Source organism: Streptosporangium sp. NPDC049046 (genome assembly GCF_040649155.1).
GTDB lineage: Bacteria > Actinomycetota > Actinomycetes > Streptosporangiales > Streptosporangiaceae > Streptosporangium.
The window spans coordinates 1-115,343 of sequence record NZ_JBEZEZ010000002.1 but is presented as its reverse complement, the minus strand read 5'-3'; the positions used below and the strand labels follow the sequence as shown (position 1 = coordinate 115,343).

Sequence of the window (115,343 nt, the reverse complement as noted above, 5' to 3'; positions counted from 1 at the left end):
GTGGATGAAGGTACCGGTCGGGATGTTGCGCAGCGGGAGGCAGTTGCCCGGCTTGATGTCGGCCGTGGGGCCGTTCTCGATGTGGTCGCCCTGCTTGAGGCCGGTCGGGCAGAGGATGTAGCGCTTCTCCCCGTCGGCGTAGTGCAGCAGCGCGATGCGAGACGTGCGGTTCGGGTCGTACTCGATGTGAGCGACCTTGGCCGGAATCCCGTCCTTGTCGTGACGCCGGAAATCGATGATCCGGTAGGCGCGCTTGTGGCCACCACCCTGGTGACGGGTGGTGACTCGGCCGTGGACGTTACGGCCACCCTTGCTGTGCAGGGGTGCAAGCAGCGACTTCTCGGGCGTGCTGCGCGTGATCTCGGCGAAGTCCGAGACGCTGGCGCCGCGGCGACCCGGGGTCGTCGGCTTGAGTTTACGGATGCCCATCTTTTTCGTTCATCCTTCGTCGGTTAATCCGGTCGAATGCCCCTCACCAGACGGCGAGGGGCTTTCTCCCTGTACTTACTGAGCGAGCGCGTCAGCCGATCTGGCCGAAGATGTCAATCCGGTCGCCCTCGACCAGGCTGACGATGGCTCGCTTGGTGGCCGGGCGCTGGCCGTAGCCGAACCTGGTCCGCTTGCGCTTGCCCTGGCGGTTGATGGTGTTGACGCTGGCGACCTTGACACCGAAGATCTTCTCAACGGCGATCTTGACCTGCGTCTTGTTGGCCGTCTTCCGCACCAGGAACGTGTACTTGTTGTGCTCGTCGATCAGGCCGTAGCTCTTCTCGGAGACAACCGGCTTGATGATGATGTCGCGCGGGTCGGCGATCTTCTCCATCAGGCGTCTTCCTTCCCGCTCTTGCTCAGACGCGCCACGGTCTGGTCGTACGCGTCCTGAGTGAAGACGACGTCGTCGTAGCAGAGCACGTCGTAGGTGTTGAGCTGCCCGGCGTCCAGGAGGTGGACCTCGGGAGCGTTGCGCAGGCTCAGCCAGCTGAGCTCGTCACCCTCGTCGACGACGACCAGGACGCTGCGGGCCTTGGTGAGCCTGCGAAGCGACTCAAGAGCCGCCTTGGTCTTCGGGGTCTCCCCCTCGACCAGACCGCTGACCACGTGAACGCGGCCGCCGGTCGCCCGGTCGGACAGGGCCGCGCGCAGGGCGGCGGCCTTCATCTTCTTGGGAGTCTTCTGCGAGTAGTCCCGCGGAACCGGGCCGTGGACGGTGCCACCACCGGTGAACTGCGGGGCGCGGGTCGAACCCTGGCGGGCGCGGCCGGTGCCCTTCTGGCGGTACGGCTTCTTGCCGCCGCCTCGGACCTCACCGCGGGTCTTCGCCTTGTGGGTGCCCTGCCGGCGAGCGGCGAGCTGGGCCACGACGACCTGGTGGATCAGCGGGATGTTGACCTTCGTGCCGAAGATGTCCTCCGGCAGGTCGACGGTGCCGGCCTTCTCACCGCGTACGTCGAGGACGTCAATGGTGCTCACTTGGCAGCCCCCTTCTTGGCGGCGGTGCGGACCAGGACCAGGCTGCCGTTGGCGCCGGGGATCGCACCCTTGATCAGGATGAGGCCCTTCTCGGCGTCCACGGCGTGAACCTTGAGGCTCTGGACGGTCGTGCGGACGTTGCCCATCCGGCCCGCCATGCGCACGCCCTTGAAGACGCGGCCGGGGGTGGCGCAGCCACCGATGGAACCGGGCGAGCGGTGCTTGCGCTGCGTACCGTGCGAGGCGCCCAGACCCTTGAAGCCGTGGCGCTTCATGACACCCGCGAAGCCCTTGCCCTTGCTCTTGCCCGTCACGTCGACGAACTGGCCGGCCTCGAAGGTGTCGGCGAGGAGCTCCTGGCCCAGGGTGTAGTCGCTCGCGTCGTCGGTGCGGATCTCCGCGAAGTAACGGCGCGGGGTGATGTCGTGCTTGCGCAGGTAGTCGCCGAGCGGCTTGTTGACCTTCCGCGGGTCGACCTGGCCGAAGCCCAGCTGAACGGCGGTGTAGCCGTCCTTCTCGGCGGTGCGGACGCGGGTCACGACGCACGGGCCAGCCTCGACGACGGTCACCGGGACCATCCGGTTGTCCGCGTCGAAGACCTGGGTCATGCCGAGCTTCTTGCCCAGGACGCCCTTGATCTTGTTAGCCATGTCAGTGCGTTCCCTCAGAGCTTGATCGAGATGTCAACGCCGGCGGGAAGGTCGAGTCGCATGAGCGAGTCGACCGTCTTCGGCGTCGGGTCGATGATGTCAATCAGCCGCTTGTGCGTGCGCATCTCAAAGTGCTCGCGGCTGTCCTTGTACTTGTGCGGCGAGCGGATGACGCAGTACACGTTCTTCTCGGTCGGCAGCGGCACCGGGCCCGCGACCTTGGCGCCAGTCCTTGTCACCGTCTCGACGATCTTCTTGGCCGAGACGTCGATGACCTCGTGGTCATAGGCCTTGAGCCGAATGCGGATCTTCTGTCCCGCCATAATGGCCTCGGTGTCCTTCACTGTCGTCTGAAAAAGTTACGTGCGGCCTGTTGCCGCTATGTCGTGGCCGGCCCATCTGGACGGTCCCGCCACGTCGTGCCGGAGCACGTCTCGCCCTGGGGCGGCGTCTCCGCACATGCCCCACGTAGCAGACGCTGTGAGTCCGCGCTTTCTTCCGTGATCTGGCAGTGAGTTCGGTCATCCTTCGGCCGAACCAACTGCGAGATCACGGTTCGTGGGGTCCTGCCGGGGTTCGCGCCCTGCGGCGCGGTCCCCTCGTGGTGAGGCGGTCGGCCCTGTTTCGAGGGCCGACCGCCACTCCGCGATCGTACTACTTGATGATCTTGGTCACTCGACCCGCACCGACGGTGCGGCCACCCTCACGGATGGCGAACTTGAGACCGTCCTCCATCGCGATGGGCTGGATCAGCGCGACGTTCATCTCCGTGTTGTCGCCGGGCATGACCATCTCGGTGCCCTCGGGGAGGTTCACCACACCGGTCACGTCGGTCGTACGGAAGTAGAACTGCGGGCGGTAGTTGTTGAAGAACGGGGTGTGGCGGCCGCCCTCGTCCTTGCTCAGGATGTAGACCTGGGCCTCGAACTCGGTGTGCGGGGTGGTCGTGCCCGGCTTGATGATGCACTGGCCGCGCTCGACGTCCTCGCGCTTGATGCCGCGCAGGAGCAGACCGACGTTGTCACCCGCCTGCCCCTCGTCGAGGAGCTTGCGGAACATCTCGACACCGGTGACCGTGGTGGTGGTCTTGGTCTCCTTGATGCCGATGATGTCGACGGTCTCGTTGACCTTGACGATACCGCGCTCGATACGGCCGGTGACGACCGTACCGCGACCGGTGATCGAGAAGACGTCCTCGATCGGCATGAGGAACGGCTTCTCGGTCTCACGGGTCGGCTCGGGGACGTTCTCGTCCACGGCGGTCATGAGCTCGATGATCGAGTCGCCCCACTTGGTGTCGCCCTCAAGCGCCTTCAGCGCCGAGACGCGGACGACCGGCAGGTCGTCGCCGGGGAACTCCTGGGCCGAGAGAAGCTCGCGGACCTCGAGCTCGACGAGCTCCAGGATCTCCTCGTCGTCCACCATGTCGGACTTGTTGAGGGCGACGACGATGTAGGGGACGCCGACCTGGCGGGCCAGGAGGACGTGCTCCTTCGTCTGCGGCATCGGACCGTCGGTGGCGGCGACCACGAGGATCGCGCCGTCCATCTGAGCCGCACCGGTGATCATGTTCTTCACGTAGTCGGCGTGACCGGGGCAGTCCACGTGGGCGTAGTGGCGCTTCTCGGTCTGGTACTCGACGTGCGCGATGGAGATCGTGATACCACGAGCCTTCTCCTCGGGCGCCTTGTCGATCTTGTCGAACGGGGTCGCCTCGTTGAGGTTCGGGAAACGCTCGTGGAGCACCTTGGTGATCGCCGCGGTCAGAGTGGTCTTGCCGTGGTCGATGTGCCCAATGGTGCCGATGTTTACGTGCGGCTTGGTCCGCTCGAACTTGGCCTTGGCCACTGCTCTCTCCTTAGAGATTCTGACGTGACTTGCGTCTTCATATTCGGGATTGGGGAGGCCGGTCCCTCTCGGAACCGGCCGGCGAGAAAGCTCTCGCCCCGCACCCCTCCGGTGGCGGGGTGACGATCTCCTCGTTACCCGCACCCGGAATGGTGCTGGACTACTCGCCCCGCACCTTCGCGACGATCTCCTTGGCGATGTGCGCGGGCACTTCGGCGTAGGAGTCGAATTGCATGCTGTAGCTCGCGCGCCCCTGCGTCTTGCTACGGAGGTCTCCCACGTAGCCGAACATCTCAGAGAGCGGCACGAGCGCCTTGATGATCCGGGCGCCGGAGCGCTCGTCCATCGCCTGGATCTGCCCGCGGCGACCGTTGAGGTCACCGATGACATCACCCATGTAGTCCTCGGGCGTGGTGACCTCAACGGCCATCATCGGCTCCAGGATTACGGCGTCCGCCTTGCGCGCGGCCTCCTTGAAGGCCATCGAGCCAGCGATCTTGAAGGCCATTTCGGACGAGTCCACCTCGTGGTAGGCACCGTCCTGCAGGGTGACCTTGACCCCGACCATGGGGTATCCGGCGAGAACACCGAACTCGGCCGCCTCCTGGGCGCCCGCGTCGACCGAGGGGATGTACTCCCTCGGGATGCGGCCACCGGAGACCTTGTTCGAGAACTCGTAACCGTCGTTGCCCTCGCCCAGCGGCTCAATGTCGATGATGACCTTGGCGAACTGGCCGGAACCACCGGTCTGCTTCTTGTGGACGTAGTCGACCTTCTCCACCTTGCGGCGGATGGTCTCCCGGTAGGCCACCTGAGGCCGGCCGATGTTGGCCTCGACCTTGAACTCGCGGCGCATCCGGTCGACGAGGATCTCCAGGTGGAGCTCGCCCATACCCCAGATGACCGTCTGCCCGGTCTCGTCGTCACGACGGACCTGGAAGGACGGGTCCTCCTCGGCCAGGCGCTGGATCGCGGTGCCCAGCTTCTCCTGGTCACCCTTGGTCTTGGGCTCGATGGCGACGCTGATGACCGGCGCCGGGAAGTTCATCGACTCCAGGACCACGGGGTGAGCCGGGTCGGCCAGGGTGTCACCGGTGGTGGTGTCCTTCAGGCCCATCACGGCGACGATCTGACCTGCGACGGCCGACGAACGCTCTTCGCGCTTGTTGGCGTGCATCTGGTAGATCTTGCCGATCCGCTCCTTGCGGCCCTTCACCGAGTTGGTCACCGCGGTGCCGGTCTCGAGCGTGCCCGAGTAGATGCGGATGTAGGTGAGGCGACCGAGGTGCTGGTCGCTCATGATCTTGAAGGCGAGCGCGGAGAACGGCTCGTTCACGTCCGCGTGACGCTCGATGACCTCGTCTTCCTTGCCGACCGCGTGGCCCTTGAAGGCCGGGATGTCGATCGGGGCGGGAAGGTAGGCGACGATCGCGTCGAGCAGGGGCTGGACGCCCTTGTTCTTGAACGCGGTGCCGGTCAGGACCGGGTTGATGGCGCTGGCCAGCGTCGCGCGGCGGATGGCCGCGACCAGCTGCTCCTCGGTGGGCTCGACACCCTCGAGGAAGAGCTCCATCAGCTCGTCGTCGTTCTCGGCGACGGTCTCGACGAGCTTGTCACGCCACTCGCGAGCGGCCTCGGCGTGCTCGGCCGGGATGTCGACGGTCTCGTACATCTCGCCCTTGGCCGCCTCGGCGCTCCAGAGCAGACCCTTCATCTTGACCAGGTCGATGATGCCCTTGAAGTCGGCCTCGACGCCCCAGGGAAGCTGGATGACGGCGGGGGTCGCGTTCAGGCGGCTGATCATCATGTCGACGCAGCGGTGGAACTCCGCGCCGACCCGGTCCATCTTGTTGACGAAGCAGATCCTGGGCACTTCGTAGCGGTCGGCCTGACGCCAGACCGTCTCGGACTGCGGCTCGACACCGGCGACGCCGTCGAACACGGCGACGGCACCGTCGAGGACGCGGAGCGAGCGCTCCACCTCGATCGTGAAGTCCACGTGGCCCGGCGTGTCGATGATGTTGATCGTGTGGCCGAGCCATTCGCAGGTCGTGGCAGCGGAGGTGATGGTGATACCACGCTCCTGCTCCTGCTCCATCCAGTCCATCGTGGCTGCGCCCTCGTGGACCTCACCGATCTTGTAGTTGATACCGGTGTAGAACAGGATGCGTTCGGTCGTCGTGGTCTTGCCCGCGTCGATGTGGGCCATGATCCCGATGTTACGGACCTTGGCCAGGTCAAGAGCGGTCGTGGTGGCCACTTCTCTCGCGTCCTCGTCGTCTCGTCGAACCCGCTGTTACCAGCGGTAGTGGGCGAAGGCCTTGTTGGACTCGGCCATCTTGTGGGTGTCCTCGCGCTTCTTGACGCTTGCGCCGAGGCCGTTGCTGGCGTCGAGCAGTTCGTTCATGAGGCGCTCGGTCATGGTCTTCTCGCGGCGGGCGCGGGAGTACTGCACCAGCCAGCGCAGGGCCAGGGTGGTGCTACGCGTCGCGCGCACCTCGACCGGGACCTGGTAGGTCGCGCCACCGACACGGCGGCTGCGGACCTCAAGGGTGGGCTTGACGTTGTCCAGCGCGCGCTTCAGGGTGACGACCGGGTCGTTGCCGGTCTTCTCCTTGGCGCCTTCGAGGGCGCCGTACACGATGGACTGGGCGATGGAGCGCTTGCCGTCCAGGAGCACCTTGTTGATGAGCGCGGTGACCAGGGGCGAGTTGTGAACCGGGTCAGCCATGAGCTGACGGCGGCCAGGAGAACCCTTGCGAGGCATTCTTACTTCTCCTTCTTCGCGCCGTAACGGCTACGGGCCTGCTTGCGGTTACGGACACCCTGGGTGTCGAGCGAGCCGCGGATGATCTTGTAGCGAACACCCGGCAGGTCCTTCACACGACCACCACGGACGAGCACGATGGAGTGCTCCTGGAGGTTGTGGCCGACACCGGGGATGTAGGCCGTGACCTCGATGCCGTTGGTGAGCCGGACACGCGCGACCTTGCGGAGCGCGGAGTTCGGCTTCTTCGGGGTCGTGGTGTAAACGCGCATGCAGGTGCCGCGTCGCTGAGGGCTGGCCTTGAGCGCCGGAGTCTTGGTCTTTGTGACCTTGTCCTGGCGGCCCTTGCGGACCAGCTGCTGAATCGTGGGCACCGCGTCTCCGTTCGTGCTAGCCGGTAATTCGAATGTGGTGCATTTTGCAGGTGCTGCCGGTGTCATGACCTGCGGTTCTTTCATCCCCTCCGACCCACGCGGTCGGGCGTGTCGCGTAAGTTTCGCGCCACATCCCGGTTAAGGCCGGTCCGGTGGAGGAGGCCATACGGCGCCTCTGCCGACCCCTCATCGGGAAACTGGCGACGCGCACGCATGAAGACCCATGAAGACATGGGCACGAAGGGAAAGACTACCCAGCCCAACGCAACACGTCAAAACGGCTGCACTCGCCAGGCGTCGGCGTTCGTGTCATGACTCCCGCGATCGGTTTCCGACCGACCGCTTCCGGGTCCGTGTCGAGTTTACCCGGCGCGAAGCACTTCTCCGGCCGTTCTCCGCATTAACGTGTGGCTTTCGCCGCAACATTCCGGTCAAGAAAGGTCCACATCCCCAGCTATCGGGTCGGCAGGCGGGAAAGGCGACGGTGCCGGAGGGAAAGCGACGGCGCCCGGCCCCCTTGAAGGGGACCGGGCGCCGTCTGCGACCACTCTGCCGTCAGCGACCGCTCAGCGGTCGTGCCGTTCAGCGGTTGTACTGACCGAAGTCGTACTCCTCCAGCGGCACGGCCTCGCCGGAGCCCGAACCGAAGGTGTAGTCGGCCGCGGAGCCGTCGTAGCCGCCGACGGTGTACATGGCGGCCTTCGCCTCCTCGGTGGGCTCGACCCGGATGTTGCGGTACTGGGGCATGCCCGTACCGGCCGGGATGAGCTTTCCGATGATGACGTTCTCCTTGAGGCCGAGCAGCGAGTCCGACTTGGCGTGGATCGCCGCGTCGGTGAGCACTCGGGTCGTCTCCTGGAAGGACGCCGCGGACAGCCAGGACTCGGTGGCGAGCGAGGCCTTGGTGATGCCCATCAGCACCGGGCGTCCGGAGGCCGGCGTGCCGCCCTCCGCCACGCACTCGCGGTTGATCCGCTCGAAGCGCGGCCGCTCGACGAGCTCACCGGGCAGCATGTCGGCGTCGCCGGACTCCAGCACGTTCACGCGCTTGAGCATCTGCCGCACGATGATCTCGATGTGCTTGTCGTGGATCGACACACCCTGCGAGCGGTACACCTGCTGGACCTCCGCCACAAGGTGCAGCTGCACGGCCCGGGGGCCGAGGATGCGCAGCACCTCGTTGGGGTTGACCGCACCGGCGATCAGCTGCTGGCCGACCGTGACACGCTGCCCGTCGGAGACGAGCATGCGCGACCGCATCGACACGGGGTACGCGACCTCCTCGGAACCGTCGTCCGGGACGATCACGATCTTCCGGGTCTTGTCGGTCTCGTCGATGCGGACCCGGCCCTCGGCCTCGCTGATCGGGGCGACACCCTTGGGGACGCGCGCCTCGAAGAGCTCCTGCACACGGGGCAGACCGTGGGTGATGTCGGCGCCCGCCACACCACCGGTGTGGAAGGTCCGCATCGTCAGCTGGGTGCCGGGCTCGCCGATCGACTGGGCGGCGATGATGCCGACCGCCTCGCCGACGTCCACGAGCTTGCCGGTCGCGAGCGAACGGCCGTAGCAGGTGGCGCAGACACCGATCTTGGCCTCGCAGACGAGGGCGCTGCGGGTCCTGACGGTCTCCACCCCGGCCTCGACCAGGGCGGTGACGTGGATGTCGTTGATGTCGACACCCATCGGCGCGATGATCTTGCCGTCCACCTCCACGTCCTCGGCGAGGATGCGGCCGTGCACGTTGCTCTCGGCGTTCTCCGCCTTGACCAGGTTGCCCTGGGCGTCGCGGTCGGCCACGTGCAGCGGGACGCCACGGTCGGTGCCGCAGTCGATCTCGCGGACGATGACGTCCTGCGCGACGTCCACCAGACGACGGGTCAGGTAACCCGAGTCGGCGGTCCGCAGCGCGGTGTCCGCCAGACCCTTCCGCTGACCGTGGGTGGAGATGAAGTACTCCAGCACCGACAGGCCCTCGCGGAACGAGGCCTTGATCGGACGCGGGATCGTCTCGCCCTTGGTGTTGGACACCAGGCCACGGATGCCGGAGATCTGCCGGACCTGCATCAGGTTTCCTCGGGCGCCCGACTGGACCATCATCCAGACCGGGTTGGTCTTCGGGAACGCCTTCTGCATGTCGTCGGTCACGTCACTGGTCGCGTGCGTCCAGATCTCGATGAGCTCCTGACGGCGCTCCTCGTCCGTGATCAGACCGCGCTCGTACTCACGCTGGACCTTGTCGGCCCTGCGCTCGTACGTCTCCATGATGTCGGCCTTGTTCGGCGGCGCGATGACGTCCTCGATGGAGATCGTCACACCGGCCCTGGTCGCCCAGTAGAAACCGGCGTCCTTGAGGGCGTCGAGCGCCGCGGCGACCTCGACCTTGGGGTACTTCTCGGCGAGCTCGTTCACGATGACCGAGAGCTGCTTCTTGCCGACCTGCGAGTTCACGTACGGGTAGTTCGCCGGCAGGGTCTGGTTGAACAGGCAACGACCCAGGGTGGTCTCCAGGCGGTAGCTGTCACCCGCCTCCCAGCCCTCGGGAGCGGCCCAGCCGCGGGGCGGCGGGACGTCTCCCTTCATCCGGATCTGGATCAGCGACTGGATGTCCAGCTCGCGGCGGTCGAAGGCCATGAGCGCCTCCGACACCGAGCCGAAGACCCGACCCTTGCCGACACCGTTCTCGTCCTCGTCCTTGAGCGTGGTCAGCGAGTAAAGACCGATGATCATGTCCTGGGTGGGCATGGTCACGGGCTTGCCGTCGGCCGGCTTGAGGATGTTGTTCGTCGACAGCATCAGGATGCGGGCCTCGGCCTGCGCCTCGGCCGACAGCGGCAGGTGCACGGCCATCTGGTCACCGTCGAAGTCCGCGTTGAACGCGGTGCAGACGAGCGGGTGGATCTGGATGGCCTTGCCCTCGACCAGCTGCGGCTCGAAGGCCTGGATGCCCAGGCGGTGCAGGGTCGGCGCGCGGTTGAGCAGCACGGGGTGCTCGGTGATGACCTCTTCGAGGACGTCCCACACGACCGGCCGGGCACGCTCGACCATCCGCTTGGCCGACTTGATGTTCTGCGCGTGGTTCAGGTCGACCAGGCGCTTCATCACGAACGGCTTGAAGAGCTCCAGGGCCATCTGCTTGGGCAGACCGCACTGGTGCAGCTTCAGCTGCGGGCCGACGACGATGACCGAACGGCCGGAGTAGTCGACTCGCTTGCCCAGCAGGTTCTGGCGGAACCGGCCCTGCTTGCCCTTCAGCATGTCGCTGAGGGACTTCAGGGGGCGGTTGCCGGGACCGGTGACCGGGCGGCCACGGCGGCCGTTGTCGAACAGCGCGTCGACGGCCTCCTGGAGCATCCGCTTCTCGTTGTTCACGATGATCTCGGGGGCGCCGAGGTCGAGAAGTCGCTTGAGGCGGTTGTTCCGGTTGATCACCCGGCGGTACAGGTCGTTCAGGTCCGAGGTCGCGAACCGGCCACCGTCGAGCTGCACCATCGGGCGCAGGTCCGGCGGGATGACCGGGATGCAGTCGAGGACCATCCCGTTGGGCGAGTTGCGGGTGTTCAGGAACGCCGACACGACCTTGAGACGCTTGAGCGCGCGGGCCTTCTTCTGGCCCTTGCCGCTGCGGATCGTCTCGCGCAGGTTCTCGGCCTCAAGAGCGAGGTCGAAGTTGGTCAGACGCTCCTGGATCGCCTGGGCGCCCATGCCACCGCGGAAGTAGCGGCCGAAACGGTCGCGCATCTCGCGGTAGAGCAGCTCGTCGCCCTCAAGGTCCTGGACCTTGAGGTTCTTGAAGCGGCTCCAGACCTCGTCCAGCCGGTCCAGCTCGCGCTGGGCCCGGTCGCGCAGCTGCCGCATCTCACGCTCGGCGCCCTCCCGGACCTTGCGGCGCTGGTCGCCCTTGGCGCCCGCGGCCTCAAGCTCGGCCAGGTCGCTCTCCAGCTTGCGCTGGCGAGCCTCGATGTCGGCGTCACGGCGCTGCTCGATGTGCTGCCGCTCGACGGAGATCTTCGCCTCCAGCGACGGCAGGTCACGCTCGCGCATTTCCTTGTCGACGTGCGTGATCATGTAGGCCGCGAAGTAGATGACCTTCTCAAGGTCCTTCGGGGCCAGGTCGAGCAGGTATCCCAGCCTGGACGGGACACCCTTGAAGTACCAGATGTGCGTGACGGGCGCGGCCAGCTCGATGTGGCCCATCCGCTCACGACGCACCTTGGCGCGGGTCACCTCGACGCCACAGCGCTCACAGATGATGCCCTTGAAGCGGACGCGCTTGTACTTACCGCAGTAGCACTCCCAGTCGCGAGTCGGACCGAAGATCTTCTCGCAGAAGAGTCCGTCCTTCTCGGGCTTGAGCGTCCGGTAGTTGATGGTCTCCGGCTTCTTCACCTCGCCGTGCGACCACTGGCGGATATCGTCGGCGGTCGCGAGGCCGATCCGAAGCTCGTCGAAGAAGTTGACGTCGAGCACTATGTAATCCCCTCCTCAGCTTCTAGATCAGACCTCTTCGACGCTGCTCGGCTCACGCCGGGACAGGTCGATGCCGAGCTCTTCCGCGGCGCGGAAGACGTCCTCGTCGGTGTCGCGCATCTCGATGGACATGCCGTCGCTGGAGAGCACCTCGACGTTCAGGCACAGCGACTGCATTTCCTTGATGAGCACCTTGAACGACTCCGGGATGCCCGGCTCGGGAATGTTCTCGCCCTTGACGATCGCCTCGTAGACCTTCACGCGGCCGAGGACGTCATCGGACTTGATGGTGAGCAGCTCCTGCAGGGCGTAGGCGGCGCCGTACGCCTCCAGTGCCCAGACCTCCATCTCACCGAAGCGCTGGCCACCGAACTGGGCCTTACCGCCGAGCGGCTGCTGGGTGATCATGGAGTACGGACCGGTCGAACGAGCGTGGATCTTGTCGTCGACCAGGTGGAGCAGCTTCAGGATGTAGATGTAGCCGACCGAGATCGGGTGCGGGAACGGCTCCCCGGAACGGCCGTCGAACAGCTGGGCCTTTCCGTTCGCGCCGACCATCCGCCCGCCGTCCCTGTTGACCAGGGTGTTGTCGAGCAGACCGATGATCTCTTCCTCGTTGGCACCGTCGAACACCGGCGTGGCCATGTTGGTGCGCGGGTCGACCTCGGCGAAGCCCTTGTCGCGCAGCCGCTCGGCCCACGCCTCCTGGATGCCGCTGATGTCCCACCCTCTGGCGGCGATCCACCCGAGGTGGGTCTCCAGCACCTGGCCGACGTTCATTCGGCCGGGCACGCCCAGGGGGTTGAGGATGATGTCGACGGCCGTGCCGTCCTCAAGGAACGGCATGTCCTCGACCGGGAGGATCTTGGAGATGACGCCCTTGTTGCCGTGCCGGCCGGCCAGCTTGTCGCCGTCGGTGATCTTACGCTTCTGGGCCACGTAGACGCGGACCAGCTCGTTGACGCCGGGGGGGAGCTCGTCGCCCTCCTCGCGGCTGAACACGCGCACCCCGATGACCTTGCCCTGCTCACCGTGCGGCACCTTCAGTGAGGTGTCACGGACCTCGCGGGCCTTCTCACCGAAGATCGCGCGCAGCAGGCGCTCCTCGGGGGTCAGCTCGGTCTCGCCCTTGGGCGTGACCTTTCCGACGAGGATGTCGCCGGGGACGACCTCGGCGCCGATGCGGATGATGCCGCGCTCGTCGAGGTCGGCCAGGACCTCCTCGGAGACGTTCGGGATGTCCCGGGTGATCTCCTCGGGGCCCAGCTTGGTGTCACGGGCGTCGACCTCGTGCTCCTCGATGTGGATCGAGGACAGGACGTCGTCCTGCACCAGACGCTGGGAGAGGATGATCGCGTCCTCGTAGTTGTGGCCCTCCCACGGCATGAACGCCACGAGGAGGTTCTTGCCCAGGGCCATCTCGCCCTCGTCGGTGCAGGGACCGTCGGCGACGACCTGGTTCACCTCGATCCGGTCGCCTTCGGCGACGATCGGCTTCTGGTTGAAGCAGGTGCCCTGGTTGGAACGCTTGAACTTGGCGACCCGGTAGGTCGTACGGGTGCCGTCGTCGTTCATCACCGTGACGTAGTCGGCGGAGACCTCCTCGACCACGCCCGCCTTGTCGGCGGTGATGACGTCGCCGGCGTCGGTCGCGGCACGGTATTCCATGCCGGTGCCGACCAACGGCGCCTCGCTCTTGAGCAGCGGCACCGACTGGCGCTGCATGTTGGAGCCCATGAGCGCGCGGTTGGCGTCGTCGTGCTCCAGGAACGGGATCATCGCGGTCGCCACGGACACCATCTGGCGTGCCGAGACGTCCATGTAGTCGACCTCGGTGGCGCGCAGGGACTCGAACTCCCCGCCCTTCCTGCGGACGAGCACGCGCGACTCGAGGAACGTTCCGTCGGGACCGATGGGCGTGTTCGCCTGGGCGATGACGTGCCGGTCCTCCTCGTCCGCGGTCAGGTAGTCGACCTGGTCGGTGACCCGGCCGTCGACGACCTTGCGGTAGGGGGTCTCGACGAACCCGAAGGAGTTGACCCGGCCGAAGGAGGCCAGCGAGCCGATCAGACCGATGTTCGGTCCTTCCGGCGTCTCGATCGGGCACATGCGACCGTAGTGCGACGGGTGAACGTCACGGACCTCGAAACCGGCCCGCTCACGGGACAGACCACCGGGGCCCAGCGCGGACAGACGACGCTTGTGCGTCAGTCCGGCGAGGGGGTTGGTCTGGTCCATGAACTGGGACAGCTGGGAGGTGCCGAAGAACTCCTTGATCGACGCCACTACCGGGCGAATGTTGATCAGGGTCTGCGGCGTGATCGCCTCGACGTCCTGGGTCGTCATCCGCTCGCGGACGACGCGTTCCATGCGGGCCAGGCCCAGGCGGACCTGGTTCTGGATGAGCTCGCCCACCGTACGGAGACGACGGTTGCCGAAGTGGTCGATGTCGTCGGTCTCGACGACGATCGGACCGTTCGCGCCGGGCATCTCCGTCTCGCCGGCGTGGAGCCGGACGATGTATTCGATGGTGGCGACGATGTCGTCCTCGGCGAGCGTGCCCTGGGTGATCTCGCTGTCGACCCCGAGCTTCTTGTTGATCTTGTATCGGCCGACCTTGGCGAGGTCGTAGCGCTTGGAGTTGAAGTACAGGTTCTCCAGCAGCGTCTGCGCCGACTCCTTGGTCGGGGGCTCGCCCGGGCGCAGCTTGCGGTAGATGTCGAGCAGAGCGTCGTCCTGGCCGGCCGTGTGGTCCTTCTCCAGGGTGGCGCGCATCGACTCGTACTGACCGAAACGCTCAAGGATCTGGTCGCTGGTCCAGCCGAGCGCCTTGAGCAGCACGGTGACGGCCTGCTTGCGCTTGCGGTCGATGCGGACACCGACGCTGTCGCGCTTGTCGATCTCGAACTCGAGCCAGGCGCCCCGCGACGGGATCACCTTGCATCCGTAGAGGTCCTTGTCCGAGGTCTTGTCGACACTGCGGTCGAAGTAGACGCCCGGGGACCGGACCAGCTGGGAGACGACGACACGCTCGGTGCCGTTGATGATGAATGTGCCCTTACCGGTCATGAGCGGGAAGTCGCCCATGAACACGGTCTGGCTCTTGATCTCACCAGTGGTGTTATTGATGAACTCCGCCGTGACGAACATCGGGGCGGAGTAGGTCATGTCCTTGTCTTTGCACTCATCGACTGAGTACTTGGGCGGCTCGAACCGGTGATCGCGGAACGACAGGGACATGGTCCCGGAGAAGTCCTCGATGGGACTGATCTCCTCAAAGATCTCTTCGAGGCCCGACTGGGCCGGAACGTCCTTGCGCCCGGCCTGGCGAGCCGCCTCGACCCGCCCCTTCCACTTCTCGTTGCCGAGCAACCAGTCGAAGGACTCGGTCTGAAGAGCGAGAAGGTCAGGAACTTCTAGCGGCTCCTGAATTCGTGCGAAAGACACACGACGGGGACCGGCGGGTACGGCGGAGGCGTTGCGCGAGGCTGCCAACAGATGTCCTTCCGAGGGCTCGCGGCGGACTGACTACACGCACGCCAGACGACCATGCATCAGAGCACCAAAAGAAGCGGGTCGTCAAAGGGCAGCGCAAAGGGGCAGTGTAGCCGAACGGCATACACCTGTCCACTTCAGTCTCGCTGCAAGCTCCACGTTGGTCGCAGCATCGCCCGTCAGAGCCGAAACGTCAAGCCCGGGAGCCGACATTTCGGCAGGGAAACAGCCGAGACCCTGGGAGTTTTCCCACCGAGCGACCTGCGTACACCACCACAGCGGAGACAATGCCCGACCTGGTGTGGCTGACGCTGAGTCACGCGGCGGATCGAACACCGGCCGATGGATCGACCGACGATCGACGCTGCCATGGCCGGTGTACCCAACCGCCAACCCACCCCAAACCAAGGCTTTACTAACAATTGAATAAAGCGACGCGCCGATCAGGGGGGCGGAGGGTCTCCGAGCAGGGTGGACAGCTCCGAGACCAGCCACCGGGAATCCTTTTTGATCATGATGAATCTGGCCCGGTTCTGGCTGACGACCCGGCGTGGCTCCTTCTCCCCCTCGGGGGTCCTGACCGTGCTCATGCTCATGAAGAGCAGCACCTCGACCCGGCCGGAACCTCCCGACTCCACCGACTCGACCCCGGCCCCGGTCACCGTGGCCTGCTGCACCGTCTTCTGTCTCCTGGCCTGTGGAGCGATGCTCCTGGCCAGCTGCCGGTAGTGCAGACTGAGCGCCCCGACGGTGTATTCGCTCGCTCTTGCGAAATCCTGTTCGATCGTACGATAGTCATACGACAGCATGTCGGGGGCGACCGAACGGGCCGCGGCGAGCGCCTCCCGGCCCGCCGTCTCGTCCGCGCGCAGCCGGCTCAGGTCGGTGAACATGATCCAGACGGCCGCCGCGAGCGCGAGCGCGACGGCGACCATGAGTCCGATCGCCAGCCGGGAGGCATGTCTCACAGCACCAGCTCCGCCTGGGACACGAGCCACGATCCCCCGACCTTGGTCACTTCCATGTTCCACCGGTAGAACCGCTCCTGCGGGGCGTCCTTGCTCCCGTCCCGCCGGATCACCGCGTCGCCCACCACCATCACCTGGGCCGTGCTCCCCTTCAACGAGACCAGCCCCGAGGCCCGCAGCGCACCCGTCTGGAGGATCTTGTCCTTCACCGTGCTCCTCTTGAGCTCCGCGGCGGTCCTGGCGTACTCGGCCCTGGCCACGCCCGTGGAGGTGTCGAGGATGCGCCCGATGTCCTCGTCGACGCTCCGGTAGCCGACGGAGAGCAGATGCAGGGCGTGGGCCCCCGCCGCCCTCAACGCGGCCTGCCGGTCGTCAGCGGCCGTCTGGGCGTCGCGCAGGGCGGCACCGATCCAGAACGCGGCGACGAGCAGCGCCACGATCAAAACTCCCAGCATCGGCCCCATGATCCTGAGAGGGCGACGGGAGCGGCGTGAGCGACGGGAACGATTGGCGTGCACTGCCATGCGTTCTCTCCCATCGCACGGTCTGCGGAACGCGGGCCGGCGAGCGCGGCCGTCTCACCGCGCCGGACGGTACGCTCCCCGATCGCCGGATCATAACCCGCCGCGCAGATCCGCATAACGGCCTTCGCCCACATGCCCCGGGCCATTTCGCCCACCCATTCACCCCGGCCCCCGAGACGACGAGGCGTCCGGCCCGGTGAGGATGGCCCTCCCCCGCCGCCGACGCGCATCCCGGCCGGCCGCTTCCCGCCCCTCCCACCCGGGTCCGCGTATGGATCGCAGGAGGGCGGAAACACGAGAAGAGCGGGCCACCGGCACCAGGTGGACCCGCTCTTCTCGATGAAACGAACTACTTGACGGTCACCGAGGCGCCGGCGCCCTCAAGGGCGGCCTTGGCCTTCTCGGCCTGCTCCTTGTTGACCTTGCCGTCGAAGACGGACTTGGGAGCGCCGTCAACGAGGTCCTTGGCCTCCTTGAGGCCCAGGCTCGTCAGGGCGCGGATCTCCTTGATGACCTGGATCTTCTTGTCGCCGGCGGCCTCGAGGACGACCTCGAACTCGTCCTGCTCCTCGACCTCTTCGACGGCGGCCGCACCGGGGGCGGCGGCGGCGACGGCGACGGGGGCAGCGGCCTTGACGTCGAAGGTCTCCTCGAAGAGCTTCACGAAGTCGGACAGCTCAAGAAGAGTCATCTCCTTGAAAGCGTCGAGCAGCTCGTCGGTGCTGAGCTTCGCCATGATGGTTCCTCCATACGGATCTGAACTACTAAAGAAAGTCGGGACCGCGGTTTGCGTTAATCCCCTGTGACCGCCTGCGCGGACCTACTCGCCGGCGCCTTCGCGCTTGGCGCGCAGGGCCTCGGCCAGCTGAGCCATGTTGGTGGGCAGCGCATTGAAGACGGCGGCCGCGTGGCCCTGCTTCGCCTTCAGGGCACCGGCCAGCTTCGCGAGGAGAACCTCGCGCGACTCAAGGTCGGCAAGCTTGCTGATCTCGTCCGGCGTCATCGACCTGCCGTCGACGACACCGCCCTTGATGACCAGGAGGGGATTGGCCTTGGCGAAGTCACGCAGACTCTTGGCAGCCTCGACCACGTCGCCGTTGACGAACGCGATCGCCGACGGACCCGCGAGCAGGTCGTTGAGCTGGTTGAACCCGGCCTCAGTGGCCGCGATCTTGGTCAGCGTGTTCTTCACCACGGCGAACTTCGCATTCTCACCGAGAGAAACGCGCAGCTGCTTGAGCTGGGCGACGGTGAGACCGCGGTATTCGGTCAGAACGGCAGCATTGGAGCCGTCGAAGCTGCTCTTCAGCTCAGCGACAGCCGTTGCCTTTTCTGCCTTCGCCATGGGCCTCCTTCCAGATGTGCCGCCGGGGCAAGGGCCCAGAAAAGCGAACAAGCCCCGGCGCAGGCGCACGGGGCTCACATAAGGAGGTTAGTCCAGATGAAAACTCACATCACAACCTACGCGGGCCGTCCACTGACGTGGATCCTTAAGTCATCAAGCCATGCGACTTGACGACGACCGGCGGTCTTCGGCGTTGACAGCTTACGCGCTGACGCCACGAATGCCAACTCGGCGCCACCTCAGCGCGATAAGCCGGAAAAACACGCTTTTGCCCCCTCCCGGCGTCGTCCCCGGAGCCTGCCTCGCCACGGGCGCCGAGAACAGCCTGGGAGGAGCCCTCCCCGGCAAAGGGCCACGCAAAAAGCCCACGCCCCCGGCCGGTGGGCCGAGGGCGTGGACTTCTGGGAAACGTCAGTTCCCGCCGCGGTGCTCGGGCAGGTCACCCACCTGGTCGGCGGGCGGGGCCGTGATCTCCACGGGCTCGTTGAACCCCTTGAAGAGCGCCGTCAGGTTGAACGACGCGTCCTTCTCGGAGCCGCTGAGCGTGACCTTGCGGGGCAGGCTCTGGGCGTCGGCCCAGAGGTCGAACTTCACGTTCTTGGCCTGCGAGAGCTGCTCCTGAAGCTTTTCACGCTTGGCCGGGTCGATCAGCTGGGCGGCCTCGGCGACCGGGAAGGTGCCGCTGTAGTGGGTCGTGTCGACCCCACCGACCGTCTCGGTGCCGACCGCCTTGACGTCCTTGGACGCGGTCAGCAGCTTCACGGTGCCCGCCAGGTCGAACTGCTGCGCCTGGTCCATGAACTTCCTGATCTCGGACTGCCCCTTGGCGTCGAGCTCGCTGAGCGACACCTTGGTCCACGGCTTGCTGGTGCCGGCGACCCTGTTGATGAGCTCGGACTTCACGTAGACCGTGTCACCCGACAGGATGGCCCGTGCCCCGCCGGGCACGTTCTGACCGCCGAAGGTGATCGTGTCGAGCCTGATGTCCGTCGCCAGCTGGGGCTTGCTCTGGTAGAGCATGCTGCCCTGGACCTTGCCCGCCCCCTTCTCCCCACCGGTGGCGTCGAGAACCACGTCCGCGGAGTAGGAGGTGACCTCCTCGGCCTTCTGAGCACTCTGCTGCACCGCGTCCGCCGCGGCGAGTTTGACGTTTCCGAGGGAGCCGGTGCCCTGCGCACCGCATCCCGCGACCGCGATGAGCGCGGCCGCTCCCAGTGCGACTGTGGGAGCCAATCGGCGCATTTTCGTCTCCACCCTTTCGTTCCCCCGGTGATCCATGACAACGACACTACGCGTCGGCAAAGCCGGGCGCGTCGTCCGGGAGAACGAAGAAAGGCCTCAACCGAATGGCCATTCGGTTGAGGCCTTCCTCAGAAGACGTCTGCTATCAGGCTGCCATCAGGCGTCGAGCTCGGCGGTCAGCGCCCGCGTCTGGTTGGGGTCGACCTGGATGCCGGGGCCCATCGACGTGGAGAAGACGACCTTCTTGACGTAGCGTCCCTTCGCCGCGGACGGCTTGAGACGCAGCACCTCTTCGAGGGCGGCGGCGTAGTTCTCGATGAGCTGGCGCTCGCCGAAGGACACCTTGCCGATGATGAAGTGCAGGTTCGCGTGCCGGTCGACACGGAACTCGATCTTGCCGCCCTTGATGTCGGTGACGGCCTTGCCGACGGCCGGGGTCACGGTGCCGGTCTTGGGGTTCGGCATCAGGCCACGGGGGCCGAGCACGCGGCCCAGACGACCGACCTTGCCCATGAGGTCCGGGGTGGCGACGACGGCGTCGAAGTCGAGGCGGCCCTTGGCGACCTCGTCGATCAGCTCGTCGGCACCGACGATGTCGGCGCCCGCGGCGCGGGCCTCCTCGGCACGGTCACCGGTCGCGAAGACCAGGACCCGGGCGGTCTTGCCGGTGCCGTGCGGGAGGTTGACGGTGCCGCGGACCATCTGGTCGGCCTTGCGAGGGTCGACGCCCAGCCGCAGGGCCACCTCGACGGTGGCGTCGAACTTGGCGACGTTGGTGTCCTTGGCCAGCTTGGCCGCCTGCGCCGGGGTGTACAGGGTCTCGCGGTCGACCTGCGCCGCCGCGGCGCGGAATCCCTTGCTGCGCTTCATGTGATCACTCCTGTGGATCCGAGTGTTCGTGGTGCGGGCCAGCGCCTGGCCCCTCCACTTACTTCGAAATTTTCCTGCCGGACGTCGCTCGTGCTCCGCCCGTTGTTCGGCCCCTCGACGGTCGCGCGGATCATGCTCTCGCGCTCGTGCCCGCGGGGCCCGGTCAGCCGTTTCGGCTAGTCGGTGATCGTGATGCCCATCGACCGGGCGGTGCCAGCGATGATCTTCTCGGCCGCCGCGATGTCGTTGGCGTTGAGGTCCTGCATCTTGGTCTCGGCGATCTGGCGCAGCTGCTCCTTGGTGAGCTTGCCCACCTTGTCCTTCTGCGGGACGGCCGAACCCTTGGCGACACCGGCGGCCTTCTTGATCAGCTCAGGCGCCGGGGGCGTCTTCGTGATGAAGGTGAAGGTGCGGTCCTCGTAGATGGTGATCTCAACGGGGATGATGTTGCCGCGCTGGGCCTCGGTGGCAGCGTTGTACTGCTTCACGAATTCCATGATGTTGACGCCGTGCGGACCGAGGGCGGTACCGACCGGCGGCGCGGGCGTGGCCTGGCCAGCGGGGAGCTGGACCTTGACCAAGGCTGCGAGCTTCTTCTTAGGAGGCATGCTTCTCTCCGGGTCCTTGCTTCTCTGAACGATGTTCCTGCCGGCCCCGTGCAGGCGGGGCCCACTCCGGCGGCTGAATTTCGGCCGGAGTGAAGAAGGAACCATCCCCGCGACCGCGGGGCAGACTGGTGAAGTCTACGCGACCGGTTTAGATTTTCGAGACCTGGTTGAACGAGAGCTCGACCGGGGTCTCACGACCGAAGATCGACACGAGCACCTTGAGCTTCTGCGACTCGGCGCTGATCTCGCTCACCGTGGCGGGCAGCGTGGCGAACGGGCCGTCCATGACGGTGACGGACTCGCCGACCTCGAAGTCGACCGTCGCGGCGGAGGCCTTCGCGGTGGACTTCTTCACCTCTTCCGAGGGCTCCGGCGCGAGCAGCTTGGCGACCTCTTCGAGGCTCAGCGGGCTCGGCTTGTTGGAGAGGCCCACGAAACCGGTCACACCGGGGGTGTTGCGCACCGCGGACCAGGACTCGTCGGTGAGCTCCATCCGGACCAGGACGTATCCGGGCAGCACCCGCTCCTTGACCAGCTGGCGCTTGCCGCTCTTGATCTCGGTCACGTGGTGGGTGGGCACCTCGACCTGGAAGATGTAGTCCTCCATGTTGAGGGACTGCGTACGGGTCTCGATGTTCGACTTCACGCGGTTCTCGTAACCGGCGTAGGAGTGGATGACGTACCACTCGCCGAACAGGCTCCGCAGGTGCCGCTTGAACTCCTCGACCGGGTCGACGTCGGGAAGGACGTCACCGTCCTCGTCGACGGCGCCGACCGGGGCCTGCTCGGCCTCACCCTCGGCGTCGGTGTCGGTCTCGGCGTCGACATCCCGCCCGTCGGACTCGTCAAGCGAATCCTCGGTGACGTCGACGGCCTTCTCCAGCTCGTCCTCACGCTCTTCGCGGGGCTCGCCGGCCGACTGTGCAGACTCGGACACGGTGCTCTATCTCTTTTCTTCGATGGCTTGTGGACTCATCGGCGAGGCTATCCGCCCGCCGGAGACCGCGGCTCAGGCTCCGCCGAAGATTCTCAGCACGCCCTCGGTGAACAGCGCGTCCAAAGCCGACACGATCCCGACCATGATCAGAACGAAGACCAGGACGATGATGGTGTACGAAATAAGGTCTTTGCGCGTAGGCCAGATGACCTTACGCAGCTCGGCGACTACCTGTCGGTAGAAAAGGGCGGGAGAAGTGCGCTTGGTCTTCTTCTCACCGCTCGGCTTGTCTGCGGTTTCGCCGCGCGTGTCGATCGCCACAGTCCTCACCTGAATCCATCGAGTCCAACGCACATAAGCGGCGCGCTGGACGCCTGATGCGCGGACCGCTCCTAGCAGGGCACGAGGGACTCGAACCCCCAACCGCCGGTTTTGGAGACCGGTGCGCTACCAATTGCGCTAGTGCCCTAAGACATGAACCACCATACATCGGTTGGACCGAAGTTTGTCCGTGGCTCACGGTCTTGACCGCCGGTTCACGCATACGGCGGAAAGACCATGCCGGAGTCTACGGGTGAATGGCCACCACGTCGAACCGGAGGACGCCGACGGGCGATCGTCCAGCTCAGAAGCCGTCGCCGATGCTCAGGCGGCTCCCGGGACGACGTCCGCATGGTGGATACGCGGCGGAAACATCGGCACAGGTCTGTAACCATGGAGGTATGACCCGTCCTCGCATCTCAGCGCGCATCTCCGCGATCTCCGAGTCCGCCACGCTCGCCGTGGACGCCAAGGCCAAGGCAATGAAGGCGGCGGGCCGCCCGGTCATCGGCTTCGGCGCCGGTGAGCCGGACTTCGCGACCCCCGGCTACATCGTCGAGGCGGCCGTCGAGGCGTGCAGGAACCCCAGGTTCCACAAGTACACCCCGGCCGGTGGCCTTCCCGAACTGAAGCAGGCCGTCGCCGACAAGACGCTCCGCGACTCCGGCTACCGGGTGGACGCGGCCCAGGTCCTGATCACCAACGGTGGCAAGCAGGCCGTCTACGAGGCGTTCGCCACCCTGCTCGACCCGGGTGACGAGGTCCTGGTCGTGGCCCCGTACTGGACGACCTACCCCGAGGCGATCAAGCTCGCCGGCGGCGTCCAGGTCGACGTGGTGACCGACGAGACCACCGGCTACCTGGCGAGCGTGGAGCAGCTGGAGGCGGCGCGCACCGACCGCACCAAGGTCCTGCTCTTCGTCTCCCCGTCCAACCCGACCGGCGCGGTGTACACCCCCGAGCAGGTCGCGGAGATCGGCCGCTGGGCCGCCGAGCACGATCTGTGGGTCGTCACGGACGAGATCTACGAGCACCTCACGTACGGCGACGCGACGTTCGCGAGCATCGCCACCGTGGTCCCTGAGCTGGGCGACAAGGTGGTGGTCCTGAACGGCGTCGCCAAGACCTACGCGATGACCGGCTGGCGCGTGGGCTGGCTGATCGGTCCCAAGGACGTCGTCAAGGCCGCCGCCAACCTGCAGTCGCACGCCACCTCCAACGTCTCCAACGTCGCCCAGGCCGCCGCGTTGGCCGCCGTCACCGGCGACCTGTCGGCGGTGGCGGAGATGCGCGCCGCCTTCGACCGGCGCCGCCGGACCATCGTCAGGATGCTCAACGAGATCCCGGGCGTGGTCTGCCCCGAGCCGCTGGGCGCGTTCTACGCCTATCCCTCGGTCAAGGCGCTCCTGGGCAAGGAGTTCGGCGGCAGGCGCCCGGCGACCTCCGCCGAGCTGGCCGAGATCGTCCTGGAGGAGGCCGAGGTGGCGGTCGTCCCCGGTGAGGCCTTCGGCACCCCGGGATACTTCCGCCTGTCCTACGCGCTCGGCGACGACGACCTCGTCGAGGGCGTGAGCCGCCTCGCCAAGTTCCTCGGCCAGGCCGGCTGAACGCGGCGGCCTGACCGCCCGGCGCGCCAGGTCCCCGGCAGGACCCGCCGATCAGGACGGCCTACCTGCCGGGCCCGCCGAGCGTGACCGGTTCCCCGCCGGGCGCGGGGTTTCCCGCGGGGGCCGCCGATCAGGACGGCTCCCCCGCCGGTCGAACACACCCCCCGTACGCGCCGGGCGGGGCTCAGTCCCGCAGGGCGTAGGCCACGGCTGCCTCGAGGTGGGCGGCCGAGCCCTCGTCGAAGGCCCGCGCGTAGGCGGTCTCGCCGATCAGGCACGCGGCGCGGGCACCGGCGGCCTCGCGGAGCGCGGCCATGGTGTGGGCCCCGGTGCCGGGGGGCCCGAAGGTGGTCCGGATACGTTGCGCGGCCCCCAGGAGCCAGGCCGCGCGTCCGCCGTCGCCCTCGGTGGCGGCGATCCTGGCGAGCTGGTCGATGGCGAGAGCGCTGCCGACCGTGTCCCGCAGCCGTCGTTTGACCTCCAGGGAGGCCCTGGCCGCCGCTGAGGCCTCCGCGAGGTCACCCCGGCCGAAAAGGGCGAGGGAGAGGACGTAGTCGTCCATGGCGCGCTGTGACAGCTCCCCTCGCGCCTCGTGGCCCGGACGCGCCTCGCGCAGGATCCTCACCGCCTCGTCGAAGTCGCCGCGGAAGGTGGCGGCCAGGGCGAGGAAGGAGGGCAGGAAGAACGTTCCCGGCGAGGTGGGGCCCAGCCCGTCGGCCACGCGCAGCGCGTACGCCCGCGCGTCCTTTCGATCCAGGTCTCCGGTGAACAGGCGGGTTTGCGCGAGGGCGAGAAGGGCGTGTGCCTCGGCGTCGCCGTCACCGTACCGCTGGGCGCTCTCGACGGCCTCCTCCGCCCGGTCGCGCGCCAGGGACATGTCGCCCTGGATGAGCGCGAGATGGGCGACGACCCAGAGCGGCCTGGACCTCGCCCTGTCGGGGGCGGGGACGGCGGCCAGGGCGCGGCCGAGATAGTGGCGGCCCTCCCTGACGAACCCCAGCCGGCACCAGAGCACCCACAGGGCTCCTGCCAGCTCCAGAGCGCCGCGGTGGTCGCCCGCGCCGAGACAGCGGTCGAGGGCCGCGCGGATGTCGGGCAGTTCCCGGTGCGCCCAGCAGGTCCATTCGAGCTGGCGCGGGCCGTACCATTCGGCGTCCATGCGCCGGGCGGTGGACAGGTAGTGATCGCGATGCCTGCGGATCATCAGGGCGCCTTCGCCCAGCTCGTCGAGCCAGTCGCGCCCGTAGTCCCTGATGGTGTCGAGCAGGCGGTAGCGGTCACCCACGCGGGCGACGACGGATTTGGCCACGAGCGCGGCGAGTGCGCCGGGGACGTCGGGCAGGCGCTCGTCCTCGCACACGCCACGCGCCGCCTCGGCGTCGAACGCCGCGGGAAAAACCGACAGGCGGGCCCAGAGCAGACGTTCGGCGGGGGTGCACAGCTCGTGGCTCCAGCCGGCGGCGGTGCGGAGCGTGTGGTGGCGGACGGGGAGTCCCTCGCCGTCGGTCAGCGGCTTGAAGTGGACGTCGAGCTGGTCGGCGAGCTGGGTCGCCGACAGGCCGCGCATCTGGCTGGCGGCCAGCTCGATGGCGAGCGGCATGCCGTCGAGCCTGCGGCAGAGCCTGGCGACGGCCATCATGGCCCGCTCGTCCGTACGGAATCCGGGGGCCACGGCCCTGGCGCGATCGAGGAAGAGGCTCGGCGCGTCGTGGTCCGCGAGGTCGGCGGTCTCGGGCGGGGGGACGGGGAAGGGTTCGACGAGCATGACGACCTCCAGCGGCAGGCCGAGCTCCTGGCGGCTGGTCACGATGATCTGAACGTCGGGCGCGCCGGTCAGGAGAGCCACGACCAGGGCGGCGCAGGAGTCGACCAGGTGCTCGCAGGTGTCGAGGACGATGAGGAGCCGCCGGTCGGTGAGATGCTCGACGAGGGAGTCCAGGGCGGGACGTTCGGCCGGGGTGTGCAGGCCGAAAAGTCCGGCGACGCCGTGGATGAGCAGGTCGCCGTCGGTCTCGGCGGAGAGCTCGGCCACCCAGACGCCGTCGGGGTAGTCGTCACGGACGTTCCTCGCGGCCCGCAGGGCCAGACGCGTCTTGCCGACGCCCCCGGGGCCGCGCAGGGTGAGCAGGCGTGTCCGGGTCAGGAGTTTCGCGATCTCGTCGAGCTCGGTGGTGCGGCCGACGAAACTGTTCATCTCGGCCGGCAGGTTGCCGCAGCGCGTCAAGAAAGCTCCCCCTGGAGTGCGTGTTCCACGGCGTCGCGCAGGCTGATCGAACTTCCCCGCGCCTCCAGCCGCTCGAACTCCGTCCTGCCCATGCGCCCGCGCAGCCTCAGCTCGGCCGTGCGCAGCTGCGTCGCGATCACGGGTGAACGGCTGGGCGGCACGTCGGCGCTCCGCCACGCGGCGCGGGAGGCTCCGAACATGGTGGCGGCGAAGGTGTCGTCGGAGCACGCCTCGGCGATCACGACGAACACCTCCAGTGCCTCCATCAGGGAGATGCTGTCGCCGAACAGGCGGGCCCCGCGCAGGGAGCCGCAGGCGGAGTCGAGCGCGGAGACGGTGTTGCCCAGGGAGTGCTCGGCCTGGGCCAGGAGGAGGTCCAGGCGGATGAGGGTCCAGTAGTCGCCGCAGGACTCGCAGAGCTCGCGTCCCTCGCGCAGGACGGAGACGGCCTGCTCATGGTGGTCGGCGAGCATCATCGCGGTGGCGACCACGGTGTAGGTGGGCAGGAAGCCCGGGAAGACGTTGCCGGTGGAGCGGTGGCGCACCCTGGCGTGCTTGATGAGCCTCAGGGCCTCGACCACATCGCCCTTGACCACGGCCAGGTGGGCCTGGAACTGGCTGACGTAGGCCGTGGCGTAGCCGTCGGCGTCCTCGGCGGCGCATTCGGTGAGGATGCGTTCGGCGCGTTCGAGGTCGCCGCGCTGGATCGAGACCCAGGCGTGCACCCAGAGTGCCTTGACCCGTTCGGGGCTGGGGGTGTGATCGAGGTCGAGGCCGCGCTGGAGGAGGTCGTCACCGGGTGCCTGCATGCCGCAGCACGCCCACAGGAACCACAGGTTGCCGACGAGGTCGAGTCCTCTTCGGTATTCCGGTGGCCGGGAGTAGCAGTATTCGATGGCGCCACGCATGTTGCCGCATTCGAGGACCAGCCTGCGGTACCACTCGAGCTGGCGGCCCTGCCAGCTCATCTCGGCGCGGGCGGACAGGGCGAGGAAGTGGTCGCGGTGGCGGCGCTGGATCTCGTCGGTCTCGCCGAGCCGGTCGAGCCAGACCACCCCGAACTCGCGGACGGTGTTGAGCAGGCGATAGCGGACCCCGCCCTCGCCCTCCTCGCGGACGAGGACCGATTTGTCGAGCAGGCCGAGCAGCCCGTCGAGGACGTCCTTGGCCGCGAGGGCGCCGCCGGCGCAGACCTCCTCGGCGGCCTCGATGTCGAAGGTGCCCGCGAAGACCGAGGCCCGCGCCCACAGCAGGCGTTCGGCGGGGGTACAGAGTTCGTGGCTCCAGCCGAGGGCGACGCGCATGGAGCTGTGCCGCCGGGGAGCGGCGGCCCGCGCGGGCGGGGCGGCGCCGAATCCGACGGCGTGGATCTCGCGTTCGGCCGCGGGGACCGTACGGCCTTCGAGGGACGCGGCGAGCTCGTCCGGCGAGGTGACATGACCGTCGAAGGCGGTGATCCCCGCGGTGGAGATCGGGCGGCCGTCGAGGGTGGCGGCGAGCACGTCGAGGGTGCCGAGACCGCCGGGGGTGCCCTCGGCCACGGCGAGCCGGATCGCGAGCGGCAGGTTGTCGAGGCGCTTGCAGAGCTCGGCCGGATCCGTGCCGCCGAACCTGCCACCGGCGAGGGCGGTGATCAGCCGGACGGCGTCGGCGTCCGGCAGGCCGCCGACCGGGTAAAGGTGCTCGCCGGGCAGGCCGAGCCGCTGTCTGCTGGTGGTCAGGACGCGCAGTCCCTCGACCGAGCGCAGCAGCAGGCCGACCAGGATGCCCGTCGCGCCGACGACGCGGTCACAGGTGTCGAGGACGAGCAGGGTCCGGCGCGTGAGGAACTCGTCCACCAGGGCCCGCAGCGCGGGGGTGCCCGGCCTGCGGCGGGCGCCGATCGCGTCCGCGAGCGTCTCGGTCAGGGAGTCGAGGTCGGCGGGCGCCTCCGACAGCTCCACGATGTGGACGCCGCCGGGGAACGCGGGTTCGAGGGTGCGGGCGAGCCGCAGGGCGAGACAGGTCTTCCCGACCCCCGCGGGGCCGGTCAACGTGACGTGCCGGACCCTTTCGAGCAGTGCGGATACGTCTGCGAGTTCTGTCTCCCTGCCGACGAAGACATCCGCTTCCATGGCAGCCCCAGCGTCCTGACAATGTGTGCCTCCACGGTCGCACGGCGACATGGTCCACTGAAAGCCCGTTTCCTAAATTTCCTCGATATAACGGGGGATGGGATATGGGCGGGTGTGCCGTGCCCCCGCAACGCCTGCCCGAAATAACACATAAAACCCTATAAATAACCAATCGGGAAAAGTCGCGGGAAATGTCGGGAAAGGCGAGCGGGGTTCCGGCCCTGTTCAGCGGGCCTGCCCGCATGCGCGGTGCCCATGACGATCTCGACGGCGAGGCCCCCGTGCTCCGTCCACACGAGCGTGAGCGTACCCGGCCCGCCGCCCGCGTCGAGCTCACCGCCCTCCCCCGGGCCTCCGCACGGCGATCTTCCCCCTCCCCGGGACGTGAACGGACCTTCAGATCGCGCCAAAAACATCGGGGTCGTCGATCGGCGCCCTTGAAGGTACGGCACCATATTGAAATGCCACGTCCCCTCAGCGAACTGCCCAAGGCGCACCTGCACCTGCACTTCACCGGCTCCATGCGGCACTCGACCCTCGTCGAGCTCGCCCGCGAGCACGGGTTACACCTTCCCGACGCGCTCGAGGAGGACTGGCCGCCCCGGCTGCGCGCGACCGACGAGCGAGGCTGGTTCCGCTTCCAGCGGCTGTACGACATCGCGCGCTCGGTGCTGCAGCGGGAGAGCGACGTCTACCGGCTGCTGCGCGAGGCCGCCGAGGACGAGGCCGCCGAGGGATCGGGCTGGCTGGAGATCCAGATCGACCCGTCGGGGTACGCGTCGAAGTTCGGCGGTCTCACCTCGGCGATGGAGCTGATGCTCGACGCGACCCGCAGGGCGGCGGACCACGCGGGGATAGGGATCGCCGTCGTGGTGGCGGCGAACCGTACCCGCCACCCTCTCGACGCCAAGACCCTCGCCCGCCTCGCCACGCACCACATGGACGAGGGCGTGGTCGGGTTCGGGCTCTCCAACGACGAGCGACGCGGCCGGGCCCGCGACTTCGACGGAGCCTTCCGGCTGGCCAAGCGCGCCGGGCTGCTCGCCGTACCGCACGGCGGGGAACTGCTGGGCGCGGCCAGCGTGGCCGAGTGCGTCGACGTGCTGGACGCCGACCGGGTCGGGCACGGGGTGCGGGCGGCCGAGTCGCCGAGGCTCATGGAACGCCTCGCGGCCCGGGGGATCACGTGCGAGGTCTGCCCGACGTCCAACGTCGGCCTCGGGGTGGCCGAGCGCGCCGAGGACGTACCGCTGCGGCGCCTGTTCGAGGCGGGGGTGCCGATCGCGCTGGGCGCCGACGACCCGCTGCTGTTCGGTGCCAGGCTGCTGCCCCAGTACGAGCTCGCCAGGCAGGTGTACGGCTTCTCCGACCCGGAGCTGGCCGAGCTGGCCCGCCAGTCGGTGCGGGCTTCGGCGGCCCCGGACGACGTGCGCAAGAAGCTCCTCCAGGGGATCGACGACTGGCTGGCGTCATCGGGCTGAACGGACGCGCCTGCCCCTCCGACGCATCCGGCCGACTCCGGAGAGCCTCCCGCTCGGACACACCCCGCCGACGCCGGAGAATCGAGCGGGCGAGCACCCGCCCGGCCGACGTCAACGAGCCGAACGGACGGATTCCCGACGTACCACGCACCCCGTCGGCCACCGGCACACCCCCGAGAAGGCGTCAGCGGACCGAGCGGGCGATCTCCTGCGCACGGCCGAGCTCCCCGACGCCCTCCAGGCGCAGGCCGACCCGCCCTCGCTGCCAGATGAGGGTGGGTCCCGCCGGACGGGGACGGACCTCGGCCCTCCCTCCGCTCCTGGGCAGGTAGGTCAGGCCGTGGTGGGCCGGGATCCACTGTGCCTTCACCGCACCCACACCGGCGTCCTCCGGCCAGGGCGGGCCCAGTTCCTTTCTGAAGACGAGGTGGAGGCTGCCGTCGTACTCGTCCAGCCTGAGGCCGGGCCAGAACAGCGACACCACCCGGCCTCCGTCGCTCACCCTCACCTCGGCGGGATCGCCGAGCGCGGCCGGGACGGAGACGGGGAACGCCACCTGCTCCCTCGCCTGTTCCAGGGTGACCCGGCGCTCACCGGGCAGCGGCTGGGGCACCCCGGACGGCAGCGGCCCGGGGCCGCCGATCCTGAGCTCGACCCCCGCGAAGCGCAGGATCTCCGCGACCGCGGCCCTTCCAGCGGGTGTCGCCCCCAGGAGGAGTGCCGCGAGGATCGCGACGGCGGCGACCACCGCCCTCCGCCGTACCCTCCCGCCGTCTCGCAGCGCCTCCCACGCGCGCCTGAGCACGCGGGGACCTCCGGGAACGGCGGGCGCCTCGGGGGTTCGCGTCTCGGGAACAGGGCTTCCGGGGACGGCGGGTGCCTCGGGAACGGGACTCTCGGGAACGGGACTTCCAGGAGCGGCGGGCGCCTCGGGAGCGGGCGTCCCGGAGTCCGGTGCCGACGCGGCGGGGGCGGGTTGTGATCGGAGCCGGGCTCGTACGGCCCGCGCGACGTCGTCCGGGGGCGGGGAGGGGACGTCGATGGACTCCCCGAGGGCGAGGAGCCGGGCTTCGAGGTCGTCAGGTGAGGTCACGGGCCACCTCCTCACGCAGACGGGCCAGGCCGCGGGAGGTCCGCGACTTGACGGTACCGACGGGAAGATCGAGCACCTGGGCGGTCTCGGCCTCCGACAGCTGTAGGAAGTACCGGCAGACCACGGTCTCGCGTTCCCGTTCGGGCAGCGTACGCACCGCGTCGAGGAGCCGCGCCCTCAGGTCGGTCGCGACCGCCGCCTCCTCGGGTCCCTCGCCCGGCGGGGGAACGAACTCGGTGAGCCGCACGGTCAGCCTGTCGCGGCGTCCACGGGAGCGGGTCAGGTTGTGCGTCTCGTTGGCCACGATCCGCAGCAGCCAGGGGCGGAAGTGCGCGTCCCTGCGAAAGGAGGCGAGATGACGGTACGCCTTGACGAACGCCTCCTGGACCACGTCCTCGGCCTCGTCGGCGGCGCCGAGCATGGCCGCGGTGCGGTGCGCGAGCACGCTGTAACGGGCGACCAGCACCTCGTAGGCGTCCAGGTCACCGGCGAGCGATCGGGTGATCGCCTCATCGTCGTCCGTCGGGGGGCTCCTTCGCGAATGTTGGGAGAGATTCCACCGCATCCGAGCCCTTCGCGAAAGCCCTCTTCTTCTTGTGAAGCCTCGTGCTCGTGGGCGAGACCGTGATCCCGTCCGCCCGGGTGCTCCCTTTGGATTCGGAGGACGGGGCCGAGAGTGGCCTCTTCGGATTCGGAGGACATCCGGAGGGCACGGTGGCCGACAGCGGCGGAAGGCACCGGGGCGAGGGCCTCTCGCAGGACCTCTCGCAGGACCTCTCAGAGGAGCTCTCGGAGGACCTTGCCGTGCAGGGCATGGGCGACGGCCTCGTCTCTGTGGAGGGCATAGGCGACGGCCTCCTCCGGGTCGGCCTGATAACCCTCGGCGAAGACCGCGTCGTAGGTCTCGTCTCCGAGCAGTTGCCTGGCCGTCCGCTCGGCGACGGTCCTCGGCTCGGACATGCCCTCGGAGCCGAAACCCTGGAGCCCGAAGGTGGCCCACAGCCGTACCCCCGCTCCCTGGAGCCTCGCCGTACGCCGGCCGTCGCCCTCGACCGCGGCGATCACCGCGAGCTGGTCGACCGCGAGCGCCACGCCGGTGGCGTCGCGCAGGCGCCACTTGACGTCGAGCGACTGCCGGGCGGCCTCCGCGGCCTCGTCCACCCGTCCAAGACCCAGCTGCGCGATGGACAGGACGTAGTCGCCACAGGCGCGGGCCCAGCGCTCGCCGCGCGCGTCGCAGAGCCGCTGCGCCTCCTTGAGCACGGAGACGGCCCTGGCGAACTCTCCACGCCAGGTGACCGCCGTCGCCGCGGTCACCAGGGCGAGGGGTTCGCTCACGGTGGCGGCCTCGGCACGGCGGAAGTACTCGCGGACGAGCTCGACGCGGGGCTCGACGTCCTCCAGGGCGCCGGCGCACAGGGAGCTGCTGGCCAGCCTGAGCTGAGCGTGCCCGGCCGCCGCGTAGTCGCCCCAGTCGAGGGCCGCCGACAGCGCCGCCTCCGCGCGACGACGGCCCACCTCCGGCTCGCCCTGGGCGATGGCCACGCAGCCGTCGGCCCACAGGAGCCTGGGCAGCCCGGGATCGCTGACGGGGGCCGCCTCGATCGCCCTCGCCATGTGGTAGCGGCCCTCGTTCAGCCGTCCCAGGCAGAACCAGAGGATCCAGAGCGTTCCCGCGAGTTCGACGGAGGTCGGGGAGGCGGGGTCGAGGGCGAGGCGGAGGTCGGTCATGGAGAAGGCGAGCCTCGCCGCCCACTCCTCCTGCCCGGGGCCGTACCAGTCGGCCTCGGCCCTGCGCGCCAGGTCGAGGTAGTGGTAGCGGTGCCGCCGCGTCAGCCGGGCCTCCTCACCGAGCAGGGCGAGCCGTTCCCTGCCGTACTCCCGCACCGTGGAGGGCTGCCGGTAGCCTCCGGGCACGGGGACCAGGAGGAACCTCCGCTCCAGGCTCTCCAGCAGGTCCGGTACGCCGCTCAGCGGGTCGTCGCCGCACACCCACTCGGCGGCGGCCGCGTCGAAGTCTCCCGCGAAGACCGAGAGCCGCGCCCAGAGCAGGCGTTCCCGCGGATCGCAAAGCTCGTGGCTCCAGCTGATCGCCGCGCGCACGATTCGGTGGCGGGGGGCCGGTGTCCTGCCGTGGGGGATCTCGAAGTGGTCCTCCAGGTGATCGGCGAGCCGCTCCACCGGCAGGGATCCCAGCCCTCCGGCGGCCAGCTCGACGGCGAGCGGTACGCCGTCCAGCCGCCGGCAGATCCTGGCCGCGGCCGCCACACCGGCCTCGGTCGTCTCCAGGCCGGGAACCACGCTCCTGGCCCGGTCGAGAAAGAGCCGCAACGCGTCGTCCGCCCCCGCGCCTTCCAAGACGGCGCCTTCCGGGACGGCGCCTTCCGGCCATCGGACGGGAGGCCCCGGGGCGGGTGCCTCGAAGGGCCCGACGGGGAGCAGCGCCTCCTGGGGAAGCCCGAGAGGCCGACGAGAGGTGGTGACGATCCGTACGCCGGGCGCCCCCGCCAGGATCTCCCTCACGAGGGCGCGGCAGGCGGGCAGGAGATGCTCGCAGGCGTCGAGGATCAGCAGGAGTCTCCTGCCGGCGAGGAACTCGACGAGCGTCTCGGCCTGTGACCGCGCGGACCGCTCGGGAAGGCCCAGGACCGCCGCGACCGTGTGGGCGAGCAGATCGCCGTCGCGCTCGCCGGAGAGCTCCACCAGCCAGGTGCCGTCCGGGTGGTGTTCCTCCCGCTCCCGCGCGGCCCTGACCGCGATTCGTGACTTGCCGATGCCGCCGACACCGGTGACCGTGACCAGCGGAGTGTCGGCCAGGAGTTTCAGCAGCCGCCGCACCTCGCCTTCCCTGCCGATGAGGTCGTTCGTCTCCGCGGGCAGGTTCCCGCGCCACCACCGGGTCTGTTCCATTGATTCGCGCTCCTTTCTCCACTCACCGGGAATCGCACCGTTTCCACATCACGAACGGGTCGGCCGCCCATTTCCCAGGAGGGTTTCTTTGTCCTGCGGTGCAAATCTCACCGCCGGGTCGAGGTCGAACTTCCCCCGTTCGACGTGAAGCGCGGAAATGCTGGTGCTTTATGGCTGATTCGGCGGAGCCGGTAATCGAGGTGAGGCCGGGCCCGCCGTCCTCCGCCGGCGGTGCCGATCCTCGTCGCGAAAGATCGCTCGTCACGGGGCCGTGACGTCGGCCGTGAAGCGTTTAAGGGGTCGCCGCGGGGGAAGCGCCACTAGACTCTGGCTGTCCCTGGCCGTGGCCTCGCCCCGGCCTTTCCGTAAGCGAGCTGGACGGAACCGCATGTCTGGGTATGACCGCGTAGTGCAACCCGCGGCCGGTGACGAGGCCCTGGAGAACCACCTGGGTGGGGACGAGGCCAAGAACTACCGGCAGTACGAGCTCGACATGGTCGCCCCGCACGTGGGCCGGTCCATGCTGGAGATCGGCTCCGGGCTTGGCCACTTCGCCGAGTCCTTCCTGCCCCGCCTCGACCGGCTGGTGGTCAGCGATTTCGACCCATACTGCGTGGAGCAGCTGCGGAAGCGTTTCGAGGGCCGCGACGACATCGACGTGCTCCAGTTCGGCCTGCCGACCGAGATCCCGATCGGTGAGAAGGTCGACACCGTCGTGATGATGAACGTCCTGGAGCACATCGAGGACGACGTCGAGGCCCTGCGCTCGCTCGCCAAGGTCACCCTCCCCGGCGGCCGGATCGTGATCTGGGTGCCCGGCTACATGCAGCTGTACGGAGACTTCGACCGCAAGGTCGGCCACGTCACCCGCTACACCCCCGCCACCCTGCGCAGCACGGTCTCCAAGGCGGGCCTGGACATCGACGTGCTCAAGCCGATCAACTTCCTGGGCGGCATCGCCTGGTGGGCCGCCGTCCGCCGCGGCGGCGTCGGTTACCCCGACCCCCGCCTGGTCAAGATCTACGACCGTACCGTGGTGCCCCTCACCCGCTTCATCGAGCGCTTCGTCCGCCCGCCGTTCGGACAGACCGTCTTCTGCGTCGCCCGCGTTCCCAAGTAACCCCCTGCTCGAACAGCCCGCGTCATCCCGTGCGGTGCCGCTCCCGGATTTCCGGGGCGGCACCGCACGCGGTTTTTAATGGGTTGCACGCCTCGGCGACAGCACCGTATGTTCGTCCGCATGTGGATCAACTCCTAAGAGCCGGCGTCGATCAGCCTTCGCTGATCCGCCCGCACTCAGCCCTCCGGCCCCGTTCGTCCGACGTGGCAGCTGAGTTGTCCGACCCGGGATCGCGCCGCGTCGTCACATTCTTCGAGGAGTCCTCATATGCGAATTCATCCTGCCCACAAGTCCGCCCAGAAGCGTGGCGGGAAGTCCAGGACCACCAAAACCCCCAAGCCGCGCACCCCGCTCCCCGAGCACGTCGTGCCCGCGGCTCCGCGGCACATGCCGATGCCTCCGATGCCGACGAGGCCGACCCGGCAGCCGCGCCGGATCCCGGGCAAGGGTGGCCGCTGACCTGCGGGTCCTTTTCGGGAAAAGCCCCGGTCCCGGGAGGTCTCCCTCCCGGGACCGGGGCTTTTCCCGGATCTCATGGGCGCCCCACGGACGCCCCCTCGGTGAATCAGGTCGTCACAGACGCTCGATGATCGTGACGTTGGCCTGGCCGCCGCCCTCGCACATCGTCTGCAGCCCGTACCGGCCGCCGGTCCGCTCCAGTTCGTGCAGGAGCTTGGTCATCAGGATCGCGCCGGTGCCGCCCAGCGGGTGGCCCAGGGCGATGGCGCCGCCGTTCGGGTTCACCTTGGCCGGGTCGGCGCCCAGGTCGTTGATCCACGCCAGCGGGACGGGGGCGAACGCCTCGTTGATCTCGGTGACGTCGATGTCCTCGATGGACAGGCCGGCCTTCTTCAGCGCCTTCCGCGTCGCGGGGATCGGCGCGGTCAGCATGTAGACCGGGTCGTCGCCGGTGAGCGCGAGGGTGACGATGCGCGCCCTGGGGGTGAGGCCGTGGTCGCGGACGGCCTGCTCGGAGGCGATCAGGAGCGCTCCCGAGCCGTCGGAGATCTGCGAGGAGGTGGCGGCCGTGATCACGCCGTCCTCCTTCAGCGTCTTCAGCGACGCCATCTTCTCCAGCGTGGTGTCCGGGCGCGGGCCCTCGTCGTCCTCGACACCGTTGATCGGGGCGATCTGGTCCTTGAAATGACCGTTAGCGACGGCCTTCGAGGCCCGCTGGTGGCTCTCGTACGCGAACCGCTCCAGCTCTTCGCGCTTGAGGCCCCATTTCTGGCACATGAGCTCCGCGCCGCGGAACTGGGAGATCTCCTGCTTGCCGTAGCGCTCCACCCATTTGTCCCCGAAGGGGAAGGGCATGCCCTTCTCCAGCGCGGCGGTGATGCTCGACCCCATGGGGACGATGCTCATGGATTCCACCCCGGCCGCCACGACGAGGTCCTGGGTGCCGGAGAGCACGCCCTGTGCCGCGAAGTGGATCGACTGCTGGGAGGAGCCGCACTGCCGGTCGATGGTCACACCGGCGACGTTCTCCGGGAGGCCCGCCGACAGCCACGCGTTACGCGCGATGTCCATGCTCTGCGGGCCGAACTGCATGACACAGCCCATGATCACGTCTTCGACCGCGGACGGGTCGACGCCCGTACGCTCGATGAGCGCGCCGAGGGTGTGCGCGGCCAGATCGGTGGGATGGACGGTGGACAGACCGCCCTTCTTCTTGCCGACGGGGGTGCGGACCGCCCCGACGATGTACGCCTCTGCCACAGTGCCTCCTGCTCGCGAACCCGAGCCGCCTACGAAACCGAGCAACATTCGGTTGATAGGAGGTTACAACAGAACCTTCGTCCGCGCCCTGAACGGGAACCGCCCGCGCGACGGCGAGGCCGATCGCACCTTTCGGCACATGGGCAGGGGACCGCTCAGGCTCTCCTGCTGCTCGTCATGGTCGCGTAGGCGATGACGTTGTCGGTGTAGTGACCGGTCGAGCGGTTGTAGGTGCCACCGCACGTGATCAGGTGCAGCTGAGGGGTCGACGACCGGCCGTACACCCGCTCCGTCGGGAACACCGACTTCTCCGCCTGTTCCAGCCCGCCCACGGTGTAGACGGCGATGATCCCGTCCTTGCGGTGCACCTCGATGACGTCGCCGTTGCGGATCTCGTCGAGACGGCTGAACACCGCGCTTCCCGCGCGCGTGTCCTTGTGCCCGAGCATCACCGCGGGACCCGCCTCACCGGGGGTGGGGCCCGAGCGGTACCAGCCGACCAGGTTCGGATCGCCGACCGGTGGCACCTCGATGGCGCCCTTCTTGTCGAGCCCGACGGACTTCACCGGCGCGTTCACCCCGAGCCGCGGGATGACGAGGCGCACCGGGGACGAGGGCTGCATGGCCGGGGCCGCGGGCAGGCTGGGCAGGGGCGGCGGCACGGTCGGTGCCGCCTGGAAGTAGGGGTTCGCCGGCGCCGCGGCCAGGTCGCGGGGCGGCAGCGTGGTGCGCTGGTCGGCCAGGCCGTACTCCTCGGGCGCGGCCAGCATGTAGAGCAGGCCCACCAGCACCGTGACCACCCCGGCGATCCCGGCGAGGATGAGCACCGACCGCATCATCCGCCCGCCGGCGAGAGGCTCCTGTCCGGGCGGCCATCCCTCGTACGGCGAGCCGTACGGAGGGGGACCGGACTGCGGGTACGGCGGCTGGACGGGAGGAACCGGCCGGTAGTGGGGAACCGGGCCCTGGGAGTGCTGCCCGGAGGGCGGCCAGCCGCCCGGAGGTGGGGTGGTCATCCGGCCACCCCGATCAGCCGCGACCGACGGTGCGACGGCGCAGCACGAGCCCGCCGATCCCGGCGAGCGCCACCATCAGCGCACCGCTGAACATGATCATCCGAGCGTCGGGGCCGGCGTCGCCGCCGCCGCCGGTGGAGGCGGCGCCCTTGGGGGTCTCGTCGATCTGTTCGTTGGGATCGCGGGACGGCTCGGCGGTCTGGGTCCGGGTGACGGTGAGCGTCGGCCTGGGGGTCGTCGGGGTGGCCGACGGGGTCGCCGACGGCGAGGGGGTCGCCGACGGACTCGCCGAAGGGCTGGCCGAAGGGCTGGGGGTGCCCGTTCCCACGGTCACCCGCAGCGCGGCGGCGGTCGCCTGGGCGGGGTCGGGAAGGGTGCAGTCGAGCAGTTCGGCCTCGTCCGCGGCGCCCGTCCCGGCGCCGGTCTTGAGGAGCAGGGTGAACGCGCCGGGCTCGAAGGCGACGACACCCGTCGCGAGGGGGGTCACCGTGATGAGGACGGGGGGCGCGGTGACCGCCTGCCCCGCGACGGGGGGAGCGGCGGTGACCAGGATCTGGCGGAGTTCGCTGGGGCTCGCCAGAACTCCGCTGGGAGTCGCATTGATCTGCACCTCGGCGTCGGCGACGAGACTCGCACCCACCGGGGCGGGCGCGGACGGGGTAAGGGTGGGAATCGTGGCCGGCTGACCGATCTTCCAGGTCGCCACGAGGGGGGCGTTCGTCACCGCCGACGTCGGACCGGTCAGATCCATCTGGAACGTGTACGTCGCCGACGGCGACACCGCGCCGGCGAGCGTGCAGGTGTAGGCGACCGGCTTGGGCACGGCGTACATGGAGGCGAGTGCGGGGAACGCACCGAAGACGCCCGCGCCCACCGTAGCGATCACGGCTGTCTTGGCCGCGACACGCAGCCGCGTCCTGGACTTCAGCACGGTTTCTCCCCGTTCCAGATCGATCGGTCGGCGCACCGGCCGCCCAAGGCTTACAGATTGCGGTCAAGGTTCGGCATAGATCCTACGAACAGAGACCGGGACACGCGAGCAAGTCGGCTAAACGGACACAAATTCCCATCTATCCCACAGCAAACGACACCGTACATGGGTAAAGCGCCCAACGGGGGACCGGACGGGCACCTATCAGATACCGGACAGGAGCGAAGACGCCTCCCCGCGTCCGACCGAGGCACCCGCCTCGCGCCCGGCCATCCGGCGGGACGGCGGCCCGGCATCGGCAATCAGCGCCTGGATATACAGAAAAGACCAGGTCAAGACTGGTGATATCCGGCCTGAAGATCACCATCTGTGGAGCGTCATCGGGCAGGCTGGAGTCTGCGGGAGATCCAATTCGGACGCCCGGAACCCCCTCCTGGATGCGGAAATATTTCATCGATTCGGACACAGTGATCATCGGCCCTACCGCCCGCGCCCCGCGCGGCGGCGGGCTGGAACGACCTCCGGCGAATCGACCGGCTCCCGTTCGGAGAGGAGCGGACGGATCAGTGTTCTCCCCGAGTTCTTCTCCCCACCGGAAGGATTGAGATGAGCACCCCGGTCGCACCGCGGGCGCGTCGCGGGCAGGTCTCCCGTCGGCGGATCCCGACGAGATGGGTCGCCGTCGCCCTCGCGGTGGCCGTCCTGGTCGCCGTCGGGTTCAGCACGCGATACCGCTCGGTGGAGTCGGTCGCGGCCTCGGGTCCCGGCCCGTTCGACGCGGCCGCGTACGGAGCACGGACCTACGAGGCCATGGTCGTACCCGCGATCAGGAGGAAGGCCGTCGAACTGCCCGTACTGGTGAAGGCCATGACCACCGACGCGGAGGGGGCGGGGAGGCTGTACGGCGTCCGGCAGGGCGACGGCCCCTACACCTTCGCGGTCAAGGGCACCGGCACGGCCGGGGCGGTGAGGTCCGGGCTGATGCCCGTGACCGTGCCGGGGCTGCCCTCGGACACCCGGGTGTCGCTACAGGTCGGTCCGGTCATCAATGGCACGGCGCTGCGGGACGCGGTCGGATTCATCACCTTCGGACAGTTCCTCAGCCAGGTGGAGTACGCCGACGCCGCCACCGCGCTGAACGACCAGATGCGGGAGAAGCTGCTCAGGCACCTGGACGCGCCGCGACTGAAGGGCAGGAAGATCTCCTTCGTCGGGGCCTTCAGCTTCCTCACCCCCTCCGTCGTGACCATCACCCCGGTCTCGATCAAGGAGGTCTCGTGAAGATCTCCGCCGCCACCGTCCTGAGCGCCCGCGACGTCACCAAGCTCTACGGGAACACGCCCGCGCTCAGGGGAGTCGACTTCGACGTCGCCGCCGGCCGGGTGACCGCGCTGTTCGGCGAGAACGGGGCCGGCAAGTCGACCCTGATGAGAATCCTGTCCGGGAGCGAGCACCCCACCTCCGGCCATGTCGAGCTCGACGGCGAGCCCGTCAGGTTCGCGTCGCCCCGTGACGCCGCCGACCAGGGCGTCTCGATCGTCCACCAGGGCCTCAGCCTCTGCCCCAACCTGAGCATCCAGGACAACCTCTTCCTGGCCAGGGAGATCTGCGGAGGGGCGTGGGTGATCGACCGCTCGTCCCAGCGGGCCACCACCACGGCGATCCTGCACAGTCTGAAGGAGTATCCGGACCCCGACCTGCCCGTCGGCGACCTGATGCCGGGCGAGCAGCAGATCGTCGAGATCGCGCGGGCACTCCTCCAGGAGGCCCGAGTGCTGATCATGGACGAGCCCACCTCGGCCCTCACCGCCCCTGAGATCGAGGTCCTGTTCCGGGTCATCAAGGAGCTGACCGCGAACGGGGTGGCGGTCGTCTACGTCTCCTCGCACCTGGAGGAGGCGCTGCAGATCGCCGACGACGTCGTCGTCCTGCGTGACGGGCGGCTCGTCGCCACGGCGGACGCCGAGAGCGTCTCCGTCCGGTGGCTCCTGGAGCGCATGACCGACCGCGACCGGGACGACCTTTTCCCGTGCCACGCGCCGGTCAGCGGGCAGGAGGTGCTGAGCCTGCGCGGCCTCGTGGTGGCCGACCCGGTCAATCCCGGTCGTCTCGCGATCGACGACCTCTCCCTCACCGTCAGGGAGGGCGAGATCGTGGGAATCTACGGCCTGACTGGCGCCGGCCGCACCGAGTTGCTGGAGGCGCTCGCCGGCCTGATCCCCTCGCAGTCGGGCGAGATCCTGCTCTGTGGCGTCCCGCTGGAACACGCGGGGATCCGCGACCGCATCGCCCAGGGCGTCGCCCTGGTCCCCGAGAACCGGTGGCGCGACGGCCTCGTCCCGACGATGTCGGTCGGGGAGAACCTCTCCCTGGCCCGGCTGGGCACCTTCGTCCACCGGTTGTTCTTCTCCCGTGCCCGCGAACGGGAGGTCGTCGACCAGATGATCACCGACATCGACGTCGGGCGGGAGGACACGCGGGCGTCCGTCGCGTCCCTGAGCGGTGGCGACCAGCAGAAGGTGATCATCGGCAGGGCTCTGCTGACCGCCCCTCGGGTGCTCCTGCTGGACGAGCCCTCGCGCGGCGTCGGCACCGACGCCAGGGCGGAGATCTTCGAACTCCTCGCGGCACACGCGGAGCGCGGCCTGGCCGTCGTCTTCAGCACGTCGGACGCCGAGGAGGCCCTGCGCGTCCCCGACCGGTTGCTGGTGCTCGCCCGCGGCGTCCTCGCCGGTGAGTTCCGGCGCGGCGAGACGGCCAGAGAGGAGCTGATGAGGGTGGCGGACGGCACCACCGTCGGCGCGGGCGAGGAGACGGCGGAGTGACGTCTCGGGAAACGTCTCCCCCGTCGACGTCCCCGGACCACCCCCCGCCCGAGGCGGTCACGGCCGAGGCGCGCCGCTTGTCGCTGGTGAACAACCTGTTCGAGTTACGGGCGCTCATCGCCCTCGCGGTCGTGGTGGCGGTCTTCGGCCTGCTGTCCGACTCCTTCCTCACGGTGCCGAACCTCGTCACGATGACCAAGCACGTCGCGATCACCGCGATCATCGCGCTCGGCATGCTGCTCGTCATCGTCAAGGGCGGCATCGACCTGTCGGTGGGCTCGATCGCCGGGCTCTCCGGGGTCGTCGCCGGCGAGTTGCTCGGAGGGCTCGGTCTCGGGTTCGCCGACGTGGTCGCCTACCCGCCCGTCTGGGGGGTGATCGTGCTCTGCGTCACGGTCGGCATGCTCGTCGGCCTGGTGAACGGCATCGTCATCACCCGCTTCGACGTCGCGCCGTTCATCGCGACGTTCGGCATGCTGTACGTGGCGCGGGGAATCGCGCTGCTGATCTCCAATGGCTCGACCTACCCCGATCTGGGCGGCGACCCCGGGCTCGGCAACACCGGTTTCCACGTTCTCGGTAACGGGCGCGCGCTCGGCCTCCCGACGGGCCTGTGGATCATGATCTTCCTCGCCGTCGCCGTCACGCTCGTGCTCGGCAGGACGCCGTTCGGGCGATGGCTGTACGCCACGGGCGGCAACGAGCGTGCCGCGGAGCTCTCCGGGGTCCCGATCAGGTACGTCAAGACGGCCGTGTACGTGATCTCCGGCGCCTGCGCCGCGCTCGCGGGCCTGATCATCGCCTCGGAGCTGACCGCGGCGGCACCACTCGCCGGTGAGATGTACGAGCTCAACGCGATCACCGCGGTGATCCTCGGCGGCGCCGCGCTGAGCGGCGGGCGCGGCACGGTGCGAGGCACCCTCATCGGAGCCCTCGCCATCGGTCTCCTCTCCGACGGCATGGTGCTCGTGGGCGTGTCGACGTTCTGGCAGATCATCGTGAAGGGGGTCGTGCTCGTTCTCGCCGTGATCCTGGACCGGGGTCAACAGCGGATCCGGCGGCGCGGGGCCACCGTGTCGGCGATGGCCGCCGACAGACGAGCGGGCTGATCCGCCGACGTCACCCGATCTCGGGGGCCCCGAGCGGGATCGGCATCTCGGGGGCCCCAACGGGATCGGCGCCGATCTTGGCCCCTCTTTGGCTCCCCGGTGATTCTCGAACCAACAGGATTGCCGCTTCTTTGAGAATTTCAGATTGGCAGGAAATCCGCCCCTCATCAGGGAATTGACAGGATAAACGCATGGCAGTCGAAGCGTTCGGCAGCGATATCACGCTGCGTATCAACGGTGCCGACCACCCCGTCTCCCTGGACAACCGGGTGACCCTCCTGGACGCGCTACGGGAGCGTCTCGGACTGACCGGGACGAAGAAGGGGTGCGACCACGGGCAGTGCGGGGCATGCACGGTCCTGCTGGACGGCCGCCGGGTGAACAGTTGCCTCACGCTCGCCGTCGCGGTCGCCGGACAGGAGATCGTCACCATCGAGGGGGTGGCCGCCCTCGCCCCCGGGAGTGATCTGCACCCCGTACAGCAGGCGTTCCTCGACCAGGACGGTTTCCAGTGCGGCTACTGCACACCGGGCCAGATCTGCTCCGCCATCGGCGCGCTCGGCGAGGCGGAACGGGGCTGGCCGAGCCATGTCACCGAGGACGTCGCCGCCGGTGTCGCCTCCGGCCGCGACCTGGACGCCGAGGAGGTCCGCGAGCGGATGAGCGGCAACCTCTGCCGCTGCGGAGCGTACGCCGGAATCGTCGAAGCCGTCCTCGACGTGGCCGGCGGTGAGAACCGGGAGCCGGTTCTCACCGGGCGGAACCCCGAGGGAACGCGATGAGACCCTTCACCTACGAGCGCGTCACCGACCCCGACGCCGCCGTCACCGCCCTCCTGGACGGCACCGACGCGATGTTCCTCGCCGGCGGTACCAATCTCGTGGACCTGATGAAGCTCGGCGTGGCGAGGCCCGCGACGCTGGTGGACGTCACGCGGCTGCCGTACGACCGGATCGAGCACCGGGCCGACGGGAGCGTGCTCATCGGGGCGATGGTGCGCAACAGCGATCTGTCCGGCGACCGGGGCATCAGGGAACGTTTCCCCGCCGTCTCCCAGGCGGTGCTGGCCGGGGCCTCGGGGCAGCTGCGGTCGATGGCCACCACCGGCGGTAACCTGCTGCAACGTACGCGCTGCCCGTACTTCCAGGACATCACCAAGCCGTGCAACAAGCGCGAACGGGACACCGGCTGTTCGGCGATCGGCGATACCGATCACCGCGACCTGGGGGTGATCGGCACCTCCGTCGCGTGCGTGGCCACCCACCCCTCCGACATGGCGGTGGCGATGGCCGCCCTCGACGCCGTGGTGCACATCAGACTCGCGGAGGGCGAGGAGCGGGCGGTGCCGCTCTCCCGCTTCTACCTGCTGCCCGGCGACACCCCCGACCGGGAGACCGTGCTCGGCCCCGGTGACCTGATCACCGGGGTCGAGTTGCCGCCGCCCCCGGACGGCGCGGTCATGCTGTACCGCAAGGTCCGCGACCGCTGGTCCTACGCGTTCGCGGTGGTCTCGATCGCGGCGGTGGTCACGACGGAGGCCGGCGGGTCGCTGCGGGAGATCCGCCTCGCGCTGGGCGGGGTGGCCCCCGTGCCGTGGCGGGCCAGGGAGGCCGAGGGGATGCTGACCGGCCACCGGCCGACCAGGGCACTGCTGCTCGCCGCGGCGGAGGCGGAGTTCGCGGCGGCGAGTCCCCTCCCCGGGAACGAGTTCAAGATCGACCTCGCCGGCGACCTGATCGCGGCGAGCGTGCGCGATCTCACGAGACCGGCGGGGTCCGCGGGGAGCTTCACGCGGGAGGAGCGGGGATGACCGTCGACAGGGTGCTCGACAAGGTGGTGGGCGGGGCACCGGCCAGGATCGAGGGACGCGACAAGGTCACCGGCGCGGCCCGTTACGCGTACGAGTACCCCGTACCGAACGCCGTCTACGTCTGGCCGGTGCAGTCCACGATCGTCCGAGGGCGGGTGCGCTCCGTCGACGGCACCGCAGCGCTCGCCCTGCCCGGGGTGATCGCCGTACTGGACAGTGGCAACGTCTTTCGGCTGCGTCCCGCGCAGGACGCCGAGCTGGCCGTTCTGCAGTCGGCCGACGTCGCCTACCGGGGGCAGATCGTCGCCGCCGTGGTCGCGACCACCCTGGAGGGCGCCCGCGAGGCGGCGTCGGCGGTGCGCGTGGACTACGAGGAGGACGAGGAGTACGACGTCGAACTGGATCCCGGCGACCCGCGCATCTTCTCTCCGGAGACGGTCAACGCGGGCCTCGCGGGGACGGTCGACCGGGGTGACGCCGAGAGCGCCCTCGCGTCGGCGCCGGTCCACGTGGACGCCGTCTACACGACCCCGACCGAGCACGCCAGCCCGATCGAGCCGCACGCCACGATCGCGTTCTGGGAGGGCGAGACCCTCACGCTCTACAACGCCGACCAGGCACCGTGGAAGTCGGCGACCACGATCGCCCGGCTGTTCGGTCTTCCCGAGAGCGCGGTGAGCGTCGTCGCCGACCACATCGGCGGCGGTTTCGGGTCGAAGGCGGCGACCCGCCCGCCGACCGTGCTGGCGGCGCTGGCCGCGCGCGCCGTGGGACGACCGGTCAAGGTGGCGATGACCCGGCAGCAGATGTTCGCACTCGTCAGCTACCGGACGCCCACCGTGCAGCGCGTACGCCTGGGAGCCGAGCGGGACGGCAGGCTGACCGCGGTGTGGCACGAAGCACTCCAGCAGAGTTCGAAGCTCGTCGAGTACACCGAGCAGACGGTCGCGGCCAGCCGCGTGATGTACGCGGCGCCCAGCAGCCACACCGCTCACCGGCTGCTGCGGCTGGACGTGCCGACCCCCTCGTGGATGCGTGCCCCCGGTGAGGCGCCGGGGATGTTCGCCCTGGAGTCGGCGATGGACGAGCTGGCGTACGCGCTCGGGATGGACCCCGTCCAGCTGCGGATCGTCAACGAGCCTTCGGCCGACCCCGAGTCGGGACTCCCGTTCAGCAGCCGCAACCTGGTCGCCTGCCTGCGTGAGGGTGCGGCGCGCTTCGGCTGGGCCGGGCGCGACCCCACGCCCGGCGTCCGCGAGAAAGGCGACCGGCTCCTCGGCACGGGCGTCGCGTCGTCGACCTACCCCGTCTTCACCATGGCCTCCACCGCGACCGCCTACGCCCAGCCCACCGGCAGGTTCGTGATCGAGATCGCCGCGGCCGACATCGGCACCGGCGCCCGCACCGCGCTGACCCAGGTGGCCGCCGATGAACTCGGCGTGCCGATGGACCTGGTCACGGTGCGGGTGGGCCGCAGCGTCTTCGGTCCCGCGCCGATCGCCGGGGGCTCCATGGGCACCTCCTCGTGGAGCTGGGCGGTGAGCAAGGCGTGCCGTGCGCTGGTGAAGGAACTCGACGAGCGGTCCGGCGTCCTCCCTCCCGAGGGACTGGAGGTGCGGGCGGACACCACCGAGGATCTCGCCGCCGCCAAGCGTCTCTCACGCCACTCGTTCGGGGCACAGTTCGCCGAGGTCAGCGTGAACGTCGACAGCGGACAGGTCCGTGTCGAGCGGCTGCTGGGAGTCTTCGCGGCCGGCCGGATCGTGAACGCCAGGACGGCGCGCTCGCAGTTCCTGGGCGCCATGACGATGGGGATCTCCATGGCCCTGCACGAGGCCCTGCGGATGGACCCCCGGTTCGGTGACTTCGTCAACCACGACCTGGCCGGGTACCACATCGCGGCGAACGCCGACGTCCGCGGGATCGAGGCCCACTGGATCGACGAGCAGGACGACGAGCTCAACCCGGTCGGTGTGAAGGGAATCGGCGAGCTGGGGATCGTCGGCACCGCCGCGGCGATCGCGAACGCCGTCTTCCACGCGACCGGCTTCCGGCAGCGCGACCTGCCGATCACTCTTGACCGGGTACGGGCGGCCATGCGCACCGGCTGACGGAAGACCGCAGCGGGCGAACCGACCCGCGCGTCGGCACCCGGCGACACCACGCGGCACCCGACCTGTCGCGTGCGGGCCCCCGCCGGATACCGGCGGCACCGCGCCATCCGACCGGTAGCCGGCCCCGGCACCCGGCCGGCCGCGCGTCAGCCTCCGCCGCGCAGCTGGTCCCGTATGGCGCGTGCCAGCCCGGGGTCGTCGGCGATGACTCCGTCCACGTTGAGCCGGTACAGGCGCTGCAGCCACCTCTTCACCCCTTCGGCGGCGCGCCCGCCGGAGGCGCCGCTCCCGAGATCCGCCCGAAGCCGCGCGAACCTGCGAACCGTCGTGGCGTGGACGAGGAGCCCTTCCCGCTGGGCGTTCCCGACGAGCGTGGCGGGTGACACCGATCTCCCGCTGAGACCCGCGGGACCGATCCGCTTGGTGACCAGACCGATGCCGTCGGCGTACTTGGCGACCTCCCGCAGTCCCGCCGGGGTGACCATGTCGTCGTAGGTGAGCGGATCACCCGCGCTCGCGAGGTCGTACGGGGCGCCGGTCGCGCCGACGAACTGGATGAGCCGCAGCCGGGTGAGGGAACGCAGCCGCCTGAGATTCCCCGCCTCGAAGGACTGGATGAACGCCGGGTCCCGCTCGTCGTCCCATCCGTAGCGCGCGAAGGTCTCCAGGAGAGGCTCCTCCAGGGGCAGCCCGATCGAGGCGAAGTAGGTGGGGAACTTGGTCTCCGCGTAGACACCCACCCCGTGTTTCCGCGCCAGCTGGACCACCTCGTCGAGCGTCGGGATGCGCTCCATCCCGTCGTACGCCGTGTTCTCCCGCCGCTCCTTGGAAAAGCGCTCCCTGGCACGGAGGGTACGCAACTCCTCCAGGGTGAAGTCCTCGGTGAACCAGCCCGTGTGCCGGATGCCGTTGATGACCTTGGAGGTCCTGCGGTCGGCGAACTCGGGATGTCCGGCGATGTCGGTGGTCGCCGAGAGCTCGTTCTCATGCCGGGCGACCAGCACGTGGTCCTTGGTCGAGACGAGGTCCGGCTCGATGTAGTCGGCGCCCATCGAGATGGCGACCGTGTAGGCGAGAAGCGTGTGCTCGGGCCGGAAGGCACTGGCTCCGCGATGCGCGATGATGATCGGCGCGACTTCGTGACGGCCGAAATGCCGTGCCTCCGGGTTCGCCGGAGAGCTCGCGGACCGCCCGTCCGCGGAACTCCCGGAGCTCGCGGAGCTCGCGGGCCGGTCGGCCACGGAGTCATCGAATCGCCCGTCCGTGGGGCTCACGGACCGCCTGCCCGTCGAATCGACGTGGTGAAGGGCGCCGATCACGGTCATCCCTATGAATACGGCCAGCACACCGGCCCGCGCCTTGTTCACCCGCGTACACCCCCCGCTCCGGTTCAGCAGGGGGACACATCCGCATAAGCTGCTATACCCGGACTGGAGATGCAATTAACGATCAGAAGTGATTTCTAGCCGAGATAACAGCACATGACCACTTCCTGCGACATTTCACCACATATATCCCGATATTGCTGTCCACAAAAAAGAGTGAGCGACTGATCACTCACTCCCCGACGAAGAGAAACGCGGGCCGGTCGACGGATCGGACTTCCGGGCCGCGACCTCGGATCACCACTCGCCCCGTGACCCGTTCCACCGCCCCTGCCGATACCCGTCCCTGTGCCGATGCCGCCTCACGCCGTCCCCGGCCCACACCGGTCGTCCCGGCTCCCGGCCCCTGTGCCGCCAGGCACCCGCCCCCTGCCGTCCGGCCCCATGGCCCTCTCGCCACCCGGCCCGCGGACCTCGACGCCGAGACTCCCACGCCCCCGGTCGCTCACGGTCTCGGTCGTCACCGCCCTCGGCGTCCGGGTCCGGCCGCGGGGAGTCCCGGACGCCGCGACTCCCGAACCCTCGCCCCTCGCCGCGTTCGCCCTCCGGGCCCCGACGCCAGAAACCGCGATCACCCTGGTGTTTCCACCCCGGATATCGCCGCCCTGTCTCCCACGCCCTGTGCCGTCCGCCGTCGGAGTGTCTCGGCCGCCCGGATCCCCAGTTTCCCTTGCGTTCGACGGTCGTCCTCGAACGTTCGGCCGTCCGCCCGCCGTTGCCCCAGTTCTTGGTCGTCCAGCCCCCGGCGTGCTTCGGCGTCGAATGCGCGAAACGTTTGCCGCCCCACCCCGTGGATCGATCGTGCCCCTTCGGGTGTTGTACCGCGCCAATAGCGGCCATCCCTATGAGTACGGCTACGACCCCGGCCCGCACGATGCTCACCTGGACACACCCCCGCCTTCTGATCATTCGGGGGGATGCCTCTTATCGAAGAACTTCCTACCCGGATTGACGAGGAGGCTAACGAGCGGCGAGAACGTCGCGACCCGCGAATTCGCGGCGTATCGCACCCGATCCGGGAGACACCGCACCCGGCAGCGGGCCGGACACGGTGGACTCAGGCGCGCCGGGTCTTCGACAGGGTCGCGTAGACGATGATGTTGTCGGTGTAGTGGCCGGTCGCGCGGTTGTAGACACCGCCGCAGGTGATCAGCCGCAGCGTCGCCTCACCGGTGTTGCCGTAGACCCGCTTGGACGGGAAGGCCGTCTTGCTGACCTGTTCCACACCGTCGACCGTGAACTCCGCGAGACTTCCGTCGGACCGGGAGACCTTGATCTTGTCCCCTCGGCTGATCTCCTTCAACCGGCTGAAGACGGCGGCGCCCTTCTTGGTGTTCACGTGCCCGAGGACCACCGAGGGCCCCTGCTGCCCGGGGATCGGGCCGTGCTTGTACCAGCCCGCCTGGTTGGGCCTGCTCAGCGGAGGCGTCTGGATCTCCCGTTTGGAGTCGACGCCGAGCGCCATCAGCGGGGCGAGCACGCCGATCTTCGGGATGGCGATCCGCCGGGGCTGCACGCCGTCGCTCTTCAGCGGCTCCGGAGGCATGGTCACCGGCAGTGGCGGCGCCGCCGTGGGCGCGGCGGCCGTGAGCGGGGCGTCCAGCCCGCCCGGTCCCACCGAGGAGGGCACCACTCCCACCGGCTGCTGGCCGGCGGCCGGGACCTCCTGGATCTGGATGTTGCTGTCCGCCGCCTGCGGCACGGGCGGCCCGTACGGCGCGTCCTCCACCGCGGGGGGCAGGTAGGCGAGCAGCCCCGCCATGATCGCGGCCACCCCGCCGAGCGATCCCGCCACGAGGAGCCCGGCCATCAGCATGCTCCCCTTGGGCTTGGGAGCGGGGCCGGTGCCGTGATAGGGGTCGGGACCGCCCTGACCAGGTCCTTGATACATCCGGCGTCTCCTTCAGCTGTCCCTCTGGCCACGCGCGTGTGCCGCCCGCCGCCTCATCAAGGCCACACCGCCCAGCGCGCTTCCCGTCACCATCGCCGTGCCCGCGCTGAGCAGCCCCAGCCCGGAGCCACCCTCGGGAGCCTCACCCGTCTGCGCCCCGCCGCTGGGCGTGATGATCACCTGCGGCGCGGTGGGGGTGGCCCTGGTGGGGGTGACGGTGGCGGTCACGGTGAGGGTCGGCTTGGGCGTCGAGGTGGTGGTGCTCCTGGTGGTGCTGTTCGGCCCGGGCGTCTGGTTGCCGGCCCCGGTCTGGGTGTTCGTCGGGGTGGGGGTGGCCGTGCCCGTCGGGGTGCTCGTCGGAGTGGCCGTGGGGCTGCCCGTGGGCGTAGTGCTGGGGGTGACGCTGGGGTCCGGGGAGCCCGTCACGCTGGGCGAGGGGGACACGCCCCGCTCGGAGATCGTGACGTCCACCGAGACCGGCGCGCTGACGAGCGAGCACGTGGCCCGGTAGTCGGCCGGCGGGTTCTGCAACTCCCTCGTGATCACCCGGAAGGCGTCGACCTGCGCGAACTTTCCGGCCTCCCGGTTCGTGACCTGGATGGTGTGCTCGCCGTACTTGAGGCCGTTGAACCTCCACAGCGTGAGCCCGCCCCGGTGCGCGGCGTTCGTCGGCGTGCCGTCGGCGTCCTTCGAGGCGTCGATGAAGGCCGGCGTGGCGTCCTGGCCGTCGATCTTGAAGCCGACCTCTCCCGCCTCGATGCTGCGCCGGGCGACGTACTCGATTCCGGTGCCGGTGAACGTGAAGGTGGCGAAGGAGTTCACCTTGTCGGTGCGGTGCAGGTCGCGGCCGTAGTCGCCGATGCTGAGCGCCTCGTCGTTCAGCTCGTACCAGTCGCCCGCCGCGTGATACTTCACCCGGGGGTCGTCGTTGTTGACCATGACCTCGCCGGCCGGGGGCATGAAGTCCACGAACAGCTTCCGGGGAGAGACCTTGAGCGTGCCCGGCCGGTCGGTGTGGGCGGCGTCGGAGATCCCCTCGGGGAGCTTCAGGATGCTGCCCGGCTGCAGCTTGCCCGGCTGGTCGACGACACCCTTCGGCTGCAGGACGCCGATCCAGCTCCCGGACATCTGCACGTTCCCGGTGACCAGGACCTTGCCTCCGGGGCCGAAGTAGTCCGGCGAGCCGAACCTGGCCGGGTCGCCGTTCTTGTAGTTGAGGTCCCAGCCGATGTTGAGCGGCTCCCCGACGGTGAGCGTCGTGGGGATCGACACCTTGGTCCGGAGGTTCACCGTGCTGCCTCCCAGGGCGATCCCCCCGGTGCAGCTGTAGTCGACCACGAGTTCGGCAATGCCGGAGCCGGACGCGCCGGACGCGCCGGATGGCAGCGCGACGAGCGCACCACCGAAAAGGCACAGGGCCGAAACCGCGAGGGACCTACGGAGCCCAGATCGCCACCGAACCACCACATACTCCGATCACGAAGGCTGCCGTCAACAGGCATACCCATAGCACACCGAGGGTAGATCGTACGGTTTGAACCATCTTCGGCGCAGCGAGATCGTGGGTGGATTCGAAGACCGTGGCGTACTTGTGATCTGGATATACCTCTACATACCACAGCAAGCCACGCTAACAGCGCGATATCGGCTGTACCTGCTAGTAACAGAATTGTATTCTGTATCACGAGCCGTCGCGAGTCGTCACGAGTCCCAAGGAGGCACACCATGCAGCGAGACCTCTTCGAGGAGGAGCACCGGCTCTTCCGAGAGACCGTGCGCGAGTTCCTGGCCCGCGAGGTCGCGCCCCACCACGATCAGTGGGAGAAGGACGGCATCGTCCCTCGCGAGGTGTGGAAGAGGGCCGGAGAGATCGGGATGTTCGGCTTCGGGGTGCCCGAGGAGTTCGGCGGTGCGGGAATCACGGACTTCCGCTACAACGCCGTGATCGTCGAGGAGGTGATGGCGATCGGCGCGACCGGCCTGGGCTACTCGCTGCACAACGACGTGATGGCCCCGTACTTCGTGGACCTCACCAACGACGAGCAGAAGGCCCGCTGGCTGCCCGGGTTCGCCTCCGGCGAGCTGATCACGGCGGTCGCGATGAGCGAGCCCGGCGCGGGCAGCGACCTGCAGGGCATCAGGACGACCGCCGTACGCGACGGCGACCACTACGTGGTCAACGGCCAGAAGACCTTCATCACCAACGGCATCAACTCGGACCTGGTCGTCGTCGTGGCGAAGACCGACCCGGACGCGGGCGCGCGGGGCATCTCCCTGCTCGTCGTCGAGCGGGGCATGGAGGGCTTCAGCAGGGGCCGCAACCTGGAGAAGATCGGCATGCACGCCCAGGACACGGCGGAGCTGTTCTTCGACAACGTCCGGGTCCCCGCGGCCAACCTGCTGGGCCCGCAGGAAGGGCAGGGCTTCTTCCAGCTCATGGCCAACCTGCCGCAGGAACGCCTCTCGATCGCGGTGATGGCGGTGGCGGCGGCGGAGACGGTCCTGCGGACGACGATCGAGTACTGCAAGAACCGGACGGCCTTCGGCCGGAGCATCGGCGGCTTCCAGAACACCCGTTTCGTGCTGGCCGAGCTGGACACCGAGGTGGACATCGCCCGCCTCTATGTGGACAGGTGCATCCTCGCCCTCAACGCGGGGGAACTCACCGCCGTGGACGCCGCCAAGGCGAAGTGGTGGACCACGGAGCTGCAGACCAAGGTCATCGACCGCTGCCTCCAGCTGCACGGCGGCTACGGCTACATGATGGAGTACCCCGTCGCCAAGGCCTGGATGGACAGCCGCGTCCAGACCATCTACGGCGGCACCACCGAGATCATGAAGGAGATCATCGGTCGCTCCTTCGGCTTCTGAGACCGGCCTCGGAGCCCGATCGGGGACGCCGGGCGCGGATCCCCGGCTTCAGCCGGGAAGGTAGGGCCCGGAACGGGAAGACGCTCCAGGACCGGTTCCTTCCGCTCATAGGACTCCGGCCCGAGGACGCCCGGCTCCTGAGAGGCCCGGGACGTCCCGCGAAGAGCCGCCGTCCACGCCCTCGCGGGGCGGCGGCTCCCTGTGACCGGCCGAGGCCCTCACCCCTCGGTGATGTCCTCGACCTGGGTGGCCACCCCGTCCTTGATCGTCACCTTGGCGAACAGCGCGCCCCTCTTCTTGATCGCCGCCTGCAACTGCTCCATCGAGCAGCTGTACGGGGCCTGCCCCTCCCTGCAGACCAGCCCCCGCGCGTCGCGCACGACCGTGAACGGCAGCAGGAGGGCCTTCACCTCCCGGTCGCTCTCCGCGGTCACGGTGATCCCGTCCACCCCGCGCAGGGCGATCTTCCCTCTTATCGTGGCGTCGACGTCCCGGCCCCCGGGAACGCTCACGGACGGCGACGCCGTGACGGGATCGTCGGGCTCCGTCGACGCGGAGGCGGCCGGGGTCGGCGTGGGGGAAGGGGAGAGCGTGGCGGAGGCCACGGGAGACGGAGTGACCGAGGCGGTCACGGTAACGGTGGCGGTCGCCGGCGCGCCGGAGGCTCCGCTCCCACCGGAACACGCGGAAAGGGCTGCGGCCAGGGCTGCCACCAGCAGGGCACGCGTTGCCTTCGAGGTCCTGTTCACGAAAGGTAACGATCCCATGGGTCGGGGATTGCGTTTACCAACCGCGAAGACGGCTTCGGCGCCGCATACTGGTCAATGGAGACTCCCCCGAGGTGGTGACGATGGACAGCGGACTGATTCTGCTGATCTTCCTGGCGTTCCTGTTCGCCTGGGGCCTGAACCGGGTGCGGCGTGCCTTCCGGCTCGGCCCGGTCGCGTACATCGGCGTCATGGCCGTGTTCGTCATCGCGATGCTCGCCATCTGGGGACAGACCGTCCGCTGACCCCTCCCTCCGGTCCCAGACGACGCCCTCCCGAGCCGTGAATCCGCGAAAAAGCCCCGCCTACCGGGAGCCCTCCAGCAGCACGCTCGCGACCAGCTCGGGGTCGTCGGTCATCGGCAGGTGTCCGCACCCCTTGAGCAGCTTCACCCGCTGCCCCGACCATCTGGCCGCGCGGATGGCCTGCCGGCGCGGAAGCAGCCGGTCGCGCTCGCCCCAGGCGATCGTGACCGGCGCCTTCGGCGGCGCGGGAGGCATCAGCCCCGCGAACGAGGCGAGGGTCTCGTCGAAACCGGAGGCGTCCCCCAGTGCCTGGAACCCGGCGAGCAGCGCCTCGGACGAGACCCTTCGGGGATGGGCGACCAGCACACCGGCGCAGAGAAGGCGTCCCAGCGGATCTTCCACGAGGGCGGCTCGCTGCGGAGAAAGGTGGCGAACCGAGGCCCTGCCGGCGCGGAGGACGGCTCGCGCGTACATGAGCTCGCTGCGGTTCCAGAATCCGGCCGGGGAGAGCGCGGTGGCCGAACGGACCACCCCGCGCGAGGCGAGTTCGAGAGCGACGTAACCCCCCAGGGAACTACCCGCCACATGAGGGTCGCGCAGGCCGAGCACATCGAAGAAGGACTCGATCGCGTCCGCCAGGCTTTCCGCCGTGTACGGCGTGCCGGGCGGCAGCGGCGGCGAGATGCCGAAACCGGGAAAGTCGACCGCGATCACGTCACGTTCGGCGGCGAGTCTGTCGAGCACCGGCAACCATGCCTGCCAGTGATGCCCGATGCCGTGCAGCAGGACGAGGGGAGGACCTGTCCCGCGCCGTTCGAACGCCAGCTCCATGCCCCCGAGTCAACCATCGATCGGGAGCGGGTGCCAGTCGTGCCGCCTGCGGCTCAGCGCGACCTGGTGGGGATCTCGAACCAGACGGCCTTGCCCTCCTTGGTGGGACGGGAGCCCCAGCGCCTGGCGAGCTGGTCGACGAGGTAGAGACCTCGCCCGCCCTCGTCGTTCTCCCCCGCGCTGCGGATGCGTGGCAGCCGAAGATCCTGGTCGAAGACCTCGACCCAGACGGACTCCCTGCCCCGGCGGATCCTGAGCGTGAACTCCTTCTCGTTGACGATCTCGTCTTCGAAGCCGGGAACGTCCCAGGACTCGTCGAACGGCAGTGGGGGGCCGTCCATCGTCAGCTCCCTGCGCGGGATGCTGGCGGTGGCGGCGTGCAGCACGACGTTGGTGACGACCTCGGAGACGAGCAGGCAGGCGAGCTCGGCGCGCTCCTCGGGGACGTTCCAGCCGATGAACGCCTCCGAGGCCATCCGGCGCGCCTCCCCGACCATGATCGGCTGAGCGGGGAAGGTGCGCTCCTCGACGGCCAGGTCCTCGGAGGCGGACCTGAGTACGAGGATGGCCATGTCGTCGTCGATCTCACCGGGCACCGCGACGGTGGCGGCGTCGGCGATCTCCTCGACGGAGGCGTCACTGATCTTGATGAGCTTGCCGCAGAGCTGCGCCAGCGCCTCCTCGACGTTGGGCGGCCTGCCGTCGGCGTCGCGGATGGGGCGGCGGTCGACGAGCCCGTCGGTGTAGAGGAGCAACGAGGCCCCGGGGGGCAGCGTCCGCGTCTCCTCCTTGTAGACCAGGTCGGCGTGCATGCCCTTCGCCCGCACTCCCAGCGGCTGGCCGACCTCGCGGATGTCCAGCTCGGTGCAGGTGTCGCCGATCAGCAGCAGCGGAGGGGCGTGACCGGCGTTGGCGAACGACAGCTGCCGCGACCAGGCGTCGTACACGAGGTACTGGCAGGTGACGATGGGCGGGACGCTGATGTCGGCGCCGCTCTCGTCCTGCTCGGGGGTCGCGATGATGCGCGTCCACTCGTCGAGCCTGGCGAGGATCTCCGCGGGCGGCTTGTCGTCCTGGGCGAACGCCCGCAGGGCCGCCCGCAGCTGTCCCATCACCGCCGCGGCCTTGGCGCCCCGGCCCTCGACGTCGCCGATGACGATGCCGACCCGGCCCGCCGAGAGCGGGATGACGTCGTACCAGTCGCCGCCGACCTGAGTCTGGATGCCCTGCCCGTGGCTGGCCAGGGGGGCGGCGGGGAAGTAGCGGACCGCGATCTCCAGCCCGTCGAGCTGCGGCAGCGCGCGGGGCAGCAGGTGCTTCTGGAAGGACTCCGCGGTGTGCCGCTCCTCCTCGAACAGCAGGGCGTTGTCGACGGCGAGGGCGACCCTGGTGGCGATGGCCCCCACGAAGTCGCGGTCGAAGGCGTCGTAGTGCGGGCTGCGCCGGTCGGTCAGGTTGGACAGCCCCAGATAGATGAGCCCGAGGGTCTCTCCGCGCACGCACAGCGGCGCGACGATGGCCGAGGTCATGCCGATCTCGGCGGCGAGGCGGGTGTTGGCCTCGCCCGGACTGGGATAGTTGGTCTGGGAGAAGTCCTCGACGAGGATCGTCTCCTGGCGGCGCAGCGCGATCTCGGCGTAGTGCCCCACCGGGTAGTGGATCTCCGCCCCGAGCGGCGCCCAGGTGTTGGGCGGCGGGCTCCAGCCCTGGACGTGGGTGGAGACCCTCCGGGTGAGCCGCCCCTCCTCCACCAACTCGATGAAGCAGTGGTCGGCGAACTGCGGGACGAGCATCTCCGCGACGCGCTTGAGCGTCTCCTCGACGTAGAGCGATCCGGCGAGGCGCTCGCCGATCCGCTCCAGCAGGCCGAAGCGGTCCTTCTCCCGCTCGTTGCTGCGCATCGCCTCGCGGGCGGTGATGACGATGCCCGTCACCGCTCCCGAGGGATGCCGCAGCGGCACGGCCTGTGCCCGTACGTAGATGATCGTCCCGTCACCGCGCCTGACGTCGAACGTGCCCTCCCAGACGCCGCCCTTGAGGACGTGCTTGGAGAGCTCGACGGCGAGCGGGTGGTCCTTCTCCATGATGCCCAGGGAGAGCGACTGGTCACGGGGCCCCGAGGTGCCGGGGCGCCCGAACAGCCTCTCCGCGAACGGGTTCCAGTAGAGAAGGTTGCTGAACCTGTCGGTGACCACCACCGCCATCTCGGCGAGATCCAGGACGGAGCCGGCCGTGAGGTGATCAGCGGCGTCCTGGGAAACATCCCCCCACCGCTTCATCCGGTGACCGCCCCTCGTGGGCGGGTGTGTGCAAAGCGAACCACGGTTGCTCCTGCAGTCTCGGCCTGGGAGCGGAGGGACTCCCGAACGGGATCCAACCGAGCTAGGGGGCCTCGGTCAGCGTGTGGAGACGAAAACGTGCGCGGCAATCTCTCGCGGGAGATCCGCAAGAAAATTGTCCGCCTCGTCGTCACCTGTCACCCGCACACCGTCGTCGCTCGCCGCGAGCGTCACCTCGCGTCCGGGTTGTATCCCGACTTGCTTGAGTTTAAGCATCACAGCCGGATCGCTTTGCACTTGTTCGCTAATTCGCCGCACGACAACGGGTATATCTCTGGGTCCGGCCATCGCGGCCATCGACGGCAGCGACTCCAGCCTCCCCCCGGGATGGCCGACGACACCGAGCTCCTCAAGGCCCGGGATCGGATTGCCGTGCGGGTCCTCCGTGGGATTGTTGAGCAGGCTGATGAGCCTGGCCTCCACGGATTCGGACATGACGTGCTCCCAGCGGCACGCCTCGATGTGCACCTCTTCCCAGGGCAGACCGATCACCTGGGTGAGCAGGCATTCCGCGAGGCGGTGTTTGCGCATGACACGGGTCGCGAGGGTGCGTCCCAGATCGGTCATGGTCAGATGGCGGTCGCCCTCGACGCGAACCAGGCCGTCGCGCTCCATCCGGGCGACCGTCTGGCTGACGGTGGGACCGCTCTGCTGGAGACGCTCGGCGATACGCGCGCGCAGGGGGACGATGCCCTCCTCCTCCAGCTCGAAGATCGTACGAAGGTACATCTCCGTCGTGTCGATCAGGCCGTGTGCGGTCAAGGTTCCTCCCGTCCTCTCTCGATGCTACGTCCATCGCGCGGTGTTCCCGGGAGGGCGGCGCGGGACCTCGGAAGTCTGAGAAGACGACCCTATTGGGAGAACAGCCCACGATGACAAAGAAGGGCAACGCCCGAGGACGCCAAATCCTTCCCTAGCTGCTCAAACACTGCGCGCGAGCGGGCGATATTTTCTGAAGGCCGGGACGGCCAGCCCCACCGCGAGCACGGCCACCGCGCAGGCGATCCCGCCGCCCACCCACGCCCACGTGGCGCCGAACCACGAGGCGGTGCCGCCGGCCCGCAGATCGCCCAGCCGGGGACCTCCCGCGACCACCACCAGGAACACCCCCTGCATCCTCCCGCGCATGTCGTCGGGCGCGTGGGTCTGCAGGATCGTCTGCCGCCACACCGCGGAGACCAGGTCGGCGGCCCCGCCGAACGCGAGCAGGGCGACCATCAACCACAACCGGTCGGCGAGCCCCGCCGCGGCGACGGTGAGCCCCCATGCGGCGATCACGTACGTGAGCGCCAGTCCCTGGCGCTGGACCCGGCCCACCCAGCCCGACAGCAGGCCGCCGAGCACCGAGCCGATCGCGATACTGGCCGACAGCCAGCCGAACGCGATCAGAGAGCCGCCGAACCGCTCGTCCACGATCTCCGGGAACAGCGCCCTGGGCAGCGCGAACGCCATGGCGATGAGGTCGACGACGAACGACATCAGCACGACCGGATGTCCGGAGATGTAGCGCAGACCGTCCACGACCGACCGCAGACCCGGGCGGGTCACCTCTCCGATCGGTTCGAGTCTCGGCAGCCTCAGCGCGGCGTAGAAACCGGCGCCGAACAGCAGCGCGTCGATCAGGTAGGCGGCGGCGAAGCCGCTTCGCGCGAGCACCGCCCCGCCGAGCAGTGGCCCGATGACCGTGCCGAGGCCGCCCGCCAGGAAGTTGAGGGTGTTGGCCGCGGGGATCAGGTCGACGGGGACCAGCCTGGGGATGATCGCGCCTCTGGTCGGCCCGGTGATGGCGAAGCCGGTGGCGTGCACGGCCACGGTGGCCAGCAGCAGGCCGACGCTCGTCGAGCCCAGTGCGGCCTGGACGAGGAGCGCGAGCGTCCCCGACCAGGCGATCAGCGCGCCGACGATGAGGAGTCTGCGCCGGTCGACCGCGTCGGCGATCGCGCCTCCCCAGAGTCCGAAGACGATCAGGGGGATCAGGTTGGCCGGACCGAGCATGCCGACCCAGAAGGACGACTTCGTGATGTCGTAGATCTGGGCGCTGACGGCCACCGAGGTGAGCTGGAAGCCGATGAACGACACACCCTGACCGGCCCAGAGCCTCCGGTAGGCGGGTATGGCGAGCGGGCGCGTATCAGCCGCATGCCTACCAACGAAGTCCCTGAACCCCACCCCGACACCCCTCTAACCGACATACATGGATATATCAGCACAAAGCGGGGAGGGTGTTCAGGGGGCCAGACGTTCGACGACCCAGGTGGCGCCGGAGCGCCGGTAACGGAGGCGGTCATGCATGCGGTCGGTGCGACCTTGCCAGAACTCCACCTCGGACGGCACCACGCGCAGCCCGCCCCAGAAATCGGGGACGGGCGGATCCTCGGGCCAGCGCTCCGCCAACTCCTCGTAACGGGCGTCCAGCTCGTCCCTGGAGTGCACGACCGCCGACTGCCTCGACGCCCACGCGCCGATCCGCGACCCGTAGGGCCGGGACCTGAAATAGATGGCCGACTCCTCGCGCGGCAGCCGTACCACCGATCCCTCCACCCGCACCTGGCGACGGATGGAGTGCCAGGGGAACAGCAGGGCGGCACGCGGGTTCTCCGCCATGTCCCTGCCCTTGCGCGACTCGTAGTTAGTGTAGAAGACGAACCCGTTCTCGTCGTAGCCCTTGAGCAGAACCGTCCTGGCCGTCGGCCGCCCACCCGCCGAGGCGGTCGCGAGCACGGTCGCGTTCGGTTCGGGAAGCCCGGCGTCCACGGCGTCGCCGAACCAGAGGGCGAACTGGGAGAAGGGGTCGGGGGCGAGATCTGCCTCGATCAGGGGCAGTCCCTGGTACGTGCGGCGAAGGCCCGCCATCGAAGGCGGTCGCGATGTGGCATCCACGGGAAGGTATTCTCCCGTGCCGAGCAGGAAGCCCGCGCGGTGCCCCCCACCTGGGGCGATCGCGTTCCGGCGGGTCCGGCGGCACACCGCCTCGGCCCAGGGGGTTGAATATGACCCGCCGGTATCTCGACATCAAGGCTTTGACTTCAAGAAAGGGAGGCAGCCGAGAATGTCCGACTTCAAACCCGGGCTCGAAGGCGTGGTGGCTTTCGAGACGGAGATCGCGGAACCGGACAAAGAAGGGGGCGCCCTTCGCTACCGGGGCGTCGACATCGAAGAGTTGGTCGGTCGCGTCTCTTTCGGACACGTGTGGGGCCTGCTTGTCGACAACAAGTTCCAGCCGGGCCTGGCCCCGGCGGAGCCCTTCCCCATTCCTGTCCACTCCGGTGACATCCGCGTCGACGTGCAGAGCGCGCTGGCCATGCTGGCCCCCGCGTACGGTTTCAGGCCGCTGCACGACATCGACGACGAACAGGCCCGCGCCGACCTGGCCCGCGCCAGCGTGAACGCCCTGAGCTTCGTCGCGCAGTCCGCGCGCGGCCTGGGGAAGCCGATGGTCCCCCAGAGCGAGGTCGACAAGGGGGAGAGCATCGTCGAGCGGTTCATGATCCGTTGGCAGGGCGAGCCCGACCCCAAGCACGTCAAGGCCATCGACGCCTACTGGACGTCCGCCGCCGAGCACGGCATGAACGCCTCCACCTTCACCGCCAGGGTGATCGCCTCCACCGGAGCCGATGTCGCCGCGGCGCTGAGCGGTGCGGTCGGCGCCATGTCCGGCCCGCTCCACGGCGGTGCGCCCGCGCGCGTGCTGCACATGATCGAGGGCGTCGAGCAGCTCGGCGACGCCAGGAAGTACGTGCAGTCGGAGCTCGACAAGGGGCAGCGCCTCATGGGCTTCGGTCATCGCGTCTACCGTGCCGAGGACCCCCGGGCACGCGTGCTCCGCCGCACCGCCAAGGAGCTCGACGCACCGCGTTACGAGGTCGCCGCGGCGCTGGAGAAGGCCGCGCTGGAAGAGCTGCACGCCCGCAAGCCCGACCGGGTGCTCGCCACCAACGTCGAGTACTGGGCGGCGGTCATCCTGGACTTCGCCAAGGTCCCCTCCTCGATGTTCACCTCGATGTTCACCTGCGCGCGCACCGCGGGCTGGGCCGCCCACATCCTGGAACAGAAGCGCACGGGCAGGCTCGTCCGCCCCAGCGCCGACTACGTGGGTCCGTCCCAGCGCTCGGTCCAGGACGTCCCCGGAGCCGCCGAGGTCATCCACCCCTTCTGAAGTTCCCCCTCCTGTACGGCTGTCGCGCGACGTCTCGCGCGGCAGCCGTTGCCGGTTTCGGGTCCCCGAGGAACCCGCGGCACCCGGCTGCGCCCTTGGAGCTCACCGGACGTGTCGAGCGCCGTCGAGCGCCCGGGACCCCGAAGAACCCGCGACACCCCGCGTGATCGTCCCGCCCTGCCCAAAACCCTTCAACGGCTCGTCTCGAAATCCGGACCCCGTCCTGGATCGATCCCCGGGCTCAGTAGGCTGGTCAGGTGGCTGACATCGTGATTCCCTCTGACATCAAGCCCGCCGACGGCCGTTTCGGCTGCGGGCCCTCGAAGGTGCGCCCCGAGCAACTCTCGGCTCTCGCGGCCTCCGGGTCCAGTCTCCTGGGCACCTCTCACCGCCAGAAGCCCGTCAAGGCGCTGGTCGGGCGCGTTCGCGCGGGGCTTTCCGAGCTGTTCTCCCTCCCCGCGGGGTACGAGGTCGTCCTGGGCAACGGCGGCACCACCGCGTTCTGGGACATCGCCGCCTTCGGACTGATCCGTGACAGGTCCCAGCACCTGCACTTCGGTGAGTTCTCCTCGAAGTTCGCCTCCGTGGCGGCCAAGGCCCCGTGGCTGGGCGACCCGACCGTGATCAAGTCGGAGGTGGGCACTCACCCCGAGGCCCGCCTGGAGGAGGGCGTCGACGTCTACGCGCTCACCCACAACGAGACCTCGACCGGCGTCGCGATGCCGATCAGGCGCGTGGGCGAGGAGGGCTCGCTCGTGCTGGTCGACGCCACCTCCGGCGCCGGCGGCCTGCCCGTCGAGGCGAGCGAGTTCGACGTCTACTACTTCGCGCCGCAGAAGAGCTTCGCCTCCGACGGCGGCCTCTGGATCGCCCTGATGTCCCCGGCCGCGCTGGCCAGGGTCGACGAGATCGCCTCCAGCGGGCGCTACGTCCCCGAGTTCTTCAGCCTCCCGGTGGCGATCGACAACTCCTCCAAGGACCAGACGTACAACACTCCGTCGGTCGCCACCCTCTTCCTGCTCGCCGAGCAGATCGAGTGGATGAACGGCAACGGCGGCCTCGCCTGGACGACCGCCCGCACGGCCGACTCGGCCCGGCGCCTGTACACCTGGGCGGAGAAGACCTCCTACACCACCCCGTTCGCGGCTCCCGAGTTCCGCTCCAACGTGGTGGGCACGATCGACTTCTCCGACGACGTCGACGCCTCCGCGATCGCGAAGGTCCTGCGGGCCAACGGCATCGTCGACACCGAGCCCTACCGCAAGCTCGGCCGCAACCAGCTGCGCGTCGCGATGTTCCCCTCCATCGACCCCGAGGACGTCGAGGCCCTGACCACCTGCGTCGACTACGTCGTCGAGCGCCTGTAGTCCCCCGCTTCCCCGAGGTGGGGCACCGTCCTCGTCGACCCGGCGAGGACGGTACGCGAGGACTCGTTCCCCTTCTCCCGTCCCGGAAGCCGGATCACCGGCTCCCGGGACGGGAGCCTAGGGCAGCGTGCTCGGGGTCCCGCCCGCCGCCGCGGCGTGGGCCCGCTCCCCCGCGAGCCGCGCCAGCTCGTGCAGCAGGCGCAGGGCGTCGTCCGGGTCCACCCCCTCCGCGAACCGCGAGAGTACGGGAGCCCGATCGGGACTGTTCGCCAGTGCCGCGAGCATCAGCCCCGCCACGTGTTCGTCCCGTGAGCGGCTCGCGGTGTAGCGAAAGGCGTTGCGCACGGGGGCCCTTTCCAGCAGGCCCTTCCTGACGAGACGCTCGGCGACGGTCTGCACCGTGGTGTAGGCCAGGCTCCGTTCGGCGTTCTGGTTCAGCATGTCCTGCACCTGGCGAACCAGCATCGGTTGCTTGCAGCCCCACAGCACGTCCATGATCGCGCGTTCCAGGGATCCCAGGTTCACCCGCGGCCACCTTTCGAGGGTCGCGCCCGGCTGTGATGGCCCTGGAACATGTACGGGCACGCGGCCAGGCAGGTTCACACATGAAATTTTGTCACATTGTCACTTAAATCAACCGATGCTTCCATAGCTGATGAATTACAGCAGAATCTTCTGTTGTGCGTTCACGGAAAAAACTCCCCGGGAATGCGGCCGAAAAGAACGCGCCGCCACCGGGTCCGGCCGTCCCGGATGCCGGTCATGTCCCCGGACGGTCATCACCCCGCCGGCGGACGACCCCCGGAGCGGCTTTATTCGCCCCCGGAGGCCACGAACCACCCCGCCCGACCAATGTGATTACCAAGGCGCTACCAAGCGCCACATAGCGCCCACAGCCCCGTACAGCGCCCTTTTCTCGGCGAAGCCCTCGAAGTCGGCCGACAACCCGTCTCCGGGACAGGCCCGATGCCTGGAGGTTCGGTAGACGGAGATGCGGCTTTCCTGAGGCGACTTTCCGGGGAGACTCCCGAAGCCGGACGCGACGCGCCTTTGAAAGATCTGTGTCTCTCAGTAGGCCGGAGTGACGGCCCTGGGGCGCCTGCGGCGCATCACCCAGGCCGCGATGATGCCGCCGATCAGCCCGAACAGGTGCCCCTGCCAGGAAATGCCGTCCTCGCCGGGAAGCACGCCCCAGATGATCGAGTAGTAGGCGATCGCCACACCGACACCGATCACGATGTCGAGGGCCCGGCGGTCGAACAGCCCTCGGGCGACGACAAGACCGAAATACCCGAAGACCAGGCCGCTCGCACCGACCGTGACCGCATACGGCGAGCTGGTGAACCAGACACCAAGCCCGCTGACCAGCACGATGATCAGGCTGGCCCCCAGGAAACGGGCGATCCCGCGCAGCGCGGCGAGGAACCCGAGAACCAGCAGGGGAAGCGAGTTGGCCATCAGGTGGCCGAATCCGGCGTGCAGGAAGGGGGCGAGGAAAATGCCGCCCAGACTGTCGGGATTCCAGGCCCGGATGCCGTAAACGTCGAACTCCCCCGGCAGGACGTAGTCGGCGATCTCGACCACCCACATGACACCGACCAGGATGACGTTGACGATCGCGGCGCCCAGCGCGCCCGCGGCCAGATCTCCCGCCCTGCGCTTCAGAAGATCGCCGGAGGATCGGCCGGTGGGGGTCGTTCCGGTCGCGTGGTCGTTCATGCACTCTCCTGGCCTTTGGAGCGTCGGCGTGAATGTCAAGTGCCCTCGCCACACCTGTCCACACCTTTACCGTACGCACTCCTGGCCGTGAATGCGCCGGGCGCGGCCCCTCGGATCGCGCCCGGCACACGGTTTTCCTTCGATTCCCGCCGATCCCGGCGATCCCGGCGATCCCGGCGATCCCGGCGCTACTCGCCCGCCCACCGGGGAGCGCGCTTCTCGGCGAAGGCCGCCGCCCCCTCCATCGCGTCCTTGGACGCGAACACCGGATTGATGATCTCTCCCTGCTTCGCGAACATCTCGTCACGGCTCCAGTCCGCCGACTCCACGATCACGCGCTTGGTCGCGGCGAGCGCGAGCGGGGCGTTGGCGGCGATCCTGCTCGCGAGTTCGACGGCCGTGGCCAGGGCCTCGCCCACGGGCGTGACATGGTTGACCAGGCCGAGCTCGTACAGCCGGGAGGCGGGAAAGTGGTCGCCGGTCAGGGCGATCTCCATCGCGACGTGGTAGGGGATGCGCCGCGGCAGCCGCATCACGCCGCCCGCCGCCGCGACCAGCCCTCGCTTGGGCTCGGGGAGCCCGAACTTCGCCTCCTCGGAGGCGATGATGATGTCGCAGGCCAGCGCGAGCTCGCAGCCTCCGGCCAGGGCGTAGCCCTCGACGGCGGCGACGAGCGGCTTCTTCGGCGGCGCCTCGGCGATACCGCCGAACCCCCTGCCCTCCACGACCGGGAAGTCCCCGGTCAGGAACCCCTTCAGGTCCATGCCCGAGCAGAACGTTCCGCCCGCGCCGGTGAGGACGTAGGCCGCCACGTCCTTCCGTTCCTCCAGCTCGTCCATCGCGGCCGCGAGGCCCCGAGCCACGGCGCCGTTGACCGCGTTCCTGGCTTTGGGGCGGTTGATCGTGATGACGGCCACGCCGCCGTCGACTTCGACCAGAACCTCGTCAGACACCGGATGACTCCTACTTGGGCTGGAAGCGGATACCACCGTCGAAACGGATCGTCTCGGCGTTCATGTAGTCGTTCTCGATCAACGAGCGGACCAGGTGCGCGAACTCGGAGGCGAGCCCCATGCGCTTGGGGAAGACCACCGGAGCCACCAGCTTGGCCTTGAACTCGTCGGCGTTGGGCGAGAAACCGTAGATCGGGGTGTCGATGATGCCGGGGCAGACGGTGTTGACACGCACGCCGATCGCGGCGAGGTCACGCGCGGCGGGGACGGTCATACCGACGATGCCGCCCTTGGACGCCGAGTAGGCGACCTGGCCGATCTGTCCCTCCAGCGCCGCCACCGAGGCGGTGTTGATCACTACACCGCGCTGGCCGTCCGCGTCGACCGGCTCGGTCTTCGCGATCGCGGCGGCGCCGATGCGCATGAGGTTGAAGGTGCCGATCAGGTTGACCTCGATGACCTTGCGGTACGAGGCCAGGTCGTGGGGCGAGCCGTCACGGCCCACGGTCCGGCTCGCCCAGCCGATGCCCGCGCTGTTCACCACGACACGCAGCGGCCTGCCGGTCGCCACGGCCGCGTCCACAGCCGCCTGCACCTGGTTCTCGTCCGACACGTCGGTCTTGACGAAGACGCCACCGAGTTCGTCGGCCAGTGACTTGCCGCGCTCCTCGTTGAGGTCGGCGATGACGACGAGGGCACCCTGCGCGGCGAGGTCGCGGGCCGTGGCCTCACCGAGACCGCTGGCACCGCCCGAGATGATTGCTGCTGCTCCGTTCACGTCCATGTGCGGACTTTAACGCGCGGACCGAATGAAGTTCTACTCGGGGTAGGGTAAAACTCGCCGACGCTAGATCTCCCCGACGGCGCTGCTCACGTCGGGATAGACCTTGATCCGCCGGTCGAGGCCCGTCGTGCGGAGGATCCGGGCCACCGGAGGCTGGGGTGCCGCCAGGCAGACCCCGCCGCCCTCGCCCGTGGCCAGCCGCCATGCCTCGATCAGCACGGACAGGCCGCTGGAGTCCATGAAGGACAGGGCGGTGAGATCGAGGACGAGGCGCGCGCCATCCAGCTTGATCGCGTCGCGGACCTCGTCTCGCAGGAAGGGAGCGGTGAACAGGTCGAGCTCGCCCTCGACAGCCACCACCACGGCGTCACCGACGGCGCGGCGAGCCAGCCGTAGCTTCATCAGTCCTCCTCGCGCCCGAAGGGCAGATCCACTTTACTTCGCCCGCACTGCACGCGAGGTCATGCGCGATTGTTCACAGGAAGTTCGTATGGCACGAGCCCCACGACCGGAGGTGCCGCCGTCAGGGGGCGGCGAAACCGTACGGCAGTTCGAGCCGGTGGGCGGCGAGGAGGCTCGCGTCGGCGAGGATCTCACGGGTCGGCCCGTCCGCGGCGATCACGCCCCCGGAGAGGATGAGCGAGCGTTCGCACAACTCCAGCGCGTACGGCAGATCGTGGGTGACCATCAGGACGGTCACGTCGAGCCCTCGCAGGATCTCGGCCAGCTCGCGCCGGGAGGCCGGATCCAGGTTGGAGGAGGGCTCGTCGAGCACCAGGATCTCCGGCTCCATCGCCAGCACCGTCGCCACCGCGACCCGGCGGCGCTGGCCGAACGACAGGTGGTGCGGTGGCCTGTCGATCGTCTCCAGCATGCCCACACGCTCCAGCGCGTCCTTGACCCTCCGCTCCAGTTCCTCACCCGCGACGCCCATGTTGGCCGGGCCGAAGGCCACGTCCTCCCGGACGGTCGGCATGAAGAGCTGGTCGTCGGGGTCCTGAAAGACGAGCCCGACCCGCCTGCGGATCTCCCTGAGCGACTCCTTGCCGACCGGCAGTCCCGCCACGGCCACCGTGCCGTGCCCGGCGGTCAGGATGCCGTTGAGGTGCATCACCAGCGTGGTCTTGCCCGCGCCGTTCGGCCCGAGCAGCGCGACCCGCTCACCGCGCTCCACCCGAAGGTCCACACCGAACAACGCCTGCGTGCCGTCCGGGTACGCGTACGCCAGGCGGCTCACCTCCAGCGAGAGCGGCGCGGGCGGCGGGGACGAGGCCGGCACGGGCCGCGAGGACGGCACTGTCACACGAACCCCCAGCTCCCGAGTAACACGGCGAGTGCCGCACCCGGCAACATACCGGCGACGAGCCACTGCCGCGAGGCGGCCGAGAGGTCCTGGATCACCGGCATCACACCGGTGTAGCCCCGGCTGAGCATCGCGAGGTGCACCCGCTCGCCCCGCTCGTACGAGCGGATGAACAGCGCCCCCGCCGATCTGGCGATCACCGGGATGTGCCGCACGTCCCTGGCCACGAACCCGCGCGACTCCCTCGCCACCCGCATCCGGCGCATCTCGTCCAGGATCACGTCCATGTAGCGGAGCATGAACATCGCGATCTGCACCAGCAGCGGCGGCAGCCTCAGACGCTGGGCGCCCAGCAGTATCAGCCGTGGCTCGGTGGTGGCCGCGAGCAGCACGCTCGCGACCACGCCCAGGGTCGCCTTGGCCAGGATGTTCCAGGCGGCCCACAGGCCGGCGACGCTGAGCGAGAGTCCCATGAGGGTCACCCTCTCGCCGAACCCGATGAACGGGATGGCCAGCGCGAACACCACGAACGGGACCTCGACCACCATCCGCCGCAGCACGAACCCGGCCGGGATCCGGGCGAGGGCCGCCACGACGGCCAGGAGCGCGGCGTACAACCCGAAGGCCCAGAACCACTCGCGCGGGGTGGCGACCACCACCACGGCGAACCCGGCCACCGCCGCCAGCTTGCACTGGGGCGGCAGCCGGTGCACGAGCGTGTCGCCCGGCCGGTGGAGCTGGTGGTGGTGGCCCGATCCCACTAGGCGGACACCTTCTTGTCGCTGTCGTCGAAACCGGTGCCGTCACCGTGGTCGCCCCGGCGGCGCACGGCGTAGAACACCCCACCGCCGACGGCGAGCGTCACCCCGACGCCGATCACTCCCGCCACACCCACCGGGATGCCGCCCACGTCCCCGTAGTCGGCGAGCGGCTGCTCACCCAGCGAGTGGTCGGTCGCCTGGTCGCTGAAGCCCTTGTCCTCGGCGACCCACTCCAGGCCGTCGGGCGAGGAGGAGGCGTAGAAGCTGACGACGCCCGCCAGCAGCGCCGCCACCGCGATTCCCGCGGGCAGGAACCAGCCGGGACGGCGGGCGGCGACCGGCGCCTGAGCCCCCTGGGATCCGGGGGATCCGGGGGTGACGATCACGTCGCCGTCCGCGCCACGCAGGACCAGCGGCGCGACGATTCCGCGGGCGCCGTAGACCAGGTCGGGCCGGATCGCGAGCACGGTGCTGACGGTGACCGCGGTGATCAGGCCCTCCCCCACGCCGATGAGCAGGTGCACGCCGCCCATCGCCGCGGCGACCGTGCCGATCTCGATGGGCGCGGTGCCGCCGATCCAGAACAGCAGGGTGAACGCGAGCGCCGAGGCGGGCACCGAGAGCAGCGCCGCGACGAACGAGGCCGCCACCACGACGCCCCTGTTCCGCACGCTCCGGGTGATCAGGAGGAAGACACCCCACCCGACCAGCACGGCGACGAGGCCCATCAGGGTGATGTTGACGCCCAGCGCGGTCAGCCCGCCGTCCGCGAAGAAGAACGCCTGCACCAGGAGGACGACGGCCACACACAACACCGCCGTGTAGGGACCGACGAGTATCGCGGCCAGCGCACCACCGAGAAGGTGCCCGCTGGTCCCCGCGGCGACCGGGAAGTTGAGCATCTGGACCGCGAAGACGAAGGCGGCGACCAGTCCGGCCATCGGAGCGGTGCGGTCGTCGAGTTCGCGACGGGCGCCGCGCAGGCACACGGCCACACCGGCGGCGGCCACCGCCCCCGCCGACACCGAGACGGCGGCGTTGAAAAAGCCATCGGGTACGTGCACTACAAGCCTCCGAAATGCGGATTTGCCCCTAACTTTAGGCCATGGGCTTGTAGTTGCAAGAAGGTGGCATTAACGCACGATACGTCTGATGAAAGTTCTGGGGCCGAGGGTTCGAACCACCGTGCTGAGCCTGCCCTTCCCCGCCGTGGCGTAGGGCCTGACACTCCACCTGACCGCGCCACGCCACCACGTGCGCGGATGCTCGATCGCCTCGGGCACCGCCTCGATCCTGAAGCGCGCGGGCGGCCCACCCAGGTCGAGCTCCAGGTAGGCGTCCCAGGTGCCGGGCCCCAGTCGCCCCATCGCCTGGGAGGCCGTGAACGCGCCGCCCTCGCCGACCGTGACCGGCTCGCGCCGCTCCCGGCTCGACTCCCGCTCCCGCCAGACCAGAAAGCGCACCGCGTCCGCCGCCGGAGCATCCGTGCCCACGCTGACCTCACCGTCGAGCACCAGCCGGTGCCCGGCGGCCCAGCGGGCGCGCACCAGCCGCACGCTCCCCGGCACCGAGACCACGTGCCCGCCGATGTCGAGGCTGAGGTTGCCGTACGGGTGGGTGAAGTACGGAAGGGCGACGACGGCGACGACATCGCCCACCACGCGAGGCGCGGGCGGCGCGATCGGCCCCTCCCCTTCGGTGCCCAGACGCGCGAGCCGGGGCACCCCCTCGAAGACGACACTCACGTGGACGTCCCAGATGCCGGAGGACAGGGTGGTGACGTCGACGGTCCCGGTGAACCCCGCGCAGTCGCCGTCCACCGGAACCACGACCTCGTCACAGGGGCCGACACCCGTGTGCCGGCGCCGCAGCACCAGGGCGAGATCCCCGCCGGTGATCTCCGGGCGGCCATAACGCTCCAGCGTGCTCAGCGCCACCTTGCCCGAGATCGCCAGCCGCCCCTCCCGTTCCCGCTCCCAACGCAGCGCGGTGAGCTCCCGGCGGACCGAGGCCGACTCGATGTGCGCCAGCCGCACCAGGCGGTCGATGTCCTGCAGGGCGGCGATCCGACTCCGGTCGATCGCCGGGAGCCGCTCGCGGACCCCGTCGGTCAGCCACCGCTCGCACATGTCGGCCACCTCGGCGACGATCTCCTTGCGCGCGACCTCCCCGGCGTCCAGGAAGGGCCTGCCGAGGTTACCGAAGGCGTCCATCCGGAAATGACGCCGCAGGAGGTGGTCGCGGAGGTCTCCCGGACGCACGTGGGCGAGCATCAGCTCGACCGGCCGTTTGATCATCCGCAGCCAGGAGACCGGATCGCGGCTCCCCGGCCGCTGCATGATGCTGGTGCCGTCCGGCCGGGCGACCAGGTGGTAGCAGTCGTAGTCGGCGACCACCGAGATCACCTCCGCGTGGCAGTAGGCGTGGGTGGTGAAGACGACGTCCTCCCCCACCAGGAGCGTCTCGTCGAAACGGATGGCGTGCCGCTCCAGCATCTCCCTGCGGAACAGCTTGAAGCAGCTCAAGCTGTTGTAGACCGCGCTGTCGCCGAGCGGCACCCGCTCGGCGTTCTCCTTGAACATCGAGATCGGCACCTTGCGGTCATGCCCGACGATCTTCCCGAGCACGATGTCGGAACCGTTGCGGTCGGCCATCGCGAGCATCCGCTCCAGCGCCTGAGGGCCGAGGTAGTCGTCCGCGTCGCAGAAGAAGACGTATCTGCCGCGCGCGTGGGAGAGTCCGACGTTGCGCGGGCGCCCGGCGCCGCCCGACGCCTCCTGCCTGACGACGCGGATCACACCGCGGTGGCAGGAGGCGTAGAGGTCGAGCAGCGCGACACCGCCGTCGGTGGAACCGTCGTCGACGACGACCACCTCCAGGGCGACGCGCTGGATCAGCAGCGACGTCAGGCATCTGTCGAGATAGGGACCGCAGTTGTGCAGGGGAACGATCACGGTGACGTCGATGTCGGACCGAAGCGCCTCCTCGCTCGTGATGTCATGGCCACCCCGCTCCACACTCGTGACGCCGTGGCCGCCCCGCTCCATGCTCGTGATGTCACAGCCACCCCGCCCCGTGCGGACTCGCTGGAGGATCGTTACTGTCACCGCCGCGCCCCTCGTCGGTCACTCTCCGCTTATCTAGCGTCTCAGTATGTGACAAAGGGGCGCCAGTACGGGGCGAATCTCCAGGGTTGCCTCCCCAATCCGCCGACACGAGAGACCGTCCGGGGAGTTAAGCCCCCGTTTCCTCCGCCTTGCCCCATCAACCATCCGGTGGATTCCGAAGGGGCCGTCCACCGATGATTCTCGGAACATGACAGTCATCGAGATCGACGGCCTGAGGAAGAGCTACCGGGACGGCAAGGCGGTGGACGGCCTCTCCCTGAAGGTGGAGCACGGGGAGATCTTCGGAATCGCCGGCCCCAACGGAGCGGGAAAGACCACGACCGTGGAATGCGCGTCGGGACTGCGGCGACGGGACGGCGGCACCCTGCGCGTACTGGGGCTGGACCCCCAAGACGATCGGCGCGCGCTGCTGCAACGCGTCGGCGTCCAACTGCAGGAGGCCGCCCTGCCCGACGCGATCAAGGTCGGTGAGGCGCTGCGGATGTACGCCTCTTTCTACGACAGGCCCGCCGACTGGCGGAAACTCATGGACGAGTGGGGACTGGCGGACAAGAGGAGCACCCGCTTCGCGGGGCTGTCCGGCGGCTGGAAACAGCGGCTGTTCATCGCGCTGGCCCTGGTCGGCAACCCGGAGGTCGTCTTCCTCGACGAGCTGACCACGGGCCTGGACCCCTCCGCCCGCCGGATGACCTGGGGCCTGATCCGCGACATGCGCGAGCGCGGGGTCACCGTCGTTCTCGTCACCCATTTCATGGACGAGGCCGAGGCCCTGTGCGACCGCATCGCGATCATCGACCGGGGTCGCGTCGTCGCCGAGGGCGGCCCACACGAACTGATCGCGAAGGGGCGCTCCGATTCGCTGGAGAACGCGTACTTCGCCCTGACCCGAGGGGAGACGACGTGAAAGGCATCACGCGAGTCATCGCGGTCGAACTCAAACTGATCGTGCGTGATCCGATGTCGGGGTTCTTCGCCCTCGTCTTCCCAGCGATCATGCTGTGGGTCAAGACGCGTACCGGCAAGCCCCTTCCCGGCGGGCTGCCGGTCATCGACGCCACGGTGCCGATGCTGAGCGTCTTCGTCATCGGACTGGCCGGGCTGGTCGTCCTCCCTGCCACGCTGGCGCAGTACAGGGAACGCCGCGTCCTGAAGCGGCTGCGCGCCACTCCCGCCTCACCCGCGATGCTGTTCGGTGCCCAGTGGGCCGCTCACACGCTGGTGGCCGCGATCGGAACGGTGTTGTTGATCGCCATCGGACTGGCCGTTCTCGGACTGTCGGCGCCGGCCGACACCACGGGCTTCCTGCTGGCCTGGACACTCGGCGCGCTGAGCCTCGGCGCCATCGGCCTCTTCATCGGCGCTCTCGTCCCGAACGGCCGCGCCGCGACCGTGATCGGGCTGAGCGTGTTCTTCCCGATGGTCTTCCTCTCCGGCGCCATGATCCCCCGGGAGACCATGTCCGGCCCGATGCGCGCCATCGGCGACCTCACCCCGATGGCCCCCGTGGTCGAGGCGATCCGCGCCGCGTGGGAGGGCGATGCGATCGCCCCGGTCACCCTGGGGCTCATGGTGGCGACCGCCGTCGTCGCCGGCGGCATCGCCGTCAGGGCCTTCCGGTGGTGACCGGCGCCGACCTCGACACCTCACGCTGGGATCACGCCCGGCTCGCCCTGCCGTACGTGTTCCTGCTGCTTCCGACGGTCTTCTCCCTGCTGCGGGACTGGAGGCCGGAGGTGCTGGCACTCGCGGTGCTCGCCGGAGCCTGGCACTGGTTCATGGTGACCTCGCACCCCGCCTGGACCGAACGGCCGATCGCGATGGCCGTCTACTTCGCCGTGACGCTCGCCGTCATCGGGACGTTGATCGGAATCGACACGATGTTCACGGTGACAGGCGTGGGGGCGTTCATCCAGGCCTTCACCCTGCTGCCCGGCAGGTGGGCGTACGCGGGTGTGGCCGCGACGGCCGGTGTGCTGGTCACCGTCACCCCTCGCCCCGGACGCTCCCCGGCCGAGATGCTCTACGCCTTCCTCGTCGCGACGCTGGTCGCCTCCGCGATCGGCCTGCTGATTCGGATCGTCTCCGACCAGAACGACCAGCGCAAAGCGATGATCCTTCAGTTGAGGAAGACCGGCGCCGCACTCGCCGCGGTCGCGGAGGAGAACGCGGACCTGCAGGCCCGGCTCCTGACCAGCGCTCGTGAGGCCGGCGTGCTCGGGGAGCGGCAGCGGATGGCGAGGGAGATCCACGACACCATCGCGCAGGGCCTGACCGGCATCCTCACCCAGCTCGAAGCCGCCGACGACGCGCTCGACGACATACCGGCCGTCCGCGCGCGCCTGCACACGGCACGCACTCTGGCCAGGGAGAGCCTGAACGAGGCACGGCGATCGGTCCAGGGGTTGCGCCCGGCACCGCTGGACGAGGCTCAGCTCGCCACCGCCCTTCACGATGTCACCACCAAATGGTCACGAACCACCGGCAAACCCGCCTCCGTGTCGGTCACCGGAGACCCCCGGCCGCTGCACGCGGAGGTGGAGACCACCTTGCTGCGGGTGGCGCAGGAGGCGCTGGCCAACGTTTCGCGACACGCCGCCTCGGCCACCCGGGTCGGACTCACCCTGTCGTACATGGAGGATGTCGTGGTGCTGGACGTGCGCGACGACGGATGCGGCTTCACCCCGGGAACGGCGGACGGTTCGCTCCCAGGCGGTTTCGGCCTCATCGCGATGCGCCAGCGAGTCACCCGGCTGGCCGGTGAGTTCGTGATCGAGACGGCCCCCGGCCAGGGAACGGGCATCTCGGCGACCGTCCCCGCCATTCCTCCCGCCGACACGGACGCCGGCGCGGACGCAAACACGGACGCCGACGCGGGCCCCGGCTCGTTCGGCCACCACCGAAACCACGGAAACCACGGAAACCACGGAAACGCGGTCTGAGACATGCCGATTCGTATGATCATCGTCGATGACCACCCCGTCGTCCGCGACGGGCTGCGCGGGATCTTCACCGGCGACGACGCCTTCGAGGTCGTCGGCGAGGCGGCCGACGGACCGGAGGCCCTCGCCGTCGCGCTGCGGACGAGCCCCGATGTCGTGCTCATGGACCTGCGTATGCCGAAGATGAGCGGTGCCGAGATCATCCGCCGGTTGCGTGAACAGACGCCCGGCGTCCACGTGCTGGTCCTGACCACCTTCGACGACGACGCCGACGTCCTGCCCGCGATCGAGCAGGGCGCCACCGGTTACCTGCTCAAGGACACTCCGCGTGCCGAGTTGCGTGACGCCGTACGGGCGGCGGCCCGCGGCGAGACGGTGCTGTCCCCCTCGGTGGCCGGCGTGCTGGCGCACAGGGTGCGCACCCCGAGGCAACGGGTGCTGAGCCGCAGGGAGACCGAGGTGCTCGGCCTCATCACCCGTGGCGCGACCAACCGCGAGGTGGCCGCGAAACTGTTCATCACCGAGGCGACGGTGAAGACGCATCTGCTGCACATCTTCGCCAAACTCGGCGTCAACGACCGGGCGGCCGCGGTCGCGGCGGCCTACGAGACCGGCCTGCTCAAACCGGCCGTTTCAGAGTGAGCGTCGATTCCCGACTCCGAGGTTTCGCGACCGCTGGACGTCCGCCCGCGCCCGCCGAAGCTCACGCAGGAACCGAGCGGGAATCCTCCGGGAACCGCGACGTGCCGACGCCCGCTCCGCCGACCGCATATTGATCTTCCACAGGAAGTAGTGAACGAACTCGCCGACCGCGAACACATACAGCCCGACCCCGAGCAACAGACCTGGCAGGTCCTTCCCGACCCCGCGTACGACGATGCCGACGGACAGCACGACGGGAAACACCAGCAGAAGCACGACGTTGAAGACGTACAACGCCTGAAGGCCACGAAGCCGGATCTCAGGGCTGCCGCGCCTGGTACGGCGACCGCTCAACAGCCAGAACTTGACGAGCCAGTAGACGCCGCCCTCGACCAGGACGACCCCCAGCGTGAGCATCCCGGCCGGCGCATAGGGCCAGCCGTCCCCCGCCCACAGCCGCTGTCCCGGGTAGAGGTACATCCAGAGGAACAGCCCGAGGCTGACCAACTCCAGAAGGCCGGTCTCAAGGAGCCATCGGGTCATGCGCTGCCCGGCCCGAGGACCCGTCTGGCCGATTCCCAACCCCACTCCAACACTCGCCGACCGATTGCCACCCGGCACGCTACCGAACACCCACCCCGTGATCGCATAACCGGCCTTTAGCGAGAATCGGCACCACCTTCGCACCCGAGTGATCACTCCCAAGCCTGAGGCCTGATCGTCGACCTCCGGCGGAACCCACTCGCACACGAGGTCGTTGCATTCCTTGGTGACCCCGCTGGGGCAGCTCTCGTGAAGGAGTCGGACGATCATGAGCTTCTTTAAATCCAAGGACAAGGGACAGGAAATCACCGAGACCGTCGAGCAGGCTCGGCAGGCGCACGCGGAAGGACGCAAGGTCTTCGTGTCCCGCCTTCGGATCGACTACAGCGGTTCCGGGGCTTCCTCAAGCCCTGAGGCGGCCGATCTGATCGAGGGGATCGAACGTGAGGGGTGGGCGCTCAGTCACGTGTCGGAGAGCGTGTACGCGGACTCCGTCACCCAGATGACCTGCATCTTCCACCGCGGGCAGTCATAGGGCTCTGTGCGGTGGGGCGGCTGGGCGCGATGCGCGGGCAGCCCGATTCTCGCCACCGTCCGATGGCGTTCTTCCGCTCGGGCCGATCTACCAGCGCGTCGGCCACCACCGCGACAGGGTCATCACAGAGGTTCTGGGCGAGACGCCCAAGACGGCCATGAAGAAGTGCGGTGGCGATCGCGCGGCGCGTTCCACGCCTCGCGCTTTAAGGTGAGACCGTGAGCCGAGGGACGAATCCCGCCGACGCCGACCTGGCAGCGCTCGTCGGGATCGCCGGGATCTTGGTGGGCATCGCGATGAGCGTGGCGACCGCACCCGTCCCCGGGTCGCGCCCCCCGACGTGATCGCCTACGGTCTCGCGGCCGTCATCGGCGGCCACGCTGGAGGTATTCGATGATTCACCCTCCCGGCCCTCACCTCGTGCCCCGGCGTACCCCCCTCGACTCAGAGGAGAGAGCCCGGGCCGAGGCGAACTTCACTTCCCTGGTCGTTCAGAACCTCGTCACCAACGGGCGGTTCAGGATAACCGCCGACACTCCAGAGATGGTGGAGTTGTGGCAGGGGGTCGCCCGCCACGCGGGTGACATGCTCCAGCGGCCCGTGGTCAGCTACGCCAACGGCAGATACATCGTGATCACCTTCGACCAGGAGGAGACCCCGCCGTCCGGGACATCCGCCCGGCACACGAGCGACCACCGGACGTCGTCCACGTAGCCGATCCCCTTGACCGGTGGAAGGTCACGTCAACAGACCACCGACATCGATCGCGCGGTGGCTGATCACCGTCAACCGCTTCGGTGATCAGCCACCGCGCGATCGCGACCTGTACAGCTGTGATGGCTGCCCCATGGCCAGGGTCAGACCAGGCCCTGGTCGGTCCAGACGACGCCCTTGTTGCGGCACAGGCAGAAGGGGTGGCCGATCGGGTCGGTGTAGACCCGCCAGCCATAGCCGTTGGGGCCGATGAAGTCCTGCCGCAGCGTCGCGCCGAGGTCGAGGACGCGGCGCTGCTCGGACTCGATCTCGTCCACTTCGAAGTCGAGGTGGAACTGCTTGGGGTGCTCGCTGTCGGGCCACTGCGGAGCGCGGTAGTCGTCCACCCGGATGAAGGCCAGCTCGACCTCGCCGAACTTGATGCCGGCCCAGTTCTCGTCGCTGTCTTCCTTGATCGGGCGGCCTGTCACCTCAGAATAGAAGGCTGCCAGCTTCATCGTGTCCGGACAGTCGATGATGAAATCGGTGAGTTGCAGCATCCCGCGATCCTGCCACAGGTCAGGACCGCGCCACGGCCATCGTGGAGGCCCCGGGAAGGCACTCGAAGTAGCACGCAAGACGGCCACGAAGAAGACCAGGGGCACGCGGGTGGCACGAAAAGGCAAAAAGTCCGCTTAACGATCAAAGGGCCAGGTCACCGGATGCCGGTTGACCTGGCCCTTTGTCACGAGCCGACGAGGGGAATCGAACCCCTGACCTACAGTTTACAAGATCTCGGTACGCGACCCTGTGAGCTGCTGCGTTCCAGGTCAGAGATGGTTTTGCCTTGCCCTTGAGTCCCCGTGATTCCCCCTTGTTCACCCTCCTGACGGGCACGCAACGGGCACGGCCTGAGAACTCCGTGCGGACGCACGCACCTCACCTGCCTGATCTTCCCGTCTGCCTCGTCCCACCCCGGAGGGGCAACAGCCCGGGGACTGAGGATCAAGGCCGTCTTCGTGTGTACGTCAGCCGGTAGACGTTCCTCGGTCATTGGATGCCAACGGTCACAGACGGCCTTGATCCGGAGGCGTCGGGATGTTGGGCTTGCCTGGGACGTGGCAGGCGGGAAACTCAGGCCCTCCTCAACCATCTACGGCTCTCCGGACGTGCAACGTTGATCATCCCGGAGCCGAAGCGCCCCCGCCGGAGGCATGTTTTGAGGGTGCCTTGCCTTGGTCATCGCCATAGGGTCTACGGTGGATAGGGGTATCATTTATTCGAGGTCGCTGACTACAGTTTGATCATGTAGCGGCTTGCTCTGCCCTGCAGCACACGATCATTTGCCTTGGGTGGATACCCATTGGCTTTCGGTATCAGCAGTGCGGCTCCGGGTGACGCACCCGGAAGTAAAGGCGATCACGCACATGGCCTTTGAGATCCCCTCAGCGATATTCGACCCTAAGCGGCTGACGGCGGTGTGGGCTACTGGCCTGCTCGACACGGAGCCTGAGCCGTCGTTCGATGAGTTCGCTGGGCTGGCGGCAAGGGTGACCGGAGGACAACGGGCCTTTGTGACCTTGGTTGATGATCAGCGGTCGTTCTGGAAGAGCGCGATCGGGATGGGTGAGCTGCCGTTGGCGGCGCGGCAGAACGCGGTGCAAGACGGCCCGAGCCACATCTTGATCGCGACGAATGCGCCGTTGATCGTGGAGGATGCCGTTGCTGATCCTCGGGTGTGCGACCTGGCGGTGGTGAAGCGGCTGGGGATGGGTGCGTGGGCTGGATATCCCATTCATGGCCCGAACGGCGAGGTTCTGGGCGGGCTGTGCGTGGTGGACTCGGCCTCACGGGTGTGGTCGGACGCTGATGTGCAGACGCTGGCCACCTTGGCGCGGGCGGTATCGAGTGAGATTGGGCTTCGGGGTGCGCTGGCGCGTTCCGAGCGGCACGTGGTGAAGTTGCAGGCCGCGGGCAAGGTGTCTGCGGAGCTGGCTCGGACTCTTCAAGACAGTTTGTTGCCGCCGATGATGCCGAGGGTTCCCGGCTTGCAGGCTGCCGCGTCCTATATTCCGGCCGCCGGCGGGGTGAACGTGACCGGTGATTTCTATGACCTGTTTTTGGCGAGTGGTTCGCGCTGGTGCGCGGTCTTGGGCGATGTGTGCGGGCACGGCGTGGAAGCCGCCCAGATCACCGCTCTAGCGCGGTACACGGTGCGGGCCGATGCGCCTCATCATGTCTCGCCCAGCAAGGTGCTGGAGCAGTTGAATCAGGCGCTGCTGGCTCAGCAGGTCACCGAGCAGCGGTTCCTGACGGTGGTGTGCGCCATCTTCCGCCCTGACGAAAAAGGCGGGTTCACCGGGATGTTGTCCACGGCTGGACACCCCTCTGCCTTGGTGCGGCGGGCAGATGGCACGGTGGAGCCTTTGAAGACGCACGGCACCGTGCTGGGCATCGTGGAGGATGCGGGGCTTGAGAACGTGCGTTTCGACATGAGGCCCGGTGACACCTTGGTGTTGTACAGCGATGGCGTCACTGAGGCGCATCCGCCCACACAGTGGGACCTGTTCGGCGAGGAACGGCTGAGCACCTTGTTGTCAGGATGCCAAGGTCTTGACGCGGCTGGCATCGTCAAGCGGATCGGGGATGCCGCGCTTGAGTACAGCCAGGGGCACATGACCGATGACATGGCCATCCTGGCGCTTCGGGTTCCTTCTTTGTAGCTGGAGAGGACACGGCGTCACGGGCATGGGACATGAGCGCCTGCGCAGTGGCGTGGCCGGCGACAGCATGGCTCATGTTCGGCAAACTCCCGAGGTGTATCCGGCACGCACGGGCAGGCGGCTGTCTAAGGCGGTGGCGTGGCCTATGGGCGGCGCGTTGGATCGGTGCGGCGCGTGAGCGGTGCGGTGGACGGCCCGATTTCCGCCGCCGTTCGGGACCGGCGCCCACGCCGCACGCCCGGACGGCGGGCGGGTGGAGGGCCGAGCGGCGGCGCGCCGCGCCACCGCCTTGACCGGAGCGAGCCTCAAGGAGCTGATGTCCCGGATGGGGCACTCCTCCACGCGGGCGGCGTTGATCTACCAGCACGCCAGTCAGGACCGGGACAAGGCCATCGCCAAGGCGCTCGGGCAGGCGTTCAAACGGGCACGGGCGGGCGGGCCTGAGAAGCCATCGGGCACGCAACGGGCACAGAAGATCATAAAATTCCCCTGAACGGCGAAAGGCCAGGTCACCGGATACCGGTTGACCTGGCCTTTCACATGCGAGCCGACGAGGGGAATCGAACCCCTGACCTACAGTTTACAAGACTGTTGCTCTGCCGATTGAGCTACGTCGGCACGGTCGCCAGTCGAGTGTAGTCGGCTCACTCCCCGTACGTCACCGAGGTATGCCCCGCCGATTGCGAACCGTTAGGAACGGCGGTGGCGGGCGACCTCGTAGAGGGCGATGCCCGCGGCGACGCCGGCGTTGAGCGACTCGGCGGCGGCCCGCATCGGGATGCGGACGACCAGGTCACACGCCTCGCGGACCAGTCGGGACAGGCCCTTGCCCTCGGAGCCCACGACGACGACCAGCGGGCCGTCGAGGAGGTTGGCCTCGCCGATGTCGACCGTGCCCTCGCCGTCCAGGCCGATCACGAACAGGCCCGCCTCGCGGTACTCCCGCAGGGTGGCGGTGAGGTTGGCGGCGCGGGCGACCGGCAGGGTGGCCAGCGTGCCGGCCGAGGTCTTCCAGGCCCCGCCGGTGACCCCGGCCGAGCGGCGGGAGGGGATGACCAGACCGTGGGCGCCGAAGGCGGTGGCCGAGCGGGCGATGGCGCCCAGGTTGCGGGGGTCGGTGACGCTGTCGAGAGCGACGATCAGCGGGACCTCCGCGCCCTCCTGGGCGATGCGGACCAGGTCGTCGGGGTGTGCGTAGTCGTACGGGGGAATCTGCAGGGCGATGCCCTGGTGGATCCCCCCCTCGGTGAGACGATCGAGCTTCTCCCTGCCGACCTCCAGCATCGCGATGCCCCGGGCGGCGGCGATGCGGACCGATTCCTTGACGCGGTCGTCGTTGTCGATGCGCAGGGCCACATAGAGCGTGCTGGCCGGGACTCCGGCCCGCAACGCCTCCACGACGGGGTTGCGCCCGCCGATGTGCTCGGGCGCGTCGTCGCTGCGCCGGGTGCGAACCGGGGTGCGCGGGGAGGGAGACCTGCCGGTCCTCTCCTCGCGCTCGACCCGCTCGGTGCGCGCCTTGTCCTTGTGCCAGTGCCGCATGTGCGCCGGCGGGGTGGCTCCCCTGCCCTCCAAGCCTCGGCGGACGTTACCGCCCGTGCCCTTGGTCGGACTCTTCTTCTTCGCGGGTCGCCCGGACCCTTTACCCCCACCAGCCATGGTCTATAGCGTACGGCCTGGTTTCACCGCGAGAGTTCCCAGCGCGGGCCCTGAGGGGTGTCCTCGACGTGGATGCCCGCGTGGGAAAGCTGGTCACGGATGCTGTCGGCCGCCGAGAAGTCCTTGCGCGCCCGCGCCGCCTGCCGCTGCTCCAGCGCGACGGCGACCAGCGCGTCGACGGTCGCCCGCATGCCGGTCTCGCCGCCCGAGGAGCGCCACTGCTCCGAGCGCGGGTCGAGGCCGAGGACGTCGAGCATGTTCTGCGTCTCGGCGAGCAGCCTTGCGACCTGCTCCTTGTTGCCCTGGGCCAGCGCGACGTTGCCCTCGCGGACCACCTCGTGCACCACGGCGAGCGCCTGGGGGGTGCCCAGATCGTCGTCGAGGGCGTCGGAGAACGCCTGGGGAAGCGGCGCGTGCGCGTCGACGTCGTGGATGACCTCGGCCGCGCGGGTGACGAAGCCCTCGATCCGCTGATAGGCCGAGGCGGCCTCGAACAGCGCCTCCTCCGAGTATTCGATCGAGGATCGGTAGTGGGGTGCCGCCAGGTAGTAACGGAGCTCGACCGGGCGAACCTTCTTGGTGACCTCGGGGACGAGCAGGGAGTTGCCGAGCGACTTGCTCATCTTCTCCGCGCCGATCTTGAGCATGCCGTTGTGCATCCAGTAGCGGGCGAAGCCGTCGCCCGCCGCCTGGGACTGGGTCAGCTCGTTCTCGTGGTGCGGGAAGATCAGGTCGACGCCGCCGCCGTGGATGTCGAAGGTGGCGCCGAGATACTTGGTCGCCATGGCGGAGCACTCCAGGTGCCAGCCGGGACGGCCCCGGCCCCACGGGGTCGGCCAGGTCGGCTCCCCCGGCTTCTCGCCCTTCCAGAGCGCGAAGTCGCGCGGGTCTCGCTTGCAGGAGTCGGTCTCGGTGTCGCCCGCGGCCCGCATGTTCTGGAGCTTCTGGTTGGACAGCGAGCCGTACCGGTCGGCGTAGGACATGACGTCGAAGTAGACGTCACCGCCGGAGGCGTAGGCGTGACCGGCGGCGATCAGCCGGTCCATCAGCTCGATCATCTCGGGCACGTGACCGGTGGCACGCGGCTCGACGGTCGGGGGCAGGCAACCCAGCACCTCGTAGGCCCAGGTGAAGGCCCTCTGGTTACGCTCGGCGACGGCGAACCACGGCACGTTCTCGGCTGCGGCGACTCTAATGATCTTGTCGTCGATGTCGGTGACGTTGCGGCAGAAGGTCACCTCGTACCCAGACCTGATCATCCAGCGGCGGAGCACGTCGAAGTTGACGCCCGAGCGGATGTGCCCGATGTGCGGGGGAGCCTGCACGGTGGCACCACACAGGTAGATCGAGGCCCGGCCGGGTTCTACCGGGACGAATTCGCGGACGGTGCGTACGCTGGTGTCGTATAGCTGCAGGCTCACGAAGGCAAGGCTAATGCCTCACCTCGCCTCACAAACCGAGTTGCGGGACGTTGAAGACACTCAGCAGAGTGTTTTATGACCACTAGCGGTGAATGTCGCCCGACTAGTCCGTCGAAACAGCACCGTGATAGACCACGCGTTCAGGGACGATCCTGGCGATCAGCCTCTCCACCTCCGGCTTCTCCTCGACCCAGTCCTCACCGCGGTATTTGTGCGACATCTCCTGGATGAGCGCGCCATCGGGATCGTCGGCGAGGCTGACCGTCCCCCGCACCTCGACGTAGCGGTACGGGTCGGCGGGATCGAACACCACGATGGCCGTACGCGGGTCACGCGCGAAGTTGAGGCTCTTGCGCCTGCCCCTGATCGTCGAGAACACCACGTCGTTCCCGTCCGTCTTCACCCAGACGACGCTCGCCTGCGGGCTCCCGTCTTCGTTGAGACTCGTCACGGTCGCGAAGTTCGCGGCGTCGAACATCTCGCGTACGGAATCGGACAGTTCTGCCATTTCTTCGCCTCGATCGTTCTCTGTCGCCCTCGGAAAACTTCCCCGATCATGCTAGATGTCGATTCTGTAGGCTCAAAGAGCCATGGACGCCAAATCCCCCGGGGCGACGGGCTCGATGTCCCGCCCGTCCCCGCCCCCGCCACTGACCATCGCCGCCCCCGAGCCGAGCCGGGTGGCCGTCGCCCTGCGCCACGCCGGGATCGTCGTCACCGGAGTCGGCGTCGCCGCCCTCACCGCGGCGGCCTGCGTGCTCTCCTTCGAGGATCTACGGGCCCTCGCCGTCGCGGGCAGAGCGCCCGCCGACCTCGCGTACCTCTATCCCGCGGCCTTCGACGCCCTGCTCGTCATCGCGATGATCGGCGTACTGCTGCTGAGGGGCGGCTGGTGGCCGGTGCGGCTGCAGGCGGGCGTGATCCTGACGCTGCTGCTCGCCGGCGCGGTCGCCGCCGAGGTGGCCACCGCCATGCGGATGGTGGTGGACGAAGGGCGAGCGGCCGTCGTGGTCGCCGTCGCCCCCTGGGTGATGCTGATCCTGGCCCTGTGGCTCTGGCTCCTGCTGATCAAACACGCCGCCGCCCGGAGGGCCGCGGCCGACGCGGCCCTGTCCGGCCTGGCGTCCGAACGCGACATCGTGCCGTTCCCCGAGGCGAACCGGGCGGCCACCGAGCGTTCAGGCGCGCCCGACACCGGGGAACGGTGGCAGGGGCAGACCTCGCCCGCCCATCCTGAGCAGCCCGCCCGCCCCGACCGCGAAGGCCACCCGGGTCACGCAGGTCACCCTGGCCAGCTGGTGCACCACCCCGCGGCCGAGATCATGCTGGACCCGCACGCCGCGCCTCCCCTGGAGACCGCACCGCACCACGACCTTCCGGTGGGCGAGCCGGTGGTCGGCCCCACGGCGGCGCCGGAGACACCCGAGGTCGCCGACATCCCGCAGGCCCCTCAGGAGCCCGCGGCTCCCCGTCCCGGTAAGCCGATGCGCTGGGGCGACCTGGTCAGGCCCCGCCAGGGCGACCTGCTCGTCCATCCGCCCCGTCCCGCCGTACGGACACCGAGCGAGGAGCCGGAGAGCGAGGGCAGCGAGGGCAGCGAGGGCAGCGAGGGCAGCGAGGGCAGGGTCAGCGAGCGGGTGGAGACCTGGGACAGCGACGCCGACCTCCCACCTGAGCAGGCGCCGGGAACGGGCGGGACCGAGGAGACCGGTACGGCCGGGACCGGCCCGCGCACCACGGCACGGCGCGGCACGGCCAGGAGTGCGGCGAAGCCTTCGGGCACGGCGGCGGGCGGCAGCGGTACGGACGAGGAGAGCGATCGCGACGAGGACACCCAGCCGTTCCTCGCCGTGAAGGACCACGAGGGGGACCGGCAGGACCGTCCGGCGAATGCCGAGCCGAGGGCCGCGACGAGGACGACCGCGCGGAAATCCGCGGCGAAGGCCCCGGCGAAAGCCACCGAGAGGGCTACGAGGAAGGCCCGAGGGGCGAGCGCCGAGACGTCCGAGGAGACGGCCGTGCGGGCGCCTGTGGCGGCGCGAGAGGCGCGCACGAGCGGGAGAAGGGCCGGGGCGCCCGACCCCTCGCACGGCGCCGAGGCCGCCGAGGCAGGGGAGGAGGCCGCGGCGCGGTCCTACGATGACGAGAACGGCACCGCGGCACCGCCCTCCGGGCGGATGCGCAGCACGCCCGTGCCGCCGGGCGAGTGAGGAACAAGCAGGAACGGTTGGGAACAGGGACGGACGCGGGTCGCCTGTTCCGTACGCCCGTCGGGTCAGCTCCGGGGCCTGGGAGGAGCTGACCCGGTCTTCGGGCCGTCGGCTCGGCCGGATCTCCCCCGCGGAGATCGCCGAGCTCGGCTACGTGGTCGGCGTCGTCTTGGCCCCGCCGTACGCGCTGGAGACCCAGGCGTTCGAGAACCACGTCTTCGGACGGTGTCCGTTCAGGCCTCGCGGCCGGGCCGCGAGGCCTGAACTCACCCTTCGGACGGAACGAACGGCGCGGCCTTCGGCCAGGACCGCCGTTCGCCATCCGGTGTTGGACCGGCCCGCAGCTATTCGCTCACACATGTGTGAGCGGCGCCCCGCTGCGGACCGGCGCTTTGCTCCCCTCCGGGCCGTGTCCGGGATCGGCCGGAAGCCGGTCCGGCGCGTTGCCCCGAACCTGCCGGAAACGGCCGAGACCCGCTCGGCATGCCAGACGGAGCCGAGCGGGTCTTCTCCTGGAGCACGGTGACATCGTCGGCACCGTGAGCACCTCCGGACCGGAGGGGTCCAGTCGAGCCTCGGCGAGGTCACCGGGATCTTCACCCGGGTGTTCGCCTAAACCCTGGAACGCTTGAGACCGGCGACCAGACCGACACCGACGACAGCCAGACCCACCTGCATGACGAGCTCGATCCAGTCGATACCGCTCGTGGTGGCGACGCCGAGACCCTGGGCGATGGCGGTGCCGATGAGCGCGGCGATGATGCCGACGACAACGGTCAGGACCACTCCGATCGCCTGCCTACCGGGAAGCAGGAGGCGGCCGAGGGCTCCGATGATCGCGCCGATAACGATTGCCCCGAGAATGGATGCGATAGTCATTTCAACCTCCCAGTGAGGGTGAGACCTTCACTCTCATGGGGAGGTGGCTACCCCCTGGGTCACGGATATGCCTGTCGGCGGCAAAAAATCCGTCAGTGCGTCTTTCTCGCCTGCATCTGGACGACGAGGAGCACCCCCAGCACCGCGAGCGCCAGCTGGATGATGTGCTCCCACCAGTTGATCCCGCGCGTGTGGATCAGACCGAGCGCCCCGGCGATGGCGGTGCCGATAAGCGCGGCCACGATGCCGACGATGAGCGTCAGGCCGATGCTGATGTTCTGGCGTCCGGGAAGAATGAGTCGCGCCAGGGCGCCGATGATGGCGCCGATGATGATTGCGGAGACAATCGAGACGATCATGTCTGGCTCCCCCTGTTACGAGACACGGTCACCAAGGGGTTACCCAGAGCATTCACTGATCACGCTAAAGAAGCGATCACGCTGAAAAAAGGGGTGGCCCGTACCGCGCCAGGAAACGGGCCACCGCCTCGATATGGATCGACGAGCATTCCGCGCCGCTCGCCGGAACGTTTTCCGCGTTCCGTATAGGAGACGTCCGGCACCCGCTACAGGTTCACCACGATCGCGGTCGCGACGGCGGCCACCCCTTCACCTCGCCCGGTGAGGCCCAGCCCGTCGGTCGTGGTGGCGCTGACACTCACGGGAGCCCCCACGGCGGCACTGAGGGCCTTCTCGGCCTCGACACGCCGGGGAGCGAGCTTGGGACGGTTACCGATCACCTGGACGGCCACGTTGCCGATCTCGAAGCCCGCGGCGCGCACCTTGCGGGCGGTCTCCTCCAGCAGGGCCGCGCCCGAGGCACCGGACCACCGGGGGTCGGACGTGCCGAACAGACCGCCGAGGTCACCGAGACCCGCCGCGGAGAGCAGCGCGTCACAGGCGGCGTGGGCCGCGGCGTCACCGTCGGAGTGGCCGGCCAGGCCGGTCTCACCCGGCCAGTGCAGGCCCGCGAGGTGAAGCTCGCGACCGGAAGCGAACGGGTGGACGTCGACCCCGACGCCCACCCGTGGAAATGTCTTGTTCAGGAGTTGAGAACCTCGTCCAGCAGGGCCTCGGCCTTGTCCTCGTTGGTCTTCTCCGCGAGCGCGAGCTCGCTGACGAGGATCTGCCTGGCCTTCGCCAGCATTCTCTTCTCTCCCGCAGAGAGTCCGCGCTCCCTGTCTCGCCGCCACAGGTCGCGAACGACCTCGGCAACCTTGTTGACGTCACCGGACGCCAGCTTCTCAAGGTTCGCCTTGTAGCGTCGGGACCAGTTGGTGGGCTCTTCGGTGTGAGGCATTCGAAGCACGTCGAAAACGCGCTCAAGGCCCTCTTGTCCGACGACATCGCGAACACCCACGAGCTCTGCGTTGTCTGCCGGCACCTGGACGGTAAGGTCGCCCTTGTCGACCTTAAGAACCAGGTAGGTCCTTTCCTCACCCTTGATGGTTCGGGTCGTGATCGCCTCGATCCGAGCAGCCCCGTGGTGGGGGTAGACGACAGTGTCGCCGACCTGGAAAGTCATGTGACAAGTACCCCTTCCGCTGTACTCAAGAGTACCACGTATCCACAGCCTCCCGGAACAGTGAAATCACCATAACTGCAGGTCAAAGCCGCATCTTATGACTTGACAAGTGGCCAAGTGTATGAATCAGAGGGGCAAAAAGCGCTTATGACCTGCGTTCCCCGTCTTCGGATGATGAGGCGGGTCGGCGGGAAACCCGGTAAACGTCGCCGATAGGGTTGCCCTTGCCCTATCTCACGCGTGACAAGGAGAACTCGCACCGTGACCCGCAACATCCGCCACCGGGCGATCGTCGCCGCGGCGTTCCTCGCAGCCGCTTCGGCACTGGCCGGCTGCGGTGCCGGATCCGACGCGATCACCAACAAGCCCTACTCGCCGACCGAGGCCCTCACGGTCAAGGCGAACGGCATCGACATCTCCCAGGCCTTCTTCCTGGGGCCCGACTCGGGCGCGACGCTGCCGGAGGGTGCGGCCACCCCGCTCTACCTGTCGTTGATCAACACCAACGCGGGCTCCGACCAGCTCGTCGGTCTCGGCGTCGACCCCGCCCTCGGTACGGCGAAGGTGAGCGCGCCCGTGCCGCTCCCTCACAACCAGCGGGTGAACGTCGGCAAGCCGACCCCCACCATCCTGATCGAAGGGCTGAAGAAGCCACTCAGGGGCGGCGAGGGCGTCAAGGTGCAGCTGCAGTTCGCCAACGCCGGGATCGTGCAGCTCACGATCCCGGTGATCACCCGCAGCCGCGAGTTCACCGCCTACCCGGAGGCTCCCGGCGCCTCCGCGGCGCCCACGCCGTCGGCCACCCCCTCGGCCACCGCCACCGGCGAGGAGCACTCCTCCGGCCACTGATCGCCGTCCCGGTGAGGGCCTCCGGACACGCCGAGGGGCCGTACGGCGCGGGCACGCCGTACGGCCCCTCGGATCGTCCGGAGGCGAGCGATCACCCCGAGGCGGGCGTCGCGGAGTCCGTCGCCTTCGCGGAGGCGAACGGCGCCCCGAGGCCGTGGGGAGGCTCAGATCTCGGCGGGGTCGAACTTGTACCCCAGACCCCGGACGGTGAGAATGCAGCGCGGGTTGGACGGATCGGACTCGACCTTGGCCCGCAGCCGCTTGACGTGCACGTCCAGGGTCTTGGTGTCGCCCACGTAGTCGGCGCCCCAGACCCGGTCGATGAGCTGGCCCCGGGTGAGCACCCGCCCGGCGTTGCGCAGCAACACCTCCAGCAGCTCGAACTCCTTCAGCGGCAGCTGCACCGCCTCACCGCGTACGGCGACGATGTGGCGATCGACGTCCATCCTGACCGGACCGGCGGCCAGCACCGCCGACTCCAGCTCCTCCACGTCGCCCTGGCGGCGCAGCACCGCGCGGATACGGGCCACCAGTTCTCTGGAGGAGAAGGGCTTGGTGACGTAGTCGTCGGCTCCGAGCTCCAGCCCGACGACCTTGTCGATCTCGCTGTCCTTCGCGGTGAGCATGATGACGGGCACGTTGGAGCGCTGGCGGAGCGAGCGGCAGACCTCGGTGCCGGGCAGGCCGGGAAGCATCAGGTCGAGCAGCACCAGGTCGGCGCCGTTGCGGTCGAAGGTCTCCAGCGCTTCCGGCCCGGTGGCGGCCACGGCCACCTCGAAGCCTTCCTTGCGCAGCATGTACGACAGGGCGTCGGAGAACGATTCCTCGTCCTCGACAACGAGCACGCGGGTCACTGCGCGGCCTCCAGGGGGATCGTGGTCGTAGCTGGTTCCGTAACCGCCATGCCACCGAAGGCGGGCAGGCGGAGGGTGAATGTGGAACCGGAACCTTCCTTGCTCCACACCGTGACCGCCCCGTTGTGGGAGGCGGCCACGTGCTTGACGATGGCCAGGCCCAGGCCCGTGCCACCGGTCGCCCGCGAGCGTGCCGCGTCGACGCGGAAGAACCGTTCGAAGATCCGTTCCTGGGCGCTCTCGGGGATGCCGATCCCCTGGTCGCTCACGCTGATCTCGACGGATTCGGTGTTGGGGCCCGCCGCGCGGGCGCTGACCACGACCCGGGTGTGCTCGGGGCTGTAGGCGACCGCGTTGTCGATGAGGTTGCGCAGGGCGGTGACGAGAAGCTCGTCGTCGCCCCATATCCGCAGGCCCTCGACCCCGCCGGCGACGAGGGTGATGTCCTTGGCGGCCGCGGTGGTGTTGCAGCGGTCGATGGCCTCGTGGACCGCCTCGTCGATCAGGACCGGGCCGGGGGTGGGGATGGGCTCGGCGCCCTGGATGCGGGAGAGGGTGATGAGGTCCTGGACCAGGTAGGTGAGCCGGGCCGCCTCGTGTTGCATGCGCCCCGCGAAGCGGGTGACGGCCTCGGGGTCGTCGGCGGCGTCCTGGATGGTCTCGGCCAGCAGCGAGAGCGCACCCACCGGCGTCTTGAGCTCGTGGCTCACGTTGGCCACGAAGTCGCGGCGGACCGCCTCGACGCGGCGGTGCTCGGTCTGGTCCTCGGCGAGGACGAGCACCTGGCCGTGAGAGCCGAGCGGGGCGACCCGCACCGCGAAGCTGGTCGACTCCTGGCCGAACTTGTGGCCGGCCACCTCGATCTCGCTCTCGCGGATCTCGCCGTCCCTGCGCACCTTCCTGGCGAGCGCGAGCAACTCGGCCGCCATGAGGTGATCTCCTTTTACCAGGCCGAACGCGCGGGCCGCCGAGCTGGCGCGCAGCACGCGGTCCTCCTTGTCGAGCACGACCGCCGAGGACGGCAGCACGGCCAGCACCGAGGCGACCCCCTGGGGCAACGCGCCGGGCTCGACGCCGTAAACCGGTGTCATCGCTCTCCGCTGTCCGTGGTTCTGGCGGACGACCATCACGGCCAGCGCTCCCACGACGAAACCGGCCAGTGCGGCCAGGCTCGCCATCAGCTCACTCACGTGGTCCTCCCGTAGGCTTCACGTCCTCGATGGTAGGTCGGGGTTTTCCCGTTGGGGACGGCTAAAGGGGCATGACCACGGGCTTTCCCATAAAGTTCACTTTACGGTCGAGGTTCGTTCACCGTTACCGCCCTACCGTGAGTGGCATGCGCGACGCCTACCACGAAGACCTCGACGCCCTCACCGGACGGCTGGTCGAGATGACCCGCCTCGTCAGGTCGGCGATATCGCGGGCCACCACCGCCCTCCTGGACGCCGACCTCCAGCTCGCCGAGAGCGTCATCTCCCAGGACGAGGAGGTCAACCGGGTCTTCGCGGAGGTCGAGACCACGATCTTCGACCTGATGGCGCGGCAGCAGCCCGTGGCCGTGGACCTCAGAATGATCATCGCGGCGCTGCGGATGGGCACCGACCTGGAGCGGATGGGCGACCTCGCCGAGCATGTGGCCAAGATCGCCAGGCTGCGCTACCCCGACTCCGCGATCCCGCCCGAGATCCGCTCCACCATCCTGGAGATGGGCCAGATCGCCGAGCGCCTCGTCACCAAGACCGGCAGCTGCATCGCCTCGCGCGACGTGGAGTCGGCCCTGGAACTGGAGTCCGACGACGACGCCATGGACAAACTGCACCGGAGACTGTTCAAGATCCTGATGGCCCCCGACTGGAAGTACGGCGTCGAGCCGGCCATCGACGTGACACTGATCGGCCGCTACTACGAGCGCTACGCCGACCACGCGGTCCGTGTCGCGCACGACGTGGTCTATCTGGTGACAGGCTCCCGTCCCCAGGACACCTCCGTGCTCTGAGTCCTCCCGTCGGCCGATCCCCGCCGGCCTTCACGAACGTCTTCACGCAAAAGAGAGGGAGGGCCCGCCGGATCCGGCGGGCCCTCCCTCTCTTTTGCGCTTTTTTTGGTCTTTTATCTACTTTTCGGGACGTCAGGGCTACTTGCCCTGGTTGGCCACAGCCTCGATGGCGGCCTCGGCCGCGGCGGGGTCGAGATACTGTCCGCCCTTGGTGACCGGGTGGAAGTCGGCGTCCAGCTCGTACCTGAGCGGGATGCCGGTGGGGATGTTGAGCCCGGCGATCTCGTCGTCGCCTATCCCGTCCAGGTGCTTGACCAGCGCGCGGAGCGAGTTGCCGTGCGCGACGACCAGCACGCTCCTCCCCTGTGCGAGGTCGGGCACGATCTGGTCGTACCAGTACGGCAGCATGCGCTCGACGACGTCCTTGAGGCACTCGGTCCTCGGCATCAGCTCGCTCGGCAGGAGCGCGTAGCGGGCGTCACCGACCTGGGAGAACTCGTCGTCGTCGGCGATCGGGGGCGGCGGGACGTCGTAGGAGCGGCGCCAGAGCATGAACTGCTCGTCACCGAACTCGGCCCGCGTCTGCGCCTTGTCCTTGCCCTGCAGGGCGCCGTAGTGGCGCTCGTTGAGCCGCCAGGACCGGGAGACCGGCAGCCAGAGCAGGTCCGCGGCGCCCAGCGCGAGGTTCGCCGTCTGGATCGCCCTGCTCATCAGGGAGGTGTGCACCACGTCGGGTCGCACCCCCGCGTCGAGCAGCAGCTGCCCGCCGCGCCGCGCCTCCTCCTCGCCCTTGGCCGAGAGCCCCGCGTCCACCCATCCGGTGAACAGACCCTTCGCGTTCCACTCACTCTCACCGTGCCGAAGCAGCACCAAAGTCGACATGCCGACAAGCTTAGTGGGCGCCTGCTGGACGTTTCCGGGTACTCCGCCCGCCCCGGGACCGCCCGACGTACCGGGCGCCCCGTTCTCGGGACGGCGCCCTCAGCGTTCGGGGTCGGCGAAGCGGGCGAAGGCCTGGAGGTTGGCGAGCGACTCGCCGCGCTTGGCGCGCCACTCCCACTCGCGCCGGATCGAGGAGGCGAAGCCCAGTTCGAGCGCGCGGTCGAAACCCTCGTCCGAGTAGGTGAGCACGCACCCGAGGAGGCGGTCGACCTCCTCGTCGGTGACCGCGGCCAGCGGGACACGGCCCACGAGGTAGACGTCGCCGATCGGGTCGAGGGCGAAGTGCACCCCGTACATGGAACCGTTCTTGGTGAGGAGCCAGCGGTAGAACTCGGCGTGGTTCTCGTCGGGTTGACGGCAGAAGAACGCCTCCACATGCAGGGCCTGGTCACCGACGATCAACCAGGTCATGGTGGCGAGCTTGTGCTGGCCGGGGAGCCTCACCAGGAAGGCCCCCGGCCTGGGCTGCTCGTAGGAGGCGTCCGCGCTCTTCAGCGCCGCCTCGATCACTTCGCGCATGGGCCCAGCTTACGAGCGGCCCTCGCGCACGGGCCGTCCCCACCTCACGCGCACCCCCCGGACGAGGTGCCGGGGTTCGGTCTGAGCAGCAGGTCCCGGAGGCCGCTCACCGGCCTCGCGAGCGGGGTCCGAAGATCGCGTCCCACCCTCGCGAGCGGGATCCGGAGGTTGCGTCACCGGCCTCGCGAGTGGTCCTCACGAGTTGACCGCGACCGGGAGCCGGTGCAGGTTCGCCATCGCCCCGGCGTAGACGTCCGCCAGCCGGGCCGCGGTGGCCGACCAGCCGAAGGCCGCCGCGTGGGCCACCGAGCCCGCCGACAGCGTCTCCCGCCAGGCGGGCTCGTAGACGAACCTGGCGAGCACCCGCGCCCAGTCGTGGGGGTCGTGCCCCTCGACGAGCACCCCGGACACGCCGTCGCGTACGGCGGTGCGCAGCCCGCCCACGGACGCGGCGGCGACCGGGGTGCCACAGGCCTGGGACTCCAGGGCGACCAGGCCGAACGACTCGTTGTGGGAGGGGACGACGGTCACGTCGGACGCGCGGTACCAGTCGACCAGCTCGTGCTGGGGCGCGGGGGGAACGATTCTCACCACGTCGGAGATCCCCAGCGAGGCGGCCACGTCGTTGAGGTAGGAGGGCCTGGCCAGGCCGTTGCCACTGGGGCCGCCGACACAGGCGACGACCAGCCTGGACCTGAGCGAGGGGTCGTCGATGAGCATCCTGGCCGCGGCGCGCAGCAGCACGTCCGGGGCCTTGAGCGGTTGCACCCTGCCCACGAACAGCAGCACGTGCGCGTCCTGCGGCAGCCCGAGCCGGTGGCGGGCCGCCCCCTGGGAGGCGGGCTGGAAGACTCTGAGGCTCACACCGGGGTTGACGACCTCCACCCGGGCGGGGGCGGCGCCGTAGAGCTGGACGAGTTCCTCGGCCTCGGTCGGGGTGTTGGCCACCAGGCGGTCGGCGATGTCCACGACCTGCTGCTCGCCCAGTACGCGGGCGGCGGGCTCCGGCCTGTCGTCGGCGGCGAGCAGGAGGTTCTTCACCTTGGCCATGGTGTGCATGGTGTGCACCAGCGGCAGGCCCCAGCGTTCCTTGGCCAGCCAGCCCACCTGACCGGAGAGCCAGTAGTGGGAGTGGATGACGTCGTAGCGGCCCGGCTCGTACATGGCCTCGGTGCGCAGCACGCCCGACAGGAAGGCGCAGAGCTGGCCGGGCAGGTCTCCCTTGTCCAGCTCCTCGTACGGTCCCGCGGTGACGTGGCGGACGGAGACACCCGGAACGATCTCCGCGACCGGTGGCAGATCCCGGGATGTCTGCCGGGTGAAGATCTCCACCTCCACCCCGAGTTCGGCCAGGCGTTTCGCCACCTCGACGATGTAGACGTTCATCCCGCCCGCGTCCCCGGTCCCCGGTTGATCCAGGGGAGACGTGTGCATGCTGATCGTCGCGACCCGGTTGACCCGCCGTCGCCTCACCGACACCACCTCCGAGAGGGCTCAACCACCGGATAATCCGCAACATTCCCGACACATAGCCTCTTCGAGTCCGAGCGGATGGGTCCCTAGGGCTCCTGGCAGGATGAGGGGTCATGAAGAGGACGGCTGTGGTGACAGGGGCCAGTAGCGGAATCGGCGAGGCGACGGCCCGCAGGCTCGCCGCCGAGGGCTTCGACGTGGTGGCCGCGGCGCGGCGCAGGGAGCGGCTCGACGAGCTGGCCGCCGAGGTGCCAGGCGTCCGCCCGGTCACCCTGGACGTGACGTCGCAGGAGTCGGTGGACGAGCTCGCCGCCTCGCTCGACCGCTGCGACGTGCTGGTCAACAACGCCGGTGGCGCGATCGGCCTGGAACCCGTGGCGAGCGGGAAGGTGGCCGACTGGCAGCGGATGTACGACGTCAACGTGCTCGGCACGCTCCGCGTCACCCAGGCCCTGCTGCCCAAGCTGGTCGCGTCGGGTGACGGCGTGCTGCTGATGCTGACCTCGGTGGCCGGGTTCGTCTCCTACGAGGGCGGCGGCGGATACAACGCGGCCAAGCACGCGCAGACCTCGATGACCGAGGTGCTGAGGCTGGAGCTGGTCGGACAGCCGCTCAGGATCGTCGAGGTCGCCCCCGGGATGGTCCACACCGAGGAGTTCTCGCTGAACCGCTTCCGCGGCGACTCCGCAGCCGCCGATCAGGTCTACGAGGGCGTGCCCGGCCCGCTCTCCGCCGACGACGTGGCCGACGCCATCGCCTGGTGCGTGACCCGCCCGGCCCACGTGAACGTCGACCGCCTCGTCATCCGCCCCCGGGCCCAGGCCGCCCAGCACAAGGTCCACCGCGTCTGACCGTGCCGAAGCCGATAGGAGAGATCACCAGGGGCACCACGGGGCACAACCGCCTGCGCCGGGCCGACCGCTGGATCGTCGCCGCGCACGGCCGCGCGCTGCGCTCCGCCGTCCGCCCTCTCGTGGTCGACCTCGGGTACGGGGCCTCGCACACCACGACCCTGGAGATGTTCCTGCGGCTGCGCGCGGTCTGCCCCTCGGTCGAGGTCGTCGGCGTCGAGATCGACCCGGCCCGGGTGGCGGCGGCCAAACCGTACGAGCGGCCGGGGCTGTCCTTCGCGCTGGGCGGCTTCGAGCTGCCGGTGGCGAGGCCACCCCTGTTGATCAGGGCGTTCAACGTGCTGCGACAGTACGGGGAGGCGCAGGCGTGGGGATACTGGGCGATGCTGTCCGAACGGCTCGCGCCGGGCGGGATGATCGTCGAGGGCACCTGCTCGGAGGTGGGCCACCGCGCGGTCTGGGTGGGGCTCGACCGCTCGGGGCCGCGGACGCTCACCGTCTCGGCCCGTTTCGACTCCTTCGAACGCCCCTCCGACCTGGCCGACCGGCTGCCCAAGACGCTCATTCACCGCAACGTCCCCGGCGAGCCCGTCCACGCCTTCCTGCGCGACTTCGACCGCGCCTGGGCGGTCAACGCCCCCCTGAGCTCGTACGGCTCCCGGCAGCGCTGGATCGCCGCCGCGGGAACGCTCGCCGGGACCTGGCCACTCGCCGAGCGCCCCCCGCTGGGCGGCCGGTCGCGATGGCGGCTCGGCGAGATCACCCTGCCCTGGTCCGCGGTCGCCCCGCGATGATCGCGAGGTGCGCCCCGGGCGACGACCTGGACGGGATGACACAGGGTGAGAAGCATGTGACGCACATCACTCGACAACCCGTAGTACTACCCCTCGTGGTGCGGGAGTTAGGCTTGGATGCGTGAAGGGTCTCGGCGAGCTTGAACGCAGCATCATGGACATCATCTGGGCACAGCCATCCTCTGTGACGGCGCGGGAGGTCGGGCGTCTCATCGCCGACCGCGACCTGGCGCCCACCACTGTGATGACCGTGCTCGACCGGCTCACCCGTAAGGGCTTCCTGCTCCGCACCCGCGACGGGCGCGCGTGGCGGTACGCACCGGCGGAGAGCCGCGACGCCTACGTCGCGGAGCTTATGCTGGAAGCGCTGGATCTGACCGGTGACCGGTCGGCGGCCCTCACCCGGTTCGCCCAGGCCGTCACCGGCACCGAAGCCGACATCCTGCGCAGGGCCCTGACGGACCTGGAGGACCTGGAGGACGAGTAGATGACCGCGGCAGCGCTGGCGACGCTCGCCCTGGTCTGCGCGGTCGGCGCCTGGCGGTTCACCCGGGCTCGATGGACCTATCGTGCCCCGCACGTGGCCATCGTCCTGTGGCAGGCACTCGGGGTCACCTGGGGGCTCGCCGGGACGGGCGCCCTGCTCGGTTACGCGCTCGAACCCTACGGCGAGGGCGTGCTGCACGGCCTGCACGAGTTCGCGATCTCCGCGTTCGGCGCCGGGCAGGGCCTTCCCAGGCCGTACGACATGCCGAGGATCCTCGCGCTCGTCGCGGGGCTGACCGCGCTCGCCGTGCTGATCCTGGTCCTCCTCGCCGCGGGCACGCAGACGCTCCGCGCCCGCAGGCGCCATCGCACCCTGCTCGCCCTGATCGCGCGGGAGGATCCGGTGGTCCCCGGCGTGCGGGTGCTCGACCACCCGGGCGCCACCGCCTACTGCGTGCCCGGCCTGCGCTCCCAGGTGGTGGTGAGCGAGGGGGCGCTGAAGCTGCTCTCCGCCGACGAGCTGAGCGCGGTGCTCGCCCACGAGGCCGCGCACGTGCGTGAGCGGCACGACCTGGTGCTGCTGCCGTTCGCCGCGCTGCGCAGGGCGCTGCCCTGGTCGCGCGTGGTCAGGGACGCGCAGGGCGAGGTCGGGTTGCTCGTGGAGATGGCCGCCGACGACGTCGCCCGCCGTGGCTGCTCCGCGCGCCGCCTCGCGACCGCCCTGCTGCGCTTCGGCACGGCGGGCGCCGTCCCGGCCCCGCACGGCGCGCTGGGCGCCGCGAACTCCGCCGCCGCCGTGATGGCCAGGGTCGAGCGTCTGGTGAACCCGGTCCCGGTCCTGCCGCGCGGGGTGCGCTACGCCATCGTCGCCTTCTCCGTCGCCCTGACGTCCTCGGCGCCGCTCCTGTGGCTGGTCCCGTACTAACGGCACCGCTCTTGCGGCCGGCCACGCACCGAAGTCGGCGCCGCCTTTGTGCCGGTTCCGCACCGAAGACCCCACACCGGGCCCCTTGGCGGACGCGGCGACCGTCGCACGCGCGGCACCGAGCCCCCCTCACCGAGCGCAGTCCCGTGTTGGGTCTCCGTGAAGGTGCGGCGGATCCGTATGCCGAAATCGGGGGCCGTCCTGGTGATGTGGTTGGTTTCCTCCAGGTTTAACCAAGCTCACCCCAAAGTGCTTGCAAGTGTTAGCCATCCCGTTTGCAATTGCAAGCACCGTGCGGCAGACTCGAACCATGGCACTACCCAAGGTCGGTTCGATCGGTGAGTACATCCGCGAGCAACGCACGCACGCGAAGATCTCCCTTCGGCAGCTCGCCGCGGCGGCGGGGGTCTCCAACCCCTACCTGAGCCAGATCGAGCGCGGGCTGCGCAAGCCCAGCGCCGAGATCCTGAACCAGATCGCGAAAGGCCTGCACATCTCGTCGCAGGCGCTCTACGTCCAGGCCGGCCTCATCGAGGAGCGCGAGCCGGACAGCGACGTGCTGACCGCGATCAGGGCCGACCATCTCATCACCGAGCGCCAGCGCCAGGTGCTGATCGACATCTACGAGTCGTTCCGCAAGGAGAACCAACAGGCCGAGGCCCCGGACGACGACGCGCAGACCTCCCAGAAAGCGCCTCTCGCACCGGAGCCCCGGCGAGGTGACGCGGACTCCTCGTCTGACGACGAGGTGCCGCTCCCGAAGGAATACCTCACCGCGTTGAAGCCCTACGCGGCCCCTCCGAGCAACGGCCACATCACCAAGGAAACCAAGGAAGGTTAACCCATGCCCATCACCACCGAAGTCAAGAAGCTGGCCGAGTCCAAGCCGTTCTACGCCGTCGCCGGGGCCGGCGACTTCGCCGTCGAGAAGCTCCTTGAGCTTCCCGAGCAGATCCACAAGCTGCAGGGCCGCCGCGAGGAGATCCGCGAGGCCGCGAAGGACCTCCCGGGGAGGGCCAGGCAGCTCGCCGGAAAGGCCGAGGTCTACGCCAAGGACTTCCCGGTGAAGGCGCGCGACTACGCCGACCACATCGCGGGCAGGGCCAACGAGCTGTACGAGGAGTTCGCCAGCCGCGGCCGCAAGGTCGTCTCCAAGACCAGCGGCGAGATCGCCCTGGAGCTGGAGGAGGTCTCCGAGGCCGCCGAGCCCGCGATCGCCGCCGCCCGGACGCCCAAGAAGGGCACCCGCACCACGAAGTCCAGCACGTCGGGCACGACGAGGACCTCCTCCAGGACCTCCAGGACGTCCGGCACGACCAAGAGCTGAGCGAGCCCTTCGCGAAACCTGCCGGCCGGTCCGGCGGACCTCACGAAACCCCCGGACCCGCCCGGCCCCCGCGGACTCGCCACCGCTTCACGCGGCGGGGCCGTGCACGAGCTCGCGGCCACCGCCATGAACCCCGTGAGGCGGCGACCGGACGACGCTCCGGTTCCAGGACCCGCTCCGGCGCGGCCGGGACGGGTCCTTCGCCGTCCGAGGGCCGTACCCGGCGCCGGGACGAGCCGGACCGACGTGACGGGCCGGACCGACGTGACGGGCGCGAGAACGAGCCACCGGCGCGGTCCGGTACGGACGCGGGGACGAGTCCGGCGCGGGCCGGAAGCGAGCCGGCCCCGGCCGGTAAGAACCGAGGGCGGCGCGAACGGGACTTTCGGCATTAGGCTGAGGGAGACCGGCGAGGCGAACGTTCTGGAGAGACGATGATCGAAATCCACGGTGCTCTGGACCTGGTCTTCTGGATCCTGGCCGTCGGAGTGTTCGCACTGTCGGGCTGGGCGCTCATCCACGCGGTGAAGACCCCGGCGCGGGCGTTCGCGGCCACCGGCAAGCAGACCAAGAAGCTGTGGCTGGTCATCCTCGGGCTGGCGGCGCTGTTCGGCTTCGCCGCCGCGGTGCAGTATCTCAGCGTCCTGAGCATCTTCACGATCGCGTCCGTCATCGCCTCGGGCATCTACCTCGCCGACGTGCGTCCCGCCGTGGGGGAGATCGGCAGAGGCGGCGGCAACCAGGGACCGTACGGACCCTGGTGACGCCGGGACGCGCCACGGTGCGGCTCGCGCGGGGTCAGGGTGACCGGAGTCCGCAGTGACTCCGGCGACCCCGACGGCCCCGGCGACCGGACCGCGTCATCGGCGGCTTCCTCGACCGCGTCGTGCGATCGGGGGCGGTACGTACCCCGGTGACCCACCCCGAGCCGGGGCCCGTCGTGCCCTCGCGGGGGGAATCTGCTTGCCCAGCGGGATTCCTGCCGGTAGACACACCGAATGATGTTCGCGCGCAAACCCACACTCCCCGGAGAGCACGTGACGCTCCGGCCGGTCGGTCCCGAGCACGTGGACGGCCTCTGGGAGCTGGTCAACGACCCCGAGACCGTCCGGCTGACCGGCTCGCACGGCAAGCCCGACTACGAAGGGCTGAAGGCCTGGTACGGCTCGCGGAGCGACCTCGACGACCGGCTGGACCTGGCGATCTGCACCGCCGGTGACGACGCCTACGTGGGCGAGATCGTGCTCAACCAGCTCGACGCCGACAATCTCTCCTGCAACCTGCGCATCGCGCTGATCGGCCCCCGGGCGTACGGGAAGGGCTACGGCAGCGAGGCGATCCGGCTCACCCTCGACCACGTCTTCCGCACCACGCCGCTGCACCGGGTGGGCCTGGAGGTTTACGCCTTCAACGAACGGGCCGCGCACGTCTACCGCAAGCTCGGGTTCGTCCAGGAGGGTGTCTGTCGTGACGCCCTGCACCTAAACGGGGAATGGTATGACTCCGTAATCATGTCGATACTTGCCCCTGACTGGGTTGTCAGGGAAATTTGACATACACAAGGTGATTTTTCGGAAACATCTTTTGACACTTCCGAAACAATGCTAGGTTCAATGGGAGCGCTCCCACCTGTGCGGAATCTTGGTGTGGAGGAAGTTATGACCGATCTACCCACACTTGCCCAGGTCGCGGCAGAGGCAGGGGTTTCCCCGGCCACGGCGTCCCGGGTACTCACCGGTTCAGTCAGAGTCAGCACGTCGGCTCGTAGGCAGGTGCATGACGCAATATCGCGTCTTGGTTATGTAAGGCATCGCGCTCCCCGTGGCGGCTCCGGCCGCCGATCCGACCAGGTCGTGGCCATCGTGGTCTGCGAACCCGCGCACCGGCTGTTCACCGAGCCGTTCTACGCGCGGATGATCACGGCTGCGGAGGAGGTCCTCACCGGGCACGGCGTCCCCCTCGCCGTGATGACCGCCACGGCGGCCACCTCCACCATCGCCACGCCACCGCTCGTCGCAGGAGGCATCGACGGCGTCCTGTTGATCGCGGCCCGCGACAGACATCCGCTCGTGGTGACCCTCGCCGCCTCGGGCATACCCGTACGGAGTGCGGGCCGTCCCCCAGACGGCATCGACCTCCCCCACGTCGACATGGACAACCGCGACGGCGGTCGGCAGGCGGCGGAACACCTGCTGCTCGGCGGCCGGAAGTCCATCGGCGTGATCGCGGGCCCACCCGCCCTTCCGGCCGCTCGCGACCGGCTCGACGGGTTCCTGCAGACCCTCGCGCTGGCCGGGATGACCAGCGTGCCGGTCGCGTACGGCGACTTCAGCCACGCGTCGGGTGTGCACGGCATGCAGTGGCTGTTGCGCAGGATGCCGCACGTCGACGCGGTCTTCGCCGCCTCCGACGTGATGGCCGCCGCGGCGCTGCAGACCCTGCGTCGTGCCGGCCGCCGGGTGCCGGAGGATGTGGCCGTCATCGGGTTCGACGACGCCCCCACCGCCCGGCGGACCTCACCCACGCTCACCACCGTCCGCCAGCCGGTGGAGGAGTTCTCCGCACTCGCCGCCCGGCTGCTGCTGCTCTCCATGGGCTCGGCCGGCTCTCCCCGCGACAATCCCGTACTCCCCACTGAGCTGGTGGTCCGTGAGTCCGCCTGACCAGCACGTCGGGCTTCGCGCGGGAGATGTGCTCACCCGCAGGTATCTGTTGCTGGAGCGCATCGCGTGGGGGGGCATGAGCGTCATTTGGCGTGCCTTCGACCAGTCGCTCCAGCGGATGGTCGCCGTCAAGCTGCTGGACGGCGAACTGGGCCTCGATCGAGGGGAGCGCGAGCTGATCCGCAGGGAGGCGCGTGCCACCGCGCGCCTCATTCACCCCGACGCGATCGAGGTCTACGACTACGGGGAGACCGTGACCTCGCAGGGGCGCCTCGCCGCGTACGTGGTGATGCGCCTGCTGGACGGACGCCCGCTGGCGGACCGGATCGCCGAGGGCCCGCTGCCGTGGGCGGAGGCGGCGATGATCGCCGCCAGGCTGGCCACCGTGCTGGCCGCCGCCCACGAGCGGGGCATCGTGCACCGGGACGTCACCGCCGAGAACGTGCTGCTGACCTCGACCGGCGCCAAGCTGCTCGATTTCGGCATCGCCGCCCTCATCGGGGAGGACGGCGACGACTGGACCTCCGAGTACGGGACGCCTCCCTACGTGGCTCCGGAGCGGCTCACCGGCACGGTCGCGGATCCGGCGAGCGATATCTACGCGCTGGGCGTCCTGCTGTTCGAGATGCTCACCGGCGCCCCCCCGTACCCGGAACGGACCTGGGAGGAGATCGAGAACGTCCGTAGGGAGGGACCTCCGCCGGTGGCGGAGGTGCCGGGCATGCCCGCGCGGATCAGCGCGCTCTGCCAGGTCTGTCTGTCGCACCAGCCTGAGGCCAGACCCAGGGCCCATGAGGTGGCCGACGGTCTGACCGCGGCCCTCAGGACACCGGCCACACCCCTGACCCCGGTTCACTCGGCGGGCAGGGGTGGGCTGGGGCGCTGGGTGGTGGTCGCGACGGTGGCGGCTCTGCTCGCGGGACTCCTGGTGTGGAGCCGGATCTCCGGCTCGCACAACGAGCAGGTCGCCGGTCCGCAGGGTCGCGGAACGGCACCGCCCGCGGTCCTCGACCCCACCACCGCCTACCCGCAACCGGGCACGACTCCGCTTCCTTCTCCTACTTCTCCTACCCGAAAGTGGGGTGGGCAGATGGCGGAACCGGCACCCGGGTCGGAGGCGATCCACTCCTACGCACCGAACCTCAACCAGAGTGTGCGGCATTTCAACGACGTGCTCGCGAAGGGGGAGGACGAGGGCAAGATCCGCCCGGACGTGGCCCTGGACCTGCGGCAGGTGCTGGCCAACAGCGTCTGGGGCTCCGGCGACCTCGACCCGATCCGAAGAAAGATCGCCGAGCGCAACCGGGAGGGCTCGCTGCCCGACGACTTCCGCCACGCCCTGGAGGCCCAGTTGATGCTCGTGACGGTCGCGTTGACAGGCTAGAAAACCAACCGGCCGGAAAGTCGAAAAACGCGCCCGGGTCCTCTCGCTTCTTGAATCGAGAGGACCCGGGCGCCGGCTTCGGGAACCTGTCGCATTCGCCGTTTCCGACATCGTCGGTGAAACCTCGGATGAACACCGACGCCCGGCCGAGGCGAATTCCCGGCCACCTTTTATCCTTGACAGGATCGGCGGCGCCGAACTGTTCCCGCGGTTTTCACCGGACGGTCAGAACGCGTGCCATTCGGCGGCGGGTTCGGGTCGCGCCCGCCGAAGGGGGTTCACCAACGGTGACCGCCGCCCCGGACGCCGGGTGCGGGAGACGCGGCCCGGCCGGTGAAACTTTCACGGAACGACAGGCGGGCCGAGGTCGCACAGGGCGAGTTGGGACGGGGTGCGGGCACGGCATCGGGGCGAACCGGTTCCCATGGTGGTTGACGGGAGCGGGGCAGGCGCCGAACCATGGCGAGCGCGTCCGGCCGCACCTTTCGATCGCGAGGTTCTCACCCCGCGAACAGATCACGTCCTTGAAGGGCCCTTTCCATGAAAGTCCTGCGTGTTCGCAGGTGGCCGGCGGCGCTCGCGGCGCTCGCGGTCACCTCGGCGCTGGCGGTCGCGCTCGGCTCCTCCCCGGCCGGTGCCGCGGCTGGGACCGGCACCGGTTACCTGCGCACCTCCGGCAACAAGATCGTCGACAGTACGGGGGCGACCGTCCGGCTGACCGGTATCAACTGGTTCGGCATGGAGACCGACAACAAGACCTTCCACGGGTTGTGGTCGAACAACCCGTGGAGAGGCCAGATCGACAAGATGGCCTCGCTCGGTTACAACACCCTCCGCGTACCGTTCTCCAACGACGCGCTCAAGCCCGGCGCGGTCGCCAGCGGCGTGAACGACTTCGTCAACCCCGACCTGGTCGGCAACAGCCCGCTGCAGATCCTCGACAAGGTCATCGCGTACGCCGGAAGCAAGGGCATGCGGATCATCCTCGACCGGCATCGGCCGACCGCCGCCGGGCAGTCACCGCTGTGGTACGTGCCCGCGACGCCGGAGAGCACCTGGATCAACGACTGGAAGGCACTCGCCCAGCGGTACGCGGGCAACACCACCGTCATCGGCGCCGACCTGCACAACGAGCCGCACGCCGAGGGCACCAACCCGGCCGCGACCGGGGCGTGCTGGGGCTGCGGGGACACCACCCGCGACTGGCGGCTCGCCGCCGAGCGGGCGGGCAACGCGGTGCTCTCGGTCAACCCCAACTGGCTGATCTTCGTCGAAGGCGTGAGCTGCCCGAGCGGGGGCCTGTCCAACGTCTGGGACAACGACCCGAGCAACGACGAGGACTGCGGCTGGTGGGGCGGCAACCTGTCGAAGGCCGGGGAGTTCCCGGTGCGGCTGAACGTGGCGAACCGGCTGGTCTACTCGCCGCACGACTACGCCACCTCGGTCTACCGCCAGGCGTGGTTCGACGCGCCGAACTATCCGGCGAACCTGCCCGCGGTCTGGGACAGGTACTGGGGCTACCTCTACAAGCAGAACATCGCCCCGATCATGCTCGGCGAGTTCGGGACCACCATGCAGGCGCCCGTGGACAAGATCTGGCTCCAGGAGTTGATGAAGTATCTGGGCACCGGGGTGAACGGGATGTCGTTCACCTACTGGTCGTGGAATCCCAACTCGGGTGACACCGGTGGTATCGCCAAGGACGACTGGAGCTCGATCAACCAAGACAAGCAGGACATCCTCCAGCCGTACCTGATCGCACCGGTCGGCGGGGGCGGCACCGGTACACCCACCCCGACACCGACCCCCACCCCGGGTTCCGCGGCCTGCGAGACCTCCTACGCGCTCACGAACTCCTGGTCGGGAGGTTTCCAGGCCGCGCTGACCGTGAAGAACACCGGAACCTCGGCCTGGAACAACTGGTCGGTGCGCTGGACCCTGCCGTCCGGGGTGACGCTCGGCAGCGGCTGGAACGCCACCGTCACGCAGAGCGGGACCACCTTCACCGCGAAGGCCCCGAGCCACGCGACCAGCCTCGCGGCGGGCCAGTCCGTCGTCGTCGGATTCACCGCCAACGGGCCCTCCACCCCCGGCGCGTCCGGCATCACCTGCACCTGACCTCGTACCGTCGATCCCGCACCCGGTCCTGACGCGTCATCTCGTCGGACCATCGAGGGCGTGCCGCCGAGCGGCACGCCCTCTGTTCGTTTCACCCACCGGAGGGCGGTCCCGCCCCGGGTCGAGATATCCCGGAAAACAACACGGCCACATCTCTCTGATATGAGCCGATAACCACGCAATAAAGCATCCCGCATGTCGTATGCCAGATACGACACCGCCGATCAGTAGGGTCAGAGAAAATGGCGCATCATCGGCAATGCGCCTGGACGGAGAAATACCGAAAAGAAAAGGAAAGCATTGTGACAGGAATTGGTCGCTCGTATACCGCCTCGCGAAATACCGCTCGTTCCTGGCCGGCCGGGGTCCTGACCGTCGTGTTCGTATTGGGCTGCGTCGCCGCGACCCCGCACGCGGCGAACGCGACGACGCCGCCGCCGCTCGGCACCGCCGCGAACTTCGCGGTCCTGGCCGGGACGGCGGCCACCGGCACCGGCCCCATCGTGGTCACCGGGGACCTCGGGGTGAGCCCGGGATCGGTGATCACCGGCTTTCCGCCCGGCGTCGTGGTCGGCGCCGTCCACGCCGCCGACGCCACCGCCGCGCAGGCCCAACTCGACCTGACCGCCGCCTACGACGACGCGGCGGGACAGCCCGTCGACGCCACCCTCCCGACGGAACTCGGCGGGACCACCGTGACTCCCGGCACCTACGACTCCGCCACGGGCGCCTTCGCGATCACCGGGGAGTTCACCCTCGACGGGCAGAACGACCCGAACGCCGTCTTCATCCTCAGGACGACCTCCGACCTCGTCACCACCTCCGCCAGCACGGTGAACCTCGTCAACGGCGCCCAGGCGTGCAACGTCTTCTGGCAGGTCGGCGGCTCGGTCACGCTCGGCCCCGGCTCCAGCTTCGCCGGAAACGTCCTCGCGCTGACCTCGATCACCGTGGCCACCGGCGCGAACGTCGCCGGCCGTCTCCTCGCCCGCGAAGGCGCCGTCATCCTGGACACCGACATCGTCACGGCGGCCCACTGCGCGGTCTCACCACCGAGGGAGACCGCCACCACGCTGGCCACGGCGTGCTCACAGAGGGGGACGAGCCGGCTCGTCCTCACCGCGAACGTCGTACCCTTCGGGCCCACGGCGCCCACGGGCTCCGCCGAGTTCCTCTCCGACGGGGTGAGCCTGGGTACGGCCCCGATCGGGACGAACGGCCGCGCCCTCCTGCCGGTGACCGGCATCGAACCGGGAACCCACCTGCTCGTGGCCGCCTTCCCCGGCAACACGGACCTGGATCCCAGCGCCTCGACACCGCAGCCCCTGGTCGTCGGCCGGAACGGTCTCTGCCCGGCCCAGGCGCAGGCGACGACGGCGGGGAACGGGAAGAACAAGGGGGGCCAGGGCATCAAGAGCAGGCAGCACAGCGGCAACGCGATCAAGATAAAGGACCGTGAGCGCGGGCATCACCGCCACCGCTCGTGGGCCGGGTGCTGCCGCCACCCGCGTTAGCGCCTGCGCCGGGAGTTCGCCGCGTCCGGGCCCCGTTCGCGTGTCGTCTCCCGGGCCGTGTGTCCGGCCTTCCCGCACCCCGGGACCATCGAGGGCGTGCCGCCTGGCGGCACGCCCTCTCGTGATGAGCGGGGGCGTGCCACGGCGCTCATTCGGCGCGGGAAATCGTCGGATGTGGGCGCTCACGGCGGAGGTGCGAGGTCCACGGACGCCACAGCATTCCCTTTGATATCCACACAAACAATAACATGGCCGCATTTTCATGACGCTCACCGCGGGCAACGCGACAAAACAATCCGCATGTCGTACGACGACCGCGCCGCCAAAGGTCAGTAGTGTCGGAAAAACGGCGCATCATCGGCAATGCGCATGAACGGAGAAATACCAAAAAGAAAAGGAAAGCATTGTGACAAGAATTGGTCACTCACGTATTGTCGCTCGAACCACCGTCCACTCCTGGCTGACCGGGGCACTCACCGTCGCGGTCGCACTGGGCTGCGTCGCCGCGGCCCCGCACACGGCCCACGCGGCGAACACGACGCGTCAGACCGACCCGGCGACCACGGCGGCCGCAGGGCACCCGGCACCCGAGACGCCCAGGACGCCAGATACACCAGATACGCCCGAGACGCCCGAGACGGACGCGATGGCACCGGTGTCGCTCGGTACGGCCACGAACTTCGCGATCCTGGCGGGAAGGACGGTCACCAACACCGGTTCCGGCGTCGTCACCGGCGAGCTGGGGGTGAGCCCGGGATCGGTGACCACCGGCTTCCCGCCCGGCGTCATGGCCGGCGCCGTCTACGCGGCCGACCCCGTCGCCGCACAGGCGCAGACCGACCTGGCCACCGCCTACCGGAACGTGGTGGGGTTGCGCGGCACCGCCTCCCTCCCCGCGCAGCTCGGGGGGACCACCGTGAAGCCGGGCGTCTACAACTCCGTCTCCGGCGCTTTCCAGCTCACCGGGGAACTGACCCTCGACGGACAGGGGAACCCGAACGCCCTCTTCGTCCTGCGGGCACCCGGCCTGATCACCGCGCCCGCCAGCACGGTGACTCTCGTCAACGGCGCCCAGGCGTGCAACGTCTTCTGGCAGGTCGGCGGCTCGGCCACCCTGGGGGCCGGTTCCGTCTTCGCCGGGAACCTCCTCGCGCTGACCTCGATCACCACGGCCGACGGCACGACCGTGAACGGCCGCCTTCTGGCCCGTGAGGGCAGCGTCAGCATGGACGACACCACCGTCACACGGTCCGCCTGCACGGTCATGCCGCCGAGGAAGACCTCCACCAAGCTGGCCGCGTTCTGCGATCCGGAAGCGCCGGGTCACCTCACTCTCGTCGCGAGCGTCACCTCCTCGGGGCCGGTCCCGCCGACAGGGCCTGTCGAGTTCTTCGCCAACGGGGTGAGCCAGGACAGGACCCAGTCCGACGCCACCGGCCGCGCGACCCTGATCGTGTCCCAGGTACCGCAACGAACCCATGAGTTCGTGGCCGCCTTCGCGGGCACGAACCGGCTCGATCCCAGCTCCTCACCGGTGCTGACCATGGTCGTCGGACCCAAGGGGGTCTGCCCGGCGTCGACGACGAGTCCGACCTCCACCGCCGGCCCCCTCTCCGCCGGTGGCACGGGTGGCGCGGGCGACGCGCGCGACGACAAGAAACGCAACCGGAGCACCATTACGTATCCGCCCAGGGAAAAAATGTTCAAGGCGAAGAACCGGGAACGCAACCGTCACCGGCACCCACGGTCCGGACACCATCGCCATCAGCGCTGAAAAGACCGGAGGAGAACATATTCTCAGCCTCCGAAGACGCCGGGGACTTTAGAGTCTTCGGACGCCCCCGAGGGGCGGAGAACTCTGAGAGGTGAAGCGATCGGCCGAGGTTCGAAAAATCGAGAATTCCCGAGGAGTGACGCCCGGGAATTACCGGGCGGCACAAAAGCGCATCGCTTTTCCTGTCGCGGCTCTTCCTCGTCGTTCGCCTTTCCCGGTCGCCGTCGCCGGCCGGGGTGAGGCCCCGTGAGAGCCACCCGCCGTCCGACGCAGGCGAAGCCGTCCCACCGGCCGTCTCGTCGGCCGGTGGGGCGAAGCACCTCGACAGGAAACGAGCGGGTCACCACACAGACCACCGGCCATCGGCCGATGGGGCGGAGCACCTCGGCGAGGAAGGCGCAGGCCGCTCGGCCGACGGTCGGCGGGGCGGAGGACTTGACGGGGGAAGGGCAGCCCGCCGCGTGCCGCCGAACACACCGGAGGGGCGGGTCGCCACGCGCCCGTCCGAGACGCCGGGGACCCGGGTGAATCGGTGGCCGCCCCGGGCGGCGGGCCCGGGGTCGGAGACACCCGCACAAACAAGCACTCGGCTGGAAAGATCAACTGTTCTGAAACTTTCACGGTTCGCAAAAAAGGCCGACCGGATCACAGCAGCCTGGCGGCATGGGCCGTGAAACATCGGCGTAACCGGAGGCACATGCCATTGACATCCCGTTCACCGTCTCCAGAATTCTTTATGGGAGCGCTCCCACCCCCTCTCTCCCTTGCTTGATCCGATGCGGTGTCACCACCAGCGGATTCGCATCGATCCACACTCACGGAGGCCCATTTCATGCATCTGTTCCCCATCAAAGCGGGAGCGCTCCCACGCTTCCGGAGACGGATCGCCGCACTGGTGTTACTCAGCCTGGCGGCCGGGACGACCACCGCACTGGCGGCCTCCCCCGCCCTCGCGGCGGTCTCCTGCGATGTGACCTACACCACCAACGACTGGCAGGGTGGCTTCACCGCCAACGTGACCGTCAAGAACCTGGGTGACCCGCTCACCGGGTGGACCCTCGGATTCGCCTTCCCGACGAGCACCCAGAGGGTCTCCCAGGGTTGGAGCGCCACCTGGGCGCAGAGCGGCCAGAACGTCACCGCGAGGAACCTCGACTGGAACGGCAACCTGGCCACCGGCGCCTCGACCAGCATCGGCTTCAACGGCAGCTGGTCGGGTTCCAACCCCAAGCCGACCTCCTTCACGATCAACGGCACCACCTGTGGGGGGACCACCCCCGTCAACCAGCCGCCCACCGCGAGCATCACCAGCCCGGCGGCCGGCGCCACCTTCACCGCACCCGCGACGGTGGCGATCGCCGCGAACGCGACCGACAGTGACGGCACCGTCACCAAGGTCGACTTCTACAACGGCACCACGCTGCTGGGCACCGACACCACCGCGCCGTACACCTACAGCTGGGCGAACGTCGCCGCCGGAAGCTACTCCCTCACCGCGAGGGCGACCGACGACAAGGGGGCGACGACCACCTCCAACCCGGTGGGGATCACCGTCACCGCCAACTCGACTCCCGCCGTGCTCGTCACCCCGGCCACGATCGCCGTCCCCGAGGGCGGCACCGCCGACCTCGCGGTGAAGCTCTCCAGGGCCCCGTCCTCGAACGTCACCGTGACGACCGCGAGGACGAGCGGCGACACCGACCTCACGGTCGCCTCCGGCGCGTCGCTGACCTTCACCACCTCCAACTGGAACACGGCGCAGACGGTACGGCTCGCGGCGGCGGAAGACGCCGACCAGACCTCCGGCAGCGCGGTGTTCACCTCCAGCGCCACCGGCCACACCTCGGCCACCACGACCGCCACCGAGGTCGACAACGACTCGGGCGGCGGCGACAACGAGTACATCCAGCGCTTCGTCACGATGTACAACAAGCTCAAGGACCCGGCGAACGGCTACTTCTCGCCGGAGGGCGTGCCCTACCACTCCGTCGAGACCTTCCTGGTCGAGGCTCCTGACCACGGGCACGAGACCACCTCCGAGGCCTACAGCTACTACCTGTGGCTGGAGGCGGCGTACGGCAAGGTGACCGGCGACTGGACCAAGTTCAACGCCGCCTGGGCCTCGATGGAGAAGTACATCATCCCGGCCACGGCCGACCAGCCGACCAACGCCTCCTACAACCCGTCCAAGCCCGCCACGTACGCCGGCGAGTGGGACGACATCAAGCAGTACCCGTCCAGACTGGACAGCGGCGTGAGCGTCGGCGTCGACCCGATCGCGAACGAGCTCAAGACGGCGTACGGCACCAGTGACATCTACGGTATGCACTGGCTGCTGGACGTGGACAACACCTACGGCTTCGGCCGCTGCGGTGACGGGACCACCAAGCCCGCGTACATCAACACCTACCAGCGCGGTCCTGAGGAGTCGGTCTTCGAGACCATCCCGCAGCCGTCCTGCGACACCTTCAAGCACGGCGGCACGAACGGGTTCCTGGACCTGTTCACCGGCGACAGCGCGTACGCCAAGCAGTGGAAGTACACCAACGCTCCCGACGCCGACGCCCGCGCCATCCAGGCCGCCTACTGGGCGCACACCTGGGCCACGGAGCAGGGCAAGGCCTCGCAGGTCTCCTCCACGATCTCCAAGGCCGCGAAGATGGGCGACTACCTTCGCTACGCGATGTACGACAAGTACTTCAAGAAGCAGGGTTGCACCAGCACCGGGTGCCCGGCCGGAACCGGCAAGGACAGCTCGGCCTACCTGCTGAGCTGGTACTACGCCTGGGGTGGCGCCTACGACACCTCCGCCGGCTGGTCCTGGAGGATCGGCTCCAGCCACAACCACTCCGGTTACCAGAACCCGATGGCCGCGTGGGTGCTGTCCAGCGTGGACGCGCTCAAGCCCAAGGGAACGACCGCCGTCCAGGACTGGACCACCAGCACCAAGCGGCAGATGGAGTTCTACCGCTGGCTCCAGTCGAGCGAGGGCGCGATCGCCGGTGGCGCCACCAACAGCTGGCAGGGCCACTACGCGTCCCCGCCGTCGACGCTGCCCACCTTCTACGGGATGGCCTACGACTGGCAGCCGGTCTACCACGACCCGCCGTCCAACCAGTGGTTCGGCTTCCAGGCGTGGTCGCTGGAGCGGGTCGCGGAGCTCTACTACGCGACCGGTAACGCCGACGCCAAGATCGTCCTGGACAAGTGGGTCAAGTGGGCCACCGACAACACCACGATCAACGCGGACGGGACCTACCAGATCCCCTCGACGCTGATCTGGACCGGCCAGCCCAACACCTGGAACCCGAACAACCCCACGCCCAACACCAACCTGCACGTGAGCATCAGGGACTACACGACCGACGTGGGCGTGGCGGGCTCGTACGCCAAGGTGCTGATGTACTACGCGGCCAAGTCCGGTGACGCCACGGCCAAGGCCGTCGCCAAGGGCCTGCTCGACGGCATGTGGCGTAACAACCAGGACGCCAAGGGTGTCTCGGTCCCCGAGACCAAGGCCGACTACAACCGCCTCAACGACCCGGTCTACGTGCCCCCGGGCTGGACCGGCAAGATGCCCAACGGCGACGTGATCAACTCCAACTCGACCTTCCTGTCCATCCGGTCCTTCTACAAGAACGACCCGGACTGGCCGCAGGTGGACGCCTACCTGAAGGGCACGGGCCCCGCCCCGACCTTCAACTACCACCGGTTCTGGGCGCAGGTGGACGTCGCCGTCGCCCTCGCCGAGTACGGCCGCCTCTTCCCGTAACCCCCCGCCCCCGGGTCCGGCTCTCCCCCGGGCCGGACCCGGGCTCAACCCCCCTGAGACCTCGGGGCGTGACGGTACCCCTGACCTGCCGTCACGCCCCGAGCACCACCTCCGAGAGGCGCACCCCCCATGAAGAAGACCCTGGCGGCGCTCGCGCTGCTGGCGTTGGCGGCCGTGCCGGTGACGGTGTCCGCCACCGGCGCCCAGGCCGCGGCGCCCGCCTTCGCGTACGGCGAGGCGCTGCAGAAGTCCCTCTGGTTCTACGAGGCCCAGCAGTCGGGACCGCTGCCGAGCTGGAACCGCGTCAGCTGGCGTGGCCCCTCCGGGCTCGGCGACGGCCAGGACGTCGGTCGTGACCTGACCGGCGGCTGGTACGACGCGGGCGACCACGTCAAGTTCGGTCTGCCGATGGCGGCCAGCGCGACGATGCTGGCCTGGGGCGCGGTGGAGTACCGCGACGCGTACGCCTCCTCGGGGCAGCTCACCCACCTGCTGAACAACCTCAGGTTCGTCAACGACTACTTCATCAAGGCCCACCCGTCGGCGAACGTGCTGTACGGGCAGGTCGGCAACGGCGGCAAGGACCACGCCTGGTGGGGCCCCGCCGAGGCGATGCAGATGGAGCGGCCCTCTTACAAGATCGACGCCTCGTGCGGGGGATCGGACCTGGCCGGCGAGACGGCGGCGGCGATGGCGGCCTCCTCGATCGTCTTCCGTCCGACGGATCCGACGTACGCCGACACGCTGCTGACGCACGCCAGGCAGCTCTACACCTTCGCCGACACCGTGCGGAAGAAGTACAGCGACTGCATCACCGACGCGTCGGGCTACTACCAGTCGTGGAGCGGCTACAACGACGAGCTGGTCTGGGGCGCGATCTGGCTGTACCGGGCCACCCAGGAGGCCTCCTACCTGACCAAGGCCGAGTCGTACTACGACAACCTCGGCACCGAGCCGCAGTCCACCATCAAGTCCTACAAGTGGACGATCGCCTGGGACGACAAGTCCTACGGCGCCTACGTGCTGCTGAACAAGCTGACCGGCAAGCAGAAATACCTCGACGACGCCAACCGCTGGCTCGACTTCTGGACGGTCGGCGTGAACGGGCAGCGGGTGAAGTACTCCCCCGGCGGCCACGCGGTGCTCGACAGATGGGGGTCGCTGCGTTACGCGGCCAACACCTCGTTCGTCGCGCTCGTCCACTCCGACTCGATCACCGACGCGACACGGAAGGCGCGCTACCACGACTTCGCGGTCAGGCAGATCAACTACGCCCTCGGTGACAACCCGCGCAACTCCTCGTACATGATCGGGTTCGGCGCGAACCCGCCGAAGAACCCGCACCACCGCACCGCGCACGGCTCGTGGACCGACCAGATGACCAACCCGGTCGAGACCCGGCACACCCTGTACGGTGCCCTCGTCGGCGGCCCGCCCGACCCCGACGACAAGTACACCGACAAGCGCGACGACTACGTGATGAACGAGGTCGCCACCGACTACAACGCGGGCTTCACCAGTGCCCTCGCCCGCCTCTACCGCGAGTACGGCGGAGCCCCCGCCGCGAACTTCCCCGTCGCCGAGACCCCCGACGGCCCCGAGATCTTCGTCGAGGCCGGGGTGAACGCCACGGGCTCGACGTTCACCGAGATCAAGGCGATCGTGAGGAACCAGTCGGCCTGGCCGGCGCGTGCGCTGACCAACGGCTCCTTCCGCTACTACTTCACCCTCGACGGCGCCACGACCGCGAGCCAGGTCTCCGTGACGTCCGCCTACAACCAGTGCAAGGCGCCGACCGGGCCGACCCTGCTGTCCGGGAAGACCTACTACGTCACCGTCGACTGCTCGAACACCTCGATCGCCCCCGCGGGCCAGTCGCAGCACCGGCGCGAGGTGCAGTTCCGCATCGCCAGCACCGGGACGTGGGACCCGTCCAACGACTGGTCGTACACCGGTATCCCCACCACGCCGGGCGCGACCCCGGTGCGGACGCAGAACATGACGGTCTACGCGGGCACGACGAAGATCTGGGGCAACCCGCCCGGTGACGAGCCGGCGGACACCGAGGCGCCGTCGCGGCCGGGCAAGCCGGTCGTCTCCGCGATCACCGGCAGCGGCGCCACCCTGACCTGGACGGCCTCCACCGACAACGTGGGCGTCGCCGGCTACGACGTCTACCAGGGGACGACGAAGGTCGCCACCGCCACCACCACCTCCCACACCCTCACCGGGCTCACCCCCGCGACGGCCTACACCGTCTCCGTGGTGGCCAGGGACGCGGCCGGCAACTCCTCCACCGCCTCCGAGAGCACCGCGTTCACCACGACGGCCTCGCAGAACGACACCGAGGCGCCGTCACGTCCCGGCAAGCCGGTCGTCTCCGCGATCACCGGCAGCGGCGCCACCCTGACCTGGACGGCCTCCACCGACAACGTGGGCGTCGCCGGCTACGACGTCTACCAGGGGACGACGAAGGTCGCCACCGCCACCACCACCTCCCACACCCTCACCGGGCTCACCCCCGCGACGGCCTACACCGTCTCCGTGGTGGCCAGGGACGCGGCCGGCAACTCCTCCACCGCCTCCGAGAGCACCGCGTTCACCACGACGACGGCCCCGGTGGGCGGCTGTACGGCCACGTACACGGTCACCAGCAGCTGGCAGGGCGCCTTCCAGGGAGATGTGACCGTCAAGAACACGGGCACCTCGGCGATCTCCGGCTGGACGGTGACCTGGAGGTTCCCCAACGGTCAGACGATCAGCCAGCTCTGGAGCGGCACGCACACCCAGACGGGCGCGGACGTCTCCGTCAAGAACGCGGCCTGGAACGGGGCCCTCGCTCCGAACGCCTCGACGTCCTTCGGGTTCACCGCGACCCAGAGCGGCACCAACGGCGTTCCCACCCCGGTGAACTGCACCACCGGCTGACCTTCGATCCGACCGTCCCCGCCCCGATCCCCCGCATCGACCTCCGACCGTCCGCACCGCGAACCGGCACCCGCTCCGACCGTCTCCACCACCCGCCGGCACCTCGCACCGACCCTGCGCACCACGAACCGACTCCCGTCAGCCAGGCGTCCGTCTCTCCCCCACGGACGCCTCCTCACCCCCGGCCGGGCGCGACGACCCCTCCGCCCGGCCGGGCACCCCCCCAACCGAGGTAGGTCATGCGAATCAGACTGGCGCTGCTCCTGGCGCTCCTTCTTCCGTTCATCGTCTCCGTACCGCCCGCCCACGCCGCCGTGGGTCTCCGCGTGAGCGGTACGCGGATCCTTGAGGCGAACGGCAACGCCTTCGTCATGCGGGGAACCAGCCACGCGCACACCTGGTACCCGACCCAGACCGGCTCGTTCGCGGGCATCAAGTCGCTCGGCGCGAACACCGTCAGGGTGGTGCTCAGCGGCGGCCGGTGGACCGCGAACAGCGCCTCCGACGTGGCGAACGTCGTCTCGCTCTGCAAGCAGAACAAGCTCATCTGTGTCCTGGAAAATCATGACACCACTGGGTACGGCGAGCAGGCCGGCGCGTACACCCTCGACCAGGCCGTGGACTACTGGATCAGCGTCAAGAACTCGATCGTCGGCCAGGAGGACTACGTCGTCCTCAACATCGGCAACGAACCCATCGGCAACAACGCGACCACCCCGGGCTGGACCCAGGCCACCTCGGCCGCGATCACCCGGCTGCGGAGCAACGGGTTCCAGCACCTGATCATGGTCGACGCGCCGAACTGGGGCCAGGACTGGAGCTTCACCATGCGTGACAACGCCTCCACGGTCTTCGCCGCCGACCCGCAGCGCAACACGGTCTTCTCCGTCCACATGTACGGGGTGTTCGACACGGCCGCCGAGGTGACCTCCTACATGCAGGCGTTCCAGACCGCGGGGCTGCCGCTGGTGGTCGGCGAGTTCGGCTTCGACCACTCCGACGGCAACCCGGACGAGGACACGATCATGGCCCAGGCCCAGGCCAGGGGCATCGGCTACCTCGGCTGGTCCTGGAGTGGCAACAGCGGCGGCGTCGAGTATCTCGACCAGGTGACCAACTTCAACGTCGCCAACCTCACCCCCTGGGGACAGCGCCTGTTCAACGGGGCGAACGGCATCGCGCAGACCTCCGTCGAGGCCACGATCTACGGTGGCACCACCACCCCCGACACCCAGGCGCCGACCAGGCCCGGCACACCCACCGCCTCGGAGATCACCTCGACCGGTGCCCGGCTGTCCTGGACCGCCTCCACCGACAACCGCGCGGTCACCGGCTACGACGTCTTCCGTGGCACCACCAAGCTCGGCTCGTCCGCGACCAACTCGATCACCCTGACCGGGCTCACCCCGCAGACCGCCTACAGCGTCACCGTCGTCGCCCGCGACGCGGCGGGGAACACCTCCGCCGCCTCACCGGCGGCGACCTTCACGACCACCTCGACCCCGCCGAGCGGCTGCACCTCGACCTACCAGACCACCAACCACTGGCAGGGCGGCTTCCAGGGCGAGGTCACCATCCGCTGCACCTCGGCCGTCACCGGCTGGCGGACCGTCCTCACCTATCCCTCGGGGGTGAACATCAGCCAGGCGTGGAGCGCCACCCTCTCCGCCGCCGCCCCGGTCTTCACCTTCACCAACGCCGCCTGGAACGGATCCATCCCGGCGGGAGGGTCCACCACCTTCGGCTTCATCGGCAGCTGGTCGGGCACGGGCACCCCGCCCACCCCCACCCTCTCCTGAACCGTCTCCCAGCGGTACCCCGAGGATTCCCCGCCCGCGTCCGCGACTCCCGGCAGCGGACCGGACGGTGAGACCGCCGTCATCGGCGGTCGCCCACCGGCCCCCCGGGGGGGGGGTGAACCCCCCCCGGGTTTGCCGGGGCGCG

At 69.0% G+C, this 115,343-nt stretch carries 102 protein-coding genes and 2 tRNA genes (1 of these 104 running past the window's edge); 42 read left to right on the top strand and 62 right to left on the bottom strand.

Annotated elements, in window-relative coordinates:
- From rplB to AB0B96_RS02805, 21 genes are all read right to left on the bottom strand, one after another.
- Positions 1-429, bottom strand: the 5' portion of a protein-coding gene (gene rplB / locus AB0B96_RS02905) for a 50S ribosomal protein L2 (RefSeq protein WP_350943268.1). The gene continues 408 nt to the left of window position 1, outside the view; 429 of the gene's 837 nt are visible here — the first part of the coding sequence; its start codon is at positions 427-429; the stop codon falls past the left edge of the window.
- Between the two features lie 91 nt (positions 430-520).
- Entirely contained in the window at positions 521-823 is a 303-nt protein-coding gene (gene rplW, locus AB0B96_RS02900) for a 50S ribosomal protein L23 (protein WP_030912923.1), read from the bottom strand.
- Entirely contained in the window at positions 823-1,470 is a 648-nt protein-coding gene (rplD, locus tag AB0B96_RS02895; protein WP_350943267.1) for a 50S ribosomal protein L4, read from the bottom strand. Before rplD ends, rplW begins: the two co-directional genes overlap by 1 nt.
- Entirely contained in the window at positions 1,467-2,120 is a 654-nt protein-coding gene (gene rplC / locus AB0B96_RS02890) for a 50S ribosomal protein L3 (protein WP_329089937.1), read from the bottom strand. The genes rplD and rplC overlap by 4 nt, the downstream gene beginning before the upstream one ends.
- A gap of 14 nt (positions 2,121-2,134) precedes the next feature.
- Entirely contained in the window at positions 2,135-2,443 is a 309-nt protein-coding gene (gene rpsJ, locus AB0B96_RS02885; RefSeq protein ID WP_030912931.1) for a 30S ribosomal protein S10, read from the bottom strand.
- Positions 2,444-2,774: 331 nt separating this feature from the next.
- Positions 2,775-3,968 carry an elongation factor Tu gene (gene tuf, locus AB0B96_RS02880; RefSeq protein WP_350943265.1) on the bottom strand — a complete coding sequence of 398 codons (1,194 nt, stop codon included), beginning with the start codon at positions 3,966-3,968 and terminating at the stop codon, positions 2,775-2,777.
- A gap of 160 nt (positions 3,969-4,128) precedes the next feature.
- The gene (fusA, locus tag AB0B96_RS02875; RefSeq protein WP_362895977.1) at positions 4,129-6,228 is read right to left on the bottom strand and encodes an elongation factor G; all 2,100 of its coding nucleotides are present in this window, start codon (positions 6,226-6,228) and stop codon (positions 4,129-4,131) included.
- 36 nt (positions 6,229-6,264) lie between these two features.
- A complete protein-coding gene (gene rpsG / locus AB0B96_RS02870; protein WP_350943262.1) occupies positions 6,265-6,735 on the bottom strand; it encodes a 30S ribosomal protein S7 in 471 nt (156 codons plus the stop codon).
- Between the two features lie 2 nt (positions 6,736-6,737).
- Positions 6,738-7,109, bottom strand: a complete 372-nt coding sequence (rpsL, locus tag AB0B96_RS02865; protein WP_012887826.1) for a 30S ribosomal protein S12 — start codon at positions 7,107-7,109, stop codon at positions 6,738-6,740.
- 582 nt (positions 7,110-7,691) lie between these two features.
- On the bottom strand, positions 7,692-11,579 hold the full coding sequence (locus AB0B96_RS02860) for a DNA-directed RNA polymerase subunit beta' (RefSeq protein WP_350943261.1): 3,888 nt from the start codon (positions 11,577-11,579) through the stop codon (positions 7,692-7,694).
- Between the two features lie 27 nt (positions 11,580-11,606).
- Positions 11,607-15,074, bottom strand: a complete 3,468-nt coding sequence (gene rpoB, locus AB0B96_RS02855) for a DNA-directed RNA polymerase subunit beta (RefSeq protein WP_362895974.1) — start codon at positions 15,072-15,074, stop codon at positions 11,607-11,609.
- A gap of 443 nt (positions 15,075-15,517) precedes the next feature.
- Positions 15,518-16,042 (bottom strand): hypothetical protein, encoded by a 525-nt coding sequence (locus AB0B96_RS02850; protein ID WP_350943259.1) that lies wholly within the window; start codon positions 16,040-16,042, stop codon positions 15,518-15,520.
- On the bottom strand, positions 16,039-16,497 hold the full coding sequence (locus AB0B96_RS02845; protein ID WP_362895972.1) for a hypothetical protein: 459 nt from the start codon (positions 16,495-16,497) through the stop codon (positions 16,039-16,041). Before AB0B96_RS02845 ends, AB0B96_RS02850 begins: the two co-directional genes overlap by 4 nt.
- Before the next feature lie 418 nt (positions 16,498-16,915).
- Entirely contained in the window at positions 16,916-17,302 is a 387-nt protein-coding gene (gene rplL, locus AB0B96_RS02840) for a 50S ribosomal protein L7/L12 (RefSeq protein ID WP_350943257.1), read from the bottom strand.
- Positions 17,303-17,386: 84 nt separating this feature from the next.
- Positions 17,387-17,911 carry a 50S ribosomal protein L10 gene (gene rplJ / locus AB0B96_RS02835; protein WP_350943256.1) on the bottom strand — a complete coding sequence of 175 codons (525 nt, stop codon included), beginning with the start codon at positions 17,909-17,911 and terminating at the stop codon, positions 17,387-17,389.
- A gap of 411 nt (positions 17,912-18,322) precedes the next feature.
- The gene (locus AB0B96_RS02830) at positions 18,323-19,153 is read right to left on the bottom strand and encodes an LppX_LprAFG lipoprotein (RefSeq protein WP_362895970.1); all 831 of its coding nucleotides are present in this window, start codon (positions 19,151-19,153) and stop codon (positions 18,323-18,325) included.
- Between the two features lie 156 nt (positions 19,154-19,309).
- Positions 19,310-20,023 (bottom strand): 50S ribosomal protein L1, encoded by a 714-nt coding sequence (gene rplA / locus AB0B96_RS02825; RefSeq protein ID WP_350943254.1) that lies wholly within the window; start codon positions 20,021-20,023, stop codon positions 19,310-19,312.
- A gap of 176 nt (positions 20,024-20,199) precedes the next feature.
- Positions 20,200-20,631 (bottom strand): 50S ribosomal protein L11, encoded by a 432-nt coding sequence (rplK, locus tag AB0B96_RS02820; RefSeq protein WP_350943253.1) that lies wholly within the window; start codon positions 20,629-20,631, stop codon positions 20,200-20,202.
- 148 nt (positions 20,632-20,779) lie between these two features.
- Positions 20,780-21,568 (bottom strand): transcription termination/antitermination protein NusG, encoded by a 789-nt coding sequence (gene nusG, locus AB0B96_RS02815; protein ID WP_350943252.1) that lies wholly within the window; start codon positions 21,566-21,568, stop codon positions 20,780-20,782.
- Positions 21,569-21,640: 72 nt separating this feature from the next.
- Positions 21,641-21,889: a preprotein translocase subunit SecE gene (gene secE / locus AB0B96_RS02810; RefSeq protein ID WP_329089906.1), complete on the bottom strand. Its 249-nt coding sequence runs from the start codon at positions 21,887-21,889 to the stop codon at positions 21,641-21,643.
- Between the two features lie 75 nt (positions 21,890-21,964).
- A tRNA-Trp gene (locus AB0B96_RS02805) sits at positions 21,965-22,037 on the bottom strand.
- A 253-nt stretch (positions 22,038-22,290) separates the two neighbouring features.
- On the opposite strand from AB0B96_RS02805, the gene AB0B96_RS02800 reads away from it, so the two are divergent.
- Positions 22,291-23,496: a pyridoxal phosphate-dependent aminotransferase gene (locus tag AB0B96_RS02800; RefSeq protein WP_362895967.1), complete on the top strand. Its 1,206-nt coding sequence runs from the start codon at positions 22,291-22,293 to the stop codon at positions 23,494-23,496.
- Between the two features lie 184 nt (positions 23,497-23,680).
- Here the strand turns inward: AB0B96_RS02800 and AB0B96_RS02795 are convergent, their stop codons facing one another.
- Together AB0B96_RS02795 and AB0B96_RS02790 are read right to left on the bottom strand one after the other, a co-directional pair.
- Positions 23,681-25,690 (bottom strand): NB-ARC domain-containing protein, encoded by a 2,010-nt coding sequence (locus tag AB0B96_RS02795; protein ID WP_362895965.1) that lies wholly within the window; start codon positions 25,688-25,690, stop codon positions 23,681-23,683.
- Between the two features lie 26 nt (positions 25,691-25,716).
- Positions 25,717-27,834: an AAA family ATPase gene (locus AB0B96_RS02790; RefSeq protein ID WP_362895963.1), complete on the bottom strand. Its 2,118-nt coding sequence runs from the start codon at positions 27,832-27,834 to the stop codon at positions 25,717-25,719.
- Between the two features lie 461 nt (positions 27,835-28,295).
- Here AB0B96_RS02790 and AB0B96_RS02785 point away from each other — a divergent pair, with 461 nt between their 5' ends.
- Complete coding sequence (locus tag AB0B96_RS02785) at positions 28,296-29,315, top strand: adenosine deaminase (RefSeq protein ID WP_350943246.1); 1,020 nt, start codon at positions 28,296-28,298, stop codon at positions 29,313-29,315.
- Between the two features lie 184 nt (positions 29,316-29,499).
- Here AB0B96_RS02785 and AB0B96_RS02780 read toward each other — a convergent pair whose 3' ends face one another.
- From AB0B96_RS02780 to AB0B96_RS02770, 3 genes are all read right to left on the bottom strand, one after another.
- On the bottom strand, positions 29,500-30,408 hold the full coding sequence (locus AB0B96_RS02780) for a hypothetical protein (protein WP_362895960.1): 909 nt from the start codon (positions 30,406-30,408) through the stop codon (positions 29,500-29,502).
- Positions 30,395-30,973: a sigma-70 family RNA polymerase sigma factor gene (locus AB0B96_RS02775; RefSeq protein ID WP_362895958.1), complete on the bottom strand. Its 579-nt coding sequence runs from the start codon at positions 30,971-30,973 to the stop codon at positions 30,395-30,397. Before AB0B96_RS02775 ends, AB0B96_RS02780 begins: the two co-directional genes overlap by 14 nt.
- A 212-nt stretch (positions 30,974-31,185) precedes the next feature.
- On the bottom strand, positions 31,186-33,318 hold the full coding sequence (locus tag AB0B96_RS02770) for an NB-ARC domain-containing protein (RefSeq protein WP_362895956.1): 2,133 nt from the start codon (positions 33,316-33,318) through the stop codon (positions 31,186-31,188).
- Between the two features lie 409 nt (positions 33,319-33,727).
- On the opposite strand from AB0B96_RS02770, the gene AB0B96_RS02765 reads away from it, so the two are divergent.
- Positions 33,728-34,438: a methyltransferase gene (locus AB0B96_RS02765; RefSeq protein WP_362895954.1), complete on the top strand. Its 711-nt coding sequence runs from the start codon at positions 33,728-33,730 to the stop codon at positions 34,436-34,438.
- A gap of 267 nt (positions 34,439-34,705) precedes the next feature.
- Complete coding sequence (locus AB0B96_RS02760) at positions 34,706-34,897, top strand: hypothetical protein (RefSeq protein WP_362895952.1); 192 nt, start codon at positions 34,706-34,708, stop codon at positions 34,895-34,897.
- A 114-nt stretch (positions 34,898-35,011) separates the two neighbouring features.
- Here the strand turns inward: AB0B96_RS02760 and AB0B96_RS02755 are convergent, their stop codons facing one another.
- The 3 genes from AB0B96_RS02755 to AB0B96_RS02745 all read right to left on the bottom strand — a co-directional run bounded on the left by AB0B96_RS02755 (position 35,012) and on the right by AB0B96_RS02745 (position 38,104).
- Complete coding sequence (locus AB0B96_RS02755; protein WP_350943240.1) at positions 35,012-36,157, bottom strand: acetyl-CoA C-acetyltransferase; 1,146 nt, start codon at positions 36,155-36,157, stop codon at positions 35,012-35,014.
- Positions 36,158-36,312: 155 nt separating this feature from the next.
- Positions 36,313-37,173, bottom strand: a complete 861-nt coding sequence (locus AB0B96_RS02750) for a class F sortase (protein ID WP_362895949.1) — start codon at positions 37,171-37,173, stop codon at positions 36,313-36,315.
- A 13-nt stretch (positions 37,174-37,186) separates the two neighbouring features.
- Positions 37,187-38,104: a hypothetical protein gene (locus tag AB0B96_RS02745; RefSeq protein WP_362895947.1), complete on the bottom strand. Its 918-nt coding sequence runs from the start codon at positions 38,102-38,104 to the stop codon at positions 37,187-37,189.
- Between the two features lie 606 nt (positions 38,105-38,710).
- Between AB0B96_RS02745 and AB0B96_RS02740 the strand changes: the two genes are divergently transcribed.
- From AB0B96_RS02740 to AB0B96_RS02715, 6 genes are all read left to right on the top strand, one after another.
- Positions 38,711-39,385, top strand: a complete 675-nt coding sequence (locus tag AB0B96_RS02740; protein WP_362895945.1) for a DUF2291 domain-containing protein — start codon at positions 38,711-38,713, stop codon at positions 39,383-39,385.
- A complete protein-coding gene (locus AB0B96_RS02735) occupies positions 39,382-40,929 on the top strand; it encodes a sugar ABC transporter ATP-binding protein (RefSeq protein WP_362895943.1) in 1,548 nt (515 codons plus the stop codon). Before AB0B96_RS02740 ends, AB0B96_RS02735 begins: the two co-directional genes overlap by 4 nt.
- A complete protein-coding gene (locus tag AB0B96_RS02730) occupies positions 40,926-42,038 on the top strand; it encodes an ABC transporter permease (protein WP_362895941.1) in 1,113 nt (370 codons plus the stop codon). The genes AB0B96_RS02735 and AB0B96_RS02730 overlap by 4 nt, the downstream gene beginning before the upstream one ends.
- Before the next feature lie 191 nt (positions 42,039-42,229).
- Positions 42,230-42,820 carry a 2Fe-2S iron-sulfur cluster-binding protein gene (locus AB0B96_RS02725; protein ID WP_362895939.1) on the top strand — a complete coding sequence of 197 codons (591 nt, stop codon included), beginning with the start codon at positions 42,230-42,232 and terminating at the stop codon, positions 42,818-42,820.
- Positions 42,817-43,848 (top strand): xanthine dehydrogenase family protein subunit M, encoded by a 1,032-nt coding sequence (locus tag AB0B96_RS02720; RefSeq protein ID WP_362895937.1) that lies wholly within the window; start codon positions 42,817-42,819, stop codon positions 43,846-43,848. The genes AB0B96_RS02725 and AB0B96_RS02720 overlap by 4 nt, the downstream gene beginning before the upstream one ends.
- Positions 43,845-45,959, top strand: a complete 2,115-nt coding sequence (locus AB0B96_RS02715) for a xanthine dehydrogenase family protein molybdopterin-binding subunit (protein ID WP_362895935.1) — start codon at positions 43,845-43,847, stop codon at positions 45,957-45,959. Before AB0B96_RS02720 ends, AB0B96_RS02715 begins: the two co-directional genes overlap by 4 nt.
- Before the next feature lie 149 nt (positions 45,960-46,108).
- On the opposite strand, the gene AB0B96_RS02710 is transcribed toward AB0B96_RS02715, so the two are convergent.
- The 3 genes from AB0B96_RS02710 to AB0B96_RS02700 form a co-directional block, all read right to left on the bottom strand.
- Positions 46,109-47,203, bottom strand: a complete 1,095-nt coding sequence (locus AB0B96_RS02710; protein ID WP_362895933.1) for a glycerophosphodiester phosphodiesterase family protein — start codon at positions 47,201-47,203, stop codon at positions 46,109-46,111.
- Positions 47,204-48,404: 1,201 nt separating this feature from the next.
- Complete coding sequence (locus tag AB0B96_RS02705; protein WP_350943226.1) at positions 48,405-49,238, bottom strand: class F sortase; 834 nt, start codon at positions 49,236-49,238, stop codon at positions 48,405-48,407.
- Positions 49,239-49,250: 12 nt separating this feature from the next.
- Complete coding sequence (locus tag AB0B96_RS02700; protein ID WP_362895931.1) at positions 49,251-50,576, bottom strand: hypothetical protein; 1,326 nt, start codon at positions 50,574-50,576, stop codon at positions 49,251-49,253.
- A gap of 387 nt (positions 50,577-50,963) precedes the next feature.
- On the opposite strand from AB0B96_RS02700, the gene AB0B96_RS02695 reads away from it, so the two are divergent.
- Positions 50,964-52,109, top strand: coding sequence for an acyl-CoA dehydrogenase family protein (locus tag AB0B96_RS02695; protein ID WP_362895929.1), 1,146 nt, complete (start codon positions 50,964-50,966; stop codon positions 52,107-52,109).
- A 218-nt stretch (positions 52,110-52,327) separates the two neighbouring features.
- Here the strand turns inward: AB0B96_RS02695 and AB0B96_RS02690 are convergent, their stop codons facing one another.
- Positions 52,328-52,858 carry a hypothetical protein gene (locus AB0B96_RS02690; RefSeq protein WP_362895927.1) on the bottom strand — a complete coding sequence of 177 codons (531 nt, stop codon included), beginning with the start codon at positions 52,856-52,858 and terminating at the stop codon, positions 52,328-52,330.
- A gap of 101 nt (positions 52,859-52,959) precedes the next feature.
- Here AB0B96_RS02690 and AB0B96_RS02685 point away from each other — a divergent pair, with 101 nt between their 5' ends.
- The gene (locus AB0B96_RS02685; protein ID WP_350943219.1) at positions 52,960-53,121 is read left to right on the top strand and encodes a hypothetical protein; all 162 of its coding nucleotides are present in this window, start codon (positions 52,960-52,962) and stop codon (positions 53,119-53,121) included.
- Positions 53,122-53,181: 60 nt separating this feature from the next.
- Here AB0B96_RS02685 and AB0B96_RS02680 read toward each other — a convergent pair whose 3' ends face one another.
- The 5 genes from AB0B96_RS02680 to pdxH all read right to left on the bottom strand — a co-directional run bounded on the left by AB0B96_RS02680 (position 53,182) and on the right by pdxH (position 59,171).
- Positions 53,182-53,952: an alpha/beta fold hydrolase gene (locus AB0B96_RS02680; protein ID WP_350943218.1), complete on the bottom strand. Its 771-nt coding sequence runs from the start codon at positions 53,950-53,952 to the stop codon at positions 53,182-53,184.
- A 53-nt stretch (positions 53,953-54,005) separates the two neighbouring features.
- A complete protein-coding gene (locus tag AB0B96_RS02675; protein ID WP_362895924.1) occupies positions 54,006-56,231 on the bottom strand; it encodes a SpoIIE family protein phosphatase in 2,226 nt (741 codons plus the stop codon).
- A gap of 117 nt (positions 56,232-56,348) precedes the next feature.
- Positions 56,349-57,053 carry a metal-dependent transcriptional regulator gene (locus AB0B96_RS02670; protein WP_350943215.1) on the bottom strand — a complete coding sequence of 235 codons (705 nt, stop codon included), beginning with the start codon at positions 57,051-57,053 and terminating at the stop codon, positions 56,349-56,351.
- A 159-nt stretch (positions 57,054-57,212) separates the two neighbouring features.
- Positions 57,213-58,460, bottom strand: a complete 1,248-nt coding sequence (locus AB0B96_RS02665) for an MFS transporter (RefSeq protein WP_362895922.1) — start codon at positions 58,458-58,460, stop codon at positions 57,213-57,215.
- A gap of 57 nt (positions 58,461-58,517) precedes the next feature.
- Complete coding sequence (pdxH, locus tag AB0B96_RS02660) at positions 58,518-59,171, bottom strand: pyridoxamine 5'-phosphate oxidase (protein ID WP_350943212.1); 654 nt, start codon at positions 59,169-59,171, stop codon at positions 58,518-58,520.
- A gap of 169 nt (positions 59,172-59,340) precedes the next feature.
- Between pdxH and AB0B96_RS02655 the strand changes: the two genes are divergently transcribed.
- Positions 59,341-60,447, top strand: a complete 1,107-nt coding sequence (locus tag AB0B96_RS02655) for a citrate synthase 2 (protein WP_362895919.1) — start codon at positions 59,341-59,343, stop codon at positions 60,445-60,447.
- Between the two features lie 257 nt (positions 60,448-60,704).
- Positions 60,705-61,814 (top strand): phosphoserine transaminase, encoded by a 1,110-nt coding sequence (gene serC / locus AB0B96_RS02650; protein WP_350943209.1) that lies wholly within the window; start codon positions 60,705-60,707, stop codon positions 61,812-61,814.
- A gap of 117 nt (positions 61,815-61,931) precedes the next feature.
- Here the strand turns inward: serC and AB0B96_RS02645 are convergent, their stop codons facing one another.
- The 9 genes from AB0B96_RS02645 to AB0B96_RS02605 all read right to left on the bottom strand — a co-directional run bounded on the left by AB0B96_RS02645 (position 61,932) and on the right by AB0B96_RS02605 (position 70,441).
- Positions 61,932-62,339, bottom strand: a complete 408-nt coding sequence (locus AB0B96_RS02645) for a BlaI/MecI/CopY family transcriptional regulator (RefSeq protein ID WP_362895917.1) — start codon at positions 62,337-62,339, stop codon at positions 61,932-61,934.
- A 543-nt stretch (positions 62,340-62,882) separates the two neighbouring features.
- Complete coding sequence (locus AB0B96_RS02640; RefSeq protein WP_362895915.1) at positions 62,883-63,533, bottom strand: rhomboid family intramembrane serine protease; 651 nt, start codon at positions 63,531-63,533, stop codon at positions 62,883-62,885.
- Positions 63,534-63,721: 188 nt separating this feature from the next.
- Positions 63,722-64,486 (bottom strand): crotonase/enoyl-CoA hydratase family protein, encoded by a 765-nt coding sequence (locus AB0B96_RS02635; RefSeq protein WP_362895914.1) that lies wholly within the window; start codon positions 64,484-64,486, stop codon positions 63,722-63,724.
- A gap of 10 nt (positions 64,487-64,496) precedes the next feature.
- A complete protein-coding gene (locus AB0B96_RS02630) occupies positions 64,497-65,270 on the bottom strand; it encodes an SDR family NAD(P)-dependent oxidoreductase (protein WP_350943205.1) in 774 nt (257 codons plus the stop codon).
- Between the two features lie 63 nt (positions 65,271-65,333).
- Positions 65,334-65,672, bottom strand: coding sequence for an STAS domain-containing protein (locus AB0B96_RS02625; protein ID WP_350943203.1), 339 nt, complete (start codon positions 65,670-65,672; stop codon positions 65,334-65,336).
- 121 nt (positions 65,673-65,793) lie between these two features.
- Positions 65,794-66,573, bottom strand: a complete 780-nt coding sequence (locus AB0B96_RS02620; RefSeq protein WP_350943202.1) for an ABC transporter ATP-binding protein — start codon at positions 66,571-66,573, stop codon at positions 65,794-65,796.
- Positions 66,570-67,334, bottom strand: a complete 765-nt coding sequence (gene cbiQ / locus AB0B96_RS02615; RefSeq protein WP_362895911.1) for a cobalt ECF transporter T component CbiQ — start codon at positions 67,332-67,334, stop codon at positions 66,570-66,572. The genes AB0B96_RS02620 and cbiQ overlap by 4 nt, the downstream gene beginning before the upstream one ends.
- The gene (locus AB0B96_RS02610) at positions 67,334-68,398 is read right to left on the bottom strand and encodes an energy-coupling factor ABC transporter permease (protein ID WP_362895909.1); all 1,065 of its coding nucleotides are present in this window, start codon (positions 68,396-68,398) and stop codon (positions 67,334-67,336) included. Before AB0B96_RS02610 ends, cbiQ begins: the two co-directional genes overlap by 1 nt.
- Before the next feature lie 69 nt (positions 68,399-68,467).
- Complete coding sequence (locus AB0B96_RS02605; protein WP_362895907.1) at positions 68,468-70,441, bottom strand: glycosyltransferase family 2 protein; 1,974 nt, start codon at positions 70,439-70,441, stop codon at positions 68,468-68,470.
- 208 nt (positions 70,442-70,649) lie between these two features.
- On the opposite strand from AB0B96_RS02605, the gene AB0B96_RS02600 reads away from it, so the two are divergent.
- Genes AB0B96_RS02600 through AB0B96_RS02585 form a run of 4 tightly spaced genes read left to right on the top strand, consistent with a single transcriptional unit; the run spans position 70,650 to position 74,043 of the window.
- A complete protein-coding gene (locus AB0B96_RS02600; protein WP_362895905.1) occupies positions 70,650-71,366 on the top strand; it encodes an ABC transporter ATP-binding protein in 717 nt (238 codons plus the stop codon).
- Complete coding sequence (locus tag AB0B96_RS02595; protein WP_362895903.1) at positions 71,363-72,085, top strand: ABC transporter permease; 723 nt, start codon at positions 71,363-71,365, stop codon at positions 72,083-72,085. The genes AB0B96_RS02600 and AB0B96_RS02595 overlap by 4 nt, the downstream gene beginning before the upstream one ends.
- Positions 72,082-73,401 carry a sensor histidine kinase gene (locus AB0B96_RS02590; protein WP_362895899.1) on the top strand — a complete coding sequence of 440 codons (1,320 nt, stop codon included), beginning with the start codon at positions 72,082-72,084 and terminating at the stop codon, positions 73,399-73,401. Before AB0B96_RS02595 ends, AB0B96_RS02590 begins: the two co-directional genes overlap by 4 nt.
- Before the next feature lie 15 nt (positions 73,402-73,416).
- Complete coding sequence (locus AB0B96_RS02585) at positions 73,417-74,043, top strand: response regulator transcription factor (RefSeq protein ID WP_362895897.1); 627 nt, start codon at positions 73,417-73,419, stop codon at positions 74,041-74,043.
- Here the strand turns inward: AB0B96_RS02585 and AB0B96_RS02580 are convergent.
- Positions 74,035-74,586, bottom strand: a complete 552-nt coding sequence (locus tag AB0B96_RS02580) for a hypothetical protein (RefSeq protein ID WP_362895895.1) — start codon at positions 74,584-74,586, stop codon at positions 74,035-74,037. The genes AB0B96_RS02585 and AB0B96_RS02580 overlap by 9 nt on opposite strands.
- Before the next feature lie 268 nt (positions 74,587-74,854).
- Here AB0B96_RS02580 and AB0B96_RS02575 point away from each other — a divergent pair, with 268 nt between their 5' ends.
- The 3 genes from AB0B96_RS02575 (at position 74,855) to AB0B96_RS02565 (ending at position 75,835) form a co-directional block, all read left to right on the top strand.
- Entirely contained in the window at positions 74,855-75,121 is a 267-nt protein-coding gene (locus AB0B96_RS02575) for a hypothetical protein (protein WP_362895893.1), read from the top strand.
- Positions 75,122-75,339: 218 nt separating this feature from the next.
- A complete protein-coding gene (locus tag AB0B96_RS02570) occupies positions 75,340-75,465 on the top strand; it encodes a hypothetical protein (protein WP_362895891.1) in 126 nt (41 codons plus the stop codon).
- A gap of 49 nt (positions 75,466-75,514) precedes the next feature.
- The gene (locus tag AB0B96_RS02565; RefSeq protein WP_362895889.1) at positions 75,515-75,835 is read left to right on the top strand and encodes a hypothetical protein; all 321 of its coding nucleotides are present in this window, start codon (positions 75,515-75,517) and stop codon (positions 75,833-75,835) included.
- Positions 75,836-75,978: 143 nt separating this feature from the next.
- On the opposite strand, the gene AB0B96_RS02560 is transcribed toward AB0B96_RS02565, so the two are convergent.
- Complete coding sequence (locus AB0B96_RS02560) at positions 75,979-76,374, bottom strand: VOC family protein (RefSeq protein ID WP_362503217.1); 396 nt, start codon at positions 76,372-76,374, stop codon at positions 75,979-75,981.
- 867 nt (positions 76,375-77,241) lie between these two features.
- Here AB0B96_RS02560 and AB0B96_RS02555 point away from each other — a divergent pair.
- Entirely contained in the window at positions 77,242-78,537 is a 1,296-nt protein-coding gene (locus AB0B96_RS02555; protein WP_362895887.1) for a GAF domain-containing SpoIIE family protein phosphatase, read from the top strand.
- Between the two features lie 253 nt (positions 78,538-78,790).
- Entirely contained in the window at positions 78,791-79,030 is a 240-nt protein-coding gene (locus AB0B96_RS02550; protein WP_362895885.1) for a hypothetical protein, read from the top strand.
- A 52-nt stretch (positions 79,031-79,082) separates the two neighbouring features.
- Here the strand turns inward: AB0B96_RS02550 and AB0B96_RS02545 are convergent.
- From AB0B96_RS02545 to AB0B96_RS02530, 4 genes are all read right to left on the bottom strand, one after another.
- Positions 79,083-79,155: transfer RNA gene (locus AB0B96_RS02545), tRNA-Thr, on the bottom strand.
- Positions 79,156-79,227: 72 nt separating this feature from the next.
- Positions 79,228-80,196, bottom strand: coding sequence for a 23S rRNA (guanosine(2251)-2'-O)-methyltransferase RlmB (rlmB, locus tag AB0B96_RS02540; protein ID WP_362895883.1), 969 nt, complete (start codon positions 80,194-80,196; stop codon positions 79,228-79,230).
- Positions 80,197-80,219: 23 nt separating this feature from the next.
- A complete protein-coding gene (gene cysS / locus AB0B96_RS02535; protein WP_350943167.1) occupies positions 80,220-81,617 on the bottom strand; it encodes a cysteine--tRNA ligase in 1,398 nt (465 codons plus the stop codon).
- 103 nt (positions 81,618-81,720) lie between these two features.
- A complete protein-coding gene (locus tag AB0B96_RS02530) occupies positions 81,721-82,125 on the bottom strand; it encodes a PPOX class F420-dependent oxidoreductase (protein ID WP_350943166.1) in 405 nt (134 codons plus the stop codon).
- Positions 82,126-82,207: 82 nt separating this feature from the next.
- Here AB0B96_RS02530 and AB0B96_RS02525 point away from each other — a divergent pair, with 82 nt between their 5' ends.
- Complete coding sequence (locus tag AB0B96_RS02525) at positions 82,208-83,827, top strand: DUF2637 domain-containing protein (protein WP_362895881.1); 1,620 nt, start codon at positions 82,208-82,210, stop codon at positions 83,825-83,827.
- A gap of 612 nt (positions 83,828-84,439) precedes the next feature.
- Here AB0B96_RS02525 and AB0B96_RS02520 read toward each other — a convergent pair.
- The 4 genes from AB0B96_RS02520 to AB0B96_RS02505 form a co-directional block, all read right to left on the bottom strand.
- Positions 84,440-84,706 (bottom strand): GlsB/YeaQ/YmgE family stress response membrane protein, encoded by a 267-nt coding sequence (locus AB0B96_RS02520; RefSeq protein WP_350943162.1) that lies wholly within the window; start codon positions 84,704-84,706, stop codon positions 84,440-84,442.
- Between the two features lie 92 nt (positions 84,707-84,798).
- On the bottom strand, positions 84,799-85,065 hold the full coding sequence (locus AB0B96_RS02515) for a GlsB/YeaQ/YmgE family stress response membrane protein (protein ID WP_350943160.1): 267 nt from the start codon (positions 85,063-85,065) through the stop codon (positions 84,799-84,801).
- Between the two features lie 206 nt (positions 85,066-85,271).
- The gene (ispF, locus tag AB0B96_RS02510; RefSeq protein WP_350943159.1) at positions 85,272-85,730 is read right to left on the bottom strand and encodes a 2-C-methyl-D-erythritol 2,4-cyclodiphosphate synthase; all 459 of its coding nucleotides are present in this window, start codon (positions 85,728-85,730) and stop codon (positions 85,272-85,274) included.
- A 17-nt stretch (positions 85,731-85,747) separates the two neighbouring features.
- Positions 85,748-86,230 (bottom strand): CarD family transcriptional regulator, encoded by a 483-nt coding sequence (locus AB0B96_RS02505; protein ID WP_030924410.1) that lies wholly within the window; start codon positions 86,228-86,230, stop codon positions 85,748-85,750.
- Between the two features lie 261 nt (positions 86,231-86,491).
- Between AB0B96_RS02505 and AB0B96_RS02500 the strand changes: the two genes are divergently transcribed.
- Positions 86,492-87,079, top strand: a complete 588-nt coding sequence (locus AB0B96_RS02500; protein ID WP_362895876.1) for a copper chaperone PCu(A)C — start codon at positions 86,492-86,494, stop codon at positions 87,077-87,079.
- Positions 87,080-87,243: 164 nt separating this feature from the next.
- Here AB0B96_RS02500 and AB0B96_RS02495 read toward each other — a convergent pair whose 3' ends face one another.
- Both AB0B96_RS02495 and AB0B96_RS02490 read right to left on the bottom strand, forming a co-directional pair.
- Complete coding sequence (locus tag AB0B96_RS02495) at positions 87,244-87,933, bottom strand: response regulator transcription factor (protein ID WP_329089757.1); 690 nt, start codon at positions 87,931-87,933, stop codon at positions 87,244-87,246.
- Entirely contained in the window at positions 87,930-89,111 is a 1,182-nt protein-coding gene (locus tag AB0B96_RS02490; RefSeq protein ID WP_350943564.1) for an ATP-binding protein, read from the bottom strand. The genes AB0B96_RS02495 and AB0B96_RS02490 overlap by 4 nt, the downstream gene beginning before the upstream one ends.
- Positions 89,112-89,269: 158 nt before the next feature.
- On the opposite strand from AB0B96_RS02490, the gene phoU reads away from it, so the two are divergent.
- Positions 89,270-89,929, top strand: a complete 660-nt coding sequence (phoU, locus tag AB0B96_RS02485) for a phosphate signaling complex protein PhoU (RefSeq protein ID WP_350943157.1) — start codon at positions 89,270-89,272, stop codon at positions 89,927-89,929.
- Between the two features lie 138 nt (positions 89,930-90,067).
- Here phoU and AB0B96_RS02480 read toward each other — a convergent pair whose 3' ends face one another.
- From AB0B96_RS02480 to mshA, 3 genes are all read right to left on the bottom strand, one after another.
- Complete coding sequence (locus AB0B96_RS02480) at positions 90,068-90,811, bottom strand: phosphoglyceromutase (protein WP_350943156.1); 744 nt, start codon at positions 90,809-90,811, stop codon at positions 90,068-90,070.
- A gap of 99 nt (positions 90,812-90,910) precedes the next feature.
- Entirely contained in the window at positions 90,911-91,390 is a 480-nt protein-coding gene (locus AB0B96_RS02475) for a YbjN domain-containing protein (protein ID WP_350943155.1), read from the bottom strand.
- 195 nt (positions 91,391-91,585) lie between these two features.
- The gene (gene mshA, locus AB0B96_RS02470; protein WP_350943154.1) at positions 91,586-92,869 is read right to left on the bottom strand and encodes a D-inositol-3-phosphate glycosyltransferase; all 1,284 of its coding nucleotides are present in this window, start codon (positions 92,867-92,869) and stop codon (positions 91,586-91,588) included.
- 107 nt (positions 92,870-92,976) lie between these two features.
- On the opposite strand from mshA, the gene AB0B96_RS02465 reads away from it, so the two are divergent.
- The 16 genes from AB0B96_RS02465 (at position 92,977) to AB0B96_RS02390 (ending at position 115,198) form a co-directional block, all read left to right on the top strand.
- A complete protein-coding gene (locus AB0B96_RS02465) occupies positions 92,977-93,714 on the top strand; it encodes an SDR family oxidoreductase (protein ID WP_350943152.1) in 738 nt (245 codons plus the stop codon).
- A 2-nt stretch (positions 93,715-93,716) separates the two neighbouring features.
- Positions 93,717-94,508 (top strand): class I SAM-dependent methyltransferase, encoded by a 792-nt coding sequence (locus AB0B96_RS02460; protein WP_362895874.1) that lies wholly within the window; start codon positions 93,717-93,719, stop codon positions 94,506-94,508.
- Between the two features lie 121 nt (positions 94,509-94,629).
- Complete coding sequence (locus AB0B96_RS02455) at positions 94,630-94,995, top strand: BlaI/MecI/CopY family transcriptional regulator (RefSeq protein ID WP_350943150.1); 366 nt, start codon at positions 94,630-94,632, stop codon at positions 94,993-94,995.
- The gene (locus AB0B96_RS02450; protein ID WP_350943148.1) at positions 94,996-95,919 is read left to right on the top strand and encodes a M56 family metallopeptidase; all 924 of its coding nucleotides are present in this window, start codon (positions 94,996-94,998) and stop codon (positions 95,917-95,919) included. It begins immediately after the preceding gene.
- A gap of 310 nt (positions 95,920-96,229) precedes the next feature.
- Complete coding sequence (locus AB0B96_RS02445; protein ID WP_350943146.1) at positions 96,230-96,760, top strand: helix-turn-helix domain-containing protein; 531 nt, start codon at positions 96,230-96,232, stop codon at positions 96,758-96,760.
- 3 nt (positions 96,761-96,763) lie between these two features.
- Entirely contained in the window at positions 96,764-97,246 is a 483-nt protein-coding gene (locus AB0B96_RS02440) for a hypothetical protein (RefSeq protein ID WP_362895871.1), read from the top strand.
- A 434-nt stretch (positions 97,247-97,680) separates the two neighbouring features.
- On the top strand, positions 97,681-98,010 hold the full coding sequence (locus AB0B96_RS02435) for a DUF2516 family protein (protein ID WP_350943142.1): 330 nt from the start codon (positions 97,681-97,683) through the stop codon (positions 98,008-98,010).
- Between the two features lie 237 nt (positions 98,011-98,247).
- The gene (locus AB0B96_RS02430) at positions 98,248-98,799 is read left to right on the top strand and encodes a GNAT family protein (RefSeq protein WP_362895869.1); all 552 of its coding nucleotides are present in this window, start codon (positions 98,248-98,250) and stop codon (positions 98,797-98,799) included.
- Positions 98,800-98,847: 48 nt separating this feature from the next.
- Positions 98,848-99,909 (top strand): LacI family DNA-binding transcriptional regulator, encoded by a 1,062-nt coding sequence (locus AB0B96_RS02425; protein ID WP_362895867.1) that lies wholly within the window; start codon positions 98,848-98,850, stop codon positions 99,907-99,909.
- Positions 99,896-101,293 (top strand): serine/threonine-protein kinase, encoded by a 1,398-nt coding sequence (locus AB0B96_RS02420; RefSeq protein WP_362895865.1) that lies wholly within the window; start codon positions 99,896-99,898, stop codon positions 101,291-101,293. The genes AB0B96_RS02425 and AB0B96_RS02420 overlap by 14 nt, the downstream gene beginning before the upstream one ends.
- A 540-nt stretch (positions 101,294-101,833) precedes the next feature.
- On the top strand, positions 101,834-103,411 hold the full coding sequence (locus AB0B96_RS02415; protein ID WP_362895863.1) for a cellulase family glycosylhydrolase: 1,578 nt from the start codon (positions 101,834-101,836) through the stop codon (positions 103,409-103,411).
- Positions 103,412-103,788: 377 nt separating this feature from the next.
- Positions 103,789-104,925: an ice-binding family protein gene (locus AB0B96_RS02410; RefSeq protein WP_362895861.1), complete on the top strand. Its 1,137-nt coding sequence runs from the start codon at positions 103,789-103,791 to the stop codon at positions 104,923-104,925.
- 406 nt (positions 104,926-105,331) lie between these two features.
- A complete protein-coding gene (locus tag AB0B96_RS02405; RefSeq protein ID WP_362895859.1) occupies positions 105,332-106,699 on the top strand; it encodes an ice-binding family protein in 1,368 nt (455 codons plus the stop codon).
- Positions 106,700-107,531: 832 nt separating this feature from the next.
- Positions 107,532-110,471, top strand: a complete 2,940-nt coding sequence (locus AB0B96_RS02400) for a glycoside hydrolase family 48 protein (RefSeq protein WP_362895857.1) — start codon at positions 107,532-107,534, stop codon at positions 110,469-110,471.
- Positions 110,472-110,600: 129 nt separating this feature from the next.
- Positions 110,601-113,399 carry a glycoside hydrolase family 9 protein gene (locus AB0B96_RS02395; protein ID WP_362895855.1) on the top strand — a complete coding sequence of 933 codons (2,799 nt, stop codon included), beginning with the start codon at positions 110,601-110,603 and terminating at the stop codon, positions 113,397-113,399.
- A gap of 239 nt (positions 113,400-113,638) precedes the next feature.
- Positions 113,639-115,198 carry a cellulase family glycosylhydrolase gene (locus AB0B96_RS02390; RefSeq protein ID WP_362895853.1) on the top strand — a complete coding sequence of 520 codons (1,560 nt, stop codon included), beginning with the start codon at positions 113,639-113,641 and terminating at the stop codon, positions 115,196-115,198.
- The last annotated feature ends 145 nt before the right edge of the window (positions 115,199-115,343 follow it).

Coding starts and splice junctions, on each gene's coding strand:
- AB0B96_RS02430 (WP_362895869.1), top strand. CDS start 98,248: ATGTTCGCGCGCAAACCCACACTCCCCGGAGAGCACGTGACGCTCCGG.
- AB0B96_RS02630 (WP_350943205.1), bottom strand. CDS start 65,270: ATGGACGTGAACGGAGCAGCAGCAATCATCTCGGGCGGTGCCAGCGGT.
- AB0B96_RS02760 (WP_362895952.1), top strand. CDS start 34,706: ATGCGAATTCATCCTGCCCACAAGTCCGCCCAGAAGCGTGGCGGGAAG.
- AB0B96_RS02685 (WP_350943219.1), top strand. CDS start 52,960: ATGGACAGCGGACTGATTCTGCTGATCTTCCTGGCGTTCCTGTTCGCC.
- AB0B96_RS02695 (WP_362895929.1), top strand. CDS start 50,964: ATGCAGCGAGACCTCTTCGAGGAGGAGCACCGGCTCTTCCGAGAGACC.
- AB0B96_RS02400 (WP_362895857.1), top strand. CDS start 107,532: ATGCATCTGTTCCCCATCAAAGCGGGAGCGCTCCCACGCTTCCGGAGA.
- AB0B96_RS02845 (WP_362895972.1), bottom strand. CDS start 16,497: ATGCTGGGAGTTTTGATCGTGGCGCTGCTCGTCGCCGCGTTCTGGATC.
- AB0B96_RS02740 (WP_362895945.1), top strand. CDS start 38,711: ATGAGCACCCCGGTCGCACCGCGGGCGCGTCGCGGGCAGGTCTCCCGT.
- rplJ (WP_350943256.1), bottom strand. CDS start 17,911: ATGGCGAAGGCAGAAAAGGCAACGGCTGTCGCTGAGCTGAAGAGCAGC.
- AB0B96_RS02750 (WP_362895949.1), bottom strand. CDS start 37,173: ATGACCACCCCACCTCCGGGCGGCTGGCCGCCCTCCGGGCAGCACTCC.
- AB0B96_RS02775 (WP_362895958.1), bottom strand. CDS start 30,973: ATGCGGTGGAATCTCTCCCAACATTCGCGAAGGAGCCCCCCGACGGAC.
- rplC (WP_329089937.1), bottom strand. CDS start 2,120: ATGGCTAACAAGATCAAGGGCGTCCTGGGCAAGAAGCTCGGCATGACC.
- rplW (WP_030912923.1), bottom strand. CDS start 823: ATGGAGAAGATCGCCGACCCGCGCGACATCATCATCAAGCCGGTTGTC.
- AB0B96_RS02435 (WP_350943142.1), top strand. CDS start 97,681: ATGATCGAAATCCACGGTGCTCTGGACCTGGTCTTCTGGATCCTGGCC.
- AB0B96_RS02465 (WP_350943152.1), top strand. CDS start 92,977: ATGAAGAGGACGGCTGTGGTGACAGGGGCCAGTAGCGGAATCGGCGAG.
- AB0B96_RS02725 (WP_362895939.1), top strand. CDS start 42,230: ATGGCAGTCGAAGCGTTCGGCAGCGATATCACGCTGCGTATCAACGGT.
- AB0B96_RS02800 (WP_362895967.1), top strand. CDS start 22,291: ATGACCCGTCCTCGCATCTCAGCGCGCATCTCCGCGATCTCCGAGTCC.
- AB0B96_RS02580 (WP_362895895.1), bottom strand. CDS start 74,586: ATGACCCGATGGCTCCTTGAGACCGGCCTTCTGGAGTTGGTCAGCCTC.
- AB0B96_RS02490 (WP_350943564.1), bottom strand. CDS start 89,111: ATGGCGAGCCTGGCCGCACTGGCCGGTTTCGTCGTGGGAGCGCTGGCC.
- AB0B96_RS02720 (WP_362895937.1), top strand. CDS start 42,817: ATGAGACCCTTCACCTACGAGCGCGTCACCGACCCCGACGCCGCCGTC.
- AB0B96_RS02675 (WP_362895924.1), bottom strand. CDS start 56,231: ATGAAGCGGTGGGGGGATGTTTCCCAGGACGCCGCTGATCACCTCACG.
- AB0B96_RS02475 (WP_350943155.1), bottom strand. CDS start 91,390: ATGCGCGAAGTGATCGAGGCGGCGCTGAAGAGCGCGGACGCCTCCTAC.
- AB0B96_RS02390 (WP_362895853.1), top strand. CDS start 113,639: ATGCGAATCAGACTGGCGCTGCTCCTGGCGCTCCTTCTTCCGTTCATC.
- AB0B96_RS02425 (WP_362895867.1), top strand. CDS start 98,848: ATGCTAGGTTCAATGGGAGCGCTCCCACCTGTGCGGAATCTTGGTGTG.
- AB0B96_RS02530 (WP_350943166.1), bottom strand. CDS start 82,125: ATGGCAGAACTGTCCGATTCCGTACGCGAGATGTTCGACGCCGCGAAC.
- AB0B96_RS02555 (WP_362895887.1), top strand. CDS start 77,242: ATGGCCTTTGAGATCCCCTCAGCGATATTCGACCCTAAGCGGCTGACG.
- AB0B96_RS02655 (WP_362895919.1), top strand. CDS start 59,341: ATGTCCGACTTCAAACCCGGGCTCGAAGGCGTGGTGGCTTTCGAGACG.
- AB0B96_RS02795 (WP_362895965.1), bottom strand. CDS start 25,690: ATGAACAGTTTCGTCGGCCGCACCACCGAGCTCGACGAGATCGCGAAA.
- AB0B96_RS02505 (WP_030924410.1), bottom strand. CDS start 86,230: ATGACTTTCCAGGTCGGCGACACTGTCGTCTACCCCCACCACGGGGCT.
- rplK (WP_350943253.1), bottom strand. CDS start 20,631: ATGCCTCCTAAGAAGAAGCTCGCAGCCTTGGTCAAGGTCCAGCTCCCC.
- AB0B96_RS02445 (WP_350943146.1), top strand. CDS start 96,230: ATGGCACTACCCAAGGTCGGTTCGATCGGTGAGTACATCCGCGAGCAA.
- AB0B96_RS02715 (WP_362895935.1), top strand. CDS start 43,845: ATGACCGTCGACAGGGTGCTCGACAAGGTGGTGGGCGGGGCACCGGCC.
- AB0B96_RS02575 (WP_362895893.1), top strand. CDS start 74,855: ATGAGCTTCTTTAAATCCAAGGACAAGGGACAGGAAATCACCGAGACC.
- AB0B96_RS02515 (WP_350943160.1), bottom strand. CDS start 85,065: ATGATCGTCTCGATTGTCTCCGCAATCATCATCGGCGCCATCATCGGC.
- AB0B96_RS02680 (WP_350943218.1), bottom strand. CDS start 53,952: ATGGAGCTGGCGTTCGAACGGCGCGGGACAGGTCCTCCCCTCGTCCTG.
- AB0B96_RS02520 (WP_350943162.1), bottom strand. CDS start 84,706: ATGACTATCGCATCCATTCTCGGGGCAATCGTTATCGGCGCGATCATC.
- AB0B96_RS02785 (WP_350943246.1), top strand. CDS start 28,296: ATGCCACGTCCCCTCAGCGAACTGCCCAAGGCGCACCTGCACCTGCAC.
- AB0B96_RS02560 (WP_362503217.1), bottom strand. CDS start 76,374: ATGCTGCAACTCACCGATTTCATCATCGACTGTCCGGACACGATGAAG.
- rpsG (WP_350943262.1), bottom strand. CDS start 6,735: ATGCCTCGCAAGGGTTCTCCTGGCCGCCGTCAGCTCATGGCTGACCCG.
- AB0B96_RS02600 (WP_362895905.1), top strand. CDS start 70,650: ATGACAGTCATCGAGATCGACGGCCTGAGGAAGAGCTACCGGGACGGC.
- AB0B96_RS02395 (WP_362895855.1), top strand. CDS start 110,601: ATGAAGAAGACCCTGGCGGCGCTCGCGCTGCTGGCGTTGGCGGCCGTG.
- AB0B96_RS02705 (WP_350943226.1), bottom strand. CDS start 49,238: ATGTATCAAGGACCTGGTCAGGGCGGTCCCGACCCCTATCACGGCACC.
- AB0B96_RS02640 (WP_362895915.1), bottom strand. CDS start 63,533: ATGAACGACCACGCGACCGGAACGACCCCCACCGGCCGATCCTCCGGC.
- rpsJ (WP_030912931.1), bottom strand. CDS start 2,443: ATGGCGGGACAGAAGATCCGCATTCGGCTCAAGGCCTATGACCACGAG.
- AB0B96_RS02415 (WP_362895863.1), top strand. CDS start 101,834: ATGAAAGTCCTGCGTGTTCGCAGGTGGCCGGCGGCGCTCGCGGCGCTC.
- phoU (WP_350943157.1), top strand. CDS start 89,270: ATGCGCGACGCCTACCACGAAGACCTCGACGCCCTCACCGGACGGCTG.
- AB0B96_RS02480 (WP_350943156.1), bottom strand. CDS start 90,811: ATGTCGACTTTGGTGCTGCTTCGGCACGGTGAGAGTGAGTGGAACGCG.
- rplA (WP_350943254.1), bottom strand. CDS start 20,023: ATGAAGCGCAGCAAGGGATTCCGCGCCGCGGCGGCGCAGGTCGACCGC.
- AB0B96_RS02440 (WP_362895871.1), top strand. CDS start 96,764: ATGCCCATCACCACCGAAGTCAAGAAGCTGGCCGAGTCCAAGCCGTTC.
- rlmB (WP_362895883.1), bottom strand. CDS start 80,196: ATGGCTGGTGGGGGTAAAGGGTCCGGGCGACCCGCGAAGAAGAAGAGT.
- AB0B96_RS02790 (WP_362895963.1), bottom strand. CDS start 27,834: ATGGAAGCGGATGTCTTCGTCGGCAGGGAGACAGAACTCGCAGACGTA.
- AB0B96_RS02585 (WP_362895897.1), top strand. CDS start 73,417: ATGATCATCGTCGATGACCACCCCGTCGTCCGCGACGGGCTGCGCGGG.
- AB0B96_RS02565 (WP_362895889.1), top strand. CDS start 75,515: ATGATTCACCCTCCCGGCCCTCACCTCGTGCCCCGGCGTACCCCCCTC.
- AB0B96_RS02625 (WP_350943203.1), bottom strand. CDS start 65,672: ATGAAGCTACGGCTGGCTCGCCGCGCCGTCGGTGACGCCGTGGTGGTG.
- AB0B96_RS02525 (WP_362895881.1), top strand. CDS start 82,208: ATGGACGCCAAATCCCCCGGGGCGACGGGCTCGATGTCCCGCCCGTCC.
- rplL (WP_350943257.1), bottom strand. CDS start 17,302: ATGGCGAAGCTCAGCACCGACGAGCTGCTCGACGCTTTCAAGGAGATG.
- AB0B96_RS02450 (WP_350943148.1), top strand. CDS start 94,996: ATGACCGCGGCAGCGCTGGCGACGCTCGCCCTGGTCTGCGCGGTCGGC.
- AB0B96_RS02770 (WP_362895956.1), bottom strand. CDS start 33,318: ATGGAACAGACCCGGTGGTGGCGCGGGAACCTGCCCGCGGAGACGAAC.
- AB0B96_RS02830 (WP_362895970.1), bottom strand. CDS start 19,153: ATGCGCCGATTGGCTCCCACAGTCGCACTGGGAGCGGCCGCGCTCATC.